The organism is Nostoc sp. (genome assembly GCF_036917135.1).
In the GTDB taxonomy this organism is placed as follows: Bacteria; Cyanobacteriota; Cyanobacteriia; order Cyanobacteriales; family Nostocaceae; genus Nostoc.
Window position 1 is genome coordinate 228,289 of sequence record NZ_JBALEA010000023.1, and the last position, 115,343, is coordinate 343,631.

100 protein-coding genes, 1 tRNA gene and 1 pseudogene (2 of these 102 only partly in view) are annotated in these 115,343 nt (G+C 41.4%); 56 read left to right on the forward strand and 46 right to left on the reverse strand.

Features of this window, described 5'->3' with window-relative positions:
- On the forward strand, positions 1-924 hold the 3' portion of the coding sequence (locus tag V7K50_RS05780; protein ID WP_334958380.1) for an asparaginase. It extends 30 nt beyond the left edge of the window; the window shows 924 of its 954 coding nt (coding positions 31-954); its start codon lies off the left edge, out of view; the stop codon is at positions 922-924.
- A 434-nt stretch (positions 925-1,358) separates the two neighbouring features.
- On the forward strand, positions 1,359-1,859 hold the full coding sequence (locus V7K50_RS05785; protein WP_334958063.1) for a group I intron-associated PD-(D/E)XK endonuclease: 501 nt from the start codon (positions 1,359-1,361) through the stop codon (positions 1,857-1,859).
- A 101-nt stretch (positions 1,860-1,960) separates the two neighbouring features.
- On the opposite strand, the gene V7K50_RS05790 is transcribed toward V7K50_RS05785, so the two are convergent.
- Entirely contained in the window at positions 1,961-2,272 is a 312-nt protein-coding gene (locus V7K50_RS05790; protein WP_229471889.1) for a hypothetical protein, read from the reverse strand.
- A 243-nt stretch (positions 2,273-2,515) separates the two neighbouring features.
- Between V7K50_RS05790 and V7K50_RS05795 the strand changes: the two genes are divergently transcribed.
- Complete coding sequence (locus V7K50_RS05795; protein WP_334958068.1) at positions 2,516-3,973, forward strand: YcjF family protein; 1,458 nt, start codon at positions 2,516-2,518, stop codon at positions 3,971-3,973.
- A 403-nt stretch (positions 3,974-4,376) separates the two neighbouring features.
- Here V7K50_RS05795 and V7K50_RS05800 read toward each other — a convergent pair whose 3' ends face one another.
- The gene (locus tag V7K50_RS05800; RefSeq protein ID WP_334958070.1) at positions 4,377-5,426 is read right to left on the reverse strand and encodes a sugar transferase; all 1,050 of its coding nucleotides are present in this window, start codon (positions 5,424-5,426) and stop codon (positions 4,377-4,379) included.
- Between the two features lie 198 nt (positions 5,427-5,624).
- On the opposite strand from V7K50_RS05800, the gene V7K50_RS05805 reads away from it, so the two are divergent.
- Entirely contained in the window at positions 5,625-6,422 is a 798-nt protein-coding gene (locus V7K50_RS05805) for a 7-carboxy-7-deazaguanine synthase QueE (protein WP_334958382.1), read from the forward strand.
- Positions 6,423-6,737: 315 nt separating this feature from the next.
- Here V7K50_RS05805 and V7K50_RS05810 read toward each other — a convergent pair whose 3' ends face one another.
- Together V7K50_RS05810 and V7K50_RS05815 are read right to left on the reverse strand one after the other, a co-directional pair.
- Positions 6,738-7,382 (reverse strand): DUF3318 domain-containing protein, encoded by a 645-nt coding sequence (locus V7K50_RS05810; protein WP_334958072.1) that lies wholly within the window; start codon positions 7,380-7,382, stop codon positions 6,738-6,740.
- A 77-nt stretch (positions 7,383-7,459) separates the two neighbouring features.
- A complete protein-coding gene (locus V7K50_RS05815; protein ID WP_334958383.1) occupies positions 7,460-8,017 on the reverse strand; it encodes a hypothetical protein in 558 nt (185 codons plus the stop codon).
- A gap of 584 nt (positions 8,018-8,601) precedes the next feature.
- Here V7K50_RS05815 and V7K50_RS05820 point away from each other — a divergent pair.
- Positions 8,602-9,063 (forward strand): DNA phosphorothioation-associated protein 4, encoded by a 462-nt coding sequence (locus tag V7K50_RS05820; protein ID WP_334958074.1) that lies wholly within the window; start codon positions 8,602-8,604, stop codon positions 9,061-9,063.
- A 29-nt stretch (positions 9,064-9,092) separates the two neighbouring features.
- Here the strand turns inward: V7K50_RS05820 and V7K50_RS05825 are convergent, their stop codons facing one another.
- Positions 9,093-10,283, reverse strand: coding sequence for a DNA sulfur modification protein DndB (locus V7K50_RS05825; protein WP_334958075.1), 1,191 nt, complete (start codon positions 10,281-10,283; stop codon positions 9,093-9,095).
- A gap of 104 nt (positions 10,284-10,387) precedes the next feature.
- Positions 10,388-11,989, reverse strand: a complete 1,602-nt coding sequence (locus V7K50_RS05830) for a DGQHR domain-containing protein (protein ID WP_334958077.1) — start codon at positions 11,987-11,989, stop codon at positions 10,388-10,390.
- 169 nt (positions 11,990-12,158) lie between these two features.
- Between V7K50_RS05830 and dndC the strand changes: the two genes are divergently transcribed.
- The 7 genes from dndC to V7K50_RS05865 all read left to right on the forward strand — a co-directional run bounded on the left by dndC (position 12,159) and on the right by V7K50_RS05865 (position 21,633).
- Entirely contained in the window at positions 12,159-13,775 is a 1,617-nt protein-coding gene (dndC, locus tag V7K50_RS05835; protein WP_334958079.1) for a DNA phosphorothioation system sulfurtransferase DndC, read from the forward strand.
- 75 nt (positions 13,776-13,850) lie between these two features.
- A complete protein-coding gene (locus V7K50_RS05840) occupies positions 13,851-14,471 on the forward strand; it encodes a Uma2 family endonuclease (protein ID WP_334958081.1) in 621 nt (206 codons plus the stop codon).
- A 193-nt stretch (positions 14,472-14,664) separates the two neighbouring features.
- The gene (gene dndD / locus V7K50_RS05845) at positions 14,665-16,704 is read left to right on the forward strand and encodes a DNA sulfur modification protein DndD (RefSeq protein WP_334958083.1); all 2,040 of its coding nucleotides are present in this window, start codon (positions 14,665-14,667) and stop codon (positions 16,702-16,704) included.
- A gap of 121 nt (positions 16,705-16,825) precedes the next feature.
- On the forward strand, positions 16,826-17,878 hold the full coding sequence (gene lpxD, locus V7K50_RS05850) for a UDP-3-O-(3-hydroxymyristoyl)glucosamine N-acyltransferase (RefSeq protein WP_334958085.1): 1,053 nt from the start codon (positions 16,826-16,828) through the stop codon (positions 17,876-17,878).
- Between the two features lie 403 nt (positions 17,879-18,281).
- A complete protein-coding gene (locus tag V7K50_RS05855) occupies positions 18,282-20,540 on the forward strand; it encodes an ATP-binding protein (RefSeq protein WP_334958087.1) in 2,259 nt (752 codons plus the stop codon).
- Positions 20,537-21,010: a response regulator gene (locus V7K50_RS05860; RefSeq protein ID WP_334958089.1), complete on the forward strand. Its 474-nt coding sequence runs from the start codon at positions 20,537-20,539 to the stop codon at positions 21,008-21,010. The genes V7K50_RS05855 and V7K50_RS05860 overlap by 4 nt, the downstream gene beginning before the upstream one ends.
- A 377-nt stretch (positions 21,011-21,387) precedes the next feature.
- A complete protein-coding gene (locus tag V7K50_RS05865; protein ID WP_334958091.1) occupies positions 21,388-21,633 on the forward strand; it encodes a hypothetical protein in 246 nt (81 codons plus the stop codon).
- Here V7K50_RS05865 and V7K50_RS05870 read toward each other — a convergent pair.
- A complete protein-coding gene (locus V7K50_RS05870) occupies positions 21,630-22,535 on the reverse strand; it encodes a CoB--CoM heterodisulfide reductase iron-sulfur subunit B family protein (protein WP_334958093.1) in 906 nt (301 codons plus the stop codon). The genes V7K50_RS05865 and V7K50_RS05870 overlap by 4 nt on opposite strands.
- A gap of 420 nt (positions 22,536-22,955) precedes the next feature.
- Here V7K50_RS05870 and acpP point away from each other — a divergent pair, with 420 nt between their 5' ends.
- From acpP to tkt, 3 genes are all read left to right on the forward strand, one after another.
- Complete coding sequence (gene acpP, locus V7K50_RS05875; protein WP_334803048.1) at positions 22,956-23,210, forward strand: acyl carrier protein; 255 nt, start codon at positions 22,956-22,958, stop codon at positions 23,208-23,210.
- A 211-nt stretch (positions 23,211-23,421) separates the two neighbouring features.
- Positions 23,422-24,672 (forward strand): beta-ketoacyl-ACP synthase II, encoded by a 1,251-nt coding sequence (gene fabF / locus V7K50_RS05880; protein WP_334958095.1) that lies wholly within the window; start codon positions 23,422-23,424, stop codon positions 24,670-24,672.
- 513 nt (positions 24,673-25,185) lie between these two features.
- Entirely contained in the window at positions 25,186-27,198 is a 2,013-nt protein-coding gene (gene tkt, locus V7K50_RS05885) for a transketolase (protein WP_334958097.1), read from the forward strand.
- 429 nt (positions 27,199-27,627) lie between these two features.
- Here tkt and V7K50_RS05890 read toward each other — a convergent pair whose 3' ends face one another.
- The 3 genes from V7K50_RS05890 to V7K50_RS05900 are packed head-to-tail and all read right to left on the reverse strand — an operon-like array spanning position 27,628 to position 29,314.
- The gene (locus tag V7K50_RS05890; RefSeq protein WP_334958099.1) at positions 27,628-28,866 is read right to left on the reverse strand and encodes an NAD(P)/FAD-dependent oxidoreductase; all 1,239 of its coding nucleotides are present in this window, start codon (positions 28,864-28,866) and stop codon (positions 27,628-27,630) included.
- Positions 28,867-28,915: 49 nt separating this feature from the next.
- On the reverse strand, positions 28,916-29,080 hold the full coding sequence (gene rd, locus V7K50_RS05895) for a rubredoxin (protein WP_334958101.1): 165 nt from the start codon (positions 29,078-29,080) through the stop codon (positions 28,916-28,918).
- 39 nt (positions 29,081-29,119) lie between these two features.
- On the reverse strand, positions 29,120-29,314 hold the full coding sequence (locus V7K50_RS05900) for a hypothetical protein (RefSeq protein ID WP_334958103.1): 195 nt from the start codon (positions 29,312-29,314) through the stop codon (positions 29,120-29,122).
- A 421-nt stretch (positions 29,315-29,735) separates the two neighbouring features.
- Here V7K50_RS05900 and V7K50_RS05905 point away from each other — a divergent pair, with 421 nt between their 5' ends.
- The gene (locus V7K50_RS05905; RefSeq protein ID WP_334958105.1) at positions 29,736-30,290 is read left to right on the forward strand and encodes an SRPBCC family protein; all 555 of its coding nucleotides are present in this window, start codon (positions 29,736-29,738) and stop codon (positions 30,288-30,290) included.
- Positions 30,291-30,431: 141 nt separating this feature from the next.
- Here the strand turns inward: V7K50_RS05905 and clpB are convergent, their stop codons facing one another.
- The 4 genes and pseudogenes from clpB to V7K50_RS05925 form a co-directional block, all read right to left on the reverse strand.
- Complete coding sequence (clpB, locus tag V7K50_RS05910) at positions 30,432-33,050, reverse strand: ATP-dependent chaperone ClpB (RefSeq protein WP_334958107.1); 2,619 nt, start codon at positions 33,048-33,050, stop codon at positions 30,432-30,434.
- Between the two features lie 191 nt (positions 33,051-33,241).
- Positions 33,242-33,442, reverse strand: a complete 201-nt coding sequence (locus V7K50_RS05915; protein WP_334958108.1) for a hypothetical protein — start codon at positions 33,440-33,442, stop codon at positions 33,242-33,244.
- Positions 33,443-33,463: 21 nt separating this feature from the next.
- Positions 33,464-33,622, reverse strand: a pseudogene (locus V7K50_RS05920) (HNH endonuclease); the annotation flags it as partial.
- Positions 33,623-33,660: 38 nt separating this feature from the next.
- The gene (locus V7K50_RS05925; protein ID WP_334958109.1) at positions 33,661-34,023 is read right to left on the reverse strand and encodes a hypothetical protein; all 363 of its coding nucleotides are present in this window, start codon (positions 34,021-34,023) and stop codon (positions 33,661-33,663) included.
- Between the two features lie 614 nt (positions 34,024-34,637).
- Here V7K50_RS05925 and V7K50_RS05930 point away from each other — a divergent pair.
- On the forward strand, positions 34,638-35,012 hold the full coding sequence (locus V7K50_RS05930; protein ID WP_334958110.1) for a hypothetical protein: 375 nt from the start codon (positions 34,638-34,640) through the stop codon (positions 35,010-35,012).
- A 79-nt stretch (positions 35,013-35,091) separates the two neighbouring features.
- Positions 35,092-35,346, forward strand: coding sequence for a TIGR02450 family Trp-rich protein (locus V7K50_RS05935; RefSeq protein ID WP_334958111.1), 255 nt, complete (start codon positions 35,092-35,094; stop codon positions 35,344-35,346).
- Between the two features lie 169 nt (positions 35,347-35,515).
- Here V7K50_RS05935 and V7K50_RS05940 read toward each other — a convergent pair whose 3' ends face one another.
- Complete coding sequence (locus V7K50_RS05940; RefSeq protein ID WP_334958112.1) at positions 35,516-35,689, reverse strand: hypothetical protein; 174 nt, start codon at positions 35,687-35,689, stop codon at positions 35,516-35,518.
- Positions 35,690-36,013: 324 nt separating this feature from the next.
- Here V7K50_RS05940 and bchL point away from each other — a divergent pair, with 324 nt between their 5' ends.
- From bchL to V7K50_RS05955, 3 genes are all read left to right on the forward strand, one after another.
- The gene (bchL, locus tag V7K50_RS05945; protein WP_196528135.1) at positions 36,014-36,880 is read left to right on the forward strand and encodes a ferredoxin:protochlorophyllide reductase (ATP-dependent) iron-sulfur ATP-binding protein; all 867 of its coding nucleotides are present in this window, start codon (positions 36,014-36,016) and stop codon (positions 36,878-36,880) included.
- Positions 36,881-36,912: 32 nt separating this feature from the next.
- On the forward strand, positions 36,913-37,701 hold the full coding sequence (locus tag V7K50_RS05950) for a DUF5331 domain-containing protein (protein ID WP_334958113.1): 789 nt from the start codon (positions 36,913-36,915) through the stop codon (positions 37,699-37,701).
- Between the two features lie 256 nt (positions 37,702-37,957).
- Entirely contained in the window at positions 37,958-39,361 is a 1,404-nt protein-coding gene (locus tag V7K50_RS05955; RefSeq protein WP_179074414.1) for a ferredoxin:protochlorophyllide reductase (ATP-dependent) subunit N, read from the forward strand.
- 66 nt (positions 39,362-39,427) lie between these two features.
- On the opposite strand, the gene V7K50_RS05960 is transcribed toward V7K50_RS05955, so the two are convergent.
- Positions 39,428-40,444, reverse strand: a complete 1,017-nt coding sequence (locus V7K50_RS05960; RefSeq protein ID WP_334958115.1) for a hypothetical protein — start codon at positions 40,442-40,444, stop codon at positions 39,428-39,430.
- Positions 40,431-41,594, reverse strand: coding sequence for a reverse transcriptase domain-containing protein (locus tag V7K50_RS05965; RefSeq protein WP_334958117.1), 1,164 nt, complete (start codon positions 41,592-41,594; stop codon positions 40,431-40,433). Before V7K50_RS05965 ends, V7K50_RS05960 begins: the two co-directional genes overlap by 14 nt.
- A 467-nt stretch (positions 41,595-42,061) precedes the next feature.
- Between V7K50_RS05965 and V7K50_RS05970 the strand changes: the two genes are divergently transcribed.
- The 5 genes from V7K50_RS05970 (at position 42,062) to V7K50_RS05990 (ending at position 44,558) form a co-directional block, all read left to right on the forward strand.
- On the forward strand, positions 42,062-42,424 hold the full coding sequence (locus tag V7K50_RS05970; RefSeq protein WP_334958119.1) for a hypothetical protein: 363 nt from the start codon (positions 42,062-42,064) through the stop codon (positions 42,422-42,424).
- Between the two features lie 41 nt (positions 42,425-42,465).
- The gene (locus tag V7K50_RS05975; protein WP_334958121.1) at positions 42,466-42,717 is read left to right on the forward strand and encodes a hypothetical protein; all 252 of its coding nucleotides are present in this window, start codon (positions 42,466-42,468) and stop codon (positions 42,715-42,717) included.
- A complete protein-coding gene (locus tag V7K50_RS05980; protein ID WP_194042817.1) occupies positions 42,698-42,961 on the forward strand; it encodes a Txe/YoeB family addiction module toxin in 264 nt (87 codons plus the stop codon). Before V7K50_RS05975 ends, V7K50_RS05980 begins: the two co-directional genes overlap by 20 nt.
- A gap of 341 nt (positions 42,962-43,302) precedes the next feature.
- Positions 43,303-44,355, forward strand: coding sequence for a nucleotidyl transferase AbiEii/AbiGii toxin family protein (locus V7K50_RS05985; RefSeq protein WP_334958123.1), 1,053 nt, complete (start codon positions 43,303-43,305; stop codon positions 44,353-44,355).
- An 11-nt stretch (positions 44,356-44,366) separates the two neighbouring features.
- Positions 44,367-44,558 (forward strand): hypothetical protein, encoded by a 192-nt coding sequence (locus tag V7K50_RS05990; protein ID WP_442944552.1) that lies wholly within the window; start codon positions 44,367-44,369, stop codon positions 44,556-44,558.
- A 386-nt stretch (positions 44,559-44,944) separates the two neighbouring features.
- Here V7K50_RS05990 and V7K50_RS05995 read toward each other — a convergent pair whose 3' ends face one another.
- Positions 44,945-46,342: a hypothetical protein gene (locus V7K50_RS05995; protein WP_334958125.1), complete on the reverse strand. Its 1,398-nt coding sequence runs from the start codon at positions 46,340-46,342 to the stop codon at positions 44,945-44,947.
- A 411-nt stretch (positions 46,343-46,753) separates the two neighbouring features.
- On the opposite strand from V7K50_RS05995, the gene V7K50_RS06000 reads away from it, so the two are divergent.
- Both V7K50_RS06000 and V7K50_RS06005 read left to right on the forward strand, forming a co-directional pair.
- On the forward strand, positions 46,754-47,827 hold the full coding sequence (locus V7K50_RS06000; protein WP_334958127.1) for a hypothetical protein: 1,074 nt from the start codon (positions 46,754-46,756) through the stop codon (positions 47,825-47,827).
- Between the two features lie 3 nt (positions 47,828-47,830).
- Complete coding sequence (locus tag V7K50_RS06005; RefSeq protein ID WP_334958129.1) at positions 47,831-49,396, forward strand: MBOAT family O-acyltransferase; 1,566 nt, start codon at positions 47,831-47,833, stop codon at positions 49,394-49,396.
- Between the two features lie 474 nt (positions 49,397-49,870).
- Here V7K50_RS06005 and V7K50_RS06010 read toward each other — a convergent pair whose 3' ends face one another.
- From V7K50_RS06010 to argF, 5 genes are all read right to left on the reverse strand, one after another.
- Complete coding sequence (locus V7K50_RS06010) at positions 49,871-51,943, reverse strand: AAA family ATPase (RefSeq protein WP_334958131.1); 2,073 nt, start codon at positions 51,941-51,943, stop codon at positions 49,871-49,873.
- Positions 51,940-52,113 (reverse strand): hypothetical protein, encoded by a 174-nt coding sequence (locus V7K50_RS06015; protein WP_334800081.1) that lies wholly within the window; start codon positions 52,111-52,113, stop codon positions 51,940-51,942. Before V7K50_RS06015 ends, V7K50_RS06010 begins: the two co-directional genes overlap by 4 nt.
- A gap of 309 nt (positions 52,114-52,422) precedes the next feature.
- Entirely contained in the window at positions 52,423-53,898 is a 1,476-nt protein-coding gene (locus V7K50_RS06020) for a DNA phosphorothioation system restriction enzyme (protein WP_334958133.1), read from the reverse strand.
- A gap of 111 nt (positions 53,899-54,009) precedes the next feature.
- A complete protein-coding gene (gene lexA / locus V7K50_RS06025; protein ID WP_334958135.1) occupies positions 54,010-54,615 on the reverse strand; it encodes a transcriptional repressor LexA in 606 nt (201 codons plus the stop codon).
- A 201-nt stretch (positions 54,616-54,816) separates the two neighbouring features.
- Positions 54,817-55,746 (reverse strand): ornithine carbamoyltransferase, encoded by a 930-nt coding sequence (gene argF / locus V7K50_RS06030; RefSeq protein ID WP_334958137.1) that lies wholly within the window; start codon positions 55,744-55,746, stop codon positions 54,817-54,819.
- Between the two features lie 388 nt (positions 55,747-56,134).
- Here argF and V7K50_RS06035 point away from each other — a divergent pair.
- Positions 56,135-56,206 (forward strand) — tRNA-Thr (locus V7K50_RS06035).
- Between the two features lie 433 nt (positions 56,207-56,639).
- Here V7K50_RS06035 and V7K50_RS06040 read toward each other — a convergent pair.
- Positions 56,640-62,309, reverse strand: a complete 5,670-nt coding sequence (locus V7K50_RS06040; RefSeq protein WP_334958386.1) for an alpha-2-macroglobulin family protein — start codon at positions 62,307-62,309, stop codon at positions 56,640-56,642.
- Between the two features lie 566 nt (positions 62,310-62,875).
- Here V7K50_RS06040 and pbpC point away from each other — a divergent pair.
- The 3 genes from pbpC (at position 62,876) to V7K50_RS06055 (ending at position 66,423) form a co-directional block, all read left to right on the forward strand.
- Positions 62,876-65,260, forward strand: coding sequence for a penicillin-binding protein 1C (gene pbpC, locus V7K50_RS06045; RefSeq protein WP_334958139.1), 2,385 nt, complete (start codon positions 62,876-62,878; stop codon positions 65,258-65,260).
- A gap of 690 nt (positions 65,261-65,950) precedes the next feature.
- The gene (locus V7K50_RS06050) at positions 65,951-66,181 is read left to right on the forward strand and encodes a hypothetical protein (protein ID WP_334958141.1); all 231 of its coding nucleotides are present in this window, start codon (positions 65,951-65,953) and stop codon (positions 66,179-66,181) included.
- Positions 66,182-66,183: 2 nt separating this feature from the next.
- The gene (locus V7K50_RS06055; protein WP_334958143.1) at positions 66,184-66,423 is read left to right on the forward strand and encodes a hypothetical protein; all 240 of its coding nucleotides are present in this window, start codon (positions 66,184-66,186) and stop codon (positions 66,421-66,423) included.
- A gap of 35 nt (positions 66,424-66,458) precedes the next feature.
- Here the strand turns inward: V7K50_RS06055 and V7K50_RS06060 are convergent, their stop codons facing one another.
- From V7K50_RS06060 to V7K50_RS06075, 4 genes are all read right to left on the reverse strand, one after another.
- Positions 66,459-68,195 (reverse strand): NAD+ synthase, encoded by a 1,737-nt coding sequence (locus V7K50_RS06060; protein ID WP_334958145.1) that lies wholly within the window; start codon positions 68,193-68,195, stop codon positions 66,459-66,461.
- 224 nt (positions 68,196-68,419) lie between these two features.
- Entirely contained in the window at positions 68,420-69,166 is a 747-nt protein-coding gene (locus tag V7K50_RS06065; protein WP_012411955.1) for an NUDIX hydrolase, read from the reverse strand.
- Positions 69,127-69,726: a nicotinate-nucleotide adenylyltransferase gene (locus V7K50_RS06070; protein ID WP_334804823.1), complete on the reverse strand. Its 600-nt coding sequence runs from the start codon at positions 69,724-69,726 to the stop codon at positions 69,127-69,129. The genes V7K50_RS06065 and V7K50_RS06070 overlap by 40 nt, the downstream gene beginning before the upstream one ends.
- An 88-nt stretch (positions 69,727-69,814) precedes the next feature.
- Positions 69,815-71,230: a nicotinate phosphoribosyltransferase gene (locus tag V7K50_RS06075; RefSeq protein WP_334958147.1), complete on the reverse strand. Its 1,416-nt coding sequence runs from the start codon at positions 71,228-71,230 to the stop codon at positions 69,815-69,817.
- Positions 71,231-71,893: 663 nt separating this feature from the next.
- On the opposite strand from V7K50_RS06075, the gene V7K50_RS06080 reads away from it, so the two are divergent.
- Positions 71,894-72,046, forward strand: coding sequence for a hypothetical protein (locus tag V7K50_RS06080; protein WP_334958149.1), 153 nt, complete (start codon positions 71,894-71,896; stop codon positions 72,044-72,046).
- Between the two features lie 811 nt (positions 72,047-72,857).
- Positions 72,858-73,184, forward strand: coding sequence for a hypothetical protein (locus V7K50_RS06085; RefSeq protein ID WP_334958151.1), 327 nt, complete (start codon positions 72,858-72,860; stop codon positions 73,182-73,184).
- Between the two features lie 105 nt (positions 73,185-73,289).
- On the opposite strand, the gene V7K50_RS06090 is transcribed toward V7K50_RS06085, so the two are convergent.
- The 8 genes from V7K50_RS06090 to V7K50_RS06125 form a co-directional block, all read right to left on the reverse strand.
- Positions 73,290-73,910 (reverse strand): Uma2 family endonuclease, encoded by a 621-nt coding sequence (locus V7K50_RS06090; RefSeq protein ID WP_334958153.1) that lies wholly within the window; start codon positions 73,908-73,910, stop codon positions 73,290-73,292.
- Positions 73,911-74,049: 139 nt separating this feature from the next.
- Positions 74,050-74,229, reverse strand: coding sequence for a hypothetical protein (locus V7K50_RS06095; RefSeq protein WP_334958155.1), 180 nt, complete (start codon positions 74,227-74,229; stop codon positions 74,050-74,052).
- 65 nt (positions 74,230-74,294) lie between these two features.
- Positions 74,295-75,812, reverse strand: coding sequence for a trehalase family glycosidase (locus V7K50_RS06100; protein WP_334958157.1), 1,518 nt, complete (start codon positions 75,810-75,812; stop codon positions 74,295-74,297).
- Positions 75,813-76,007: 195 nt separating this feature from the next.
- Complete coding sequence (gene treY, locus V7K50_RS06105; RefSeq protein ID WP_334958159.1) at positions 76,008-78,806, reverse strand: malto-oligosyltrehalose synthase; 2,799 nt, start codon at positions 78,804-78,806, stop codon at positions 76,008-76,010.
- Between the two features lie 554 nt (positions 78,807-79,360).
- Positions 79,361-81,217, reverse strand: coding sequence for a malto-oligosyltrehalose trehalohydrolase (treZ, locus tag V7K50_RS06110; RefSeq protein WP_334958161.1), 1,857 nt, complete (start codon positions 81,215-81,217; stop codon positions 79,361-79,363).
- Positions 81,201-81,371 carry a hypothetical protein gene (locus V7K50_RS06115; protein ID WP_334958162.1) on the reverse strand — a complete coding sequence of 57 codons (171 nt, stop codon included), beginning with the start codon at positions 81,369-81,371 and terminating at the stop codon, positions 81,201-81,203. Before V7K50_RS06115 ends, treZ begins: the two co-directional genes overlap by 17 nt.
- A 74-nt stretch (positions 81,372-81,445) precedes the next feature.
- Entirely contained in the window at positions 81,446-81,850 is a 405-nt protein-coding gene (locus V7K50_RS06120) for a thiol-disulfide oxidoreductase DCC family protein (protein WP_334958164.1), read from the reverse strand.
- 164 nt (positions 81,851-82,014) lie between these two features.
- Positions 82,015-82,620 (reverse strand): Uma2 family endonuclease, encoded by a 606-nt coding sequence (locus V7K50_RS06125; RefSeq protein ID WP_334958165.1) that lies wholly within the window; start codon positions 82,618-82,620, stop codon positions 82,015-82,017.
- A gap of 135 nt (positions 82,621-82,755) precedes the next feature.
- On the opposite strand from V7K50_RS06125, the gene V7K50_RS06130 reads away from it, so the two are divergent.
- The 4 genes from V7K50_RS06130 (at position 82,756) to menB (ending at position 86,499) form a co-directional block, all read left to right on the forward strand.
- Positions 82,756-83,808, forward strand: a complete 1,053-nt coding sequence (locus V7K50_RS06130) for an aldo/keto reductase (RefSeq protein ID WP_334958166.1) — start codon at positions 82,756-82,758, stop codon at positions 83,806-83,808.
- 116 nt (positions 83,809-83,924) lie between these two features.
- Positions 83,925-84,497 (forward strand): DNA starvation/stationary phase protection protein Dps, encoded by a 573-nt coding sequence (dps, locus tag V7K50_RS06135; RefSeq protein ID WP_334958167.1) that lies wholly within the window; start codon positions 83,925-83,927, stop codon positions 84,495-84,497.
- Between the two features lie 419 nt (positions 84,498-84,916).
- Positions 84,917-85,633 carry a pirin family protein gene (locus V7K50_RS06140; RefSeq protein ID WP_334958169.1) on the forward strand — a complete coding sequence of 239 codons (717 nt, stop codon included), beginning with the start codon at positions 84,917-84,919 and terminating at the stop codon, positions 85,631-85,633.
- Positions 85,634-85,665: 32 nt separating this feature from the next.
- The gene (gene menB / locus V7K50_RS06145) at positions 85,666-86,499 is read left to right on the forward strand and encodes a 1,4-dihydroxy-2-naphthoyl-CoA synthase (RefSeq protein WP_334804808.1); all 834 of its coding nucleotides are present in this window, start codon (positions 85,666-85,668) and stop codon (positions 86,497-86,499) included.
- A gap of 150 nt (positions 86,500-86,649) precedes the next feature.
- Here menB and V7K50_RS06150 read toward each other — a convergent pair whose 3' ends face one another.
- Entirely contained in the window at positions 86,650-86,946 is a 297-nt protein-coding gene (locus V7K50_RS06150) for a hypothetical protein (protein ID WP_334958171.1), read from the reverse strand.
- Between the two features lie 533 nt (positions 86,947-87,479).
- Positions 87,480-88,028: a DUF721 domain-containing protein gene (locus V7K50_RS06155; protein ID WP_334958173.1), complete on the reverse strand. Its 549-nt coding sequence runs from the start codon at positions 88,026-88,028 to the stop codon at positions 87,480-87,482.
- 250 nt (positions 88,029-88,278) lie between these two features.
- Between V7K50_RS06155 and V7K50_RS06160 the strand changes: the two genes are divergently transcribed.
- The 7 genes from V7K50_RS06160 (at position 88,279) to V7K50_RS06190 (ending at position 96,005) form a co-directional block, all read left to right on the forward strand.
- Positions 88,279-89,643, forward strand: coding sequence for a hypothetical protein (locus V7K50_RS06160; RefSeq protein WP_334958175.1), 1,365 nt, complete (start codon positions 88,279-88,281; stop codon positions 89,641-89,643).
- Between the two features lie 221 nt (positions 89,644-89,864).
- Positions 89,865-90,617 carry a PspA/IM30 family protein gene (locus V7K50_RS06165; protein WP_334958177.1) on the forward strand — a complete coding sequence of 251 codons (753 nt, stop codon included), beginning with the start codon at positions 89,865-89,867 and terminating at the stop codon, positions 90,615-90,617.
- 162 nt (positions 90,618-90,779) lie between these two features.
- Positions 90,780-91,562, forward strand: coding sequence for a PspA/IM30 family protein (locus tag V7K50_RS06170; RefSeq protein ID WP_334958179.1), 783 nt, complete (start codon positions 90,780-90,782; stop codon positions 91,560-91,562).
- 314 nt (positions 91,563-91,876) lie between these two features.
- Entirely contained in the window at positions 91,877-92,212 is a 336-nt protein-coding gene (locus V7K50_RS06175) for a thioredoxin family protein (protein ID WP_334958181.1), read from the forward strand.
- Between the two features lie 76 nt (positions 92,213-92,288).
- Positions 92,289-93,572 (forward strand): LL-diaminopimelate aminotransferase, encoded by a 1,284-nt coding sequence (locus V7K50_RS06180; protein ID WP_334958183.1) that lies wholly within the window; start codon positions 92,289-92,291, stop codon positions 93,570-93,572.
- Positions 93,573-94,176: 604 nt separating this feature from the next.
- Positions 94,177-95,238 (forward strand): NF038130 family PEP-CTERM protein, encoded by a 1,062-nt coding sequence (locus V7K50_RS06185; protein ID WP_334958185.1) that lies wholly within the window; start codon positions 94,177-94,179, stop codon positions 95,236-95,238.
- 362 nt (positions 95,239-95,600) lie between these two features.
- Positions 95,601-96,005, forward strand: coding sequence for a response regulator (locus V7K50_RS06190; RefSeq protein WP_334958187.1), 405 nt, complete (start codon positions 95,601-95,603; stop codon positions 96,003-96,005).
- A 21-nt stretch (positions 96,006-96,026) separates the two neighbouring features.
- Here V7K50_RS06190 and V7K50_RS06195 read toward each other — a convergent pair whose 3' ends face one another.
- Positions 96,027-96,206: a hypothetical protein gene (locus V7K50_RS06195; RefSeq protein ID WP_334958189.1), complete on the reverse strand. Its 180-nt coding sequence runs from the start codon at positions 96,204-96,206 to the stop codon at positions 96,027-96,029.
- Positions 96,207-96,840: 634 nt separating this feature from the next.
- Here V7K50_RS06195 and uvrC point away from each other — a divergent pair.
- Both uvrC and V7K50_RS06205 read left to right on the forward strand, forming a co-directional pair.
- Entirely contained in the window at positions 96,841-98,718 is a 1,878-nt protein-coding gene (uvrC, locus tag V7K50_RS06200; RefSeq protein WP_334958191.1) for an excinuclease ABC subunit UvrC, read from the forward strand.
- A 645-nt stretch (positions 98,719-99,363) separates the two neighbouring features.
- Positions 99,364-99,543 carry a replication restart DNA helicase PriA gene (locus V7K50_RS06205; RefSeq protein ID WP_334804792.1) on the forward strand — a complete coding sequence of 60 codons (180 nt, stop codon included), beginning with the start codon at positions 99,364-99,366 and terminating at the stop codon, positions 99,541-99,543.
- A gap of 59 nt (positions 99,544-99,602) precedes the next feature.
- On the opposite strand, the gene V7K50_RS06210 is transcribed toward V7K50_RS06205, so the two are convergent.
- The 6 genes from V7K50_RS06210 to V7K50_RS06235 form a co-directional block, all read right to left on the reverse strand.
- Positions 99,603-100,091: a hypothetical protein gene (locus tag V7K50_RS06210; protein ID WP_334958193.1), complete on the reverse strand. Its 489-nt coding sequence runs from the start codon at positions 100,089-100,091 to the stop codon at positions 99,603-99,605.
- Positions 100,092-100,191: 100 nt separating this feature from the next.
- Positions 100,192-101,286, reverse strand: coding sequence for a 23S rRNA (adenine(2503)-C(2))-methyltransferase RlmN (gene rlmN, locus V7K50_RS06215; protein WP_334958195.1), 1,095 nt, complete (start codon positions 101,284-101,286; stop codon positions 100,192-100,194).
- Between the two features lie 548 nt (positions 101,287-101,834).
- Positions 101,835-103,361 (reverse strand): serine/threonine protein kinase, encoded by a 1,527-nt coding sequence (locus V7K50_RS06220; protein ID WP_334958197.1) that lies wholly within the window; start codon positions 103,359-103,361, stop codon positions 101,835-101,837.
- Between the two features lie 99 nt (positions 103,362-103,460).
- The gene (locus V7K50_RS06225) at positions 103,461-105,083 is read right to left on the reverse strand and encodes a serine/threonine protein kinase (RefSeq protein WP_334958199.1); all 1,623 of its coding nucleotides are present in this window, start codon (positions 105,081-105,083) and stop codon (positions 103,461-103,463) included.
- A 288-nt stretch (positions 105,084-105,371) separates the two neighbouring features.
- On the reverse strand, positions 105,372-106,556 hold the full coding sequence (locus V7K50_RS06230; RefSeq protein ID WP_334958201.1) for an esterase-like activity of phytase family protein: 1,185 nt from the start codon (positions 106,554-106,556) through the stop codon (positions 105,372-105,374).
- 127 nt (positions 106,557-106,683) lie between these two features.
- A complete protein-coding gene (locus V7K50_RS06235; protein WP_334958203.1) occupies positions 106,684-108,144 on the reverse strand; it encodes a TM0106 family RecB-like putative nuclease in 1,461 nt (486 codons plus the stop codon).
- A gap of 119 nt (positions 108,145-108,263) precedes the next feature.
- Between V7K50_RS06235 and V7K50_RS06240 the strand changes: the two genes are divergently transcribed.
- The 9 genes from V7K50_RS06240 (at position 108,264) to V7K50_RS06280 (ending at position 115,068) form a co-directional block, all read left to right on the forward strand.
- Positions 108,264-109,460, forward strand: a complete 1,197-nt coding sequence (locus V7K50_RS06240; RefSeq protein ID WP_334958204.1) for an aminotransferase class V-fold PLP-dependent enzyme — start codon at positions 108,264-108,266, stop codon at positions 109,458-109,460.
- Between the two features lie 215 nt (positions 109,461-109,675).
- On the forward strand, positions 109,676-110,758 hold the full coding sequence (locus V7K50_RS06245; protein WP_334958206.1) for a glycosyl transferase: 1,083 nt from the start codon (positions 109,676-109,678) through the stop codon (positions 110,756-110,758).
- Between the two features lie 27 nt (positions 110,759-110,785).
- The gene (locus V7K50_RS06250) at positions 110,786-111,283 is read left to right on the forward strand and encodes a hypothetical protein (RefSeq protein ID WP_334958208.1); all 498 of its coding nucleotides are present in this window, start codon (positions 110,786-110,788) and stop codon (positions 111,281-111,283) included.
- A complete protein-coding gene (locus V7K50_RS06255; protein ID WP_334958209.1) occupies positions 111,280-111,504 on the forward strand; it encodes a hypothetical protein in 225 nt (74 codons plus the stop codon). The genes V7K50_RS06250 and V7K50_RS06255 overlap by 4 nt, the downstream gene beginning before the upstream one ends.
- A gap of 43 nt (positions 111,505-111,547) precedes the next feature.
- Positions 111,548-111,961 carry a secondary thiamine-phosphate synthase enzyme YjbQ gene (locus V7K50_RS06260; protein ID WP_334958211.1) on the forward strand — a complete coding sequence of 138 codons (414 nt, stop codon included), beginning with the start codon at positions 111,548-111,550 and terminating at the stop codon, positions 111,959-111,961.
- A gap of 114 nt (positions 111,962-112,075) precedes the next feature.
- The gene (locus V7K50_RS06265; RefSeq protein ID WP_334958213.1) at positions 112,076-112,825 is read left to right on the forward strand and encodes a hypothetical protein; all 750 of its coding nucleotides are present in this window, start codon (positions 112,076-112,078) and stop codon (positions 112,823-112,825) included.
- Between the two features lie 32 nt (positions 112,826-112,857).
- Positions 112,858-113,646: a Nif3-like dinuclear metal center hexameric protein gene (locus V7K50_RS06270; RefSeq protein WP_334958215.1), complete on the forward strand. Its 789-nt coding sequence runs from the start codon at positions 112,858-112,860 to the stop codon at positions 113,644-113,646.
- 293 nt (positions 113,647-113,939) lie between these two features.
- Positions 113,940-114,158: a hypothetical protein gene (locus tag V7K50_RS06275; RefSeq protein WP_334958217.1), complete on the forward strand. Its 219-nt coding sequence runs from the start codon at positions 113,940-113,942 to the stop codon at positions 114,156-114,158.
- Between the two features lie 598 nt (positions 114,159-114,756).
- Positions 114,757-115,068 carry a DUF6679 family protein gene (locus V7K50_RS06280; protein ID WP_012408115.1) on the forward strand — a complete coding sequence of 104 codons (312 nt, stop codon included), beginning with the start codon at positions 114,757-114,759 and terminating at the stop codon, positions 115,066-115,068.
- Positions 115,069-115,219: 151 nt separating this feature from the next.
- On the opposite strand, the gene V7K50_RS06285 is transcribed toward V7K50_RS06280, so the two are convergent.
- Positions 115,220-115,343, reverse strand: partial view of an MBL fold metallo-hydrolase gene (locus V7K50_RS06285; protein ID WP_334958219.1) — the end only. It continues 1,523 nt past the right edge of the window; only the last 124 of its 1,647 coding nucleotides appear in the window; its start codon lies off the right edge, out of view; it ends in the stop codon at positions 115,220-115,222.

The following is a 115,343-nucleotide window of genomic DNA, read 5'->3' on the forward strand; positions in this document are numbered from 1 at the left end:
GCACTGGAAGTCCGGTTGCTGCGGGAAGGTATTATTGAATCCAGGCATATAGTGCACGCTGTTGTCTGCGACGAACGAGGACGGGTTCTAACCGTTGCCGGAAATTCTGAAACTGCTGCATTTATCCGTTCAGCCCTCAAACCATTTCAGGCACTCGCAGTCACCACTACAGGTACACTAGAACGCTATCAACTCAGCGATCGCGACTTAGCAATTATCACAAGTTCCCACAAAGGAACAATAGATCAAGTCCGACAGGTATTTAACATCCTTTGGCGGGCTGATCTTGACCCGACTATACTCCAGTGTCCAATTCCTGAAGGTAAGCGGAGTCCTCTGGAATACAATTGCTCTGGAAAACACGCAGGGATGTTAGCCGTTTGTCAGCAGCGCCATTGGCCTTTAAATAACTACTTGGATCGCAAACACCCAATACAGCAGTTAATTTTGGGCAAAGTAGCAGAGTTGCTGCGAATGCCAGCAGCAGAATTTATCAGCGCTCATGATGACTGTGGCGCACCAACTTATCTGATGCAACTCGGTCACATGGCATCTTTATATGCACTGTTAGCTTCTAGTACCAATCTGGATATGGAGCGCATTGTCCGGGCTATGACTCATCACCCCGCGATGGTCGCAGGAGATGGAGAATTTGATACGGAACTGATGCGTTTAACTCCAGGGGAACTAGTCAGTAAAACTGGTGCCGAAGGAGTGCAGTGCATTGGTAGACTCGGTGAAGGCTTGGGATTGGCAATCAAAGTCATGGATGGGGCCAAACGAGCAAAATATGCCGTGGCGATTCACTTACTCCAGCAAATGGGTTGGATTAGTCCCAGCGCCGCCGAAAGCCTCTCAGAAAAGTTTGTCACCTTAGGGAAATACAAGCGTTTAGAAGTAATTGGAGAATTATCATTTTTGTAGTTGCCAAACTCTTGACTATGGGTTATGATAAAAAAGTCAAGAGCGACGCGGGATAGAGCAGCCTGGTAGCTCGTCGGGCTCAACGGGCAAAGTTAACTAGACGCTTATTAGTTAAGTTTGCTATGGGCGGTACATAAAGAAACTTATGTGCGTTTATCTGTCAAACTCGGGGAAGCCAATAGCGCGGTAATCCCGAACCAAGCTCCAGAAATGGAGAAGGTGTAGAGACTGGAAGGCAGACACCCTAACGATAAGGACGAGGGTGAAGGGACAGTCCAGACCACAAACCAGTAAATCTGGGCAACGAAAGTTGTAGTTGGTAAGCATAACCCGAAGGTCAGTGGTTCAAATCCACTTCCCGCCACCAAATTGAAATGAAACCCCAGAATTTTAAAAGATTCTGGGGTTTTGTTTTATTTAATTTTATTTTGCAGATGGACACAAAGCTTAGAGGAGACATAGCTGAACAAGCTGCTGTTCTTCATGCCTTAAAGCGTGGTTGGGGAGTTTTGAAACCTGTTGGTGATAGACTACCTTATGATTTAGTATTTGATGTTGAGGGAACTCTAGTTAAAATTCAAGTCAAATATGCTTGGTTCGATGAACCTTCGGGCAATTATGTTGTAGATAATCGGCGCACTAAAACCAATCGGCGACAAATGCTTCGAGAAGCGTATAAGCCCGCAGACTTTAATTTTGCTTTAGTTTATATAGAAAATCTTGACCTGTTTTATATCTTCCCAATAGACATATTCATTGGCTACGGTAGCGAAATACACCTTGTTGAAGCTGAGAAAAGACAGTGCAAACCGCGTTCGGCAGAATATAGGAATGCTTGGGAGTTAATTTCAGCAAAATCTCTAAGTCAAGAAAATTGCGTTTGTTCGGTTGTTGAACTTGAAAAAGCAATCTGGCACGAAAGTAACCCCGATTAAGTAAAGTTCTTTCATCAACAATTACAACTGCATAGACTACTGAACTTTCATTCAGTTTTGTTTTCACCCTGCTAATATAATCCGGGAGTTCCATCAGGAAATTAACTCTGAGTGGATGCTAATTGTTTTTGTGTATTATCCCATATTTCATAGAATACACTCCACTCAAAAAAGTCCATTGCATCTCCTAATTTACCAGCTTTAAATTGTTGATAAAAACTGCTTGATGACATATCATATTGTGCTTCAAATGTTTTTAAGCGATTCTCTAAGTCTAATATATCTTTCTGAATTGACTGAGGAACTTTTAAAGATGGCGCTGCGGCAGTAATTTTTGTTTCTAAAAGTTCGCGTTCTTCTTCGGATAAGGATAAAATAATCTGCGCTATACATTCAACTAGTTTTGTATTCATATTTATTTATCCTGTAAATCTTAGACTCTTGCAATAACTCAATGTTAGCTTAGTAAAGATTTGCGTAGAGTTGTAGCATTTTATGTTGAATTAGTTGGGACTACTGATCATAGTGAGGTTTGGGAGTTAATTTTTCAGGCATCTGTAGGTAAAGAAAATTGTGTTCCATCGCCTGTTAAATTCCCAGAAGCAGGTTTTTAATCTATTCTGGAAGAAATAGCCATCTAAAAGGCGCGGAGAATCATGGTTGTGAAGTTGCAGCGACCAATTTTAGTGGGAGGATTGGGACTGTCCTTTTCTCTGTGGATGTTGGACAGTTGGCACGATTCGATAGTGCAGGTAGGTGAGTTTGGTTTGTTGAGTGCTTTAGCTGTAGGCGGTGGTTTGTGGTTATTCCAACAAAATCGCCCGAAAAACAGTTTAGAGCAGCTAGATGGGATGCTGGTAAATCGGGCGACTGTGGAAAGTGCGATCGCTAAAACTGAAACTGTAATTAACCAACTGGCACAAGAATCAGAAAATCATCCGGCGTTACAAACACTCAGAGAACAAGTTGCCCAATTGTTGTGGGAATTAGACAGACAAGAAATTAAAGTGGCTGTGACTGGCGGTAAATCCGTGGGTAAAAGCACTTTAATTCAAGTGCTAAAGCAAAATGTCGAGACACAAAATTTTGTGTCTTTAGAAGAGACAGCACCTTTATTTAGAGAAGCGGGTGAAAATTCCGATGCGGCTGTTTTAGCAGAAGTAGCAAAATCTGATTTTGTTCTATTCTTGACAAACGGTGATTTGACAGACTCAGAATTTCAAACCTTACAGCAGTTAAAGGCAGCAAATCAGCCGGCAATAGTAGTTTTCAATAAACAAGATCAGTATTTAGCCGATGAAAGCGCCAGCATCTTGCTGTCATTGAAACAGCGAATGCAGGGAAATGTAGTTGCAACAGCCGCCTCTCCCATTACCATCAAAGTCCGAAAGCATGAGGCTGATGGTGCTGTGCAAGAGTGGATGGAACAACCAGCAGCAGATATCCAGCAGTTGACGCAGCAGTTGGGTGAAGTTTTGGTACAGCAAAGACAAAGCCTGGTTTGGCTAACTACCATGAGGAAAGCTGGCTTGTTGAAAGCTGAGGCGAAAAACTGGTTGAATGGAACCAGACGCGATCGCGCCACCCCAATTATTGAACAATATCAATGGATAGCTGCGGCTGCTGCCTTTGCTAACCCAGTACCAGCCCTTGATATTTTGGCCACTGCGGCAATTAATGCTCAAATGGTAATGGATTTGGGTAATATCTATCAGCAGAAATTTTCTTGGGAACAGGCACAAACTGTAGCCGGAACAATGGGAAGTTTGATGCTGAAACTCGGTTTAGTTGAACTTTCGACAAAGGCAATTAGTACTGTTCTTAAAAGCAATGCCGTTACCTTTGTTGCTGGTGGCTTAGTGCAGGGAGTAAGTGCAGCTTATCTGACTAGAGTCGCAGGGTTAAGTTTAGTTGAATATTTCCAACAGCAGGAAATAGCGATCGATTCTGGGACTGGTTTAAATTTGGATAATTTGCGGCAAACTTTGCAAAAGGTATTTCAGCAAAATCAGCAGATTGGTTTTTTGCAGGGGTTTGTTAAGCAAAGTATGAAGCGTTTATTGCCAGAAGTACAACAAGTTGAAGTAGTTGGCATTCAGAAGGCAGTGGGATAATCTCATACAGAGGCGCAGAGTTTTTCTTAGCGCCTTTGTGTGAATATCAAAACTAGTTTGGAATACTTAAGAAGTAAGTATATGAGCGATACAAGCAGATATGGTAAATATTATTGGTGTATTAATAGTAATCCGTAAAGACCTAAGAGGATGTTTTAAAAGTCCTCTGGTCGGTAGAAAAAAGTTTTAGATCCCCCTAAATCCCCTTTTTTAAGGGGGACTTTGATTCCGGTTCCCCCCTTTTTAAGGGGGGTTAGGGGGGATCTAAAAGTGCCTAAAATTACAGCCAACGACTTTTCAAACATCCTCTAAAATTTACCCAAGCCTATTTTAGGCTTGGGCGTATTTAAGAATTATCGTGAGAGTTGGGAGTTATCAAAAAATTGTAAATAAGGGTAGTTAGCTAAACAGCACCACTGTTTCTATTAAACAGAATAGCTATAGTTTTAAAAATTAGCTTTAAATCGTACACCAAACTCCAATTTTTTTGATATTGCAAATCCAGACGAATTACATCTTCAAAACTACGGACTGTAGAACGTCCATTTACTTGCCATTCGCCAGTCATACCAGGTTTAACATCTAAACGTTGCCACTCCGGTACTTCATAGCGTTCTACTTCATCGGGTGTGGGTGGTCGAGTGCCTACTAAACTCATCTCTCCTTTAAGGACGTTCCAAAATTGGGGTAATTCATCAAGACTAGTTCGCCGTAAAAATCGCCCTACCTTGGTAACTCTGGGGTCATTCTCATTCTTGAAAAAGGCACCTTGCACTTGGTTTTTGACTTGGGATTTTTTCGCTTCCGCATCCACACACATGGAACGGAATTTCCAAATTTCAAACCGCTTACCCATCCAGCCACAACGGGTTTGACTAAAGAAAATGGGGCCAGGATCATTAATTTGAATAGCGATCGCAATGGGAATAAACAAAACTCCTGTAATTAATAAACCGACTATTGACCCTATAATATCTAAGAACCGTTTCATCCAAGATGCCACAGAAGGGTGAGTAGTGGGTAACTGCTCAACTTTCCGGGAAGTTGTCTTCCGATTATCTACTAGGTCTTCTTGTTCTATTAGCGACCCATCCTCCACAGACTCAAGGGGAAAAACTTGATCCAATCCCGTAAGTTTTAGGACTGCCATTACCTGAGGTGTTACATTCCGCAATGTTAATGTAATCTCTTTCGTCTGGGCGTATTTAAAATTACTGACCAAGGCACCTAAGCCACTACTGTCCATAAAAGTAGTTTGGTGAAAGTCAATGATAATTTCCTTCGGATGTGAATTGGGCTGGATTAAGCTTTGGCAGGTTTGCTTAAAGCCTAAAGCCTCCAGCACGCTTAACCGCGTCGGCATCTGCACTATAGCCGTGTCGTTTAGGGAATGAACTGGAAAATCGACCTCTGTCGGTTGGCTAGTCATGAAGCTCTGCACTTTCGTTGCCATGTATAATGTAATCTGCCAAACACCACTTTGTCCTACAAAATTACTTCACCTAATATCGGAATCAGTAGTAATAGGACTAATTTCTATTTACCGGGGCTGAGATTGGAGATCGCTAGCGACGATTCACAATAGAACAAGAAGCCAAAAAATATCCTTGCTGTTGTGCCGACGCAGCGCGATCGCGTTGCTCTCATCATAATGATTGCTAAAAATACGGTTACACCTACCGCACGCCTGATTGAGGTCTTTTCTGCCATTCAAGGAGAAGGACTGAATGTAGGGACACGTCAGATATTTATTCGTTTTGCTTTATGTGATTTGCGCTGTCACTTTTGTGATAGTGCCCAGACTTGGAATGCACCTGCTACTTGTCGGATAGAGCGATCGCCTGGATTGCGCGACTTTGAAATCCACTCTAACCCTGTCCCATTACCCATATTAATCGAATGGGTAAAACAGCAAAATCTACCTTGTCTACACGATAGCATTAGCTTAACTGGAGGCGAACCACTTCTTCATGCCCCATTTTTAACGCAGTTTCTACCTCAAGTGCGAGCCATAACTGGTCTACCTATATACTTAGAAACTGGCGGACATCGCCCAGAACAACTAGCAATGATTCTCCCCTATTTAGACTCTGTAGGTATGGATTTCAAATTGCCCAGTGTTAGCGGCGAAAGTCATTGGCAAGAACATAGTAAATCTCTCCAGTTATGTTATGACTCATATTTAAATGTTTTTGTCAAGATAATTGTGTCTCAAAACACAGATCCCGCCGAGTTGGAACGTTCAGCTTCTTTGGTGGCAGAGGTTAGTCCAGATATCTCAGTATTTTTACAACCTGTTACGCCTTTGGCAGTATCTGAACAATTTTCCCCAAGAAGTGTACTTGCCCCTTCAAGCGATCAAGTTTTGACCTGGCAAGCTTTGATGAAGCGGTTTATCAAACATGTGCGTGTGATCCCCCAGACGCATAAAATGCTGAACCAGTTGTAAAATTTGAGTTTGATAAAGATGTAGTCAAGAAAAAAGTAAGATTTTGTGAGGCTGTTGCAGGCAATCTAATTAGCTCAATCAAAAGACCTCTCCCTGGTTTTACTGCCTAAAACCGTCCCTCTCCGATTCGGAGAGGGATAGACTTTAGGGACTGACAAGAAATAAATTATCCATCTTGTGGGGTGGGCAACATGAGCGCCCTAAATCTGGGACGGGTGGGGACACCCATCCCACAAGAAAATTTGGGATGTTTTTTTATTTGTCAGTCCCTTAACAGGTAGGGAAGAGGTTCATCGAACTCAGGTTGATTTGTTTTTACAGTGAGTCCTCATCTGGAGTTTTGGATTTAGCTTTTGCCTTATTAGCACTGCGTTTGAGAGCAGAGAGTCTTGCTTCATATCTCGACCGTTGGCGCTTACCAGGAGTATTGTCAATCAGGGTTTTTAAGGCGCTGCCAAGACTCTTGTAGGCATTGGGGAGGCTATAACCAAAACGAGTTGCTAAGGCGATCGCTTTCTCATCAGCATTCAGCAATTCTTTTAGTTGCTTTTCCCCATTATTCTTTTGATACAGTCGCCAGCCTGACACACCACACAGCGACAAAGCTAACACCAGTAGCAATCCATCTTGTACCCACAATTCACCTACAGCACCACCTAAACCGATGGCTAGTGCTGCCATTTCCCAACCATCTTTAGGAATTGTGTCATTTTGAACGCGAGCAACTTCATGCCAGAACAGCAGATTACGCTGATCCATTGCGAGGGCATCCCATTTCACCAAGTCAATTTGAATTTCTACCTGGTCTTTACCAATTTCTTCGCAACGAACCAGGGGTGGATTGACCTCAGTTGTGCCTTCAACCGTGACCCAGCTCTGTAATTCTGGCGGTAATAAGCCTTTCAACCGCCGTAGTTCACTCATTTCCGCTTTGGCAGAGGAGGTTGCATAGGATGTCATAATATCCAGCCCCAGAAAATTTCAGTATATAGTGAGGGTATCACTTTGGAGTATAGCTATTTAAGTGATGTTCCGTCTCACTCGCCCTTAAAACTTCCTCGTTTTTTTCGCGCTTCCATTGCTTTTTCCAGCAAATCTAACAATCCTGGGGCTTCTTCTTGGATACTGAGTAACAGTCTTTCCCCAAGTTCTATATTCCCCGGATCGAGACCTGTGGCCATCACTTGTTTTAGGCGAGGTATCGCTATGCCATCCACAATCTGAATTAACCCACTCAGACAACGGTGAAATTGTCTTTCTGTGAGAATGGAGTCTTCTAAAGGAAACTCAATAATTGCACGAATTTCACCATCGGATGGGTCATACTCCCATTGCAACATTTTGGTTTCCCAGGAAATGGCAAGCATTGTCTGTAGGATAATTGCCTTGTGAGGATGGTCTTGAATTCCTGCCAGAACTTGAGGGGCAAATACCCGAAAAAATTTTCCTTCTTCATCCAACTGGACAACTATTAGGAAATCTTCTAAGTTATCAGCCTCCACACCTGTTATAATTCGGTCTTCTTCATCATCAAAACGGTAGTCCCAACCAAGGTTGTCTAAATAGTTGGCAATCTGTTTGAGGTTAGCTCCCATCCAGTCCTCCGTAAGGGTACTCCCACCACACCGCAGGTTGCCGGGATGGGGAATTGCGATCGCGTCATGAAAGCCACGATAAAAGTAGGCTTTTGACACTATAACCGGCTATTTTATCAAAGATTTCTGCCAAGATAGAAGAGACAAAAATCATTTTTCAGAGCAGCTACTAATTATTTATGTGAATAAAACTAATCGATTTAGTCGTAATCTAACTAATCCACAAATAGTTTTAATTACTCGGCTGTATTTATTCCTGTTCAGACCGAACTTTCACTAGCAATTTGGAATGTCTTGGGGCCACATATAAGATATTTAACAGCTATTTTTCTGGAAGATAATTCTTGATTCTGGATATTTTGTAATTCAGTCATTTCAGTTTTTTGAGTTTTTTATGTGGTGAGGTGGCTGAAGTTGAACCCGCAGTGCCAGGATAGACTATGTTAGTGAATAATTTGTTTGTTTAAGCGATCGCTATCGTACTTAGTATAGAATAATCGTCATTATGGGAGCGTAGGCAAAGCCCAATCTAGGCATTCCTTGTAATTTTCGGTTAATATAGCTACAAAATAGATATTCAAATCATGGCTGCAAATAGAATCAGGGTTGCTAAAGATAAGGCTGAGTTAGTGAAATCTCTAGTCGCATCAAAAGACACAACTGGGCCTTTTCAGACTTATGTAGAAGTAATGGTGTTTGCAGCAGCGTTGGGCGTTAAAAATAAAAAGCGCGTTCCTTTAGAGGTAATTTCTAAAGATTTATCACCACTGCGACAAGATTATTTTACTAGTAGTTTCACTCTATTAATTAATTTGTTGGCTATCACCGAAACAGAAAACATTAAGATTATAGATGATGATAATGTAGCTGACGAGGAACGCATTCACATTTTTGAAGAGTATGCTAATGCTGGTTTAGAGATTATACAAAATGAACTGCGTGGAGCAGTAGACTATTCAGAGCGACTTTTATTAATTCTCAGTTATGAGAGAAATAATACAGAGCAGCAAGATGAGGAATTTGATCTAACCAAATTCCTATCTTGACTTTTAAGTAATGCTTCAAAGCAATAACTTTACATCCACCCCAGTGTAATTTTTACTGTTTTGACTGCATCTGTTACTGCACTAACAGTAGCAGATATTCTATATGGCTTGTCTGGATTTTTAGGTTGGGCATCTATTCTAATTACGTTATCCTTCCAAAGTTGGTTTTCTCTTGACCAATCTAACTGTGCTAGTTGTGAAATTTTTTCTTCATTAAAATAATTGTTTTCTGGATCATATATATAGTGCAATAAACGCCCTAAAACTTCCAGTCCAACGCTTATACCTAGAATACAGTCTTCTTTAAATGCAGTTACTTCATCTGTTGTGATTTCTTCAACAGTTGTATCAGCAATATACTCAGTGTTACTACATTCTGAGAAAAATCTATTAAGACAGATAACCAAAGGATCTGATGCTTGATAAACATCATAATCTCGAAGCTGATTACCTGGATCGTTAGTAAAAATGCAACTTACAAACCTAGCTATAAAATTTGTTGTGTAAATCAGCTTTTGTTTAGTTGCAGGACTTGATTTAATTTTCTCTGTCTTACCCTGAAACATTGGCACTCGTTTTATTAATTCTTTAGTAATACCAACTCGGCCAGAGAACTCACCAAATGATAATAACAATGATTTATCAAGTTGTTTTGTTTGAGCCATGTCTCTGAAATCTGCCTGACATTGTTGAAAATCACCCTCTAAAACTAGAGTAATTGCAAAATCATCATCACTGATTAAGTGGCTTTCAGTACTTTCTATCAATTCATGAATTGCACGTTTACGATGTTGTCCATCTGTGATATCTAACTTGACTCCACGACGAATAACAACTAGACAAATGCCCCTACCAAGTTCAAGAATTGTTATGTCTTTTGGAGCTACATTAGCAGTCAAAGTTCCGACAATCCAAGGTTTTTCTTTTCGAGAACGGTCAACAATATATTTTTTAATTTCATCAGCATGACCTTTAACCTCTGGGCGATTTTTACCAGAATCAGGATCATTCCCAGTTGATGGTTTAGCTTGGAGAAGACCAGAAAAGTCACTCGCAGGTACATTAATTTGCAACATTGTCCGCTTTCCCTGCTGAAAAATTAGCCCCGGATAGCAGCGATCGCGATGATATTGTGAGAAAAATGGCTCAATAAAGGAGCTAAACTGAGCTTTAATCTGAGGAGAAATGCTATTGTTCCCATCCTCAATTGGTTGAGTCATATCAATACCTAATATAAATTAGTAGATGTTAGCAAACATGATATGCAACCCTTATGGACTGTAGCATCGGTAAAAACCACACTGAAAATCCATACTTAACTTTGCTAGCTCAGAATATTTGGAAGTCCTACCGCTTTCGGTTCAACAAACTTGCCATCAAAACCTATAGTTTTATCTTCCACAGTCCTAGCATCCGCTAAAGCTTTACGAAGTTCAGCACGTTCCATCTGTTCCTGAATTCCACCCAGGATGTAAACTAATAACTTCGCCGCCAAATCTCGTCCAGCAACCTGAACTCGCTTTTTATTTGGGTCATACAAAATCCCATACCAGAGAGATTGGGGATACTCCATACCACTAAAACCACCTTGCTGGTCAAACTTCCGCAGTTTCTTAAAAATATCTGCTAAGGAAAAACCTTTTTTAAAAACCAAAATTCCCAAAGCTTGCGCTAATGCAACTTGAGCAACCGGACGGAAAAGCATATTTCCTTCACCTCCATCTTTCTCAAAGCTGAAGCGCCGTAAAGCTGGTGTATCCTCGTGTTCTAAAATTTTGTAACTAGAAAGACTAGCCAAAGAATCAAATAGCTTTTTAAATTCCTCAATTCCCTGCTGAAGTTCTTCATCCTCTGGACGCATGGGAATTAGACCTTTCTCCAAGGGTTTCCAGTGGGGGAACTTTTGAGCCAAATATCGCTCAGACATATCTTGCAGAGCTTGCAAAGTCGTCAAAACTGTAGAATTGGAAGCCACTGTTGCACTATTCCAATTAACACGGGGATTGCGATCTTGTTTTTGTTCTAATAGTGGATGTGTAACTGCAATTTTTCTAGCAACGATCGCAAAACCATCATCTTCATTCAACTGTGTTAGTTGCCCTTTAGTTAAGGGTGCAGCCATCAGGTTAACATGAACAAAAATCGATCTTACTCTCCGCCTCGCCTGGGTGCGAGTTTCCCCAGCCGCTACTGCACAGATGAACTCAATACCAATTTTTTCTTTGGGTAAATTTTGCAAGTAAGCAAGGTCTACTTGGTACTTGTCAATCAAATCATTTACTGTAATAAAACTGTCATCAGCACCTTTATCTTTTTTATAGCGCTGGAGTTTGCGAGTTTTAATTAACTCCATCAACCCCTGTACACCCATTAATCGGTGTTGACCATCTAGTGCATAAATAGTTACATCATCCTCAGAAATATTTAGCAGACCTACTTTAGCGTCTTTATCTAGGGGGATGAAATCAGTAGTAGACTTTGTAGCTCGTCCTTCACTATCCCACTCAGCAGCTTTAGGATTATCCACCCACGGTTGATTAATTACTACCAGCACTGGCGGAAACTTGTGATTTTGTCGAGCCGCTAAATACTGGACTAGCGGTGCTTGACGTGACCAATCAAGGGGACGCTGTTGAATTTCATCAATACTATCTGCGTCAATCTCGACATTATCAGTCTCAGAATTATACTTTTTTTGAAACAGAGGTAAGCCAGAGGCGAAGTGAACCCGACCGGCAAACCATTCCAAGGTAACAGAGCTAACATAAGCCTCAGTACCACCCATCTCGGTTTTTTGAACGAGAATCTGATCTTTTCTCCCTAAAAAGTTCTCTAGGAGTAAAGCTAGTACCTGTTTTTCCTTGTTTTCCCGTTCCAGGTACTCTCTAGCGATGTCAGCAGTTGAGTCAGATGAACTATCTTTCATGTTAAATTTTAAAAACAGAATAAGATTATGTAGTTTAATTATCCAGAAAATTGGATATTAGTAGTAAAGTTTTTAAAAACTTTTATTTAACCCAGGTCGGTGGGTTTTGTATGTATAACGAATTCTATTCGCCCGAATATTATGCCAGTGTTTCCAGAGAGAAGGAGAAATGACTACAGCACAACAACCAGAAAATAAAGTTCAGCAAGCACGTACTGTAGCAGATTTAGTGGAAGATATCAAAGCTCTCACCACTGAAATTCAAGAATTGTATTGTTTAGATGAGATTCCTTGGGTTTTAGGCGTATCTTGGGGAAAAGACTCTAGTACAGTATTGCAGCTTGTATGGAATGCGATCGCGGCTCTTCCTCCAGAAAAAAGAACTAAAACAGTCTATGTAATTACAACAGATACGAAGGTAGAAAATCCTGTAGTGTCTGCTTGGGTTCGCAAATCCTTGCAAAATCTCAAAGTAGCTGCTAATAAACAGGGGATGCCAATTGATCCACATCTACTACAACCAGTAATTGAAGACACATTTTGGGTAAATCTTATTGGTAAGGGATATCCAGCACCTCGTAACCAGTTTCGTTGGTGTACACCACGTTTAAAAATTAATCCTGCTAATCAATTCATCCGTGAAATAGTTAGAGCTAACGGTGAAACAATTCTTGTATTGGGGACTCGCAAAGCAGAAAGCTCCAAACGTGCTGCCACAATGAAAAAGCATCAACTTGATAGAGTACGCGATCGCCTGAGTCCTAATGCCAGCTTACCCAACTCCTTAATTTATACCCCTATTGAAGATTGGAGTAATAACGATGTCTGGATATACCTGAATCAGTGGGATAATCCTTGGGGACAAAGCAATAAAGAATTATTCACTATGTATCGAGGTGCAACAGCCGATAATGAATGTCCACTAGTTGTTGATACTTCTACTCCTAGCTGCGGTGATTCCCGATTTGGCTGCTGGGTTTGCACACTAGTGAGTAAGGATAGATCAATGGAGGCAATGATTCAAAATGATGAAGAAAAAGAATGGATGCAGCCATTATTAGATATCCGTAACGAACTAGATATTAAAGATGATCGAGATAAAAGAGATTTTAGAAGAATTTGGGGTGAAGTCCAACTTTTTGAGCGTAATAAAGATGGGGAGATATCTGTCGAACCAATACCTGGTCCCTATACCAAATATTGGCGGGAACATTGGCTCAGACGATTATTAGAAGCGCAAACAAAAACCCGTCGGACAGCGCCAGAAAATATGCGCGATATCACCCTAATTACTCTCGAAGAAATGAGCGAAATTCGCCGCATTTGGCTAGAAGACAAACACGAATTTGATGATAGCTTACCCCGGATTTATCAAGAAGTGACAGGCGAAGAATTTCAAGACCCCCGTCCTGGTGCTGACTATAGCCTACTAGGTCGTGATGAATGGATAGTATTAGAAGAAATCTGTGAAGGTGACGCGATGCACTTGGAACTGATGGCGAAATTGTTAGACACAGAACGCCAGTATCGCAAAAAGACTCGTCGCGTCGGAATATACGACACCCTAGAAAAATGTTTTAATACGAGTTCCCGTTCTCCAGAAGATGCGATCAAAAATGCTCGTTTAAAACGCGAATTAAGCGAAGCGGTTAGTCAAGGTGATGTTGCAAAAGTCAAGCAGATGACTTTGGGCGATGTTGCAGCAATCAATGAAGTCGATGAAGGTGAAAGTGATGAGCAGGTAACTTGGGCAAGTATGAAATTTAAAAAGGAAAACTCAGAATAATAGAAGACGGGAGTCAACCAAACTACTTAAAGAACGCTTGACAAAGTTGGGTTATCTTAAAACAAGCGAGGTTCTATGATTCAAGCCATACACAAATTAGTAACTTTTGAAGATTTTGCAGCTTGGCGACCGGAGGGTGGGAGATACGAATTACATGATGGCGTGATTGTTGAAATGGCACAACCAGTCGGAGATCATGAAGATGTTGTTGGTTTTTTGGCGCTAAATATATCTATCGAAATTGGGCAACAAAAGCTTCCTTACTTCATTCCAAAAACTGTATTAGTCAAGCCATTTGAAGGTGAATCAGCTTATTCACCAGACATCTTAATAATCAATCGACCAAATTTAGTGAATGAGCCTTTATGGAAAAAAGAATCAACTGTATCTCAAGCTACATCTATTCCATTAGTTATTGAAGTTGTTAGTACTAATTGGCGAGATGATTACTACAAAAAATTAGCTGATTATGAAGGTATAGGTATTCCCGAATATTGGATTATAGATTATGCAGCTATAGGTGCTAGGAAGTTTATTGGCAATCCTAAGCTGCCTACTATATCCATTTATCAATTAATTGATGGTGAGTACCAAGTTACTCAATTTAAAGGCGATACCCATATTGTCTCGCCTACTTTCCCAGAATTGAATTTAACCCCCGAACAGATTTTTCAAGCTGGAGGTGTGCAAATCTAGCTACGCTTACCAACACAGAGACAGATACAATCGTATTTCTTAACAGTTAGTGATGGTATTATCTATGTTTCATAGACAATATTTTTTATCAATGCGTCAGACAAAACCATCTAATTAATTTTATCTGATTCCTTTGATCACAAACTTTCTGCTTCTGCGATCGCTGTCGAACTCATGTTAATCTTAAAAATCAATGATATTTCTTGAACTCGTTCTACAAAACTTTGGCCCCTACAGTGGGAAACAGGTAATCAATCTTAACCCAAAAATTGATGAGGAAAGCTCACACCCAATTATCTTATTAGGTGGGATGAATGGCGGCGGAAAAACTACCCTTATGGATGCCATTCGTCTCGCCCTTTACGGCCCCCGCGCCCAATGTTCTACCCGTGGTAATTTAAGTTATAACGATTTTCTCAATCAATGTGTTAACAACAAAGCGGAAAGTGCGGTCTTGGGGTCTCCCCAAGAGGAGCAACTTTCCAAGAGAATAGATCCAGTTGCAGATACCCGGATTGAATTACTTTTTGAACATATTGAAAACGACAAACCAATAAAATACCGTGTTGTGCGTAGTTGGACAAAAAACCCTAAAGATGGTAAAGATACATTAGGTATTTTAGGCGACAGTGATACCTGGCCTGATGCTTTAGTTAATATCTGGGATGAGTATATAGAAAATCTCCTACCTTTAGGAATTTCTAACTTATTTCTCTTTGATGGTGAACAGGTTAAAGAACTCGCAGAACAGGAAATACCACCACCGATTGTTGTTGAAGCTATTCGCGGACTTTTTGGACTAGAGTTGGCAGATCGTTTGGCAGTTGATTTAGATATTTTAGTTAACCGTAAACGCAAAGAATTTGCTGATACTAAAGATTTAGCTAATCTAGAAGAAATTGAAAAAAGATTGACGCAACAGCAACAAGATTATCAAGAAAGTGAACAGAATTTAGAAAATATCAAAAATCAACTAGAAGAATTAGAAATAAAGCAGCAAGAAGCTTTTGATAAATTTATTTCGGAGGGTGGTAAAATTGCGGCAGAACGCAATCAACTAGAAATACAACAGAAAGCGAAAACTGCGGAAATTGAACAAGTGCGTCAGTTAATGTGTGAATTGGCGGCTGATGTTTTACCCTTAGCATTAATTCCCAATTTACTTACTCAAGTGCAAACCCAGGGAGAACAAGAATTTCGCCATCGACAGATCCAAATTTCCAAAGATTTGTTAATTGAGAGAGATCAGCGCTTACTCAGTTGGCTAAGTCAGGTAGAAATTGCTGTAATACAAGTTGAAAAAATTCAATCATTTCTAGTCGAAGATGTAGAGAATTTATATGCAAAAACTCTCGATATGGAAGCATCTTGGTTATTAGCTGATGATGAAACCTTAAGTCAGCTAGATAATCTCATCTATCATTTGCAAAATTCTCAAATTTCGGCAAAAGAAAAATTAGCTATTATCAAAAATCAAGAAGAAGAAATTATCACTCTGGAAAGACAAGTGCAAACAGCAGCAGCACCAGAAGATTATACAAAGCTCCGTCAGGCAGTAGAAGCGGCACAAAATCATGTTGTTGAAGCTAAAGCAAGTTACGAAACAATTCGCCGTCGGTTAGCTGAATTAGAAACTATTATTGCTAAGTCTAAAAAAGAATTAAGTGAATACACTGTAGAAAATATTAAATATAAAAATAACGAACATATTATTAACTCTGCGGCTAAAGTTCAAGAAACACTCAAGATTTTCCGTGAGAAATTAACCTTGAGAAAACTCAATAAATTAGAGGAAGAAGTTAAAAATTGCTTCCTTTATCTCCTTCACAAATCAGATTTAGTGCATCGTATTGCCATTGATACTAATACTTTCGGACTTTCCTTGTATGATTTCAATGGTAAACCAGTCCCTAAACATCGTTTATCGGCTGGCGAAAAACAACTACTAGCGATCGCCTTCCTCTGGGGTTTAGCCAAAGTCTCTGGACACCGCTTGCCAGTAGCAATCGATACACCGTTAGGTAGACTAGATTCCTCTCACCGGAGTAACTTAGTTGAACGTTACTTTCCATCCGCCAGCCATCAAGTAATTTTGTTATCTACCGATACCGAGATTGGACAGAAAGAAGTAGAAACACTGCGAGAAAACGAAGCGATCGCTCGTGAATACCTGCTGAAATACGACTCTTCCACCCGCCAAACAACAGTGATAGAAAATCAATATTTTTGGTAGTAGATAGCCTCTAAAAAGTTGAGCGATGCCTGCGGCGGTAAACTAGGCAACTTTTTTCAGCTTAGATATGGCAAAAATAAAGCTACCATCCTTTGTAGATCAATTTTGAACACACCGAACAATGAAATTCAGCGAAATCCTCCGCCAATTTGGTGATGCGGCTACCAATCATAGTCTGACTAGCAACCCAGATCATGACCTAGAAATTACAGGGGTAGCAGCCGTTGATGAAGCTACCAACGGTACTCTCAGCTACGTAGAAGGTACAAAATTTGGGTCTTTTGTCAGCAAGACCAATGCGACTGCTTTAATTTTGCCCCAGGACGAAAAATTACAGATGCTTGCACAAGAGAGGGGTATTGTCTGGATAGAGACTCCAAATCCGCGACTGTTGTTTGCCAAAGCGATCGCACTTTTTTACCAACCATATCGCCCCGTCCCAGAAATTCATCCCAGTGCTGTAATTCACTCCACCGCAAAAGTTGGTAGTGATGTTTATATTGGCCCCCATGCTGTGATTCAACAAGGGGTAGAAATTGGCAATGGTGCAATCATTCATCCCAATGTGGTGATTTATCCAGATGCCAAAATAGGCGATCGCACCACCTTGCACGCCAACTGTACCATCCACGAACGCACCCGCATCGGTGCAGATTGTGTCATTCACAGTGGGGCTGTCATTGGTGCAGAAGGCTTTGGCTTCGTTCCTACCCGGACTGGTTGGTTCAAAATGGAACAATCTGGCTACACAGTCTTAGAAGATGGCGTGGAAGTTGGCTGCAATACCGCCATTGACCGCCCAGCCGTCGGAGAAACACGGATAGGTAGCAATACAGTAATTGATAACTTAGTACAAATAGGTCATGGTTGCCAAATTGGTGCCGGCTGTGCGATCGCAGCTCAGGCTGGTATGGCCGGCGCAGTCAAACTTGGAAATCGGGTAATTCTAGCTGGGCAAGTAGGAATTGCCAATCAAGCGAAAATGGGAGATGGAGCGATCGCATCTGCTCAAGCTGGAATTCATAACGATGTTGCACCAGGAGAAATTGTCTCTGGAACTCCAGCCCTTCCTCACAAATTATATCTCAAGGCATCTGCTGTTTATAGTCGCCTGCCAGATATGTATCAATCGCTAAAACAATTGCAACGTAAATTAAAAAATAGTAATGATTAAACCAATTCGTATTCATACAGCGCTTCCGGCTATTATGGAATATAGTTTTTCTCCTTGCCCCTCTCCTAGCATACCTTTCAGCTATGAGGTACATCCTCAAAGCTAGCAAAAGTGCTGTAATTACACCAGTTTTTATGTATTTGAACCACATCTTTCGTAAGGACACAGCATTGCTCATGCGTGTCAACTTAAGCCTCGTCTAGACGCGGTTTCTAACCGCCCTTTTAACCTGAAGTTGACACCAATTAGCAATGCTAAAGCCCCTACCGCGTGGTCTATTTATCTGAAAATAGCTGTAAGTTTTGTCACGAGGATTTTACGCACCTTTGCGGAACGCTACGCGAACTTGGGTTAAAAACTTGTTAATTTTGAATTTGCAACTTGGAATTGGGAGCAAAGCGACGTGACTGATGAGACGATTGATTTGACAAACTGCGATCGCGAACCGATTCACATTCCAGGTCTAATTCAACCTCACGGGATTTTACTAGCTTTGCAATATCCTACTCTGGAAATAGTTCAGGTGAGCAGCAACACTCAGCAAGTTGTTGGCCGTCAACCAGAGGAATTGCTGGGTAAGCCGCTATCAGACTTATTCGATGCCAAGCAGATTAAGCTGATTGAACAATGTCTAAAAGAAGATTTTGAAAGCATCAATCCCCTCAATTTGTCCATCAAGCATTTGAAAAAATCAATCTATTTTGATGGCATTGTGCATCATTTAGATAACATGATTATTATGGAATTGGAGCCGAAAAAAGCGAAAGGCAAAACAGGCTTTTTTGACTTCTATCAACAGGTAAGAGGAACCATTACCCGGATTCAAAAAGCCCCCACGCTCGTGGAAATATGCCAACTCGTAGTTACAGAAGTTCGGCGGATTACTGGCTTTGAACGTGTCATGGTCTATCGATTTGATCAGGAAGGGGCAGGTAGGGTAATCGCTGAAGATACTGACCAGGAAACGCCCTATTTAGACTTACACTATCCGCCCTCTGACATTCCCAAGCAAGCTCGACAGCTATACACTCTCAACTGGCTGCGGCTGATCCCAAATGCCAATTATCAACCTGTTGCCTTAATTCCAGCAGACAATCCCTTGACAAATCAACCACTTGATATGAGTTTATCGGTGTTGCGGAGTGTTTCTCCAATTCATCAAGAGTACTTGCAAAATATGGGCGTGACTGCCTCCATGTCTATTTCCCTAATGCACGATCAAAAGCTTTGGGGATTGATTGCCTGTCATCATTCGTCGCCCAAATATCTTCCTTACAATATCCGCACCGTGTGCGAGTTTATTGGACAGGTGATGTCTGTGGAACTGGCAAACAAAGAAGCGAGTGAAGATATTGAATATAAAAGGCAATTGAAGTCATTACAAACTGAATTTGTCGAAGCGTTATCTCAGGCTGAATATTTCCTGGATGGCATGGTGCAACTGAAATCGCAATTACTCAATTTGGTGAATGCTACCGGAGCGGTGATATGTAGTGGCGATCAGTGCATTCGAGTGGGTAAAACGCCATCAGAGGAAGAGGTTCACGCTTTACTCCATTGGATTAAACCTCACCTTTTTCATAACTTGTTTGAGACACGATCGCTCTTTAAAGATTATCCTGCCGCCGAGTCATTTAAAGCGATCGCTAGTGGGGTGTTAGCCCTGGAAATTTCTAAAGTTCACCACAATTACATTCTCTGGTTTCGTCCAGAGGTGATGCAAACTGTGAATTGGGGAGGCAACCCCAACAAACCTGTAGAACTTTTATCAAATGGTAATTTAAGAATATCTCCTCGCAAATCCTTTGAATTATGGCAAGAAACAGTGCAAGGGTGTGCCCTGCCCTGGAAAGCCTGTGAAATTGAAGCGGTTACTGAATTGCGAAGCTTGGTTGTGGGCGTTGTGTTGCGGCAGGCAGACAAACTAGCATCAATGAATTATGAATTACAACGCAGTAACGAAGAACTCGATTCTTTCGCCTACGTTGCCTCCCATGACTTAAAAGAACCGCTCCGGGGCATTCACAATTATGCTAACTTTTTAATGGAAGACTATGCAGAAGTCTTGGATGATGATGGGGTTGCCAAACTCCAAACTCTGGTACGGCTGACGCAGCGCATGGAAGACTTGATTAATTCACTGCTGCATTTCTCCCGGTTGGGACGCGCCGAACTGATCAGACAACCAGTGAATTTGGATGAATTAGTGCCACAGATAATCACCACCTTGACCATCGCCCGACCGCAAAGCGAAGTTGAGTTTCGTATTCCTCGACCACTTCAAAGCATTTTGTGCGATCGCGCTCAGATTAATGAACTCTTCAGCAACCTGATCAGCAACGCCATTAAGTACAATGATAAACCTGAGAAGTGGGCCGAAATTGGTTTGCTCGAAGAAAATACGAAAGAAAAAGCTGCTCCCACTCCTCTGACTTTCTATGTCCGTGATAACGGCATTGGCATCCCACCAGAGCATCTCGACAAAATTTTTCAAATCTTCCGCCGCTTACATGGACGAGACGACTTTGGCGGGGGAACTGGGGTAGGGTTAACCATTGCCCGGAAAATCGTCGAACGTCACGGTGGTAGAATTTGGGTGGAATCCACTCCCACTCAAGGAAGTACGTTTTATTTCACCCTGTCAGCGGAGGCTAACCCATGACTAGTATTTCAGCTTCTCCTCTCAGGCAAACGCCATTACTTTTAATTGTCGAGGATAGCAACGAAGACTTTGAGGCACTGCAAAGATTTCTCCGAAAATCTCACATTAGTATCCCCATTCATCGGTGTGTGAGTGGGGAACAAGCGTTGGCCTTTCTTTATCGGACTGGCAAGTATGTAGAGCGCGAGAGTTCGCCCCGTCCCGGTTTGATAGTGCTTGACTTGAATCTGCCCGGAACTGATGGACGAGAAGTATTGCACCGAATTAAACATGATGATAACTTGAATATGATTCCGGTTGTGGTGTTTACCACCTCTAATAATCCCAAAGATATTGAAGTATGCTATCGATCGGGAGTCAACAGTTATATTGTTAAGCCGATAAATTTTTCTCAACTGAAACGAGATATTCAACTGCTTGTGGAGTATTGGTTTGAAGTCACAACACTGCCCGATTGCCCACAAGATTAAAGGAATTGGGAATTGGTAAGGGGGAATTGGGAATTGGGAATTGGTAAGGGGGAAATAGAGCCATTCTTAGCCCAATACTGTTCAGTTAAGCCCGAAATCCTTGGTAGAGACGCGAAATTTCGCGTCTCTACAGGTCTAAAATCAATACCAAAAATCCTTAACCCAAGCGTATTGATTCTTAGCCCCCCTTAAAAAGGGGGGTTGGGGGATCGATTCAAAACCTACGCAGTATTTACGCAGTATTAGCCCTCACTGGCGGCAGAGCCACCAAGAGCAGCATTTCCAGTCGAGAAATTGGAAACGAGGTTTATAACTCGGAAGTTGCACCTTTTAACTCGGCAGTTGGAGTTCAGAACTCGGAAGTTGCACCTTTTAACTTGGCAGTTGGAGTTCAGAACTCGGAAGTTGCACCTTTTGACTCGGCAGTTGGAGTTCAGAACTCGGCAGTTGCACCTTTTAACTCGGCAGTTGGAGTTCAGAACTCGGAAGTTGCACCTTTTGACTCGGCAGTTGGAGTTCAGAACTCGAAACTTCTACTCAATAAGGTGATTTCCGAGAAAGAAAATACCTGTGTCGAAACCAACGGCGGCGGTATATTTATTCCTGTAAATCGCCTAAACTAAAATCCTAATTTTTCCAACACTGACTTTGTGGAAACAACGTGACGGTCTAAACCCAGTTCTTTGGGACTAACCCCAAGTGCCAAAGCAATCAACTGGGGTAAATGCAACACTGGTAAACCTAACTTCTGTTCAATCACCTTTTCCACCTCTGGCTGACGCGAATCTAAATTTAAGTGGCACAGAGGACAAGGCGTAACTATACAATCAGCACCAGATGCTAAAGCGTCTTGAATATGCATCCCCGCCATCTGGAAAGATTGGGTAGTGGCATAACTAGAAAGCGGCCAACCACAACATTGTGTCCGACCTCGGTAATAAATTGGTGTTGCACCCACCGCCCGAAACATATTTTCCATCGCTTCCGGTTGGAACGGATCGTCATCAGGCATAGATTTTTGGGCGCGGAGGAGATAACAGCCATAAAACGCGGCACATTTTAATCCAGTTAACTTCCGGGTGACACGTTTGGTAATTTCCTCTAAACCGTAATCTGTCACCAAGGCGTAGAGAAGATGTTTAACTTCAGTACTGCCGCGATAAGGCGAACACCCTTCCTTTTGCAGCAAGCCATTAACCTGTTCAATGTAGTCCGGGTTAGAAGTCTTACATTCCTTCAGATTTTCATTGACGTGACCGATAACACCTTGACAAGTGCTGCAATGGGTAAGCAAGGGCAGATTTAATTCTTCTGCTAAAGCAATATTTCTGGCGTTGACTGTATCTTCTAGCAATTGGGAATCTTCTTTAAATGTGCCAGAACCGCAGCAAGCAGCTTTTTTCAGTTCAACCAATTCAATGCCCAGTGCTTGAGTCAGGGCTTGAGTTGACTGGTAAAGTTCCCGACAGGCCCCTTGGGCAACACAACCGGGGAAGTAAGCGTATTTCAGGGTGTGAGGTAGCATAGAAGTATGTTTGGGTTAGAACGATCGCTCTAAACAATAACTGTTTTTTCATCCCTTGTTAGCACCGAAGTTCTGATGTTTGATGTTCAGCAACCCTTTAACCGTCTAGGTTAAAAGCCGCAGCATCTACATATTCTGATTGCTAGCAAGGCTGTAAATACCGATGGAGACATTGTAAAAAATCTTAGCAATAATTGAAAACCTGAAGCATTTACAAGGTATCGGCCATAGCGTAACACGCCCCACTACCCAAGTATTAAGAGAAAACTTACCCCATTCTTCATTAGAAGAAAGGTTTTCTCAGATAAAAACCCTTGGCAGTATGCGGGCGATCGCGCTTGACGATAAGATGTATATGCTCAAAACAATGTCTCCTCTAAAGAGCAGAACTTCGCAACTGGTTAAGGAATTTTATTACTTATGAGCCAAACGGAACTTTTTGAAAGAGTCAAGAAAATCGTCATCGAACAACTGAGTGTTGAATCGCCTGATACAGTGACACCACAAGCCAAATTTATGGAAGACCTGGGAGCAGATTCTCTCGATACCGTTGAATTGGTGATGGCCTTGGAAGAAGAATTTGAAATCGAAATTCCCGATGAAGCTGCGGAGCAGATTACATCGGTTCAAGATGCAGTAGATTACATCAATAGTAAAGTTACCGCATCAGCTTAATTGGGGATTGGGGATTGGGAAAATTTTTATCCAACACCTAGTCACCTTTTATGTGACGTTAGGAACGTCACTAACGCCACTCGCTCTAAGTCGGCAAATCCGATGCCAGTCGCTCACAAAGGAAACCTTTAAGACCGCGCTGGCTCACCAGTACCTAGTTGGTAGGCTCGAATTTTTTGCCTGCTGCTTTTTCGCCATTTTTAACTGAATCATGACAGATCATACACGTAAACGCGTTGTTGTAACTGGTGTTGGCGCGATTACACCAATAGGTAACACAGCAACAGAATATTGGAATGGATTATTGAGTGGACGCAATGGCATTGACTACATCACATTATTTGATGCGTCTCGCCATGATTGCCGGATTGCTGGTGAGGTGAAAAATTTCGATCCCCATGATTACTTGGAGCGTAAAGATGCCAAGCGTATGGATCGATTTTCCCAATTTGGGGTTGCGGCAGCAAAACAGGCTCTATCTAACGCGCAGTTAGTGATCAATGACCTGAATGCAGAACAGGTAGGTGTCATGATCGGTTCTGGCATTGGTGGCATTAAGGTATTAGAAGACCAGCAAACTATCTACCTCAACCGTGGTCCAGATCGCTGTAGTCCATTCATGATCCCGATGATGATCGCTAATATGGCAGCAGGATTAACGGCAATTCACACAGGCGCTAAAGGTCCCAACTCATGCCCTGTAACCGCTTGTGCTGCTGGTTCCAATGCCATAGGAGATGCTTTTCGCTTAATTCAAGGGGGATATGCCCAGGCGATGATTTGCGGGGGAACGGAGTCAGCTGTCACACCATTGTCGATAGCTGGGTTCGCCGCTTGCAAGGCACTCTCTTTTAACAATGATGATCCGGCTCATGCTTGCCGTCCCTTTGACCGCGATCGCAATGGATTTATCTTGGGTGAAGGTTCAGGAATTTTAATTCTAGAAGAACTCCAACACGCCATCAATCGCGGCGCTCACATTTATGCCGAAATGATCGGCTATGGTATGACCTGCGACGCCTACCATATCACTTCCCCCGTACCTGGTGGACTCGGAGCAGCTAGAGCCATCGAACTAGCTCTCAAGGATGCACAAGTAACTCCCGAACAAATTAGCTACATTAACGCCCACGGCACTAGCACCCCAGCTAATGATTCAACTGAAACCTCAGCAATCAAAAAAGCCTTGGGAGAATATGCCTATAAGGTGGCAATTAGCTCCACCAAATCGATGACAGGTCATTTATTGGGCGGTTCTGGGGGTATTGAAGCAATAGCAACAGTACTGGCGATCGCTAATGACCAAATTCCACCGACAATCAATCTGGAAAATCCCGATCCAGAATGTGACTTAGATTATGTGCCTCACTCTAGCCGCGCTCAAAAAGTCGAGGTAGCAATATCCAATTCTTTTGGGTTTGGCGGTCATAATGTCACACTAGCCTTTAAGAAATACGTTTAAAAGAAGGCAGGAGGCAGGGAGCAGGGAGCAGGGAGCAGGGGGAGATGAGGGGGATGAGGGAGTGAGGGACAAGAATTAATAACCAATACCCACTTGCCCTGAGCGGAGCCGAAGGGATACCCACTTGCCCTGAGCGAAGCCGAAGGGATGCCCACTTGCCCTGAGCGAAGCCGAAGGGATGCCCACTTGCCCTGAGCGGAGCCGAAGGGATGCCCACTTGCCCTGAGCGAAGCCGAAGGGATGCCCACTTGCCCTGAGCGGAGCCGAAGGGATGCCCACTTGCCCTGAGCGAAGCCGAAGGGATGCCCAAAGTATCAGAAATATCATTCGGATATAAAGTAAGCGTTCAGCATGACCCAATTATCAGCTTGATTTATCACCATAAACTCAGGAGATCCCGCTTGTCCATCTACAAGCGGGAATGGGATGATGAAGATACTATGGGGAATCTAAAAATAACCCCAGCAAGAGAAGCTACAAAGAGTGCTAACCCGTCGTTAAAAACAAGAGATTATGGCTGTTGCAACCCAATCCCTCGAAGAACTTTGTATTAACTCGATCCGCTTCTTGGCTGTTGATGCCGTAGAAAAGGCAAAATCGGGACACCCAGGACTACCAATGGGCGCGGCTCCAATGGCTTTTGTGCTTTGGGATCGCTTTTTGAAGTTTAACCCCAAGAATCCCAAGTGGTTTAATCGCGATCGCTTTGTCTTGTCTGCCGGTCATGGCTCGATGTTGCAGTATGCCCTACTGTACCTCGCAGGCTACGATAGCGTCACCATTGAAGATATCAAGCAATTCCGTCAATGGGAATCCAAAACCCCTGGACACCCCGAAAACTTCATGACCCCAGGCGTGGAAGTCACAACTGGCCCCTTGGGTCAAGGAATCGCCAATGGAGTTGGTTTAGCGATCGCCGAAGCACACCTTGCTGCTAAATACAACAAACCCGATACCAAGATTGTTGACCATTACACCTACGTAATTTTAGGTGACGGTTGCAACATGGAAGGAATTTCTGGTGAAGCTGCTTCTTTTGCGGGACACTTGGGATTAGGGAAACTCATCGCTTTATACGACGACAACCACATTTCCATCGACGGTTCCACAGATGTGGCATTCACCGAAGACGTTTCTAAGCGCTTTGAAGCTTACGGTTGGCACGTTTTGCACGTCAAAGATGGTAATACAGATTTAGAAGCGATCGCTAAAGCAATTGAAGAAGCTAAATCTGTCACCGATAAACCATCAATGATTAAGGTGACAACCACCATCGGTTATGGTTCCCCCAATAAAGCAAACACTGCTGGCGTTCACGGTGCTGCTTTGGGTGGAGACGAAATAGCATTGACTCGGAAAAATTTGGGTTGGGAATACGAGCCTTTTGATATTCCACAAGATGCTCTCAACCACACACGCAAAGCAGTTGAGCGCGGTGCAGGTTACGAAACCGAATGGAACAAAACCTTTGCCGACTACAAAGCTAAGTATGGCCAAGAAGCGGCTGAATTTGAACGTTACATAAGCGGCAAACTGCCCGATGGTTGGGATAAAGTACTACCAACTTACACCCCAGAAGATAAAGGATTACCCACCCGTAAACATTCAGAAACTTGCCTCAACAAACTGGCGGCGGTTCTACCTGAATTGATTGGTGGTTCGGCTGACTTAACCCACTCCAACTTGACCGAAATCAAGGGTAAGGGCGACTTCCAAAAAGGGCATTACGAAAACCCCAACATCCACTTTGGTGTACGGGAACATGCTATGGGCGCAATCTGTAATGGGATAGCGCTGCACGCTTCGGGATTAATTCCCTACGGTGCAACCTTCTTAATCTTCACAGATTATATGCGTGCTGCCATCCGCTTATCCGCCCTTTCCCAAGCTGGCGTGCTTTGGGTGATGACTCACGATTCCATTGGACAAGGTGAAGATGGGCCAACACACCAACCCATCGAAACTTTAGCTTCCTTGCGAGCTATTCCTAATTTATTAGTGTTTCGTCCCGCAGACGGTAACGAAACCTCTGGCGCTTATAAAATAGCGATCGAAAAGGCGAAACAAAATGCTCCATCTCTGTTCGCGTTCAGCCGTCAAAATGTCCCAAACTTGGCAGGTACTTCCATTGAGGGCGTAGCCAAGGGTGGATACACCGTGGTTGATAGCCAAGGTACACCTGAGATCATCCTGATTGGCACTGGTTCAGAATTGAGCCTCGCCGTCACCGCCGCCGAAAAACTCACGGCTGAAGGTAAGAAAGTCCGGGTTGTCTCGCTACCTTCATGGGAACTGTTTGAAGCACAGGATGCGGCTTATAAAGAGTCGATTTTGCCGAAAGCTGTCACCAAGCGCTTGTCTGTAGAAGCTGCTAGCAGTTTCGGTTGGCACAAATACGTGGGTAGTGAAGGCGATTGCGTTAGTATCGATCGCTTTGGTGCTTCGGCTCCAGGTAATGTTTGTTTAGAGAAGTTTGGTTTTAGCGTTGATAATGTGTTGGCTAAGGCTAAACAATTGTTGGGTTAATAGCAACAGAATATTCTCAAAATTCTGTGGGGTGGGCATCTTGCCCGCCTTTTTTTTTCAATTGACGCAAATTAGAGTAGTTAAGTCATATCATGCCCGCTTGATTACTTATTAAACCCGAAGAACCCCACCCCGCCAAAGCTACGCTTTGTCTCCCCTCCCGAAGAGCCTACGGTGTACACACAAGTCGAAAAAAGCTCGATTTCCCATTTCTCTCGTTCCCAGGCAGAGCCTGGGAACGAGTAAAGCCTTATCAAGTTGGGTTTTAGGACTTGTGTGTACATCGTAGCCCGAAGAGCGGGGAGGTTGGGGGTGGGGTGCAATGACTGTGGAAATCACAACTATTTATACGGTGACGATATCAGTACCTCATGTTGGCGTAGCCTAAGAAGAGAAGTTGAAATCTGCTGTAATCCCTGTGCGGAAGTACTAATCGCTAGTCGCCATTGCCACTCCTGCTAAATACCCGGTTGTCCAAGCACTTTGAAAGTTAAACCCACCGGTAACGCCATCAATATCTAAGATTTCTCCGGCAAAATAAAGACCAGGAACTAACCTACTTTCCATCGTCTTGAAGTTGACTTCTTTAAGCTTGACACCACCACAGGTAACAAATTCTTCTTTGAAGGCTCCTTTGCCGTTGATTAAGTATTGTCCCAGAGTAAGTTCTTGCACTAGTTGATTTAAGGTTTTGCTAGATATTTCTGCCCAACGGTCTTCTGTGGTGATGCCTGCACGAGCAATGATATATTGCCAGAGACGATGGGGGAGATCAACGCCACGATGCAATGCGATCGCTTTCTTTCCCCATTCATCTTTAACTGCTAAAACTTTTTCTCGCACTTGTTCTTGGTGCATAAGAGGCAGCCAATTAATCAATAATGTGGCTTGATAGCGGCCTTGGTGCAAAACTCTCGCACCCCAAGCAGAAAGTTTCAAAACAGCCGGGCCACTCAAACCCCAGTGGGTAATTAGCAATGGCCCAGTTTGTTGTAATTGGGATTTTCCGCCCCCAGATAACCGCAATTGGGCAGGGTTAACGCTAACTCCAGCCAAATCCCGCAACTTTTGATCGACAATGTTGAAGGTAAATAAGGAGGGTACTGGGGGTTCAACTTGATGACCTAACTCTCGGACAATTTTATAACCCACAAGGCTGCTACCGGTTGCCAAAAGTAGGCGATCGCATTTAATCGTCTCTCCCGACTTCAGCAGAATATCAAACCCCTCATCTGCTGAGGTTCGTTTCACTGAAGTGACGTGTGTCCCTATACGCAGTTTTACCCCAGATGTCGCCACCGCTTTAATCAGACATTCCACAATGGTTTCTGAAGTATTGGTGACAGGAAACATCCGCCCATCAGCTTCAGTTTTGAGATAGACTCCGTGAGTAGCAAACCAAGCTACTGTATCTTGAGGGGCAAACCGAGTCAAAGCACCCCGCAAAGCTTTTGCACCTCTAGGGTAATTTTGCACCAATTCCTCAGAGTCAAAGCAAGCATGAGTCACGTTGCAGCGTCCGCCACCAGAAATTAGCACTTTCGCTAGGGGTTGGCGACTCGCTTCGAGTAATGTAACTTCGGCTTGAGGATTGGCTTTAGCACAAGCGATCGCGCCAAAAAATCCCGCAGCCCCACCCCCAATAACTACAATTTGTAACGGTAGCAAGTTCTAAAATTTCTCAATAGCACGTACTTTACTAGGCTAGCTGTTATTTTTACTCTTCATCAGGTTCAAAGTCTGATTTTTGGGCACCGCAAGTTGGACACACCCAATCTTCTGGTATATCTTCAAAGGCTGTTCCCGGTGCTATACCGCTATCTGGATCGCCTTGTTCTGGGTCATATATATAGCTACAAATAGTGCATTTATACTTTGCCATGTTCGTTTCCTTTAATAAATTGTTGGTATTGCTTCCCGATTAAATACGCCACCATCTCCTTTGGGCGTAACTGATTATCCCGATCGCTATAGCCCCTAGTAGCAGTAGCAAAATTATTCCACCTGGAATAAAAGTGAGAATCCCAAAGCCTCTGAGTACCCAGACGGCGACACTAACGCCGAGAAGCATACCAAAAATTTGGATTAATCTACGATTTAAAGAAGATTGACTCACCGACTTTTCCTCTCAACTCAATAGAGATTACACTTGATATTCACAATTAAGATATGAAGTTACGATGAAGTTACAGTTTCATCAGAAATAACACTTAAAAATCCAGAGATGCTATCCAGAGCTAGGGCTAAGGTGCTTGATATTAGGTTGTGTTTGTGCCATTCTAGCTGTTAACAACTCAGTTTTCATCTACAAATATTGCTCTGATAAACCTCACTTAAGTATTGATTGTGTTAATTGTGATAAGAAGCACAGTTTTTACAGTAAAGTGACTGAAATAATTAGCAGAAAATCACTGTTTCTGGGAAAGATAGGTATTAGACTGGAAATAAAATTTAATGGGTTGGATCTAAATCAAGTTTTATGGCTTGTAGTTTCAACTCTATTTAGGTGGATGAGTTGAGGAGTAACTAAAATCATTATGTCTGCGTCTTATATATCAGACTCAATTATTGCAGGTTCAGATATGGCTTGGAGTCAAGACAAGCAAAAGTTATTGGTACAGGGTGAAATTTTGGTAGAAACGCGATCGCACAAGACGTGTGGTGGCGCGGTGACAGCCTGGATGTATGTGCCGATGGTGCGATCGCAAGTTTGGCAGCAACTAACTGATTATCCCCGGTGGGTGCAATATTTTCCCGATATTACCAAAAGCGAGGTAGTACAGAAAGGTGAAGTCAAGCGTCTATATCAAGCAGCACAAAAAGCCTTCTTCTTTTTCACGGCTCAAGTGGAAATTTACCTCAACGTTGTAGAAGTGCTGGGGCAGCAAATCCAGTTTCGCATGGAAAAAGGGACTTTTGAGGACTTTAACGCCAATTTAGAACTCAAAGATTGCGGTAACGGCACAATACTTGCTTATACTGTGCAAGCTACACCTCTGATTCCAATTCCATCAATTTTCATTCAACAAGCAATGAACTTGGAGTTGCCGGCAAATATGCGTAAAATGCGACAAGTGCTTTGTAAGGGTTAATCAATTTTGGATTTTAGATTTTAGATTAACCCCAGGGATCAATCCCGTGACAAAAGAATTAAGCCCCCCAATTTATCGGGGGGTTGGGGTGATCATCTTTGTGGGCAAAATATCACTGACACCAAGCCTATCCATCTTCACTTAGCTAGTGAACACCTCAGCAGGTAAGCGACTAAAAGAAAGACGCTCATTTTGCACATCTACAAAGATGGTGTTGCCGTCGGTGAATTCACCGCGCAAGATGGCTTTGGCAATTTGAGTTTCTAACTCTCGCTGAATCGCCCGCTTCAGTGGACGTGCCCCATAAACTGGGTCATACCCTACTTCTGCTAAAAAGTCAAGTGCAACATCCGAGAGTTTGAGGGATATTTTGCGATCGCTCAATCTTTGCCGCAATCTCTCAACTTGCAGTAGCACAATTTGCCGCAATTCCTTCTTATCTAAACCGTGGAAGATGATAATTTCATCAATCCGGTTCAGGAACTCTGGACGGAAGCTATTTCGCATTGCTTCCATTACCCGACGTTGCATTTCGTCGTAATGGGCGTTATCTCCGGCGACATCCAGAATGTACTGGGAACCGATGTTACTGGTCATGATGATAATAGCGTTTTTGAAGTCCACCTTATGACCTTGGGCATCAGTGACGCGACCATCATCGAGAATTTGCAAGAAGATATTAAATACATCGGGGTGTGCTTTCTCGATTTCGTCAAAGAGAATCACTGAGTAAGGACGGCGACGAATCGCTTCTGTAAGTTGTCCACCTTCTTCATAACCCACGTATCCTGGAGGCGCACCGATTAAACGAGAAACGGCGTGTTTCTCCATATACTCCGACATATCGATTCGTACTAGTGCATCTTCACTGTCGAACATATACGCCGCTAGTGCTTTCGCCAACTCGGTTTTACCCACACCCGTAGGGCCAAGGAAAATAAAGCTAGCAATGGGACGATTGGGATCAGCCAATCCAGCGCGCGATCGCTGAATTGCATCGGCTACGGCTGTGACTGCTTCTTCTTGTCCAATGACGCGGTGATGCAGTTCATCTTCTAAATGCAGCAGTTTCTCTTTCTCCGATTCCACCAACTTGCTGATGGGAATTCCTGTCCATTTAGAAATAATTTCAGCAATATCACCTTCTGTAACTTCTTCCCGTAATAGTGATTTACCACTTCTTTGAGTATTTGCCAATTCCGCTTCTACTGCTTCCAATTGACGATGCAAACTGGTTAAAGTGCCGTATTTCAACTCAGCAGCGCGGTTAAGATCATAGTCGCGTTCTGCTTGCTGAATCTCTAAGTTAACCCGTTCAATCTCTTTTTTCACAGACTGAATTTTGTCAATGATATCTTTTTCAGACTGCCATTGAGTATTCAGCGTTTTTTGTTCTTCTTTGAGATCGGCAATTTCTTTTTCCAGTCTTTCTAGACGTTCACGAGAAGCTGCATCGCTTTCTTTTTTCAGTGATAGCTTCTCCATTTCCAATTGCAGAATCTTACGATCAATTTCGTCGAGTTCTTCTGGTTTGGAGGTAATCTCCATTTTGAGTCTAGCGGCGGCTTCGTCTACCAAATCAATAGCTTTATCAGGGAGGAAGCGATCGCTAATATATCGACTCGACAATACGGCGGCGGCAACTAAAGCACTATCAGAAATCTTCACCCCGTGGTGGTTTTCATAACGTTCTCTCAACCCGCGCAAAATCGAAATACTATCTTCGACACTGGGCTGATCCACATAAACTTGCTGGAAGCGTCTTTCTAGTGCGGCATCTTTTTCGATATGTTTGCGGTATTCATCTAGAGTTGTCGCCCCAATACAGCGCAATTCGCCCCGCGCCAACATTGGTTTTAACAAGTTACTCGCATCCATCGCGCCTTGGGTTGCACCAGCGCCGACAACGGTGTGAATCTCATCAATAAATAAAACAATCTTGCCGCTAGATTCGGTAACTTCTTTTAATACCGCTTTCAGACGTTCTTCAAATTCACCCCGGAATTTTGCCCCAGCAATTAAAGCACCCATATCTAAAGCAATTAGCTTGCAGTCTTTGAGAGACTGAGGTACATCACCTGCGATAATGCGCTGTGCTAATCCTTCGGCGATCGCAGTTTTACCAACACCTGGTTCACCAATTAGCACAGGATTATTCTTGGTGCGGCGAGAGAGAATTTGCACAGTCCGACGAATCTCATCATCTCGCCCAATCACTGGGTCAAGTTGACCTTTACGGGCGGCTTCTGTGAGGTCACGCCCGTATTTTTCCAGTGCTTCGTACTTGCCTTCTGGATTTTGGTCGGTCACTTTTTGGCTCCCCCGAATTTGTTTAATAATATCTTTTAGCTTGCCTTCGTCTAAACCAAACTCTTGGAATAAAGCTTTGCCAAAGCGGTCATCTTTAGCGTAAGCCAGCAATAAGTGTTCAATTGAAATATATTCATCTTGAAACTCTTTGCGATATCCATCTGCTCGATCTAGAAGTGTATCTAAACTGCGTCCCAAATAGACAGAACTGCTGCTACCAGATACTTTCGGCTGACGTTGGAAAAATTGTTCCGTGCGATCGCGCAGTTTTTGGAGGTTAACACCTGCCTTAGTCAGAATCCCAGTTGCTAGACCATCTTGTTCTAGCAGCGCTTTCATCAGGTGTTCACTTTCAATTTGCTGTTGTTGATATTGTTTAACAATATCCGGGGTATGAGCGATCGCTTCCCAGGCTTTTTCTGTAAATTGGTCAGGATTAGTAGGTTGCATAGGCTTTTGGAATAAAGAACCGCATTAGACACCCTAAGAATGCCTTCCCGTAGGGTAGCTAAGGAAAGAAAATTTTTGCTTACAAGGTTATTGTAAGAAAATGGCAGCGATCGCCTAGATCGGTGTTCACGTCTTGTAAAAGTCGTATTTTCCCTTACTTTGTATTTCCAATTTATTGCTGTGCTGTCCGACTACGGAAACAAACTCAAGCGAATCCATAATTGTCTGGCTACTACTTGAGAGGCGCTGTTCATCTCCAAATATTCGATAGTGACTTTTCCAGAGGAAGTTATGCCTATAATCTTGCCAGATTGATTATCAACCTGAAAATGCTCACTCCACTTATCCTGTCTGGGATGAAAGAAACTAACTTCAGTGTTGGAATCAGGCACAATGCCACTAATACGAGTTCCTTTACGGAGATTACAGGAGCGACACGCCAGAGCTAAATTTGCTTCGTCATTTTCACCTTGGCGAGAGAGCGGGATAATATGCTCAACCTCAAATGGAAAATTAAAGATTAGTTCAGGGGCTTGGCAGTATTCACAACGATGGTTGGCACGCCCAGCGATGTCTACGACGAGCTTCGCTTACGCACCGTAATACCGATTCACAAACTCTCTTGCTGTAGCAATGCAGCTGTTCGGGCTGCTGCTGCTCTTAATTCAGCCTCAACCAAAGTATCCAGTTCTGCTTGTTGCTTTGGTGGCAATGCTTGCCCCTGATCTCGTGCCAACCGCCATAAACTCATCAATTCCGATAACCGTTTTTGTTGTTTAGCGCTAAAAAACGGGTCAGGGCTAAAATTTTGAATGACAAGCAGTGCGCTGAACTCCGTTTCACCCAACTGAGTAGTTAACGCGTCTAGGGCTTGCCCCGCAGTTTTGCCAACAGAGTGCTTATCCCCTGCAATGGCGCGATAAGTTTTTTCACCATCAGCATCAAACATTGGCAAGATTGCTACTGTAGTCATACTTCCAGCTTGGAATCCTTTGCCTCAAATTATAGCTCTACGCGAACAACACCTAAGCAAGCGATTGAAAATTGTAAAAAGCGATTATAGAGAATTCATACTTGCTTTATAAATTAGTTTTTACTTAAAGGGTGTTACCAGATTAAGGTTTAGCAGAATTACTGAACCAATTATAGGTAATAGATAAATAAAATGTGGTATCTGATAAACCTGCTAAAAAGTAGTTATACTCTTGTAGGCAAAATCTGATTTTAACCATGCAAAAATTTTAATTAATATATCAGTTTTATGAAACGAATTCTCGGATTAGCAATTGCTTCTTTAATAGCATTTCCTTCGACTGCATTGGTAACGTAAAAAGCGATTGAGTAAATACGATACAGATACATAGTATTAGTGATGGATCAACTTAAAAAAGAACGTCTAGAAGCAAGGGGTTGGAAGGTTGGCACAGTTTCAGATTTTTGGAACTAACGCCAGAAGAAAATGCTCTGGTTGGAATCAAACTAGCACTCAGCCGGAGTTTAAAAGCACGACGATAAAAAGTAATGACACTCTCCTCCTGCCGCCACACAGAGTTAACATAATCCCAGGTCGCCTAGTGGATGCTGAAAATGATTGACCCCTACGACTTTGAAGATGATGACTTTGACTTTGAGGATGAAGATTTCTTGAAAATAAAACCCACCAGCCAAATGACTGAAGGGGAAAAGCTACAGAGGTTTAAGCGGTTCTTCGACAGCAGCAGCCGTGCTATGCTGCAAGATTGTCTATTTCGCATCGTCAATTATGAAGATGGTACGGGTACGTTAGAAATTCTTTGCCCTAATGAAGTCGTAAGACAACGCCTTTCCAAGAAAAAGCGCAAAATTACCAACAACATCAACACCTGCTGGAGCCATATTAGATGGTTTTCGCTATGTGTACAGCAAGATAGTGAGTTGCATTGCCAGAAATTTACCCGTAATGGTGATTTGGTTACATCTTAAAAGAGGGGGATGAGGGGGATGAATTAATAACCAATGCCCAATGCCCCATGCCCCATGCACAATAAATAATAAATAAGAAATGACAAAAAAACAAAAATTTCCTTACCTAGTTGGTTCTAAGTGGACGGCACAGCAAAAAGTTGATGGCTGGCGGCACTTCCAAGTTGTCAACCGGAAAAATCAGGCTAAGTGGGTTTACGCCGAAATGGTTGCTGCTTGTGATCCGAAAGTCCGTTTCTGGATGAATGCCAAATTATTACAAGATAACTCCCAGTGGCAAGCTGGCTGGCAAACATTACAGGAAATCCACGGACTTGAAACTGAAGTGTGTTAATTAGCCTCATTCCCAGTCTCTGACTGGGAATGCCCCTCAAGAGGGCTGCCACCTCCTAAATTTGGTAAATTAATAAATTTTTACAAAAACTGACTAACTTACTCTCAAGCAGCAATTAAATGGTTGTGACTAGAGACTCAAAACTGGCAATTTATCTCCGATACCTTCTCTACGAGACGCTACGCGTAGCTTGCTTCCACGTTCGCGTAGCGTCCCGCAGGGAAGTGGTACGGTGAGCTACGCTAACGCAAATTCCAGTAGTATTTCCAGCATGAGGCTGCATATACCTCTCTTTACCCTTGGCACTGCACCAAAATGCCTTGAAAACACGTTGTACTACCATCAGCTAATTCGATAAAAAGCATTCAAAAAAGCCGATTTCAGTTTTTTGTATTTTGTAACTCTTTTTATAAAAATAAGTAATAAAAACTTTTTATTTATGGTTTTTAGAGCTAATAAAGTCTTTAAAGCTCATAAAGAGCTAAATAGATGTAATTTTGATTTAATTCATCGGATCAGACCGTTTTCCAAATTAAGAGCCACTTTCTTTTCTAGGTAATTTGCCCAATAATGATATTCACGTACCTCACGCATCGCCATCTCAGGACAGGTGAAGGCAAATGTTTGAGCCACAAGTTTGACAAACAGCTATAAGAGGCAAACAACAGTGAAACTAGCAGTCTACGGAAAAGGTGGTATCGGTAAATCCACAACTAGCTGTAACATATCAGTCGCCCTAGCTAAACGTGGCAAAAAAGTGCTGCAAATTGGTTGCGACCCCAAACATGACAGTACCTTTACCCTGACTGGGTTTTTGATTCCAACAATTATCGACACCCTCCAAGAAAAGGACTATCACTACGAAGATGTCTGGCCGGAAGATGTAATTTACAAAGGCTACGGCGGTGTGGATTGCGTAGAAGCTGGTGGGCCACCTGCGGGTGCTGGATGCGGCGGCTACGTAGTCGGTGAAACCGTAAAATTACTTAAAGAACTCAACGCCTTTGATGAATACGATATAATTCTTTTTGACGTTCTCGGTGACGTAGTTTGCGGTGGCTTTGCAGCACCACTCAACTATGCAGATTACTGCCTGATCGTTACAGACAATGGCTTTGATGCTTTGTTCGCGGCTAATCGGATTGCTGCTTCAGTCCGCGAAAAAGCGCGAACTCACCCACTGCGTTTAGCTGGGTTGATTGGCAATCGCACCTCCAAGCGCGACTTGATTGAAAAATATATAGAAGCTGTGCCCATGCCAGTTCTAGAAGTTTTACCTTTAATTGAAGATATCCGTGTTTCCCGTGTGAAAGGTAAAACTTTGTTTGAGATGGCAGAGCAAGATCCTTCCCTAGACTACGTTTGCGACTACTATCTCAACATTGCCGACCAAATTCTGGCGCGTCCTGAAGGTGTTGTACCTAACGACACACCAGATCGGGAGTTGTTCTCTTTGTTGTCCGATTTTTATCTAAATCCGGGTAAACCCCAGGTTCCTAATTCAGAAGAGGAACTAGACTTGATGATTGTATAAATCATCAAGTTCTCAGGATGGGGGACAATAATATGGCTTTCTTTGACAGCTTTACGGATTCAATCAAACAAAAGTGGTTGCAATTTTTCCAGAACAATCGAGACTGGATTACCTTGCACATGGAAGTGGAATCAGTGTACACACCTGATGGCGGGAAGCGACCACCTTCTTACCTCATCCTGGGAGTTCTTAACGCCCTAGAGCCAAAACTAGCGCAGTTAATGTTGCCCTTTGCCAAACTCAATCCTGATGCCGATACGCTAATTCAGGTGCTGGATTTGCATTTTGACCCAGATTTAGCTCTCGGTAATCGCTTCGTCGTCAACCCAGAACCAGAGAAATACGTAGAAGCTGCTGCTGCGATCGTTGATGAAAAGTCTGAAGATGATACATTGACACATTCTCATACAAATGGTTTTGCATCGGTGGCGGTAGTTCAAGAGTTCATAATGGTGGATTCTGATGATGAAAGCCTGGAAATCAGCGAGTTGGAGGAAATCGAAGATGACTTTGGCGATATTTCCTTAACCAACGGACACGACTCAAAAGATGAGTCTCTCGAAACCTCTAGTTTAGAAGCAGATGAATTTGGGGAAATTGCCTTCGATTCAACAGCTGCAATGGAAGTAAAGCTGGATGAAGAAGAGGCGCTTGAAGATAGTCCGCTAGATGAGAATGCGTTTAAAGACGTGTTATCAGATGTCTGGGGTGATGAAACAGCTTTGCAAAAGGCTGAAGAAAATAACGATTTTTTGGGGGAAGAACTGCCAGCAGGCGTTTTTGATGAATCAGAAATTGCCCGCCTCTTCCCCAATGCTTAATTATTGCCGTTCTTCGCAATTTTAAGTTTTAGATTTGGGACTTCGGCTACGCTCAGTCGAACGGTTTTGGATGAGGAATTAGGGAAATTGTCGTTAGACAGAGGATACTTTTGTTGTCCCAGTCTTCAATCCCTCCGGGTTCAGCAGTCACTCATGGGGGGAAACCCCCAAGACCGCGCTGCTTCACCAAAATTATCAATCTAAAATCTAAAATTGGTTGAACTGCCATTAAATATCAAGGGGAGAAAAAACCAAAATGACTGTCGCTCAACAACCAGAAGCTTTAAGCTTTGAATGTGAAACTGGAAATTACCATACCTTTTGCCCAATTAGCTGTGTGGCGTGGTTATACCAAAAAATTGAAGATAGCTTCTTTTTGGTGATTGGGACAAAAACTTGTGGCTACTTCCTGCAAAATGCGATGGGGGTGATGATTTTTGCTGAACCCCGCTATGCAATGGCAGAGTTGGAAGAGGGCGATATTTCAGCACAGCTGAGTGATTATGAAGAGTTAAAGCGTTTGTGCTTGCAGATTAAACGCGATCGCAATCCTAGTGTAATTGTCTGGATTGGCACTTGCACTACAGAAATTATCAAAACAGATTTAGAAGGTTTGGCACCGAAGCTAGAATCTGAAATCGGGATTCCCATCGTTGTCGCGCGGGCAAATGGTCTAGATTACGCCTTTACTCAAGGGGAAGACACCGTATTGGCAGCAATGGCTAACCGTTGTCCTGATAAAGCTCCGGTGGCGGAAACTGAGAAAATTGAACGAAATGCGATCGCTAAATTGCTCAACTTTGGTAAAAAGAAAGAAGATGTCGCCCAAGATGAATCTGAGTACGTAGATCATCCACCACTGGTTCTCTTTGGCTCCCTTCCCGACCCCGTAGTTACTCAGTTAACCTTGGAACTGAAGAAACAAGGCATCAAAGTTTCCGGCTGGCTACCCGCGAAGCGCTTCACTGAATTGCCAGTATTGGAAGAAGGGTATTATGTCGCTGGTGTCAACCCTTTCCTCAGCCGCACCGCTACCACCTTAATGCGCCGCCGCAAGTGTAAACTCATTGGCGCACCCTTCCCCATTGGCCCCGATGGTACCCGCGCTTGGATTGAGAAAATCTGCTCGGTGTTTGGTATTACTCCCAAGGGTTTGGATGAACGGGAAGCCCAAATTTGGGCAGGCTTGGAAGATTACGTGAAACTGATTCGCGGTAAGTCTGTATTCTTCATGGGTGATAACTTGCTGGAAGTTTCCCAAGCAAGATTCTTAATCCGTTGTGGGATGACTGTTCACGAAATCGGCATTCCTTACATGGATAAGCGCTATCAAGCTGCTGAGTTGGCTTTGTTGGAGAAAACTTGTCAGGAAATGAATTCACCCCTGCCAAGGATTGTAGAGAAGCCGGATAATTACAATCAACTTCAGCGAATTTATGAGTTGAAACCAGATTTGGTAATTACTGGTATGGCTCACGCTAATCCGTTGGAAGCACGGGGTATTAATACAAAGTGGTCTGTGGAGTTCACTTTTGCTCAAATTCACGGCTTTACAAATGCGCGTGACATGTTAGAGTTAGTGACTCGTCCGTTGCGTCGGAATAATAATTTGAAAGATTTGGGTTGGGATAAGTTGGTGAGAGAAGAAGCGAAGATTTAGATTTGGGTTTGGATTTAGCAACAGCATAATAGTATGTTACGGGCGAACTTTTGGGTTCGCCTTTTTTTATTTCGTCATATCAAAGTACATTTGGCATACAAACCAAGTTACAGCTTCCAATATTCCATCATAATTATCTAGATCATCTTCAAGTTTTTTATATTTTGATATCTTTTCTTGAAGCTCGTTTTGTTGTGCTTCTTCATTATTCGGGTTATGTTCAAAAATATTACGGAATTCTCTTACGTTATCTATACGAAAATAAAATTTTTTATTTAATAGTTCAAGAGAGGAAGGTAGTTTGGCTGACGGTCTTTTCAGTGCTTTATTTGATGTTTGTACATTACGAGATATAGTATTAGCAGATTTTTCTTTATAAAAATATTCACCGTATAATATAATAAAACATAACTCTAGTCTAAAATTCATATTTTGTGATTTTAGCTTGGGTAATGACAAATACGCTTCCCTATTTGAAATATAGCAGTAATTATCTGTATTTACTTTGTGAGCATTATATTCACGATTAGGTAAATATATATCAGGAAATATCCACTTCTTTGGCTTTATTTCTGGATACTTTTTTTCAAATAAATCACAAGCTTTTAATAACTGATCATTATTTTCTTCAAAAAACTTTTTTTCTAAGAAAATTTTTATAACATCTTCAAGAAGGCCGAAAGCACAACGACAAAATCCAAGAAAATTCTTCTCATAAAGAGAACACATATTTTTGTTGCTGTTAAACATAATTTCTATTAGTAATTTATTTTTGTCATTTTTATCAATAAATGAATAATCTATTAAATCAGTACGGATAGATTTATTATCATAATTCGGGATTGTTTCTGTTTGATTTTCAACAGGATAAACATCTAAACTACTTTTTATAATAGAAACATCACTTTTCTTCTGACTATTATCTAATACAGTAGTAGTTACACCATCATTCTGTGTTGCTGAAGAAGCAATTAAATGCTCTTGAATATGCTTCTTAAATGCTAAAGATAAAGTATCAATGTTATTTTTAATGATAGAAATATCATTTTTAATATCATCAATATCATTATCATTTATCTCCATAAGAAAAATTTCCTTTAATCCAAACTAATATTTTACGTAACAAATCTTTATCTCTATTACTTAGTTCAAAATACTGAGTTAAATATTTTTGATAAATAGGATCTTCTTTACCTTTAACCATACCTAAAAATTCTATTTTTCCGCGAAGAACTTGCTGAAATTTAGCTACACCTTTACTATAATGCCTCTCTTTGAATTCATATTTATTTAAATATTCCAATTCAGACGATTCAAGACCAAACTTACTCCAAGCATGAAGCATAGCTCGAATCTGACGTATATAATTACGATCCACATTAGGAAATGTATTAACAGTTATACTTGTAACTTCTTGATGCTCTTGAGCATTCTGTATTCGTACTTTAAGTTCATTAATTTCAAAGTTGTTTTCTTGAATAATTGAATATATATCTTTACCCAAAATCACTTTTTTAAGTTTTTCTTGATCTTCTGTTGTAATTATGTAAGCTATTTCTTCAGGTAGGTTAGGTCTCGTTGTTGAAAAAGTAATATCATCTGCATATCTCGTATATGTAAATCTATATTTTTTTGCCAGTTTTTGAAATTGACTGTCTAGCTTGGCACAGAGCATATTAGATACTATTGGTGAAGTAGGAGCGCCTTGGGGTAATTGGTTATCATGGCAACAAATCTGTGCTAAAACTGTTGCAACTTCAGGATTTAAAGCATAGGGTAATGCCATAAACATTCCTCTTACTCGTCCAAAATTAATTGAAACAAAAAAATCTTTTAGGTCAAAATTAAGTACATATCGCTTACCTATGTGAGCTTTTGCATTAGTTACAATATTTTTGTTTTTTACAAAGCCATGAACTGAAGGCTTGACTTGGTATACGCACTGTAAAACTTGATTAAGTTTTTTTTGGATTAACTTTAAAGATGTTGCAGGCGTAGAGATGATACGGTTTCCTCCTAATTTTTTAGGTATTTGGAAAGTTGTATATCTAGATTCATAAGGAATTACATACAAATAGTAGACTAAATCTCCGTATGGTATTTCTAGAAGTCTTGCTACATCTCTTCCACTCCTTAAAGAGTAAAATTTTTTAATTAATTCATCACAATTTTTATCCAAACAGGGTTTAAGAGCCTTTCTCGCTTGACTCTTTTCTTCTCCATTTTGGGACATTGTTCAAACCCTTATGTTTAGATTAAAAATGAATGATGTGTGCTTTTACTGATAGTTACTATATAATTCCTCGTGGAATAACCAACTCTTTAAAAAATTGTGGAGATATCTAGAACATTATTCCCACTTACTCAAAGAAAACGCATCACAGCAAATTATACGTAAAGCTGACTTTTCGGCTGACCGTCGCAGGATCAACAACGGCAATCAATAAGGTTCACTAGATATCTCCTACTTAAAAAGTATATGTTTTTTGCTTCACTGTCAAGAAGTAATCTTTATAAATGATAATACTGCTTATATTCCAGTAAAGATATTTACCAGTAAGCACTTTAGGATTTATTTAATTTTGTTTAATTTTCCAAAAGCGCAAAGCACAGCCAAAGAAGAGAGGGATCGCTATTTTTAACGAGAAGATGCAGAGCGATCGCAGATACAATCATAAGTAAAAGACAAGCAGGTAGAAAATGGCTGAAATTGTCACCCTTCAACTCCCTGAAACAGTGGCACAAAAAGCAAAGGAAATCGCTGCTTTCACACATCGGCGACTTGAAGATGTATTACTAGAATGGATTGACCGCGCCATTACCGAACTACCTATGGAATCATTACCGGATGATCAGGTTTTGGCTATGTGCGATATGCAGATGGAAAGTCAGCAGCAAGAGGTTTTCAGTGACTTGCAAGCGCGTCACCGAGAGGGACAGCTTAATGATGCAGAAGTTCGTCAACTAGATGAACTCATGCAGGTCTATCGACGTGGCTTAGTAAGTAAAGCAAGAGCCTTAAAAGTTGCTGTTGAACGCGGCTTGAAACCAGCCCTCAATTAAAAGTTACAATAAGGTGGTAAAGATAGGAGTAAATATGAATTATGCTTAGTGGCATTAAACAAAAAGCTGTTGTTGGAAAAGATGGCAGGATTGAACTTTTAACAACGGAATTACCAGAAGGAACAGTAGTAGAAGTCATTGTCCTAGTTGAACCATCAACTGAAGAAGATGAAACTAACTATCTTCTGAAATCAGAAACTAACAAAAATAATCTACTCAAAGCTTTGGAAAATGTAGCAGCAGGAAACCTAATTTATGTTGATTTAGATGAATATGAAAAAAGTTGCCTTTGAACCAGAAGCTTTTGAACAATTAGGTCAGTGGGCAACAGAAGACAAAAAAATCTTCAAAAAAATCTTGGAACTGATTAGAGATATACAAAGAGATCCTTTTGCAGGTATAGGGAAGCCAGAACCATTAAAATATGAATTGCAAGGTTACTGGTCAAGGCGGATCACTGATGAACATAGATTGGTTTACAAAGTGCAAGAAGATCTATTGATTATTTTGACTTGCAAATATCATTATGAGCAATAAAGTTTATTGAGGTGGGGATATTATTTTAGTTCAGTCTATCGCTCTTTTTTAACCCAATGATATCAAGCAAAACAAGAGAGCGATCGCAGATATATATATGAATCCTATTTGATTTTTGAATAAGCTCCGTACATCATAAATAGTTCTACAGCCAGCTGCTTTTAGTTGCGTCATTGCCAGTTCCAGACCGTCTATCATGCGCTGTCTAGTCAAACTTGTACCAAATATTTATTGAAATTCTGACCATTCTGCCCAATGTACCCCTGGTGGTAAGATACCACTTTCGTCAAATTCTGGAATCATTTCTCACACCCTAGCACAGCTTAATTATCCAGTTATGAGTGTCTCATAATTATTTAAAAATCCCAGTTTTAACCAAAAACCGCATAAGGACTAAAGTGATCGAGGAGCATTACAATGGTGAATACAGGATTTTGGTTTGGATTTTGAGAGAGTTTATTATAGAAAAAATTCAACCATATTTTATGCTAAATCCACAAAAGCTACCATTTTTAGAGTCTATTGGTTGGCAGCTAAAAAATGTATATCAAATGAGTGAGAAAGAAATTGTTCAATTGTATCAACGCAATTGGCATTATCAAACTACCTTCAACAATTTAAAACAAGAAGAAAAGGATTTTGTTCATTATTTAGCAAAAAAATATAACTCCTGGATATTACCGGATTTTGAAATGTTTCATCTCGATCATCATAATAATATACTTAAAATCCTTAATGCTTTCAATCCAGAAATTTTCAAAAAAGCTTCTGCATACTTTGGCGGTGGTACACTGTTGGCGTTAGAATATGATGAATACAGGCTTAGTAAAGATATCGATTTCCTCTTCCCTTATGGAACTGAAAATTACAGGTATTTAAGAAATTTGATTTATGACGAAGGAATTGTAGCATTATTTCAAAGTATAACAAATATCGAATTAGGTGACAGTACAATAAATCAATATGGTATTCGTTTCCTTGTTGTAGTCAATGAAACAACTATTAAAGTAGAAATTGTAGCCAATGGGATTTTTACTTTAGACCCTCCTGTTTATCCAGAATGGACAAAAATACCTTGTCTGAGTATAAGCGATAGATTTACATCAAAACTAATGGCTAATGCTGACCGATGGAATGATTCAAGTACACAATCTAGAGATTTGATTGACTTAGCAATATTGCGTATAAATAATGAAATCCCCGCACGTGCGATCGCTAAAGCTGAAGAAAGCTACGAAGTAAAAAAGCCATTAGTTAAAGCCATCACTAATTTTACTGAAAAAGAAAAATATAGAGATAAATGTTTTCATGAGTTAAACATACCTGAAGAAAAATTTTCCATAATAATGGATGGAATAAATTTGCTTTTTGCTGACTTTGAACCTATGAATTAAAGGAAATTAAAATGCAATCATCACTACCAAAGGAGCAAGAATTTATTACTATTGATATGCGTAATAGAATTGTTTTAAAACCTAAGAAGCTTTTTCCAGAAACTAAATTAGATGATGTAGCAGGTTATTTAAAATATCAACGAAAACCTAAAACTCTTGAGGATATAGATAATGCAATTCGCCAAGGTATAGAGGAATCGTGATTTAAAAGTAGAAAAGTGGCTCAAACCTGATTAAAAAAGCTAACAAGTTTCTATTCACTAACTCTATAACTCACCATGACTCAAAAAAACTATCTACTCCCCCTAAGCTTCGAGCGAATTCTTAATCTTGTCCTACAACTTCCCGCACAAGAACAAGAAAAACTTATTGAATAAATAAAAAAAACCTCTTCAAATAATAAAGATGAAGATTTACTTAGTGTTTTTGACAGAATCGGCAGAAATGCCCAAGCCAAAGGATTAACCGAAGAAATTCTAGAAGAATTACTCGCCGATGAATCATAAACCTAGCCGAATATCAAAACCAGATTATTACTCTCAGAGAGTTTATTGACCTTGATTAATTCATCTTTAATCCTGTAATTAGTTCACATGGAAGGCTGTAACTCTAAAGGTTTGGATGGAATTATGTACATTAATTCTGCGCCGTCTGGTTTAATTTCTGTAGACGGAGTTAATTTAAGCCAGTCATGAAAGCTGATTCCTAGTTGGGATATTGCTTGTACTTCTGTTTGGTAAGATTCAAAGCGGCGATTGGTTTCAATCATAGATTCCATTACCTCAAATGCTTGGGGAAGACGTTTGTAAGCTTCTTGGTTCAAATCATCCTGACTTGGGCCAAACCAACCACCTTCAACCTCAACAGGAGTTAAAATTGCTGCTGGTATTGAGTCTAACCATTTTTGAGGATCTTTGGCTATTTTAAACAGATTTTTACGCTGAAGCTCAAACACAGCATTTTCATCCAAAGCTGGATCAATCCATTGATAAATTCTGGTCAGTCTTCGCAAATCAATCTGACCTTTTAACTGAGGATGTAAGTATGCTGCGGGGTTAGAGGTTAGCAGAATCTCAACATATTTATGGATACGAGAACGGATAACTTTAGCCCCTTCTTGAAAGCGGCGAAGTGCTGTTTCGTGTTCTTCTAATTCTAAATAGCAACGTGCTTCAGCTAGGTAGGCTAAAGATAAAGTTAGCAGATATTCATCAGCAATTTGGCTTTTTTGCTCAATTTCGATATCGGTGTATTCAGTGTAGATATGCTGTGCTTCTAAAAATCGGTTAATAGCTTGTAGTGCGCTGCTTCTACGATTTTCAATTTTGGTCATTGTAAAAGCATTATTTGCTAATTCGATTGCAGCACGAAAATTTGCATAAAAACTAAGGTCTATTTTGCGGTTGACTTTATTCAGTAATTTCTCAGCTTCTTTTAGGCGTTGTTCTAATTCATTGAGGCGCTGTGCTATTACAGCAAAGCCTATTACTGAAACACCTAGATTAAGTACACTAGCAGCAGTAGTTACTTGCAAAAAACCTTGAGTTAATTGCAGATTCTGCCCAATTTCCCCTAACTGATTTTCAATCCCATCTAAACGTCCATTGACATCGGCGAAGCCTTTCCCAGAAATAGCCGCATTAGCGACTGTTCCAATCAGATTTACCCCTGAAACAGCTATGTTACCTAAACTTGTTTGTTCAACTCCACCTAAACGCTGGTTAACATCAGCTAGTCCTTTTCCTGTGACAGCTGCATTAGCCCCTGAAGCAACAAGATTGGCACCGGAGAAAATAAGGTTGAGTAAATTGTTAGGGGAAGAACTTGATGCTGGAAGTGGAGAATTATTGGGTTCCCTTAACCAGGTAACAATATGTTTGTTCGCTGCTTCTACAATTACACCCCCAACCCTTTCTAAAGTCCCATCTTGCAGTCCTTTGACAATCCAACTAGCAAGCGTAAAGGTTACTGTCAATAGTATAGTCATAATCTTCTCTTGATTGCTAAAATATTTACACTTCACTCAGTATTCCCACATTGATATGTTGTCTAACAATTCAGCTAATAGTAATGCGAGTTCTATTCTGTCTAGCTCTTTTGAATGAACCACAAAAGACGCAAAGAAAGAGAGAACTTAATTCAGATAGAAGGCTGTAACTCTAAAGATTTGGATGGAATGATACATCCCAGATTCTAAACTTCAAAATGTAGTATATTAATAATTCAAAAAATAGTTATCAGTAGTAGTTACATAATTAAGTATTAGTACTGATGACTATTAGCTACTGGGCTATGATTGTGGTTACATAGCGTAGGTGCAGCCCAACCTAGTCATAGTTATCTTTGGTAACTTTTGTATATTACAAAATGAAGTATGGGAAGTTGGTAAAAAAATTAAATGAATAAAAAGTCAATAAAAAATCAAAATAAATTAACTAGTTATTATCACTTTCTGCGGATAGTAACACTAACTACGCTTATTTTTTATGCAAAAGAACCAGTAATTAATCTCCTAACAATTTCAGGAGACTACAGAAAGTATAAAACGGAAGATTGGATTTTCTATGCATATAAAAACAAACAAATGTATGAATCGCAAATCCTGAGAAAAAAAATATTGATTGTTTCTGGTAGTAATGCACTATTTGGCATGGATGCGAAGCAAATTGAATCTTCTACTGGGGTGCCAACAGTAAATCTCGCAGTTCACGCAGGGCTGGGGATTGATTATATTTTGTATCAGGCAAAGAAAACATTAAAACCTGGGGATATTGTTTTACTTCCTCTGGAGTTTTCACTTTATCATCAGAGCAAAGACGATCAATTATTATCAAACACATTACTAACAAAATATATCATTTCTTACGATCATGATTACCTGAATCAGCTTGGCTTAATTGACAAATTAAAAGTTATACTAGATCCCTCTGGTATCAGTCAAGAAGATATAGATACCATTGCAGCAATCCTCAAAAATGAATCACCTTTTGACAAGAACAGGGTTTACAGTAGAATTTTAGAAAGAGTTCACACAGGAAAATGTTATACAGGAATGTCCCTAAATAAAAATGGCGATGAGACATGTAACATAGGTAAATCGCCAACTGAAGATATTAATAAAAAACTAATTGATCCTGTTCTGAACAAACCTATCGATACATCTGGTTCTATCAGAGATTTTTGTATGTATGCAAAAAAACACAAAATTACTCTTATACCTCTTTATCCAGCATTACTCTTTAATTTAAATTATGATTCTAATAAATATAAAAGTTATTTTTCCCAAATCAAGACATTTTGGTTAGAACAAGGTTTTCTTTTTCAAGACTCTCCTAGTCAAAGCTTTCTCGAAGAAAAAATGATGTTTAATACAATTTATCATCCCAATGATAAAGGTAGGACTTTGCGAACCGAAAATGTCATAAATCTCCTGAAGAAACATCTTTCAGAACCTAATGTAGACAAATTTTGAAGTATGCTCTTTAACTCTTATGAATTTATATTTCTCTTTTTGCCCCTTGCACTGGGTGGTTTCTTTTTGTTTTGTTGGGTAGGTATCCCCTCGCTGGTGACAGGCTGGCTGCTCTTTGTATCACTAATCTTTTACGGATATTGGAACGCAAAATTCCTACTGTTGCTGCTGGTCAGCATAGCTGTCAACTGGCTAGTCAGCCAAGTCATGGCGCGGCTGCGAATCAAACTACTTGATGGTCAGTCGATGACAAATGCCATTCGAGTGCTTCTGTTCCTTGGCATCGCCTTCAACCTTGGTCTAATTGGTTATTTTAAGTACATTAACTTCTTTATCGACACTATCAACGGTCTTGGTACTTCCCTGGGGAAGATCAACGATATCATCCTGCCCTTGGGGATCTCTTTTTACACCTTTGAGCAGATTAGCTATCTAGTGGGCGTCGCGCTTGGCAAGGGGCGACACTATAATTTGCCTCGGTTTATGCTCTTTGTCACCTTTTTCCCTCATCTGATTGCTGGTCCAATTCTGAGCGCCCACGAGTTGATCCCACAGTTTCGCTCGCTCAACTATCGCTTCGATGCCCGCAATCTGGCACTAGGCTTCACAGTTTTCAGCATCGGTTTGTTCAAGAAGACCGTCATCGCTGATTCTATTAGTGGCTATGCCACGCCGATCTTTGAAATGGCTGATCATGGTCAAGTTATTAGCTTTTTTCTGGCCTGGCAGGCTGCAATTGCCTATACGCTGCAACTCTACTTCGACTTCTCCGGTTACTCAGACATGGCGGTAGGGTTAGCGAAGTTGTTTAATATTAAGCTGCCGATGAACTTTTTCTCACCCTACAAGGCAATCAGTATTGGTGACTTTTGGCAGCGTTGGCACATTAGCCTCTCACGCTTCCTGCGTGACTACCTCTATATCCCCCTGGGCGGAAGCCGTCAAGGGGAAGTACGCCGCTACCTTAACTTAATTATCACGATGCTCTTAGGGGGCTTCTGGCACGGAGCAAACTGGACGTTTATCCTCTGGGGCTGTTTGCATGGCACTTATCTTTGCATCGATCACGCTTGGCAGCAGTTTCTCCGTCAGCGCGGTTGGAAAGCACCTTCTAGTCGATTGAGCCAGTTCGCAGCACGGGCGCTAACATTCCTGGCTGTAGTCATTTCTTGGGTGCTGTTCCGGGCTGAGACATTAGATGGTGCAGGAAATATCCTACGTGGTATGGCTGGGTTAGAGGGCTTGATCTTGCCGGAGACTTATGTCACAAAACTAGCCCTACTCAGCCGTTTCGGTGTCGAGTTTGGTAAGGTCGATAACTTCGGCGGTATTGATGGGAGCGTTGTGATCTTGGGAGTGCTTACAGCAGTCTTCCTGTTACCGAACATTTATGAGTTTATGAAAGGCGAACCTGTGGTGCTGGATGTTTACCACCATCTAGAGGGTGAATCTCGCCCTTGGTGGGGCTGGAAGCCGACAACATTCTATGCTGTGCTAGCAACAATCTTATTTTTCGTTGGAATAGGTTTCAGTAGTGAGCACAGTGAATTTCTCTACTTCCAGTTTTAACTGTAAGAAAAGGCTACCATCAAGACACCAAGAGGAAAAAGAGTGCAGCAGAAGGAAAGAAGTATTAATAAAAACTTGAGTTTTGCGGATAAAGCCCAGTTTTAACCAGAGGATGGGAAGTAAAACAAGAGAGCGATCGCAGATACAATCATAATTGACTTCTTCACCGACCTAAAGGCGCTCTTAAGAAGGAGTAATGAGTAATAAGTAATAAGTAATGAGTAAATACCCATTTTTCATCCACTCATTACTCCTTACTCATTACTTTAAAGCATTGCGTGAAGCACGGGGCTTTAGACCCAATTCTTTGGTAAAAGGGAGCTGGTAGAAAATCACTGAAATTGTCACCCTTCAACTTCCTGAAACACTGACACAAAAAGCAAAATAAATCGCTGCTTTCACACATCGGCGACTTGAAGATGTATTCTCCTCGTTCTCTGGTTCCGCCTAGACTCGCAACCATAACTTTATCCTTTAAACATTACGTTCAACCGCGATAATTTCAGTATATTCATACTCATTCGGACTTTGTTTCACCAAAGGATATCTTTCTCCACTTAACTGAATATAATCTTGTTCGCAATCCGGCTTAGATGAATAATACGTCAGCACATATTCTTTACCAATTCTGTTTGTCATTTCTGCTTCTACTTCACCCCGCCACTGAGTCTTAGTAACTAAAACTATCAACTGATTCGCTAATTGGGGAATTGTCTTTGCAATGTGTCGCCGCGAACTTTCATCCAAACTACCAAAGGGTGAATCCATGACAATTGGGAAAGTGCTACTGTCGGGAATCATCATCATTTTCCGTTTCTTACTCCATTCCCGCACTTTGTCAATAATGCTGGCAATAAAGGATAAACTGAGAATTTGATTCTGCCCGGTGGATGCTGCAACTAGTGCTTCTATACCTGTGGTATTTTCTACTAATGTCAGCTCATATTTATCGCTAATTTTAGGAATATATGGAGTTACAGAAATTTCGGTAAATATCTCTTGTACACGTTTTTCAAGTTGCAGGCGAAATTGTTGTTCTTGACGATTTTTAACTTCGGTTAACCGTTCGATTGCATCTTGAGTGGCATTAATTCGTCGCTGTGCTAAAGTTTGGTTGTCTTCATTCAGCTTTTGTTTGGCAATTTGTTTGTTTAAATTTTCAATTTCAGTTGTAAGTTGAGCAATTTGCTGCTGATTTGCACCTTGTTCTCGATTTAATTCATCAATTTTACTTTCAATTTCGTCTAACCGTTTTTGCAAACTGCTAATTTCTTCATTAGCATCTTTTCGCAATCGCTCTTGAATATTGTCTAAATCGCCTTCAATTTGAGATATGCTTTGCCTTAACTGATTAATCCTAGTTTGCTCTCTGTCAACTTCTTCCCAAAATCCGATGGCTTGCTTATCAATTTCATCTACTTGAGCTATCATCCTAATTGCAGTTTCTTCTACCGCCGAAGAACCGGCTTTATTTAACCAAGTACTCACATGAGTATGAGAATGATTACCTGCGTGTAATTCTGCACCACAAATACAGCGTTGAGAATTGAGTAAATCACTGACAAATTCCCGCGAAATTCCTGATGTTAATTCGCCTCGCGCCTTCAAATCATTGATAATTCCTCGAAACTGGGCTGTAGTTTCTGACAAGAAAACGGTATAACCTCGTGCAGAAATAACTTTTTTTAGCGCTTCTTTGTTTTTTTTGTATTCTTCTTGATTCGCCGCTTTCTGAGATTCTAAATCCTGACATCTTTCTTGCAATTCTTTAGCTGCGCTCAGTTCTCGCAAACGGTTACTTGTTTCTTTTTTAAAAGTTTGTTGATATTCTAACTCTTCTTTAATTTCTGTTTGCCGTTTGGTAATGCGTTCACGTTCTCGCTCTATCTTTTCTTGCTGTCGTAATAGTTGTTTAGTTTGGGAATCACCAATAGCTTTTAACTCATTTTCTAGAGTTTTTTTAGCATCTCCCAAATGTCTGATAGAACGGTTGATTACCTCCACACCCAAGAAAATTTTTATAGCTTCGGCAATTTCAGCTTTTTTGTCAGAACGGACTATTTGTTCAATTCGTTCGCCGTCAAAGAAAAAATATTGATGTAAAGTGGCGGGTAGAATTTGATTAATTATATCTTCTAGTTGCTGATCTTGGATCTTCCATTTGCCATCGTCATCACCAACCCATATAGATAATTGAGTTTTGCCAGCATCAAAATCACCTTCGTTTTTATAACCCCGACAGGCGCGTTTAACTCGATAGCGTTTACCTTCGTGTTCCCAGCCAATTTCTACCCAACATTCTACAGCTTGACCTTTTGGAGTTTCTGCGATCGCACGTTTATTAATTAGCTGTTCTATCGATGCAAAGGCTGCACTAAACTTTTCATATAATACCCAAGTAAAGGCATTTAGTAAACTGGTTTTTCCCGATCCATTATTCCCATAAATAATCGTTGTGTTGTGAACATCTCCACCAGCTAGGAGCATCTCTGGTGTCTTACCATAAAAGGAGCGAAAGTTGCATAGCTTAATTGAAGTTAGCTTCATCGCACCTCTTCCTTGATAATTTTCAAAATATTATCATTGATATGGCTGTTGCTTTTCTTATCTAGCCTACCTTTTTCCTCCTTCCAGACTCGCTCAATAATTTGCCGTACTTCCGGTGGAGCGCTGGTTATTGGCTCCTGCACATCATCAATATTCGCCTCTTGTGACATATTGAGTTTTGAAATATACTTTTTCTACATTTTAACTTTCTTTAGTGCTGGAATAACCTCAGTAAAGCCACTGTTTACGTTCTCTTTAAAATCCGAATTTTATTTGAAAAAATACTTTATTCTTTTATTGTTTTCTGTTATGATTTATTTTAACTAATCTAGATCACAATCGAATGTAAGCAGCTTTAAAATTTTCAGTTGCATCCCATTATAATCAAACTCATAATTTTATTATTTCATACTTAATACTTGTTTTTTCAAAACTCGAAAAATTTTTACAAATAAATACAACCATTGTCAGATTCATCATCAAATATCTAATAAACCATATCGCTTTTGTAAATCCAGTAACTTCATTCTGGCAACGCCCGCATTATCAGCCAAATCAGCAAATTCTACAAAGCGACGCAATTCCTTTTTTAACAGATTGCGCTCAACTTCTATGGTTTCTCTATCTAAATCTGGTGGCAAAACAATCATGTCAAATATAGTGGCACGTTCTTTACCTGGATGAGGACGTAAAACTCGCCCCCGCCGTTGAATGAATTGGCGGGGATTACCAGAACTTGATAGAATCACCGCAGTTTGAATTGCTGGAATATCAACACCTTCATCTAAACAACGAATTGCCACCAAACCTTGCAATTCGCCGCTTTCAAATTGACAACGTAATATTTCTCTTTCTTGTAAAGTTGTTTGGGCTGTATAGGTGCTTACCTTGTACCCCAAATCCACCCCCAAAATTTTAGCAACAGCTTTAAGTTGGCGTAGAGATGAACGTTCTCCCGACTCTTGGGAACCATCACTGCAATAGAAAAGAGTGTGGCTAGTTTCGCGGCGAGTTGTCATTAAATCCCGCAAAGCATTTAATTTATTTTCCGCCGCACCAATTAATCTTGCTCTTTGCATCAATAACGGTTTTAAATCTTCATTGTCTTCAAAATTTCCGCCATTTTCCCGATCGCGATAAAGTAGCGATCGCCCAATTCTTTTAGTTAACTTTAAATAGGCAATGCTTTCGGCTTCAGTTAACTCCACTAGCACCGGATAATACAGATAATGTACCAAAGCACCTTGAGCGATCGCATCCCTCAAAGTAAACTCCGGTTGGAGAACTGGGCCAAAATAATCAAATAAAGATTGCGTACCAAAATCATCAAAATACCTCTCTGGCGTGGCAGATAAAGCTAGTCTCAACCCCACACTACGCGGTAAACTTTCTTCTAACCTGGGTGCGCCTAAATTATGCGCCTCATCCCCAATAATTAAGGTTTTGGCGGGAAAATATTTGAGTTGAGACTGAAACCCATCTCCAATTAAAGTGGAGTTCGTAGTGATCACCGTGATAAACCGTTGAGAACCAGAACGCAGATTATAAATTTGGGTAGAAAGTTGACTTTGCCAAGTGCGTAAATTCTCAAAAGCTAAAATGGGTTGCAAATTAAATTTTTCACATTCTCGCGCCCATTGGGTGACGAGATGGCGATAGGGACACACCACCACCAGAACTTGCAAATTAATCTGCTGATATAATTCACAAGCGATCGCAAGTGCGGTAATCGTTTTACCACTACCAGTAGCCATTTTTAGCGTCCCTCTGCCATTGTTGGTAAACCAGCTAGCGATCGCTTGGCGCTGATATTGCCGCAATTGCAGAGACGGAGGCATTCTTGGGCATCCTGGTAATGGTTGCGGAGTGTAATAACTGCCCGTACTTTCCCTTGCATAAGGTAATTTCAACCGGAAAGTGGGCAGTTGCTGCACTGAATTTTTCGTCAGGTACATAGTGGGAGTTAGGAGTTAGGAGTTAGGAGTTGGGAGTTAGGAGTTGGGAGTTGGGAGTTGGGAGTTAGTAATTTAAAACTCATCACTCATAACTCATCACTTTCCTACTACTCAGTTGTAACCACGCCAAATACCAATGAGTGAACCTTGCACCTGTACTTGCATAGCACTGACTTCAATGGGATTGTACTTAGGATTTGCTGGTTTGAGAGTAACGCGATCGCCTTGGCGATAAAAACGTTTTAAAGTTGTACCAAATCCATCTACTCTGGCGGCGACGATGGTACCATTTTTTAAATGATTAGGTTCTGCTACTGGACGCAGGAATACAACATCGCCATCAGCAATTAAATCTTCAATCATGCTATCGCCAGCTACGCGCAAAGCGTAGGTTTGGGGAGGTAACTCGAAATTAGAAAAGTCTAAATGATCTACAGCATCAGTAAACGGTTCTATTAAACCACCAGCCGCGATCGTCCCCAAAATTGGTACACCTTGCTTCACAGCACGCAAAATCCGAATCGTTCGCGCTTGTCCTTCAGTCCATTCTATATACCCTTTAGTGCGTAAATGTTCTAAACGACTTTGAATTGGTGCTGGTGACTTCAGGTTCATCGCTTGCATCATTTGGCGAATAGAAGGCGAATGCTGGTGCGTTCTGATGTATTCTGCCAACCATTCGTAAAGTTCTTGTTGAGCTTCAGTTAGACGTTCCATAAACAAAGCGGGGAGTAATTATAAATGTCTCTAGAACATTAGTACTACAAAAAACTCCCCATAACAAGAGAAAACTAAAAATATCCCAGGCAAAAGCAAAATTATTTTATTTTCTTTTACCCATTTATTGTTGATTTTTTACAAATTAACTAGTTAAGAGCCAGTAGCACACTCGTCATTCTGACTCTTAACTCCTAACTCCTAACTCCTAAATTCTGCCCCTAAGATACTAGCAAGCAAAGCCTTTTGCGCGTGCAATCGGTTTTCCGCCTGTTCCCAAACTCGTGATTGAGAACCTTCAATAACGGCCTCGGTAATTTCTTCACCACGATGGGCTGGTAAGCAGTGTAAAACAATTGCCTCTGGTTCAGCAAGACTCAATAGTTGCTCAGAAATTTGGTAAGGCTCGAAAATTGGCATTCGGTTATCTGCTTCTGCTTCTTGCCCCATACTTGCCCAAACATCAGTATAAAGTACAGCAGATCCCTTAGCGGCTAATTCTGGATCGTGAGTCAGGAGAACTTCAGTTTTATTATTAGCGATCGCTCTTGCTTGTTCTACAATCCGAGAATCCGGCTCATATCCACTAGGAGTAGCAATTCTGACATTCATCCCCACCAAAGCACAGCCCAACATTAGAGAATTAGCCACATTATTTCCATCACCCACATAGGTTAAAGTTAACCCAGCAAGAGTACCAAAGCCTTCTTGAATCGTCAATAAATCCGCTAATATCTGACAGGGATGTTCTGCATCGGTAAGTGCATTAATCACTGGAATCTTGGCGTAGTGAGCAAAAGTTTCCAAATCCTGCTGTGCAAAAGTGCGAATTGCCAAAACATCCAGATATCGATCTAATACCCGCGCGGTATCCTGCAAAGGCTCTCCGCGACTAACTTGAGTAACATTAGGGTTGAGATCGATTACCTGTCCACCCAGTTGGTACATCGCCACAGTAAAACTTACCCGCGTGCGAGTTGAAGCTTTAGAGAACAACAATCCCAAAACTTTATTACACTGCAACTTAAACTGTTGTGATTTCAGTTGAGTTGCCAATTGCAGGAGTTCTTGGAGTTCCGTTGGACTGATATCCGATAGACTTAATAAATCTCGTCCGAGCAATGCTGCCATGCTTGTAATCTGTAAAAAATAATTATATATTTCTGTTCCTTTATTCAACCGTGCCAAGAAAATACAGTTTTAGAACTGACCAGATATTTTCGCGTTCAGTTCAGGATTTGAGTGAGCTTTTGGTATAAATATTAATTTATCAACTTTATCAGTGATTGCGATCGCAGATTTGTTTCTGTTTGATCACAATTGCTACGCCCATCAAACCATCTACGCGGCACAAAAGCGGCGATATTGCCAAAATCTCTAGTCTTCTAGCCTAATTTCTGAAGAGGGAGAGATTTTTAGCAATTACAGCTAGACAAATAAATTGATTATGGTACAATAAGAAATTGTGGTTGCTATTTAAGAGCAATGCTCAACAGTGGGCTACGCCGAAGCTAAACTTGCCAGCATAGCACAGTGGTAGTGCATCCGACTTGTAATCGGAAGGTCGCGAGTTCAAATCCCGCTGCTGGCTTTAAGTATACATAAGGGTTTGAGTTGTCAATTGTGTAAAGTGATCGAGCCAATTGACGATCTAACGGAGTGCATCATGTTCTAAAAATTCTGCAAGGAAAGGACAAATTAAACGGGCATCCTCCAGAATATCTTCAAGTTCAAATCACACAACTTAAACCTCTTATGTAAGATTAACTTCATCTTTTCTACATAAAATACACTAAAACAGATTAAAATAGTGAGTCTTTTGTGTAGATGGAGCCTATACTAACATTACTGTATTTTTTGCTCTTTAGATCATTAAGTATTGCGAGCTTAATTTGTGGTATAAAAATTTGTGCTAACAACTACGTTATCAGAGGTTTATGCATTAAATATAATGCTTATTCAGTACTTGTTATGCTTAACTAATAATTAAAATGCCAATTCAATAAGCGTAGAAGATGAATTGATTACTTCCCATCCTCCAATATTAATGTAGACTCAGCAGTACGCCCAAATTCTTCTGGTGCATATTGCAAGTGAACTTGGGCACCAGGCCAAGAAAATGTCCCAGGGGTAACAGAACGGACTAAGTAATGCAGACTATAAACTCCTGGTTCCAGGTGGTCGGCGTAGGCGATAATGCGATCGCGGTACACATTCTTAAACCCAAGTTCCCAGCTATCGGCGTTTGCTTGTAATGTAGCTGTGGTAGTTTGGAAACTTGCATCCACAGCCTCAAAACCTGATGGTAAAGGATCTTTTATCACCACATGATCCACAGGATGATCGGCAATGATTTCTAAACCAATATTAAACACCTGTCCAGAGGCTAAAGTCAAGGGTTTATCAAAAGCGTAAAGACCTGTTTTTTGCAAAACTTGATCTTTATTTACTTGACTAATTTTTCGTGTTATGCGTAACCCATTAAATCTGCCTGGTTGATTTCCCTGCAAGCGATAATTATAAGCAACCAGATAGTGCAAAGTGCCATCACCTGATTTTTGCAGCGTTAAATCATTACGACCACGAGGTAATTTATTCATTGGCACATTTAGCTGTAAACTAGGATTTTGATAGCCTTCAAAGCGATTTTCTCCTAACTTATTACCAGCTAATTCCACTGTGGCGACAAAATTAGGCGGCGTAGGTTGCAGTTGGCTATATTCTACCAAAGCTGTTAAGGCTTGAGCATTGTTATAGTTAGTTTGCCAAGTGCCATCCCGTCGGAGTGCGAGAAGACTTTGGAATAACTTATCTATAACTTCGGGTTTACTTTGTTTGGCAATAAATAAGCGTAAAGCTTCCGCCTGGGTCGCAGTAGATGAACTCATCCATCCCCAATTTCCTGGTAAACTTACAACTGCTGTGCGGCCTGTTTCATAGATATTCTGTTGCAGCTTGTTTACTAATTGTTGAGATTCCTTTTGCCATTCTGGGAATTGAGATAAGTATCGCGCTAGTTTAATTTGAGTTACTAAATCAAAGTTGTTGCGCTGTTCATAAATATCTCCAAGAAAGGTATTGCGTTTTTCCCCAATTTGTGCCAGTGCAATTAAAGCATTAAGTTGCAGTTGCCTTTTACATAATTGTTGTTTGCAAAAATCGTATTCTCCAGGATTCGCCAGAACTTTTTGCAAATAAGTTTTCAGGCGAGATACCATTACAGAATCGACTAAATTAGGGAATATCTGACTGGCTTTAGCTAAAGATTCACCCGTGTATGAAGAAACCCAAGGGTCGGATTTTTCTTGTCCGGGGAAAGCTGCAAAACCACCATCGGCTATTTGGAGTTTTTGTAATTTATCAATGGCTTGATTTGCCTGTTGGCTAGGATTAAATTCTGTAAATTTCTGACCATATTTTTGGGCAATAGTTTGCAGATTAGCCGCAATTATTAATTGACTCGCCGCAGGTTCTGTAAAGGGTAAATCATCATCTTCTAAAACCTGCTTGGCTGGTGCTTGAATCTCCGTTATCAAAGTACTCGCCAACTGAATATCTAAACCTCCCGCATCAGGGAAGGTATTTTTATCGACATTCAAAGGAATCTTCACCTGTTTATCAGTGACACCAGTTTCAACGACTTGTTCTGTAATTTCAATTGGCTTAACTTCCAAAGGAACTTCAAAAGCATCTGCGGCTGTACCATTTAGTTGAGTGGTAAACCGAACTTTACCAACTCCCACACTATCCGCCACCATTGGAAAGCGGTAAGCGTGAGTTGCGGATTCAGCTTTGGTTTGCAAAGAATTAGTTGTGGGGTTTTTGTCAGCAAACTTCACCGTACCGCTAAGTTCGCCATTTATTGAGAGATTTCCTGTATTCCCGGTGTTGTTAGTTACAGATAAACCAGCGAGGATGCGATCGCCTGGACGGGCGAATTGTGGCAAAATAGCATTAGTTAGCAGTGGCTTGGTGGTGATAAACGTCGCGTCCCCATTCCCGAAACGCAGATTTCCATCGGTGGCTACAGCCATCACCCGCCATGTAGTTAAGTCATCCGGTAATTTAAAGGTTATCTGTGCATTCCCATTTGCATCGGTAAGAACAGAACCGTTGTAGTAAGCTAAAGCTTTAAAATCAGTGCGAGTCCGGGTATTAGCTGCACCAGTTGAGAAACCACCGCCATAACCCCAACCTTTGGGTTTAGCTACATCTTGTGCTTGTAATATTACATCCGCACGATTATCGTTAAAGCGGGTAGATATTAGCTGTTCTGCATAAACTGTATCCACCAGATTTGGCGGACGATAACCAGAAAGTTGTAACACCGCTTCATTTACCACCATAACTGTAAACTGTCCTTTGGTGGGATTGCCTTGGTTATCCTTCAGTTCTAACTGTACCGTTTCTTCTGCACCAGGTTCTAATGATGCTTGCACTGGCTTGACTTGCAGTTTTAAATACTTATCCTCTAAGTTAACTTTAAAAGGTGTAAAACCAATCTTCACCAAGTTATCTAAACTTCCCGCTTCTACCTGGTTTATGGGTTTACCTTGTCTGACTAATACAGCTTCAATGGCTGCATTAGGTAGCATTTCTGGCGTAACTTTAAACTGAATTTGTGGTGCGCCTCCCTGAACTTTGATAATTTGCTGATACAGGGGTTTGTCTTTAATCACAGCAAAGTACAATTCTCCATCTGGATAGGGAGATTGAATTAGTGCAGTAGCGGTTTCACCTGGTTTAAACTCTTTTTTATCTAATTTAACTTCTAAAACATCTTTTTCTTTAGAACCCCAAAATACAGAATTTCCTCCAGTTGCCCAAATTTGTAAATCTGTGGCGCTTAATTCATTTTTGGCATCGCTAAAATTAACTCTAATCCGGTATGAAGCAGATTCCGGTGCTGTCAAACTTACCGATTGTGGATTACTAGCAGATGTAATTTCTGCTTGTCCTACCGTTTTATATTCAACTTGATTTTTTGGTGTTCGACTACCTTCCACTAATTGCGTGACGCTGCTGTATTTAATCTGTTGTAATTCTAGCCGGACTCCTTGACCTGCGATCGGTTTTCCTGTAGGGTCAGTAACAATCACTTCAATGGGAAAAGCCTTACCAGCATCAGCGATAAAATTGCTTTTTAACCCGATAAGGCGATTACTTGGTAAGGCTGTAAAAGTTTTGGAATTCGCCACAGACAAATTAGAAACATCTGCAACTTGCACATCTACCTGATAAGTCATCGGATATGGTAAATCATTAGCCACATTCACAGTTTGACTACTTTTACCATTAGCATCTAGCTGGGCATTAGTTTGCAATACATCACTAGATATACTAGGAGTTTCCTCCGGCCATAACCATTGTCTACCAAAAGTAAATTCTTCCCAACCTTTAGGAACAAAATTAGCCTGTTGGCGAGTAATAAAATATTTTGCTTCTCCACCTTCTACAGGTGCGCCAAACAAATAATTGCTTGTAGCATTAATATTAACCTTCTCGTCAATGTATGCGAATTCTTTATCTAAGTTCAGTTCGACTTTAAAATTCGGTGGTTTAAACTCAGCTACCCGAAATTCTCCAGAAATTTCTTGTCCATTCTTCCCCTTCGCCTGGATTGTATAGTAGCCTAAGCGCTGAGTAGTTTTGATTGGTAATTCTAGAGAAAATGTACCAAATTCGTTTGTAGTTTGCGTACCTAAGCTGGTCTTTTGTCCATCAGGATTTGCCAGAGTTAATTGGTAAACAGCATTTTTATCTTGCTGAATTGCACCATTTTGCAAGAAGTCCGCAAAACCAGTCAACCAAGCTTTTTCACCTGGTTGATACAACTGTCTATCCGAGAAAATTACCCCGCGTGATTCGGGTTTAGCATCTTGCCAACCTGCATCAATCCCATATCCATAAACACCGCTATATTCTTCCGTTCTAGCGAATGCCCAATCTTGATTTTCACGGGCAATTACTAATAACTGTGGTGATTTACTTGAGCTTTCATTCCCAGAATAACATTTCTGTAATCCTTCATTAACAATTCTAAAAATTCCATTTTCATCAGTTTTACCCGTTGCACAAGGTACTGCTTCAGTGCGAGATTTTGCTTGTAATTTTGATTGATAAATTTCAATAGCAGCCGTTTTAACTGGCGAACCATCTGTAAGATGATTGACGCGAATTAACCCTGACTCAGGAAACCACTGAGTAAATACGCCCAAATTCGTCAATTCAACTAAGCCGTAAGTCGTAGGTTCTCGCCACAGTTCCTTACCATTATCCTGATATTTATTAGTGCGGGCTTGCACTCCATAAGCTAACATCCCCGTCGCCGCACTTAGTTTTTCCCGCAGAGGAACAGCAATATCAACTGATTGATTTTTCTTACCCGAAACCTGAAAGCTTTGCCATTCAGAAGGTTGTGGTAATAAATCACTACCATTATTAAAATAAACTAAATCTGTTGGTTTAACTACTCGATAAGCTGCTTTGTATTTGGATTCTGGTAGATTTCCCGTACTAATATTTAGCTGTAAATCTTTATCTGTGGGGAAAATATTCAAATCTGATGGCACCCAGATATCCCCGGCTAAATCTCCAGTATCATATTTAAGTGTGATAGGTTTACCCAAAGTTTGCCCAAACTTATCTTTGAGATTTTCGCCGATAGTAATTGTATAACTCTTGGCTGGTTCTAGTGCATAAGGATTGATGCCAATAATTTTATCTTGCTCGTTTATTTGGATAACTCTCGAAATTGGTTTTGGTGGTGGATTAATAGTAATATTTCTTATAGCTGAATCTGGCAGTAAGACATTATTAAATTCTAGCTGCGGGCTGCCTTTAATAAACCTTCCAAAAGTTCCACCTGAATCTGGCTGTCCGTAAAAGTTAATTTGCTGAAATGCCAAAGGTGAATAAGTTGCTAACTTAGTGGCAAATTGTTTCTCTGTAGGTAGATTGCCATAAGCGGGGCGGATTCCGGGAGAAAATACTAGGCGATAACGAGTTGCTTTTTCGAGATTCTGCTGGGGGATGAGGTTATAAATCCAATTACTTGCTGAGGGGTCAAATTTTTCTAAAGGGTCTTCTTCATTTTTTAATGGTTTTTCTTCTTTATTTAATTCGACTTTAAAGCCTACACCCTTGTTTTTTCCTTCAGGAATTAACTGCAAATGTTCTTGTACAGAAGCTAAATCCAATTCTACATTGGAAGTAAACTGTAACTTCTGCTGTAAATCAATTGGTTCAATATCAGCTTTTTCAATGGGATTGACACCGGGTAAATTAGTCAGGTTGATAGATTCGGTGTTGAATGTCCAAGGCAAATCTTTATCTAGGCGATGATTTTTTAAATCGGCTAAACCTGCTTTGAGTGTGACTTGAAATCTTGTTGCTATTGGCAATGCTTTATCAGCTTGAAATCCCACCATGCGCGGTGTTAAAAAGCGAAATTGACCGGGCAAAGGCGGCCAAATGGCAAATTTTTGTAATAATTTTTGCTGTTCTGGGCTATCAAGACTTTCAACTGGGATTAAAGCTTCTTTAAAACGGATGCGGATTTGGTTGAGAGGTTTGGCATCCCCAATAGGACTAATTTGTTCAATCCAGTCTGGTAATTTCGGCGGTGTGAGTGAGGAAACTGCTGGGAGTTGTTCTTTAGCTGAGTTGATACCAAAAAAGTTACACCCGGTCATCGCTAGTGTAAATGTAAAGAGCAGAATAAACTGTATTGTTCTCTTGCGATTTGAGGAATGACTAATTTTTTTTAACGTAGACGCTTCTCTACGAGACGCTACGCGTAGCTTGCTTCCCCGTAGGGGTACGGCTTGCCGAAGGCTACCGCCAAGAACGTTAAATAAGAGATGGGAAATTGTATGTTGTAAACGGAGTAAAAATCTGATAATCATATTTTTTAGTAGCTCAAAATTAAAAATTCATAAATTATAGTGAACAAAACCTTGCATTACTTTATTCCGTGGGCAATGTCAAGGCTAATAAAGTACATCATATAACTAGTTATTTGTACCCAAAGTTTGAATGAAACTATGTTTATTTATATAGATAACCAACTCAGTGTGATTGTTCCAGAAAATGACTACAATTCTTAACTATAAAGAAGTATTTTAATTTCGCAAACATTAATTTACATCTGCTAAGTTAGTAGCAATGAATTATTAAGGGTTTGACATATTTACTGATGTAGATGTAAGTAAGTCGGCAGGAAAATTAAGGTAAGTTTTCTTAGACAGGGGATTCCCTGATGAAACTAATTTCACGATCGCTACTCAAACTTAAGCGCACTAGTAAAATTATCCTAGCTGTGGCTGTGCTGCTAATCTGCCTGATTGTACGCCTAATACCTTATGTTGCGCCCATTCGTGCCGCAGATATTGTCCAAAATCAATTGGCAATGCAATTTAGCGATCGCAATGGTTTACCATTAGGAACAATACTCACCCGTGACCAAGAGCATACATCAGTAGTACCACTAAATCAGGTTTCGCCCCAGTTTATCCATGCAATTTTAGCCGCCGAAGATGGCAGCTTTTACCATCATGGGGCGTTGGATATGAAAGCTGTTATCCGCGCCAGCAAAGAAGCTATTCACGCGAAACGAATTATTTCCGGTGCTTCCACTATTACTATGCAGTTGGCACGGATGTTAGATCCAGTGCCTCGCAGTTTCTCTGGTAAACTGAGTGAGATTTGGCTATCTTGGCGGTTAGCAGCAGGGATGAATAAAGATGAAATTCTCTCTGCATATATCAATCGGCTGCCAATGGGAGGGAATATATATGGTGTAGAAGCAGCTGCGCGGACTTATTTTTCCATCCCAGCTAGTGAATTGAATCTTGCCCAAGCTAGTTTGTTGGCTGCTATTCCTAATAATCCCACATATTTTAATCCTTATGAGCATTGGGAACGGCTGAAGCAACGACAAAAATACGTCCTTAATCGGATGGTACAGGAAAAGTATATTAGTGAGGCGATCGCCACCCGAACACCTGCCGAAAAAGTTGTGTTTCAATCTCGCCAAAGGGGAATTATCGCCGCACCACACTTTTTATTTTGGTTAGCCAATCAAATCCCCCCAAATTCCCTTGAAAAAGAGGGCTTAGTTCCCCCCTTTTTAAGGCGGGTTAGGGGGGATCAATCCGTGATTCGCACCACGATAAATCGCCCTTTACAGCAGTTTGTCGAAGCACAAGTACAGCAGGTAATTTCTTCTCTCGCCGCTAACAATGTCCATGATGCAGCCGCCTTGGTGATTGACAACCGCACTGGTGAAGTTTTGGCTTATGTCGGTTCCCCTGATTACTTTAATGAAGCCAAACTGGGACGCAATGATGGAGTGCAAGCGCTACGTCAACCAGGATCTACCCTTAAGCCTTTTGTCTATGAATTAGCTTTAGAAAAAGGTTTAATTCGTCCAAATACCATTTTGGCAGATGTACCCGCCCATTATGCAATTCCCGGTGCAAAACTTTATAGCCCAACTGATTACACCGAAAAGTTTCTTGGCCCTGTGCGGGTGCGAATCGCTTTAGCAAATTCCCTAAATGTACCCGCAGTCAGGGTGTTAGAAAAAGTAGGTGTGGAAACTTTTTTAGAACGACTGCATCAACTGGGATTTGAACACCTCAATCAAACTCCAGAACATTATGGTTTGGGTTTAACTTTAGGTAGTGGCGAAGTCAGTCTGTGGGAACTAGCCCGTGCCTACCTGACCATAGCACGACTTGGAGATGCAACCCCAATAGTCAGCACATTTTCTAATTCCCCAATCCCTACAGACGCGATGAATCGCGTCTCTACAAACTCTCCACTCCCTAATTACACAATCTGGCAATTAATCACCAACATACTCAGTGACAACCATGCTCGTGCAACAGCTTTTGGTGTAGACTCAGTGTTACATTTACCCTTTGCCTCTGCTGTTAAAACTGGTACTTCTTCCAATTTTCGTGATACTTGGACTGTTGGCTTCACCACAGATTACACCGTCGCTACTTGGGTAGGTAATTTCAACGGCGAACCGATGCGACAGGTTTCAGGTGTGACAGGGGCTGCACCCTTATGGAATCGAATTATGTTACATCTGCACGAACATCAAGAACCAGCAGATTTTCCGCCTCCAGAAGGTTTGGTGCAATTACCTATTTGTGCAATTTCGGGGTTACGACCAACACCAGATTGTACCTCAGTGGTGCAAGAATATTTCTATCCAGAAGATAAAAGTAATTACGAAGCTGAAAATCAATTTAATTTGCCACCAGAGTATGATGAATGGTTGGCAAAACAACAGCAATCAAATTTTACTTCTAACAATTTGAGAATTCTATCTCCACGTCAGGGCGATTTATTCTTAGTGTATCCCGGCGAAGAAGCGAAGCAAAAATTAGAATTCAAATTAGTGGGAAATAAATCTGCATCTGTGGAGTGGCGGTTAAATGGTGAAAAGTTAGATACTCATTCAGCTAATTCTTTATTTTGGAATTTGCACCCTGGTAAGTGGACTTTGGAAGCCAGAAGTGGAGAAATGAGTGATAAGGTAACTTTTCAGGTAGAGTTAGCTAATATTAAACCTACGCGTCGGGGATTTTCTATTAGTAATTCTCCGGTAAGGATGAAGATAGAGAAATGATGTCAGTAAGCTAACAATAACTCGTATTTGAGTATCGCCACTTTTTGCTAAAACATGATCTTAAATTCTACCTTGCGTAAATTTACTAACGTAAATTTACTCACAATCTTTTAAAGTAAATTTAAATATTAGTGAATCTACGAATTACTTTCCAATTTTCTCTCAATAGTATGTAACCAAATATAGAAGTCAGACTTGAATTTTGAAAGCATACTGAGACTAAAACTTTTGTCCAGCAAAACTTTGATCTTAAAAACTTTTCATCAATCAAGTCGGAGTTCTATATATGCTAATTAAATCTAGGCAAGAGCAATCTTAATCAATCAAACCTGCAATTCAGAGATATTCGGGTAACAATTAGATTTTTTCGGAAGTTTATAATCCAGTCTGTTTAAGGGTTTTAGACAACATTTATCTATATGTCTTCAAACAATACAGCAATGAGTATTTCATGTAGCTGCTGATAGTTTAGAGACGAAAAATAGCGTTGTTTTATTTTGATGGTCTGCCCGATTTGGATGTTATTTAACCCCCACAAGGTTTTTTGCTCATTAATTTGAGTCAATTCAGAATCGCAGACTCGTTGGCGGAGCCTAAGAAGTCCGCTATCCGCCATTCGGACAGAATTCAGAATGAATTCTGATTGTTAACTCAGCACTCTTCATTACCCACATTAAAAGGAAGTTGAAAATGTCAATTGTGTTTCCTCTACAGCCAAAACAGTGGCTCGGACGGATAGTATCTGCGCGGCTAGTTAGCTTGCTCGCCCTGCTTACTACTATGATGCCCTTCGAGGTTGTTTCCACCCCAGCGTTGGCCATCCCAGCAGGTGCGTCTGTTGAAGCCAAGGTTAAGGTGTCTAACACAATGAGCTATGCGCCCTTCAATTTCCCAGCCTCTACTCAAGTGGGGTACTGCTAGGGTTGCACGGCTCATGGAATCGGCAGGAGAAAACGGGCTATAAAATAGCTTACTTTCGCTGGAACAGTAAAACAAAGATCCCAGGGAAGCAGATAGATTTAGTTAGTGGCTGGGTAGTTCCAGAAACGCAAGAAGTCTGGGGGCGACCGGTGGATACGGCTGTGGATCAACAGGGTAATTTGTTAATCTCGGATGACTACAGTGGCAGCATCTACAAACTCTCCTACACGTCGCCACAGTAACTTCTTGGATTTTTTATGTCGGTATAAATCCTAAACTAATGGGTATCTTGTCCATCCCAACAGACTAAGGTAGGTGTAGCTATGGTTTTAGTCTGGTAGGGGTTTTTGACACCAAGCCAGTTACTAGCGATCGGCATTCGCCAACCAGTTCCAAAGGCGCGATCGGTGATTTTCAAGCCGGGGGGTGCTTGTCGCCGTTTAAATTCAGCCCGCGCCACCATTTGGATTACTCTGTCTACAATCACCGGATCGTGATCGGCTGCAACAATCTGTACTGCTGATTGATGATTGTGAATCAGGCGTTGCAAAATATCGTCCAAAATTTCGTAGGGCGGTAGAGAGTCTTGATCAACTTGACCTGGTTTGAGTTCGGCGCTGGGTGCTTTAGTCAAGACGTTTTCTGGGATGATTTCATTATTGCGATTTAACCAATAGCAAAGTGAATACACACGGGTTTTAGGAACATCTGCAATTACCGCTAAGCCGCCATTCATATCGCCGTAGAGGGTACAGTAACCAACTGCCATTTCTGACTTGTTACCGGTAGATAAAAGCAGATAGCCAAATTTATTTGCGATCGCCATTAATAAATTACCCCGAATCCGCGATTGGATATTCTCCTCTGCCAGTCCAAACTCAGTACCCGCAAACAATTCACCTAATGTTTGATCGAAGCCTTGCATTAACTCGCCAATTGGTAAAAGATTAGTCTTAATCCCCAAATTTTCGGCTAATGCCACAGCATCACTGATAGAATGCTCCGAACTGTAAGGGGAGGGCATGAGAACACCCAGGACATTTTCTTTACCAAGTGCAGCAGTAGCGATCGCAGCTACTATGGCAGAGTCAATCCCGCCACTTAAACCCAATACTACTTTAGAAAAGCGACACTTCCGAGCATAATCTCGCACTCCCAAAACCAACGCTTGCCAAATTTCTTCATCTTCTGATTGATATGCAGGTTCTACAGAACCCAATTGGAAATCACGTTGGGTTTCATCAAATTCAACTACCACTAAATCGGTATCAAAGCCACAGGCACGACACATAACTTCACCTTGACGATTCAAGGCAAAACTCCGCCCATCAAAAATAAGGTCATCATTTCCGCCAACCTGATTAGCGTAAATCATCGGTTGTTGAAAACGTATTGCACTATGCCTGAGCATGATTTCGCGGAACTGCTGCTTGCCAGCCGTGTAGGGCGAAGCAGACAAATTTACAATCAAATCTACACCCAAAATTGCTAAGTCAGCAATCGGATTTACTGCATAGCTACGTTTGCCCCAGAATTCCTCATCATTCCATAAATCTTCGCAAATAGTTACGCCAATATTGATATTATCTAAAGTGAAAAAGTTAGCTTGCAAACCTGGTTCAAAATAGCGACGTTCATCAAATACATCGTAAGTAGGCAAAAGTCGTTTGTGAAAAACTTGCTTAACCTTGCCATCCTCTAACAAAGCCATACTGTTAAATAAACTTTTACCGCCAGTAATGGACGCTTCGAGGTTCTGTTGAACAGTTCCTACCAACACAGCTAAATTTGGTGGTAAATCCTGCGCCAAGTTTTGTAAAGTGATGCCCATCGCTTCCACAAAACTAGGATTTAGTAATAAATCTCTTGGTGGATAGCCACATAAAGAAAGTTCTGGTGTCAGCAATAAACGCGCACCGCTAGATGCTGCTCGTTGTGCCGCCTCCAGGATTTTTTGGGCATTGAAAAGCAAATCACCGATAGTAGGATTAATTTGAGCGATCGCTATTTTCATATTATTTGTTATGGGGCATTGGGCATTGGTTATTCTGACTTTTCACGGTATCTGGAAAACCTCACTTCTATTTCTCTCTCCTTTTAGGAGAGAGACTTTGAATTTTCCCCCTTCCGGCGACGAGTTGGGGCTTAGGGGGTTAGGTTTAACGTGAGATTTTCTACATGACGTTAAAAGTCAGATTGGTTATTCCCTTTATCTTTCTCATCTCACGTAACCGTTCATTAAATAAACACCAGAGGTTTATCCTTCAGGGGAGCAAAAGCTTCCGCATCAAACTTATACAAACTAGCTGGACGACCAGCACCCCGTGATACCTTAATTCCGGTATCGCATAAAAAACCTAATTTGAGTAGACGCGCTCGAAAATTAGAATAATCGGAAAAATTGTCACCTAAAACTGTGGCGTATAACTGATATAAATCATTTAAGGTGAACATTTCTGGCAAGACTTCAAAAGCCACCGGGCTATACTCTAATTTATTTCGTAACCGTCTGTGTCCATAAGCCAGAATTTCATTATGGTCAAAAGCTAATTGCGGCACTTGTTTTACCGGATACCAAGCTATACCAGTCATGCGATCGGCAATCAATTCGGCTTCTTCAAATCGCACTAGGGCAAAGTAACTAACTGATAGATAACGCACACCATAACTATCAGTTGCTTCCCGTGGATCGCGATTTGGCCCGCCAAATGTATACAGTTGTTCTAAATAGAGATTGTTGACCTTAATTTTCTCTGCCATAATGCGATAGGCGGCATCTTCTAGAGACTCTCCTGGACGCACCAAAGTACCAGGAAGACTCCAATGATTTAAAAATGGTTCTTGCTGTCGCATTACTAATAGAACTAACAGCCGATTTTGGACAGTATCTACAGAAAAAATTACATTATCAACACCAACCTTGAAATCGGCCAAAGGTTGTTGGTTTAACGGAGTTGGTATCTTCTTTTGGGAACGTCCTGGCATTCGTACAAATGCTCTCGATTAATATAGGCAACTACAGGGGCTGTGAGGGCTTGAGAATCTCCATGTTCGCGGTACGCTGTCGAGGAAACATCTAGACCGGTCAGACTAGCGATCGCAATTTTCCCTCCCAGCTTTTGCACTACCTCTGAACTAGATTCATCTATTGCATATCCGGGTCGCGGTACAATCAGTAGTTGCACTTCCTGTAACAAATCTTCAATGCGATACCAACGTGGTAGCTGACTCAGTAAATCTGAACCAATGATCATCGTTAATTCAGCATCTTCACCCCAAATAAGCTTCGCTTTTTCTACTGTTTCCAGTGTTCTGAAGCTACTCAATTCTTGTTCCAAAGCAATATTGTGCCGTGGCGCGTCTATATCCGCAATCAACAGCCGCAACATTGCCGCCCGATGCTCTAAGGGTGTTTGATGAGACTTAAATGGATTATCTGCTGCCCAAACCGCTACCCAATCATAACCCTCAGACAGCCAACTCAGAATTTTTTGATGTCCCGCAGTTGGTGGATCGGCACTAGTTCCAAACAAAGCAACTCTCATAATAATTCGTAATGACGCTCAAGGACTCGCTAACGCTGCGCTAACGTAATTCGTAATTCGTAATTAAGACATACCGAAAGAGTAATTATTACCTCTGTGTACTCAGCGCCTCTGCGGTTCGTTTCTTAGTTTCTTCAGTCAACACCCGTAACCCCTCAGAAATTTCCACTTCTACAGCCACCGGATGATCCAAACGCCGTGTATGTTGTGGCAAACTAGCAACTGAGGCGGCGGTACGCTGACGAATTGTTGCCAACGACTCCAAAGGCTGCACCTGTTCACCTTCTTGCACTACCAACTGCAACAAAGCTTCTTCATCCAAAGCAATTTCACCTAAAAGTCCCAACCTGTCTGCTTTTACCTTACCTCCCGTAAACGAGCGAAAAATCTGCTTGCGTCCTGGATAAGTAACTTTACCACTAGACTGCTTCATCACTGGGATGCCATCAATGTCCACAAGTTTGTAAACTCCATTTACAGGCGAACCTGTAACTAGTCGCGTTCCCAATCCGTAACCATCAATTGGCGCCCCAGCAGCTTTTAATTTGGCAATTTCCCACTCATCCAAGTCGCCACTAGCAAAAATTGGCACACCGGGAAGGAGCGATCGCACCTGTTTTGATAAGGTAACTAAATCTCCTGAGTCCAATCGCACTCCTGTTAATTGCATTTCCCCGGAATTGACTTTTTCGGCCAAGCGTTGGGCAGCAGCAATGGTATCGTAAGTATCAATCAGCAATGGCGCACCCGGAAAATATCGATGAAATGCACTAAAAGCTTGTTCTTCAGTGCCTTCTATTGCTGATAACGCCATCACCAGGGCGTGCGCCATCGTACCACTTGGCTGTTGTCCTAGTTGTAGCGCTGCTAACACATTAGAGGTGGAATCTAACCCACCTGCTAAGGCCGCCCGCGCCGCCCACAAAGAGCCTTGGGGACTAAATGCTCGTCTTGTGCCAAATTCTAAAAGTGTTGCTTTCTCCCCCGCTACATCACGCAACCGGGCTGCTTTTGTGGCAATCAAAGTCTGGTAATTAATCGTATTCAGCAGGTAAGTTTCTACCAGTTGGGCTTGCCAAAGTGGTGCTTCCACCCGCAACAGTGGTTGATTGGCAAAGACGGCTGTCCCTTCTGGTACTGCCCAAACATCACCGGTAAACTTTCCCTCAGCTAAAAGTGACCAAAAGCGATCGCCTGCGTGAGCGAAAATTCCCGTTGCCTGTAATGCCGCAATTTGCGCGGAACTAAAGCGGATTTTGGCTAAATATTCCAATGCCTGCGTCAGCCCCATTGCAATTAAATAACCAAAACCCTCTGGCAATCGTCTGACAGACAATTCAAAGCTTGCCCGTCGTTGTTCTATACCTTCGCCTGTGTAACAAGCTGCCATTGTTAACTGGTAAAGGTCGGTCAGCAAGCTGTAGTCATCGGCAGAAAGGTTTAGTTCCTGGTTCTGCTGGCTTGGCTGTTTATGTACATAATTCAAATCTGGCAAAGTTGTCATGCAAGAGCTTCCTTACAAGATGCTTCTGCTGATTATGGTAATATTTACCATAAATAATGTCAACTACCACGAAGTATATTTCCTGAGATTGCCGTAAAACCGTAGATTTATCGATAAATTAATACTAACTTCATCAAATACTTAATATTTTTTAATAGTAATATAGCATTTTTCGTTTTTATGCAATACATTCTGACCTCTCTCCTTTTAGGAGAGATGCTTTGAATCTTACTCCCCAACGCTAGTAGGGAAGGGGCTGGGGGTTAGGTTTGTATTCAATACTGCGTAGGTTTTGGCAAGAGACGCGATAAATTGCCGTCTTGACAATAATCAGTCCTTTGTAGAGATGGCGATTTATCGCGTCTTTGTTTTGTGATGTAATTATTTTAATTAGACAGGTGGCTAATGAAAGAAAATAATATCCTGGTAAGGCAAGTTTGTTTACCAGCCTCTTTCCCAGACTTGGGTTGAAAAAATGACTAAGTTACAATTAGAATTAATGAGAAAAGTTTGGCTTTCTGACAAATTAAAGTATTGCGAAGTTATCTGAATAAATATTGCGTATAATCTCAATATATTGAGAACATGACTAAGCGTTCAATATCAGCATTAAAGTGTAGGTATCACAATTAATAGCGACTCGAAAATAAGGAGTCAAATATTATGGCTATTTCCAACATCATTGCGAACATAACCAAGTATATTTCTGAAGCTGCAATGCGGATTTTTAGCCCTAGCGATGATGCTTATCCTGTTAGTGGCGTACAACCTTTTACAGGTGAGCCTTATGATAAGCGTAAAGATGAGAATAATTAGGTGCTGAATATAAAAATCCTTGCTGATAGTAGCGGGAGCATCTTGCTCCCATATTGTAGTATCGGGCAAGACTTCGGCGTAAGCGCTCAGTCGAACGCTGCCCGCACTACTTATTTATCGGTGTTTTATATCTCTGCAAAGAGGAAAATAAGATTCTGACCTTCAATCTTTTTTAAAGTCGGAGAAACAAGGTTTTTAATATTCTCTAGCCAGAGTAATAAAAGAGCGTCATATAGGAATCCTATTTGATTTGTGAAAATCGCAAGACTCAGATCCCCAACTTCTCTAAGAAGTTGGGGATCTCGTTGTTTACAAATGATTAAGTAGGACTATAGTTGCAATTAAAAATATGAATTTTATTAACTTGACTTATCGGCGACAAAATATTAAGATAATCTGGTTATGAATTTCAGAAGATGTTTGTAAAGTCTTGTTTATTGCTCGCCTGGGCGATTAGAAATCGCCGCTACACGAGACTTTACCTGCCTCCGCAGGTTAATAAACTTTTGATTTTGCATTAGTCCCCGACGGTGGACTTATGTTGTGTAGTAGCGAATTAGATTCGCCCAATACTTTTAAAACATCCTCTCATAATATTTACTTGTTTTTCATCAGCATTTTAATCTGAAAAAGTAAATTTTCTAGCAACTCTCTCAGGCTAGTTTAGTAGTTTGGCAGGATGCGTTTTTTACTTTTCAGATATGCTTTTATTTGGCTTGATTTAGTTTACTAAAACTACTTTGGGTCTAGGATTAGACGTTTGTTTTGTCAATTCTAGACATTTAATCACATAACAAAGGACTGAAAGTTTATGAATGCAAAACTTTTCAAGTATTTGGGTTTACCTTGTGCTTTAGTTATGCTGGGTAATACACCATCTCTGGCTTACGATGCAACTGGTACAATTAACCAATATCATCTAAATAGTCAGGTACCAGGAAGGGGTGTATGTCTTCAAATAAACCCTACATTACCAACTGCTGGTGGTTGGATATGTTTGTGGAAGGATAATCCTTTGTACCAAGAAATTACTAATTTACTTCTTGAGGGTTATTCGGCAAAAAAAACCTGTACGGTTAGTTGGACTACTTATCGCGGCACTTATGCAGCTATTGATTGGGTAAGCTGCTTCAATTAAGCGTTTCCACAGTGATGTAAACCCGTAGGGGCACGGCATGCCGTGCCCCTACACCTTGCGATATAATGTTGTAACGCATCTGAATGGGAACTGCTATATCCCATTTCACTCAATGACAGATCGCCCAGCCGTAAAAACTTGTTGTGCCGTTAGTTGCAAGTTGGGAAAGATTGAGGAAATAAGTTGATCGTTGTTTTGATACAACTGTTTTTGATACTCATCTTCTATTAAACTACAAATTGTTACCGTTGGCTGTTTGGGTTTGCCAATATATTCTCTGCCACCAATACCCAGATAATCAACAATCCAATATTCAGGAACTCCCAACAAGGCGTAATCTTCAGCTTTGCGGGCATAATCGTTCTGCCAGTTTGTGCTAACAACTTCAGCAATCAATTTGATTGAGTTTCCTAATGTAATTATAGGTTGTTGTTGCCATAATGGTTCATTAATTAATTGAGTTTGGTCTAACACAATCACATCGGGACGAAAAGCTGTTTCTGTTCCTAATAGTTTGATTAGACAGCGATGGGGGATAAAGTAGCTTAGATCGTGACGATCAATTTCTACATTCAGTTTTCGTCCAATCAATGCTGATACTTGCTCGTGTAGTCCAGTTGGTTCCATCTCAATTAATTCACCATCAATTAATTCATAGCGATCGCACTCACTGTAGTTGTTAATAAATTCATCAACGGTTAGAATTTTTGAGGCTGATTGAACCATTGTGATTATTCCTCATGATAGATTTATTGAGGCTTTTAAGATACATTTTATAACTAAGCTAAGTAAGTCGATGCTAATATTTCCAGCTATGTTAAGGAGTTTTAATGTAGGGTGTGTTGTCGCAGAGCGCAACGCACCGTCAACAATCTCGGCTATCGTCTGAGTGTACAACCGATTCAGCGATCGCCAGGGGGCTAACACATTTTACCATTTTGGCTGTTTCCCAGAATTGCTGATCTAATTCAGGAATATCTGAAGTATCAATCGTTGTATCAGGGATATTTTGGAGTTCTTTAAGTCGATTGGGCGAGATACTCATAATCCATATAGAGTCAAGTGTAATAAATAAGGTAAAGGCGTGAGGAAAAACTCACACCTTCTTATTTAAACTTTTTTCCCACCGGCTGCTAAAAGTTCTAGAATGACTCCATTTGTCCAGCCGAAACCAACTTCGTTAGAACTATATCCAAAGGAAATATCATCGGAAACGTTAGCAGAACAGCGCTCAACATCATATTTCTCAACTAGGGTATTACGACGCTCGAATTCTTTAATTACCATAGCGATAAATTTATTGGCAATGCGATCGCCTTCTAGATGATACCCATAGCGGTGAAGTCCCTGGACAGCAATTAATGTCAGTGGTGCCCAACCAAAAGGTGCATCCCACTGGTTACCGGTGACATGAGTACTGGTTAAAATTCCACCTGGGGCTTCAAATAAAGAAAGATTTTCCATGACGCGCTGGGCTTGGGCTTGAGAAGCAATTCCCAGCCAGAGGGGATAAAAGGTGGTAGCAAATTCGTAGCGGCGGCGTTCTCCACTTTGGAAATGATAGTCGAAATAGAGTCCCTGTTCTTCATCCCAGAGAAACTGATCGATGCGATCGCGGCGGATATCTGCACGATCGCGCCATTGCTGTTCCAATTCTTCGTTCCCAAAAACATGGTTAATTTGGGCTAAATCTTGTTCCATCTGATACAGCAAACTGTTGAGGCACACAGGAGCATAGTGGAGGATATCAGCACTGAAGGGGCCAAATCGGTTGGTGATATCAAAACCGGACTCGCGCATGGTGCGATCGCCCTTGTAAAATAAATTAGTCAGTTCGTCATTTTCGCGATCGTAGTAAAGGTTCACATCATAATCTGCAACCTCAAAGCTTTGGTAATATTCCTTGACGCGATCGTAGTGGCTTTTTCCCTCTTCATCCCGCTCAGAAAACAAAACTTCTGGCGCAGCGCCTTCCCCAAAGGCATAGAATCTAGATAAACCGGTTGCAGCATTTAGATGGGGCGGTACTACCCAATAATAGTAAAATTGCTCTAAAAGCGGGACCGTTGTCCTTAACCACTCTTCATCCTGGGTGTGCTGGAATAATGCCCAAACCATCATGCTGAGGACTGGAGGCTGCGATCGCGACAACATATAAGTCCGGTTGGAATTGAGGATGGTGCCGTAATGCTTTACCTGGTACAGCAATTGGTCTACTTGGCTTTGGGCTAGCTCTAATTCACCATCGCGCAAAAGTCCCAGTAATATAAAGTAGCTGTCCCAGCCATACATTTCGTTAAAGCGGCCACCGGGTACCACATAAGACCCTGGTAAGTATAATAATCCATGCTCTTCAATCGCTTCCACTTCTGATGGTAAGGTGCGAATTTCTAACTGTTGCATATCTTTGGGAGATAGCGATCGCTCTAACACAGTCTGAATGTTCGGACAATCTTCGGAGAGGGAAATGTAAACGAGCCAGGGAGTTTCTGGTTTGTGATCTAGTTTGGTATCTTTGGCAGATTGTAATAAGTGTTCGTGCGATCGCGTTAAGGTTTTCCATGTTTTTTTGATATGGAGGCGCACTTTGTCTATCTGGGCGGTGGTTGGTGCTGGGGGATTGGTCATATTTTTTTTAACGCAAAGGAACGCAGAGGAACGCAGAGTTTTTACGGTATCTGGAAAACCTCTCTCTAAATCTCTCTCCTAAAAGGAGAGAGACTTTGAATTTTCCCCCTTCCCTACAAGGGAAGGGGGCTAGGGGGTTAGGTTTTTCGTGGCTTTTCCACATAACGTCAAAAGTCAGAGAGGAACGCAGAGTTTTTACTCAGCAGTACTAATTAACAAGGCAACTGGAAAATGGGCGAGGGCTGATGCTATAGATAGAGTTTCTTTAGCCTGTAAGGGTTGCTCAGTTATGACGTTTTTCCAGGTGAGGGAAGTTCCAGGGGGTAATTGGAGGTGTGTATCTTGCCAAACTGACTCGCCTAAGGGGTTGTCTCCTGGCTGGATGAGGCTGGTTAAAAAGCGTGGCGCGATCGCGATCGCTGTTTGATTCCCTTCTCGCCGCGCAAAGGCGATAATGTGATTGGCGTAGGTTCCTTGAACTTCTAAGGGTAAATAATCGCCGTCCTGGAATAATGAGACGTAGTTGGTTCTGGCTTGGAGTAATTGAGCCGTTAAAAATAGTTTGATTTTACCGTCTGTTTTGTGGTTTAGTAAGTCTTGAATTAGTCCGAGAATGTCTGTTTTTACTTGTTCGCGGATGGCGCTTAAAGAAGTACGTCGCTGTTCAAAATCTACAGGACGGCGATTATCTGGATCGACTAGACTCAGTTCCCAAAGTTCTGTTCCTTGATAAAAGTCGGGTACGCCGGGTGCGGTAATCTTCAGGAGAGTTTGGGAAAGGGAATTGAATATACCATATTCTGCAATTCGCTGTTGAAAGGGACGAAAGGCTTCTAAAAATTCCTCGGAGATGGAAGGGTCGAGTACTTTCTCAATAAAGGAAGTACAAGCTTCTTCATACTCGCTATCAGGTCGCAACCATGCTGTATGTACTTTCGCTTCTCTAATTGCCTTAATTATATAGTCTTTCACCCGTTCGACGAAGGATGTCTGTTCATGTTCCGCAAAGGGAAACGCCCCCACTAGAGTTTGATAAAGAAAATATTCATCGTTGCGATCGGGTATAGCAAATCCCTGGCGATGGCTACGATGTCCCCGATTAATGGCGCTCCAAGTATTTACCTGCTGATCCCACTCTTCGGGGATTTCTGAAAGGACATTCAACCTCGCCCGCACATCTTCGCCGCGTTTGGTGTCGTGGGTAGCGGTGGTGTTCATAGTGTGCGGCCAGGTTGCTTGGTGCTGTTGGTTAAAACTGTGGAACTCAGCTACAGATATCCCGAAATGACCGGGATTACCCCCCACTTCATTCAGCGACAGCAACCGATTGTAAACATATAATGTGGTGTCTTCAACGCCTTTCGCCATTAATGGACCGCTATATTGCTGCATTCGCAAGACAAAATATATCCACTGTTCGCGTTCTGTTTGAGTCAGAGAGTTATCAAACTCTAGTAGCATTAACTTTTCAATAAAGGTTAGTTCGTGCTGTAACAGGGGTGTTTGTTCTTTGGCTTGGTGAATTACTTTCTCGATGGTAGCGCGATCGCTATCTCCAATTCCATCAGGGGTAATATAGGTGCGGTAAATCGGGAATAAAGTCAAAACTTCGGCGATCGCTCTTTTTAGTCCATTTAGGGTAAAATCGTTGCCATAGCGATATTTGCTGGAAATATTCTTTAATAAAAGAGCCAAATTGTCAATATCACCTGCTAAGTTCTTTTCTAAGATCAGGTGCTTTTTCTCTTTCACTATAGTTGCATAATCTGCCCTGGAGCCGATAAAGTTCTGGTAAACTTTATCCAACTGTGATTGATTTTCCCTTTGACAAAATACGCCATTTACATAGTTGAGAAAGTCATATCCAGATGTCCCTTCAATTGCCCAATTTTCCGGCAAGTCTTCGGTTAGTTCTAAAATCTTTTCAACGGTGATATAAATATCGCCCGTCTTTTCCCGCAGCCTTTCTAGATACTGGATTGGGTTATAAAGTCCATCAATATGGTCGATGCGTAAACCTGTAAATTTGCCTTCTTCAACTAGTTTTTGAATGAGGCTGTGAGTATTATTAAATACTCGCACTTCTTCAACTTTAACGGAAATCAGTTCGTTGACAGTAAAGAAACGGCGGTAGTTCATTTCCTCCGCGCCAACTTTCCAAAAAGCCAGACGGTAAAACTGGTCATTCAGTAATTCATCTAGGAGGTTAAAACTATCAGAATTACCCGCTTCTCCGTTGAAAATTTCAATATTTTCATCAATGAATTCGCGGATGGCTTCATTTGTGGTATAGAGTTCCCAAACTAATCCTTTAATAAATGCAATCTGGTCTTGTCGCTGTTTACCCGCCACCTCTGAAGGCACATTTTTGAGAATATACAGAATCCCCAATAGCTTAATAAAATCGGGATGATTGCGTCCCAGTGTGCGTGTGAGCTTACCCAGATTATGAGTGATAAATTTTGTATAAGATTCCAACCTGAGTGGCAGTTTCAAGCTGTAATAGTTGACAGTTAAACCGTTTTCTTCGTATTGCAGTTGAATATGTCCGTTTTCCAGGGATGCACCATAGAAATCTCCCAGTAGTGGCGCTAAAATTCGCTCTTGGCGATCGCCAAAGGGAGCATTCCAAGAAAGGTCGAAGTAGTCGGTATAACTGGAATCTGGGCCGTGTTCCAATATGTCCATCAAGTAAAGGTTTTCGCTGGTATAGGCCATGTGGTTCGGCACAATATCTTGTAACCAGCCCATACCAAGGGATTGAACTTCATCAACTAAGGCATCAAAGGATTCATTAGTTCCCAGTTCTGGGTTTAGTTGAGTGGCATCTACTATATCGTAGCCGTGGGTACTCCCGGAGCGTGCCTTGAAAATGGGGGAGGCGTATAAATCAGAAATACCTAAATCTGCCAGATAAGCTGCGATCGCTTTAGCGTTGTCAAAGCCAAACTCAGGTGTAAACTGAATTCGATAAGTAGCGGTGGGAATTCGCATAGTTTTTTGGAGTGGGGAGTGATGGGGATGAGGGAAATCAGGGAGTTTGAACCTTTTAACTTGAACGTTGAACCTTTGAGCTTGAAGGCTGAACCTTTGAGCTTGAACGTTGAACCTTTGAGCTTGAACGTTGAACCTCTGAGCTTGAACGTTGAACCTCTGAGCTTGAACGCTGAACCTCTGAGCTTGAACGTTGAACCTTTGAGCTTGAAACTTTAAGGTTCTCGAATGGAAGCAATACACTTTCACCTCTCTCCTAAAAAGAGCTACGGTGTACACACATCTTTGTACAAAACCAAAATCGTGAAGATCCCCCTAAATCCCCCTTAAAAAGGGGGACTTTAAGAAGTTTTTGCCCCCCTTTTTAAGGGGGGTTGGGGGGATCAAAAGCTTGTGGCGCAATTCTCCAAGACTTGTGTATACACCGTAGCTTAAAAGGAGAGAGGCTTTAAATCTTACTCCCCAACGCTAGTAGGGAAGGGGCTGGGGGTTAGGTCTTTATTACACTCAACCCAGAAGTGCTATACCTCATTTATTTTTGAATGCATGAATTCTTAACTTTCTACTCCCCCTTCATACAGCACCAAACTAGTAGCTTTTACTCTCAGTTCTTGCTTCACAGAGAGATGTTCCGGCGCATCAGAACCAGGCCCAGACCATAATGTGTCTGCTGAGTCTAATAACTTATGAACATCGTGTTGACTTGGCAAAGTCACTGTCACCGGAGACGAATTGAAATTCATCACAAAAATTAGTTCACTCGATTCGCACCAACGACGCACAATGACCACTTCCTTGTGTTCATCGCTAGTCGCTTCAATGAAATTGCGGTCTTGATTGAGAAGCGCTGGATGCGTCTTGCGTAAATTAATTAACTGGCGATACCAATCCCACAGAACTTTGTGCTTACCGTTATGACGTAATTCCCAATTGAGTTTAGAACTAAGGAAAGTTTCTGCCGATTCGGGATCTGGGGGATCATCTGCATAGTGAAATGCTTCAAATTCTTCTTTGCGTCCGGCTCGAACCATTTGAATCAAATCGGGATCGGAGTGACTGACAAAGTAAATGAAGGGTGCTGTTTCGCCGTATTCTTCTCCCATGAATAACAACGGTAAGTAGGGCGACAATAACACAGCGCCAGCAGCCAACTTTAATCCTTCAAAAGAGATGCGCTGGCTGAGGCGTTCTCCTTTCATTTGATTGCCGATTTGATCGTGATTCTGAATACAGACTGTAAACTGTGATAAAGAGCGATCGCGGCAAGATACGCCATGAAATCGTTTGCGATCGGGCGAGTATTTCCAATCGTAGACAAAAGTATCTTCATAAGCTTTTGCCAAATCAGCACATTGCCCAAAATCTTGATAATATCCTTGGCGATCGCCTGTCAACAGTGTATGCAATGCATGGTGAAAATCATCACTCCATTGAGCATCTAGTCCATATCCACCCAATTCTGCCGGACGAATTATTTGCGGATTATTCAAATCGCTTTCAGCAATTAAATGGCGTTTCCATTTTTGCCCTTGTTGTGAGAAATGATGAATAGCTTCCGCTAGTTCCCATAAAAAATGTTTGGCACCCAAGTCGTAAATTGCTTGAATAGCATCCAACCGCAATGCATCAATATGGAACTCGCCCAACCAGTAAAGCGCATTTTGGATAAAATAATTTCGCACACCCTGACTATGGGCGTCATCGAAATTCAGCGCTTCGCCCCACGGTGTTTTATAGGTTTTAGTAAAGTAGGGCGCGAACTGACTCATGTAATTGCCTTCTGGCCCAAAGTGGTTATATACCACATCCAGCACGACGGCGATATTATGTTGGTGACAAGCATTTACCAATTGCTTCAGTTCGGCTGGGCTACCGTAGGAATTTTGGACAGCAAAGGGATAAACGCCGTCATAACCCCAGTTGCGATATGTCAAAGCAGCTTCAACATGGGTGTCTCCCGGAAACTGGGAGATCGGCATGATTTCAATAGCGTTAATTCCCAGTTCTCGCAGTTCCGGTAAACGAGGAATGATGGCGGTGAAAGTTCCTGCCGGCGTAAATGTACCAACATGGAGTTCATAAAAAATCATCGACTCCACAGGAATCCCCGCCCATGCTTCATCAGTCCATTCAAAGTGATGATCGACAATTTGCGACGGCCCATGTACCCCTTCTGGTTGATACTGTGACGCGGGATCGGCAAAGGTGTCTTGTCCATTCAAAACATAGCGATAAAGCGTACCCGGATACACATCGTTGACTTTCGTGTGCCAGTATCCCTCAGACTGAGGCTTGAGAGGAATTAGCTGCTGTTCTGCTGTCAAAATTTGTACCGTGACGCTATCTAGTAGTGGAGACCAAACTGTAAATTCACACTCCCCGTTACCCAAGTAGTTAGCACCAATTCTCACGCAGTATCCTCCCATCAGATTCTATGTTGTGCCGAATTGTGGCGCGATGGCGTACCCGCCCACCGTAGGCGATCGCAAATGTCATTGATTGCACAAGTTTTACTAAACACGCCAGATAGCATAATGGTTGGTCTAGCACACTTTTTGCTAGCATCTGGAGGCGGATTTTTGACTAAAATAAACTCTGTCTAATGACAATAGTTCGTAAGCTAGCATAGCTGTACTACCTTACGGATTGCAGGTATCATCCACGCAGTATGACGATTGATATGTATTAGAACGTTTACCAAATATGGTGTAACGATGATCGCGGATTTGTTCGTAAAAGCGATCGCCTGCCCATTTCATCCCCGGTAAGGCTCGATAAGCGTCTACAAATATACTTCCTGCTGGCAATAACCGCCCAAATTCTTCAGCAGCATTACTACCTTGCCAACGTCTCTGTGGTTCATTGCCATCAATTAAAATCACTCCTTGTTCGCAATCTTCGGCTGTAATTCCCCACTGTAAAAGTGTTTGCTCATCTTGCATAGGAGCGTAGCGAAATAAATTTCCCCTGTCTAAAGTTTCTAGCGATCGCACCAGGGTAACGCAGAGATTACAATTCCCATCGTAGATTACGTAGTAGCTCATATAAATAACGGCTCTTTAGCAATTGACTTATCGGATGTGTCTAAACACAACTTTGGTATTCTAGCTTAGAAAACCGTAGCGATGAATCTCACTTACTAAATCGCTGGATTTAGATCCTCGACTTCTTAAAGAAGTCGGGGATCTGGGCAGCAAAATTTCATTAATCAAATATGTATAATATCGTCAAGTTTAAATTGTAAATTTGGTAATAGTTCAGATGAGATAGTATCTCCTAAGCGATATTGTTGTTGCTGGTACACACCGTTAACTAACTGGCAAACAGTAAAGGTAGGTTGTTTAGGATTCCCAATAAATTGCAAACCACCCAAGCCACGAAAATCCACAATCCAATATTCCGGGATGTTAAGAAAAGCGTATTCTTCCACTTTTCTTGCATAATCATCTTGCCAATTAGTACTTACAACTTCTGCCACCAGCTTGATTGTACTGCCGTTACAAATAATCGGTTCTTTTTGCCATAGCGGTTCTTTACTAAGTTCTGCTTTATCTAAAACAATTACATCAGGACGCAGTGCTGTAGCTTCAGCCGCAGGTGGTTTAATCAGACAAGTTTTTGGAACCAACCAGTTTAAATTAGAATTAAAAATTTCGACATAGATTCTACCAGCAATACCACCTGCCACAGCTTCGTGTGGCCCTGTAGGTTCCATGTCTCTTAGTTGCCCATCAATGAGTTCGTAGCGTGTATTATCACCATATTGGGCTATAAATTCCTCGAAGGTAAGTAGTTTTGGTGAAGTGTAGGTCATTATGTCTTGTTCTGACTTGACGTAGGCTTATTGTAGCGAAGCCAGATCCCCGACTTCTTAAAGAAGTCGGGGATCTGAATTATCATGTTTTTAGGATGGTATTTGCTTAGTTTTTTCATTAATGAGAAAATATTCATGAGATACAAACTCTTGGGCAAAAGCGGGTTAAGAGTCTCTGAACTCTCCTTGGGAACCATGACCTTTGGTGAAGATTGGGGTTGGGGTGCATCTGTTGACGAAAGTCGTAAAATCTTTGATAGCTATGTAGAAGCAGGGGGAAATTTCATTGACACCGCCAACGGTTATACCGATGGTAGCAGTGAAAAAATTGTCGGTGAGTTGATTGGCTTAGAACGGGAATGCTTTGTAGTTGCGACAAAATATTCCTTTCCCTTGCAGATGAATAACAAAAAGGGCGACCCGAACGCCAGTGGAAACCATCGCAAGAATTTAATTCAGTCTTTAGAAGGTAGCCTAAAACGGCTGAATACCGATTATATTGATTTATTCTGGTTGCACGCTTGGGATTTCACAACACCGATTGAAGAAGTATTGCGATCGCTTGATGATGTAGTTCGCCAAGGTAAAGTACTTTATATCGGTATTTCTGACACACCCGCTTGGATCGTTTCCCAAGCAAATACCATCGCCCAATACCAAGGATGGACGCAGTTTGTCGCCCTGCAAATTGAGTATAGTTTAATTCAACGCACACCAGAACGGGATTTGCTACCGATGGCAAAAGCCTTTGATTTAGCAGTAACACCGTGGAGTCCCTTGGGCGGTGGTGTATTGACAGGTAAGTATAATCAGCCTCCTCAAGAGGGTAGCGAACAAGGGCGATTAGCAAATGCAGCATTAGGAACTATTTCCGAACGGAACTTAGCGATCGCGCAAGTTGTCAGCCAAGTTGCAGCAGAAATTGACCATACACCCTCACAAGTAGCATTAGCTTGGTTACACGCTCAAAGTGGTGTGATTATTCCGATCATTGGGGCGCGTAAATTAACCCAGTTTCAAGATAACTTAGCTTCCTTAGAAGTCACCCTCTCAGCAGAACATCTGCAACGGTTAGATGAAGTGAGTAAAATTGAATTGGGTTTTCCCCATGACTTTTTGCACAATGATGTAATTCGCGATCGCCTTTTCGGTGGTACATTCAATACCATAGAAAACCATCGTATCTAACTAATAGTAATAAACAGTAACACATTCAGGCATTAATTCAATCCATCGTCAGAGAGTTTCGCCAAGCCTTGCAATTCTGTAGAGTTAGATATAAAAGGTATTAACAACGTAGAATCATGAGCGACAACAGCATTACATCACGTTTGTACCCTACCCGCATTGACATTCCCGCCGAAGCGCGAGTGCAAATTGTGGTACTTCTCAACCAAAGTTTGGCTGCTACTTCGGATCTGAAAACCCAAGCAAAGCAAGCGCATTGGAATGTTAAAGGAACTGACTTCTACCAGTTGCACCTATTATTTGATGAACTTGCTGGGGAATTAGAAGGATACATCGATATGATCGCTGAACGCGTTACAGCTTTAGGCGGATACGCTTTTGGAACAGCCCGCGCCGCAGCTAGTAATTCAATTTTGCCAGAATATCCCTTAGATATTTTGGATGGTAAAGACCACGTAACAGCGTTGTCAGATCGTTATGCATTCTATGCTAAACATCTCCGGGAAGCGATCGATAAAACTGATGAATTAGGCGACCTCGATACCGCCGACCTTTACACCGAAATTTCTCGCACCATTGACAAACGACTCTGGTTCTTAGAAGCTCATCTGCAAGTAGCAGAAATTAAGGCAGATAATGGCAAAGCAACTACTACTAAAACTCAAAAGATCCCTGCTGGTATAAAATAAGGACTTTTGAGAAAAGTAGTCTTTCGTAAATCTAATAGTATCTTTTTGGTAAGTACGTCACTTTTAAGTGCGTACTTTTCTTTTATATGTATATACTTTACTATTGAAATAGTTCAAAACTAAGTCGAAAAATTCCCAAATATCTTCGACAAGTAGATACATCAAGATTAATAAGTAGAGCGGCGTGAATAATTCAAGGTTTGTAGTAAGGACTTTAGTCCTAATTTGAAATCACAGCTAAATACTTTTCAAACATCCTCTAAGGGACTTCCAACAAATAAATTACCCAATCTTGTGGGGTGGGCGTCTCGCCCGCCTTTGTATAGGGGCGCTCATGTTGCCCACCCCACAAGAAGTAGTTGAGTATTTTTTTATTTGTAAGTCCCTAACTAAATATTCATTAACAACGAGGTAAATTTATGTCTCAAAATACAATTACCCACTTAATTCACGATCGCAACTCCCGTGGTCATGCTCAAATAGGCTGGCTTGATAGTTATCACACATTTTCCTTCGGTAGTTTTTACGATCCCAACCGCATGGGATTTCGCTCTCTGCGAGTAATCAACGACGATCGCATCGCCCCTGGTGCTGGATTCCCTACCCACAGTCATCGTGACATGGAAATCCTCACTTATGTCTTAGAAGGTGCTGTAGAGCATAAAGACAGCTTGGGTACTGGATCGGTGATTCGCCCTGGTGATGCCCAGATTATGAGCGCTGGTACTGGAATTAGTCACAGTGAATTTAATCCTTCACCAACTGAACCACTGCACTTACTACAAATCTGGATCTTACCTAACCAAGAAGGATTGACACCAAGATACGAGCAAAAAGCTTTTCCTCTAGAAGAAAAGCGCGGCAAATTACGGTTAATTGCTGCTAAAGATGGACGCGATGGTGCTGTGACAATTTATCAAGATGTTGATTTATATACATCTGTTTTAGAGTCAGGTGATGTTGTTAATTATCAAGTCAAACCCGATCGCTATGCCTGGTTACAAATAGCACAAGGTATAGTTAACTTAAATGGGGAGGAACTCAGAGCAGGTGATGGAGTGCAAATCAACGGCGAAGAACAATTAGAAATTAGCACCAACATCGGTGGTGAAATCTTGCTTTTCGATTTAGGCTAAGAGATTTCCGACAAATAAATTATTCGATACCAATGCAAATTAACTGGCAAACTGCCAAAACCTACGAAGATATCCTGTATCAAAAAAACGATGGCATTGCGAAAATCACCATCAACCGTCCCCACAAACGCAATGCCTTTCGTCCGAAAACTGTCTTTGAACTCTACGACGCTTTTTGTGATGCTCGTGAAGATACTACTATCGGCGTAGTACTATTTACTGGCTATGGACCACACACTGATGGCAAATATGCCTTCTGTTCCGGTGGCGATCAAAGTGTGCGGGGACATGCAGGTTATGTGGACGAAACTGGCATCCCCCGCTTAAATGTGCTGGACTTACAACGCCTGATTCGTTCCATGCCGAAAGTAGTTATTGCTCTAGTAGCTGGATATGCGATCGGTGGTGGACACGTCCTACACTTGATTTGTGACCTTACCATCGCCGCCGATAACGCCATTTTTGGACAGACTGGCCCGAAAGTTGGCAGTTTCGACGGTGGTTTTGGAGCCAGCTATCTCGCGCGCATCGTGGGACAAAAAAAAGCTAGAGAAATTTGGTTTCTCTGCCGCCAATATGATGCACAACAAGCTCTAGAAATGGGCTTAATTAATTGCGTTGTCCCAGTGGAACAACTAGAAACTGAAGGTATTCAATGGGCGCAGGAGATTTTAGAAAAAAGCCCCATCGCAATTCGCTGTCTCAAAGCTGCATTTAATGCTGATTGTGACGGACAAGCTGGTTTACAAGAACTCGCTGGTAATGCCACCTTACTGTATTACATGACAGAAGAGGGGTCTGAGGGCAAACAAGCCTTCCTCGAAAAGCGTCCACCAGATTTTCGCTCTTTTCCTTGGTTGCCTTAAAATTGCAAAAATCGCATCTCACTAAAGGGTGCGATTTTTGTATATATCAACTTTTTCAGCACTAAAAATCTTAAAAAAAAATCTTATTTTAAGCGGACTACAAACTGAGTCCAGTAATAATGGATAACTAAATGACCACTGCTTTAGTTTTTACCTGTTAAGAGGAGAGATCGAGGCAGTTATTTTCTCTACAGGGATCAGAGCAGCATTGTCTAAATCTGAGCCTAGAGATTGACAAGATGTTAAAACTGGGGCTACATCTGGCAAACCCCAAGCATCTTCTAAGGTTTCCCAAGAAGGTGCAAAAGGTGGGAGCGCCAAAGAGCAAGCTTTCCAAGTTGCTTGAACTGGTGCGCCCAACTGCTGACACATTCCACCACGGCGACCCTCTGGCTGGTAATGACGGCAATATCTACAGGCAGATGCTAAAACTTTAATAGGTTTCATTTGGATTCATCTTTAGTGTCGTTTCTGGCTGAATTTCATCCTTATATTTTGCTTCTATATATAAAGACGGATAAAAGCCAAAAAGTCATTATTTTCTATAGGTTTCAGCGATCCCCAGGCAAAAATAAACTTCAGGATGTTTTTATAATCTTGTTATATATTTCAATAATCTTTAGAGCGGTTACATATAGATTTCGCCTAAAAGTTATTAGGGATCAAGATTAAAAGTAAAGCTTTTGATTTTTCCAGCCTTTTAACTTCCTCCTTAAGTATGGCTTAAGGCATAGATTTTAAGATAAATAGTCTGCTTTTCTTACCACATTCGGCATAGTTTTGCAGTAAAATACATTTTTTCTCAATAATCAGAAGTATTTTATGTAGTAGGAGCAAGTTACTTTTGGATAAATTCTGCTTACAGCAGATTGCGCTCTAATCAAATATACATAGAGACGTAGCACTGCTACGTCTCTACAAAGTTTTGGGTTTTATATATGTACTTCATTTACCTGAAATCTGCTGTAAGGAATTATCGTTCAACTATTTTGCTTTACAAACTGTTTAGCAGCACAGACAGAACAGACTTGCCATCGCTGGAGTTCGCCGGGTGGGGTGGGCGATTGACATTGGGGACAAAGGGGTAAGTTGTGCGATCGCGATCGCATAATCTTCGTCCAATTTCCAAAAGCAGCATTCACATCTTTCGTGGGTGTAACATCAGGGCGACTAATCTCATCACCAAGATAACTGGGATGCTCATGGGGCGAAACCGTTTGTTGCTGTTTTCTCTCCACAGATGGATTCTGCCAGCCAGCAGTAGAGAAGCGAATATCAACCAAAGGTGCTGGCAGCTTTTTATTCAACTTTAAAAGCAGAGATGTGCGCCCAAAACTTAGGTTTTGCGCCCAAGCAGCACTAGAAGTTGCAACTGACAAAACATCACGCTGAATCGACAATGGTCGAGTATTTGCGGCAGCCACTGGGCCAACAACCTCTGCCCAACATTTGAGCAAGCGTTGAAATGGTTGCTCCTGCCATTTTTCTTGCTTTTCCAGAGCGCCCAAAATATCATTAATTGATTTCATCAAGGTGGGGGGTGAGGGAGAAATAAATTCAAAATTCAAAATTCAAAATTAAAGAATTTATTTCTCCCTCCTGCCTCCTCTTTCCCAATGCCCCATGCCCCATGCCCCATGCCCACCCATGCCCACTTGCCCTGAGCGAAGCCGAAGGGATACCCAATACACAATCCATCTATTTAAATAATTTCCGCTACTATTGTCACAAATATATCTAAAGTTAATCCCAGCAATCAACGTTTGAGGCACACAGACAATGACTCAAAACCCCCTGAACGATTCCGGTACTCAATCGTCTAAAACACCTGGATTGAAACCAGCACTAGCAGCAGCGCTAGCGAGTTTAGAGGTACCACTAGATCAAGAGTTAGCTCGATATCGACGCACGCGAAATGGTTTGGTGTCATCAAACCAGCGTCGTGTTGCAAGTTACATGAGCAGTCAAGCCCAGCCTTTGACTGCCATTCCGACAACACCGGGCACAACTCAGTCATCAGTAACGGCAATTACAACCAATGTGCAGTCTGCATCTGTAACTGTTGTGAATCATCAGGGAACCACAGCGCCAGCTACGGCAAAAATTGACGAACCACCAGCATCTGCTGTAGCTGTGAATTCTGAGATGAAACCAGCGTCAGCTACGGCAAAGACTGAGGAACTGAATAATCTTAATGTACCCTCAACCGCCGATTCTGCTAAAACACAAACTCAACTTCCACCACCCCCGCCCAACTTTAGTAGCAGCATTGTGCGAACAGTCGTTAAAGATACTAATAGCGAAAATCTCTTGCGGCCAGATGACACACCTAAACACCCAGATGACTATTTGGAATCTAGTGAAGCACTGCTGCGAAGTCTGACAGAAGAACAACTAGAAACCAGGAAACCAAGCAATTCTAGTGACAGTCTGCTATCACCTTTGGGTATCGGCTCAATGTTGCTGCTATTGGTGGCGAGTCTTACCTTGGGTTATGTAGTATTCAATCCCAAAGGCTTGTCACAATGGAATTTAGGCAAATTGTTTAACGGGAACTCGTCTCCCGCACCAGAAAAGACTGAGGAAGTTGGAAGTAATGTCCAACCTCAGAACCAGCCACCAAGCACATCTATACCTAAGTATCCCAATCTAGCTAATGAAGAGTTTCCTGAGGTGAAAGATCCCAATGATCTAGTTGGCTTAAAACCCAAAGTCCAACCAACCCTCACAGTAGTGCCTAATTCAGTCGTTCCCCAAAATCCCGCAAATCCTCCAGTACCATTGCCAGTGCCTAACACAACGGTAAAACCGACAAATCCGATCGCTTTAGCACCAGTACCGATAGTACAACCTTTACCTCTCCTGAATTCGCCTCCGGCTTCAACGACAAAAACCTCACCCCAGCCAATGACAACTTCACCAAAACTGAGTGCAGAAATCAAACCAGGAACAGATGGGTTTTATCATATAGTCATAGATAATAAAGGCGCGGTTTTAGACTCGGCACGGCAAGTAGTTCCCGATGCTTATTTATCACTCGACAAACAATTGATTTATCTGGGTGCTTTTAAGACTAAAGAGCAAGTACAAAAACAGATGCAATTATTACAGGCGAGGGGAATCAAGGCACGGGTTCAGCAGTGATGAGTTGCAAAAATCTACGATACTATGAGATAACAGTGCTGAGTTATGAGTGCTGAGTAGTAGAGACAGAATCTTGCTTCTTTACGACAGAAAATTCTTATACTCAGGACTTCATCTGGGTATTCAGCACTCCATAACTACCCGACAATAAAAATTATTATACTCAGGGCTTTAACTAGGCACTCAGCACTCAGCATTGAGTTTCGTGAAGGAGAGCCGATATGGAGTTAATCAAGCGTATCCTGCGGGTGATTCGCGCTAATCTCAATAGTTTGATTGGTGGTGCAGAAGATCCAGAAAAGATTCTGGAGCAAGCTGTGTTGGAGATGCAGGAAAATCTGGTGCAGTTGCGGCAGGGTGTAGCACAAGCGATCGCTACCCAAAAACGCACCGAACGACAGGCGGCTGCGGCTCAGTCTCAAATGGAAGAATGGTATCGCCGCGCTCAATTAGCACTGCAACAAGGCAACGAACCTCTAGCACGCGAAGCTTTGACTAAGCGCCAAGCCTATAAAGAAACCACTACAGCCCTATTTTCTCAGATACAGCAGCAAAACGAGATAGTCGCTAGGCTAAAAAAGGATATGCGATCGCTAGAGTTAAAAATTGGCGAGGCAAAAACAAAAAAAGATATGTATATTGCTCGCGCCCGTTCTGCTGAAGCGTCTTATCGCCTCCAAGAAATGCTGGGCACAGTTTCTGCAACCAGCAGTCTGAGTGCCTTTGAGCGCATGGAAGAAAAAGTTTTGCAGATAGAAGCTCAATCAGAAGCCATAGCTCAACTCAGTAGCGACGACTTGGAAACACAATTTACTTCTTTGGAATCTAATGATGTAGATACCGAATTGGCAGCCATGAAGGTGCAGGTTTTAAACCAGGCAGAAAACACACAGCACAACAGTCTCCTCACTGAGGAGAACCAGAACACAGCGCAGCCTCCCCAACAGCAGTTACCCAAAACTCAAGACTCTTGAAGTTCGGCTAATTAACCCAGTTTCGAGATATCTTAAAAATTAAGAGTTGTTAGAAGGTACTGATTCAAACCGGAAAGATTACATTGAAATAGGTAGCTATTAAAAAGTAAAAAAGCTAACTGTCCAACAAGAAGCGTAAATTACACAAGGAAAAACAAAGTTATGGGATTATTCGATCGCATTAAGCGAGTAGTTAGTTCTAACCTCAACGACCTCGTTAACAAAGCCGAAGACCCCGAAAAAATGCTAGAGCAAGCCATCCTGGAAATGCAGGAAGACTTGGTGCAACTGCGTCAGGGAGTAGCCCAGACCATCGCCGCCCAAAAACGCAGTGAGAAACAATACAATGATGCCCAAAATGAAATCAATAAGTGGCAACGCAATGCTCAACTGGCACTGCAAAAAGGTGATGAGAACTTAGCGCGACAAGCTTTAGAACGCAAAAAGACTTATACGGACACCAGTGGTGCCCTCAAAGCTAGTTTAGATACCCAAAGCACTCAAGTTGAAACCCTTAAGCGCAACTTAATCCAGCTGGAAAGCAAAATTTCTGAAGCTAAAACCAAGAAAGAAATGCTCAGAGCGAGAATCACTACCGCCAAAGCCCAAGAGCAACTCCAAGGCATGGTGAGTGGGATGAATACCAGCAGTGCAATGGCTGCCTTTGAGCGGATGGAAGAAAAGGTCTTGATGCAAGAATCCCGCGCACAGGCAGCAGGAGAGTTAGCCGGTGCTGATTTAGAAAGTCAATTTGCCCGGTTGGAATCTGGTAGCGATGTTGATGATGAATTGGCAGCTTTGAAAGCTCAAATGTTACCACCCGCCACTCCCCAAAATCAACCCCAACTGCCACCGCAACAAGAAACCACTGCTCCTAATCCTAAGTCTAATGAGGTAGTTGATGCCGAGTTGGATTCCCTACGTAAGCAATTGGATCAACTGTAAAATTGGCAGAAAACTTAAACTTATTTGAGCTAGTCCCACAGCCAACAGGTGTGGGATTTTACGTCAATAGTTAATAGTCCAAATAAGAGATTTCCAACAAATAAATAAATTATCCAATCTTGTGGGGTGGGCAACATGAGCGCCTTTGACTAGGGCTCTGACTACGGGCGGGTGAAACACCCACACCACAAGAAGTAATTAAGTATTTTTTATTTGTCAGTCCCTAACCATGAATTATTGACTATGGATTATTGACGACTTTGGGATAAAGTATTGTGTGTGCCAACTTCGATCGCCACCTGATGGAGACTGCAATGAGTAAGGCTGTAATCACCATAACCGATGCTGAGTTTGAAACCGAAGTGTTAAAAGCCGAGCAGCCTGTATTAGTTTATTTTTGGGCTTCCTGGTGTGGGCCGTGTCAATTGATGTCGCCCGCGATTAACTCTGCTGCTAGCGAATATAGCGATCGCCTCAAAGTCGTGAAAATGGAAATTGACCCCAACCCAATCACTGTTAAGCAGTACCAAGTGGAAGGTGTACCCGCCCTCAGACTATTTCAAGGAGACAAACTACTAGAATCCACTGAGGGAGTCATCAGCAAAGAAAAATTACTTGCTCTCCTAGATACCCACTTAAATAGTAATTAGTCAATAATTCATCGCAAATTACCAATACTTCGACGTCGCTCAGTACAAGTGACTAATGACCAATGACCAATGACTAATGACTAACATACAATTTGCAAAACGTTTACAACCCCTACAATCTAATGTATTTGCTGATATGGATAGAGCCAAAGCGATTGCTTTGGCTGCTGGGCGACAGGTAATTGATTTGTCCTTGGGGTCTTCTGATTTACCAGCTGAGGCGCACGTCATTGAAGCGATCGCTCAGTCTCTTGGCGATCGCAGCACCCACGGCTATCTGTTGTTTAATGGTACCCTTGGGTTTCGGGAAGCCGCAGCCAACTGGTACGAACAAAAATTTGGCATCAAAGTCGATCCGCAAACTGAAGTACTACCTCTGATTGGTTCTCAAGAAGGCACAGCCCATTTACCCCTAGCAATACTCAATCCCGGAGACTTTGCCCTGTTGCTCGATCCGGGTTATCCCTCCCATGCTGGGGGAGTCTACCTAGCCAGTGGTCAAATCTACCCAATGCCACTACAGGCAGAAAACAGTTTTTTACCAGTGTTTGCTGATATTCCTGCCTCAGTCTTGGCTCAGTCGCGGATGATGGTATTAAGTTATCCTCACAATCCCACAGCTGCGATCGCGCCTTTATCTTTCTTCCAAGAAGCTGTAGCCTTCTGTCAGCAAAACAATCTCGTCCTAGTTCACGATTTCCCCTACGTAGATTTGGTATTCGGGGAAAGTGGGGACTGGGGACTGGGGACACTTCGACAAGCTCAGTGCATCGCTGGCGACTGGGAATTAGGAACTAGAAAAAATCTTTCCCAATCCCCAATCCCTAATACCCGATCCCTAGTCCCTTCAATTCTCCAAGCCGATCCAGAGAAAAGCGTCTCAATTGAATTTTTCACCCTTTCCAAGTCCTACAATATGGGCGGCTTCCGCATTGGCTACGCCATCGGTAATGCCCAATTAATTAACGCCTTACGCCAGGTAAAAGCCGCCGTTGACTTTAATCAGTATCGGGGAATCTTGAATGGTGCGATCGCAGCTCTAACTGGCCCTCAAGCTGGCGTAAAATCTGCTGTCGCCACCTTCCAGGGGCGGCGTAATGCTTTCATCAGTGCCTTACACCGCATTGGCTGGAATGTTCCTACTCCCCAAGCCACAATGTACATCTGGGCAAAATTGCCTTCACATTGGAGTCAAAACTCCATAGAATTTTGTACCCAGCTAGTCAAACAAACAGGTGTAGCCGCTTCCCCAGGTGCTGGTTTTGGCAAATCTGGAGAAGGGTATGTCCGTTTTGCCTTGGTGCATGAGCCACCTTTGTTAGAAACTGCCGTGGAAAGAATGGCTGAGTTCCTTCATTGAATTTCTTCTCAAGTGAAACGCCAAGGATTTTTGGCGGAAAAGTCTAGGAATGCAACACGCGGTAGGGGCACACAGTTGTTATAGATGTCAACTTCAGGTAAAAGCGTCTAGAAGAAGTTTTCAGACATTATATCGTTATCTCGTTTCCAGTCAGAGACTGGCAATGCATAGGGGAGGGCTGCCGCCTCCGTGACTCGTGGCAGCAGCCCAATAGAGGCTGGAAACGAGGTTTGAAAGGGGTTTGGGCTTAAATTGACACCAATGCAAATTTTTCTGTCCCTACTAATTACCGTATTGTACTGAACTTCAAAATATTGAATTGTTATTTATAAAACAACATATTTTAAGCTAGATGCGTAATTAAACTTATAAAAGTATCAAAATATTCTTCATCTTTTCATTGATAATCAGCAGGAACTTTACCCAATCAGGTCTCTCCGTTTCGTAAACTGGGTTTGTGCGCTGATATACCAAGTATGGCTAACAATGCAGGTTGCATTTAAAAGCCGCCGTATTGCCAAAAAGCCTTTAGTCAAGACAGCCAAAGCCTAAAAACGGCAGTAGTTTAAAACTTAACTTCCAAACTAACAGAGACTTGAAAACAATGAAGATGAATTTTCAGAAACTTGTAATTGGTGCTTCAATGGCTATTGGTGTGAGCGCTCTTGCCACTGCCCCAGCACACGCTACATCTTTTAGCTTCGATAATACAGCAGAAATTAACACTTACACTGGTACCTCAAAGGGTGACTTCATTAGGGGGAATGCAGCAGGTGGTACTGACGCTGCCATCAAAGCTTTGACAGATAACGATTCCAGTTCTAACGTTGAGCTTTGGTATAGTAGCGAAAACCCAGCCGCAGGTTCTTACGCTAGCTTCACCGCCACACAAGGAGACTACAAAGCCACCGTTAGCAGTATCACTGCTGATGACTGGAAAATTTTTGGTTCGCAATGGGTGACTGATTTGGTGAATGCCTATACTCCATTTCAGTCAGTGTGGAATGGGTTTTCAGACACTACCAAATCATTAATAACAAGTTCTTTTTCTTCATTGGGGATAGGAGATCCTAACATTGGTGGCTTCCAATTTGGTCAAAATGGCGGTGTACAAGTGCAATTGGTTGGTAACTTGGATGTAACGAGCAAACTCTCAACTACAATTAGTAATAATCTTAACACTGTGTGGAGTGGAGGAGTCGGAGCAATATTGAATCTAGGAGTGCTACCAATATCAGTCAAACTACAAGCAGATGTAAGCGCTTCAGATGTTCAAGCTAAGATTTCACTACTTCAAGCATCGCTTAAACTGGCTACTGATCCTCAAAAGCAAAAGCTGCAATCTCAAATAGATGCACTCACATCATACAAAGACCTCCTCAACTTCCAAGCGACATTAAATGGCTACACAGGTGCAATCGGAGTTAGTGAAATTGCCAAAGTAGTTACTGGTGGTACAACCTCCTACGCTTATAGCTTTAAGCCCACTGCGTCAGGAATTACAGCCTCTGATGACGGCGTATCCTACAGTGCATATTACACTTGGAACACACCTGGGTACATTGCTCCTTTAAAGCAAGTCCCAGAACCATCAATAATACTGGGTCTGCTAGGTGTTGCTGGTGTGTTTGCTACCCAACGCAAATTTAAAAAAGCATCTATCTAAGATTGCGGGTTCAAAACTAAAAACAAGTAAGGGAGCTGCTAGCTCCCTTTTTTGATGAATAATTACTTGGGAGCATCTGACTTTTCACTTTCGTAAAAATATATCTAGCCCTGGCGAATAAAATTCGTGGCTATAGCAGACTTTACCCACCGACCTGGGTTTCCAATTTCTTGAGTCCGCGCAGGTGGTCACTGAGCCTGTCGAAGTGCGGACGAAAGTTTGTGTAGCCGCGATTTCTAATCGTCAGGTATATTTGCAAAGGTGAGATGCTCCCTAATTTCTTGCAGCTATTTGTGGTAATAATTGTTGGCTTTTAATTAAAACTATCAGATAATAGGTAGCAATGACAGCACAATTAATCAATGACAGATCAGCCATTGCAGTCACAAAAAGTTAGACGAGTTTTGCTAGTTGAAGACCATTATCTCAATCGGATGTTACTTACTGACTATCTAAGTTATTGTGGGTACGATGTCCAAAGCTTATCAGAAGGCTCTAGTTTTTTCTCAACTATAGAGAAATTTAAGCCGGATTTAATGTTATTAGACTTAAAATTGCCAGATATCGATGGTTATTCGCTCTTAAGACAAGTCCAGCAAAAACCTAATTTGTCAAAAATACCGATCATTGTGGTTTCAGCCTTTGCTTTTAAAGCAGATCAAGAACTAGCCTTGAGTTTGGGCGCACGCCGCTATTTTGTCAAACCTTTAAAGCTCAAGGATCTCATCCTGGCAATCGAAGAACAGTTTACTTGTCATCACAGATAAACTTTTCTGCTGGATGTGCATTTATTCCGCTTTTTGGTCAGCAATAAACTCTTCAACGCGCTCACTAAGGGTTTGTACAGAACCGCCAATTTTTGAAATTTTCTGCTGTACTTGGGCTAACAACAAAACTGCTGTTTGCAGTTCATTGAGAGTTTCAGCCATAGCCTCACGGTACTGTGATTCAAAGTCTTGTAAATTCATGGTTTAGCTCTTGTCTGAAATCATTAGAATAACTATATTCTCAATCATAATCGTAAAGTTAATTTCCTAAATCCGTTAATTCGCTTAATGTTATAACTCCAATCAGTAAACCGAAATATTGGCAATTTATAAAATTTTTATTTGACATTTATCTAAGCGATATCTAAACATATTTTTTATCCTTAAAAAGTAATAAAGTTAAATACAAAAAATATTTTTATCTAAAATATGAAGTTTCAGATGATAAAACGTTATCAATTTAAAGATGTTAATTATAAATTCAAAAAGTAAAGTTTTTATTCTGACAGTAGCAGCCGATGACTAAGATCGCAGATGTTCTGATGCTTGCAGCAAGTTTTCTGGCAAAGGTCTGTAGTTCGTCAAGTCAATAATGCTTGGTTTGTAGTGAGCGCTAAAGCGCTCAAGTCAAGGACTAAAGTCCTGACTACGAACTTATAGTTGGTGTGGTGGACTAGTAGTTGGAAAACTTACCCACCCTGAAGGAAGCCGCAGAAGTGTCTACAGACTTCTCTTGGTGGGGATGGCTACTTTATATTTACTTGATAAATAGTCTGTAAATCGGCACGAAAAAATAATTTTTCTTAAAATAGAGAAAGATTACTTAATTTTGGTTGTGACAATATCTACTCAAATATTACCACTGGTTAAAGAGCCAGAACGACTGGAAAACCGTCTAGCCGAAATTCCACCGGAACCGGGGGTTTATTTCATGCGGGACAGGAGCGATCGCATTATATATATAGGTAAGTCACGTAAGTTGCGATCGCGTGTCCGTTCCTATTTCCGCGATGGCTACAATAAGAGTGAACGCATCGCCACGATGGTCAAGTTGGTGACAGAAATTGAATTCATCGTCACTGATACTGAAGCCGAAGCTTTAGCGCTAGAAGCCAATTTGATCAAGCAGCACCAGCCATACTTCAACGTGCTGCTCAAAGATGATAAAAAATATCCCTATCTCTGCATTACTTGGTCAGAAGATTATCCACGAATTTTTATTACCCGTAAACGCCAATTCGGTAAAGAAAAGGATAAGTTTTATGGGCCTTATACTGATGCTGGTTTGTTACGAGAAATTGTCCGCATCTGCAAGCGGATCTTTCCACAGCGACAACGGCCTCAGCCACTTTTTAAAGACCGTCCGTGCTTAAATTATGATTTAGGGCGTTGTCCGGGTGTGTGTCAACAGCTGACTTCACCAGAAGAATATCGCAAAATTGTGCAAAAGGTGGCGATGGTATTCCAAGGGCGAACTCAGGAATTGATTGAGATTTTGACTCAACAGATGAACGCAGCATCTGAAAACTTGAACTTTGAGTCAGCAGCACGGATTCGCGATCAAATTTCTGGGTTAAAGTCGCTGACAGCCGACCAAAAAGTGTCCTTACCAGATGATACCGTTTCGCGGGATGCGATCGCACTGGCAGCCGATGAACAGCACGCTTGCATTCAACTATTCCAGATTCGCGCCGGCCAATTGGTAGGACGTTTAGCTTTTGTGGCGGATGCTCACGCCGAACCGGGAGCTATTTTACAACGAGCTTTAGAGGAACATTACCAAACTGCTGACTCCGTGGAAATACCCTTAGAAATTTTGGTACAGCATGATTTACCAGATGCGGAGATATTGGCGGATGTCTTAACTCAACGTAAAGGTAAAAAAGTCACAATTTTAACTCCTTTGCGGCAAACTAAGGCAGAATTAATTGAGATGGTAGAGCGAAATGCTCAGTATGAATTGCAAAGAATGCAAAAATTTGCCGATCGCAATCACCAAGCAATGCAAGATTTAGCCGCCATTCTCGATTTACCAGATGCACCCCACCGGATTGAAGGTTATGACATTTCCCATATTCAAGGTTCAAATGCTGTGGCTTCGCAAGTGGTGTTTATCGACGGATTACCAGCCAAACAGCACTATCGCCACTACAAAATCAAAAATCCCACAGTGACAGCAGGACATTCAGATGATTTTGCTAGTCTTGCTGAAGTTATCCAGCGCCGCTTTCGCAAGTATGGGGAAGATCAGCAATTAGCACGTTTGGGTAATCCTGACTGGCCTGATTTAATCATGATCGATGGCGGTAAAGGTCAGTTATCTTCGGTTGTCGCCATTTTGCAAGAGATGAATTTATTAGAAGACTTGCGAGTTGTGAGTTTAGCAAAGCAGCGAGAGGAGATTTTCTTACCGGGAGAATCTAAACCCTTGACAACTGATGCAGAACAACCGGGAGTACAGTTATTGCGGCGGTTGCGCGATGAAGCCCATCGGTTTGCAGTGAGTTTCCATCGTCAGCAGCGTAGTGATAAATTGAAGCGATCGCGTTTAGATGAAATTCCCGGTTTAGGACATCATCGACAAAAGCAGCTATTAGGACATTTTCGCTCAGTAGATTATATTCGGCAAGCAACAACCGCACAACTGGCTGAAGTCGCAGGAATCGGGCCACGTTTGGCTCAAGAAATTTACGATTATTTTCATCCCTCTTAAAGTCAATACAGTTCAGTTAAGCAATTTTTCCTCATCCTTCTTCTCTCTCCGTGTCCTCTGCGCCTCTGCGGTACCCTGCGGGAAGCCGTACCACTTCGTGGAAGCAAGCTACGCGTAGCGTCTCGTAGAGAAGCGTCTACGTTAAAAAAATGACTTTGACTCATACTCATAGTACTAGCCTTAACCCAAGCGTATTGCTCTTAAAGTTCGGTGATTTTAATTAAATTATCTCAACATAATTTAATCTCATAAATATTATCACCAAATGTTAACCAAATCTTAAGATGGGGATTTTGTTACTAAATATACAGTATTTTATGGGTTTTAACTTTTGAATACAAGAACGGCTTTTTTGTATTAGTCTGAAATGACTATAAACAAGGCTCTCTCAAGGCATTAATTATAGGGATCAGTAAATCTCTAAGCAGCATTTGATTAAAAAATAATTTATGTATCTAAAGTAGGAGGGTAAAATCACTTAACTTCTAGAATAATAAATAGAGATAAAGTTTTCAAACTTGAAATTTTGTTTAAAATAATCAGCCAATATCACGGCAGTTTGTTAAGTTGGGTCGAACCAGAATTTTTACTGGTTTAAAGCGCAGTTTTACTAAGTAGAAAATAATTACAACCAGAGGTTTTAAAATGCAGACAGTACAAAAGGTTCACTGCCCAAATTGTGGTAGCCACGCGGAGCGCTATTATATTTCTGATAGTCAATTAACTCGGACACAATGCCCAAGTTGTGACTATTTAATGATTAGTTGCACTCGCACGGGAAAAGTCATTGAGGCTTATGCCCCAGGAATTCTTGCACACCGCTAGATAATAAAAATTAAAAATTGGAGAATGTTTTCTCTAATTTTTAATAATAAAGTTATTTATCAAAACCTTTGAACACTTGACAGGTTGTTATTCTGTTGTCTTAGTTGTTGCTGTTGTCTCTGTTGTTCTAATCTCAATTCTTGCTGTTGCCTAATTTGTTGATCTTGTCTGAGTTGTTGCTGTTGTAGTATCTGTTGTTGCTGTCGTGTAAACTCTTGCTGTTGTAGTCTCGTTTCTTCTTGTTGTATTCTCAGTTGTTGCTGACGTATCAGTTCTTGCCGTTGCCGTGTAAATACTTGCTGTTGGATTCTCTGTTGTTGTTGTAGTTGTGGTTTTTTAAGGTTTAGCCGTAGCCATGTTTCCTGCAATTGCTCTTGTGTTTGCTGATTTCGCTCCTCTTGTTGTTGTCTAACTCTTTCTTGAAAGAACTCAGGTTGCTGAGGATTCGTCTGAATTATTTGTCCATAAGCAGGAGAATTCATCGGCAAAGCTTTTGCAAGAACAATTACCAATAGCCATAGTTTAAGCATCAATGAGCGATTCAACATACAGTTATTTGTTATGGGTTGGGTTGAGCGATCGCTTAACCTTAATATAACAATTTCTCCCGCCGCCTTGTGGCAGTAATTGCTAACCTTCTAAGCTTGTTTAATTCTTACTTGCTCTCAGTTGTCCGCAAGCAGCATCGGCTTCTAAACCACGAGAATAACGCACACTAACAGCAGTATTTTGCTCCTTAAGGACGTTGACAAAAGCTTGAATGTGATCGCGGTTGGGGCGTTTGTAGTCTACTTCTTGGATGGGGTTGTAAGGAATCAAATTCACATGACTTTGAAATCCTCGCAGGCATTTTGAAAGTTGTAAGGCGTGTTCTGGTAAATCGTTAACACCAGCAAGGAGAACATATTCAAAGGTAACGCGGCGGCCAGTTATTTCTACATATTCCCGACATTCAGCCAGCAAATCTTCTAGAGGATAGTTGCGGGCGCTGGGGATGAGTTTTTCTCGTAGTGGTTGGTTGGGTGCGTGGAGACTTACAGCCAGAGTTACTTGCAAATTATTTTGGGCGAACTGACGGATGCGATCGCGAATGCCAACTGTTGAAACTGTAAGCGATCGCTGTCCTATACCGACATCTTGATTTAGAGATTTCAAGGCTGCGAGGACATTCTCAGTATTCAACAACGGTTCACCCAGTCCCATAAACACCACATTGCTAACCCGTTGCTGAAAATCTTCTTGCACAGTCAACACCTGATCAATAATTTCGTACCGTTCTAGGTTGCGTTTGTAGCCTCCCTTACCAGTAGCGCAGAAATCACACGCCATTGGGCAACCTACCTGAGTTGAGACGCAAACTGTCAGACGGGCTTTTGGGCCATCTCCCCCTTCTGCGAAGGTAGGGATGCCAACAGTTTCAATAATTTGCCCGTCTGTTAATCGCAAAAGATATTTGACTGTGCCATCGGGTGCCATTGAGCGGTAATGTAGAATTGAGCGCCCAATAGGGATTTCTGCTACTTCTTTCCGCCATTGCTTGGGGAAGACAGAAATATCAGATAGCGATCGCACACCCTTGTCATAGATCCATTCATGCAGTTGCTTTCCTCTGTAAGCAGGTTGTCCCTGCTGCTGTACCCAAGTAGTTAATTCCGCAACAGTGGCACCTAGTAGGGGTGGGATTAATTCTGATTTTTCTGGGTTGTGTGAGTCAACCTGAGATACAAGAGGCGTAGCAGACATAAAAAATCAAGAGTTGATGTAGGATCTCTATCCTACACCTGCCAGATTAACTTAGTCTTGACCGAAGAAGATGGTTAACGTGTCGCGGAAGTTCCCAGCTTCAATGTACTCATAAGGTGGGGATTGTGAGCGGGGGATGAGGATTGCATCCAGTATTGTTTTTTTGCATTAGCAAAAACAAATACGCTTATGTATGACTAAGCGCAAAGTGCGGTCTTGGGGTCTCCCCAAGAGGAGCAACTTTGCAAGACAGCGCCAAAATTTTCTGATAGAATTATTGAGTCTTGACCCTCCGGGTTCAAAATCGCTCTACTTGGGGAGACCCCAAGACCGCGTTTTTCACCATCAATGCCATAAGCGAAAACCATTAGCTTTTAGGTATATGTTGCAAGAAGACCCTTCCGCTTCGCTCAGGGTAAAAGATTTGGGTCTTGGGAACCAGGACTCCTGCCCTTGGAGGCAATGTCAGACCAATAGAACTACGGAGTTTTCTTGGCTATTGCCGATGAATTGGGAAGCTCCGTCCGTCTTACGGCGGAGCAGTTCACTTAACTAGATCCTGATAATACAACCTGTGGCTCTGATTCTAGATGCTGCAATATCCGGGATTGCATTTGTTTATACTGCTGCTTTAATAGCTGTTTGCTCAACTGGGGTTCAGAAGCCGGTGGTAGACTATGACTGTGTTGCACCCAGGTTTTCAACATTTGCCGTTGAGTTGGCTCGATGCGACTGCTGAGAAGGTTGGTATAGGAATGTGGTGCTTCCAGAGTAAAGAAAATCAAAGGATAGTGTTCATTTTCAGCCAGGAAACTTACCAGCTTAAGATTTTGGGGATTTTGCATATCTAAGTAGCACGGTAGCCACTTAGGAGCAAATTGCCGATTGTAGAGTATAGTCACCCACAACAGCATTGGGTGAGGGGATGTCATGAAGATAAACTGGTTGTAACGGGTAGAAACCGCATAGTTTTTGATTTCTTGTTTAGGCAACATCAACCATAGTGCTGTCATCGATCCTTGTGCAGTATCTAGAAGCTGGGGAAAAACAATTTCTTGAATTGGTTTATTTTGAGGCCACAAAAGTTGCCGACAGCTTTGTTCTACTGTGATTGTTAATCCCGAATCTAAGGGGTGGCTAAAAATGGAACTAGGAGATGAAGTTGTAGGTAAACTAGGAGAATTTGATTGTTCTAAACTGTTTAATACTTGCAAAATTTGAGCAATATTTTGTGGGCGATCGCTGGCTTTTTTAGCAATACAAGCCATGATTAAACTATTTAGTTTTGGAGGTAATTTTAGAGTGGGTTTCACATCTGCGATCGCTTTGGGTTCTTCAAAATGATGTGCTTTATACCATGCACCAAAGTAATTAGTTTCTGGTTCCCAAGGTTTTTTGCCTGTGAGCATCTCAAACATCATCACACCCAGGCTATAAATATCAGAGCGACTATCTAATTTTTCTCCATCTAGTTGTTCTGGAGAACAGTAGGGTAAAGTGCCATTAAATCCCCTATATGTACTAGCTGTTGATGCATAATCTAAAAATCTAGCAATACCAAAATCGAGAATTTTAACTAATTGACCTAATATCGGATCAGGAATAACTAATATATTGGCAGGTTTGATATCTCTATGAACTAATGGAGAAATTTTGCCATCAATGTTAATACCTTGATGAGCGCACTGTAAGCCCAAACAAATTTGGCGAGAGAGAGTCAAAAACATGGGGAGGGGCAACGGAATTAAATCCTTTAAACTCTTCCCGCATAGATATTCCATGACGTAGTAGGGTTTTCCTTTTTCATTCACGCCATAATCATACGCCCGCACTATATGTACACTCTTTTGACTCAAAGCTGCACTCATTAAAGCTTCACGAACAAAGTCTTGTTGCATCTTGGCATCGACAACAGTTTGAGTCAAAAATTTGACAGCAACCGGTATACCTCCTAACAAAATATCATTTGCTAAAAAAACTTCACCCATGCCACCGCTACCAATCAATTCCTTGAGTTGATAACGATTGGCAAGCAAGCCTGTACTACTTGGAGATGAAAATAAGCTCTGATTCATTTTGTTCACCTCTGCTGCTGAGTCCATTTAAAGTTAGCAATACATACATAAAAATATCATTAGGTAATGGTGGCAAGCTTTGATTATCATTGCAGACTTTCAAGAACGTGATAAAAGTTTAAAAAAAATCTCCATGAATTTATCCATCCAATTTGTTAAACCTTCTTTCTCCGCTTTTTGATGTGCGGATAACTTTTTTAAGATATCTAATTTCAGCTTTTCGTAATCTGTTTTTAGAATACTTTTGGCTTGATTAGGCAAAATTAATTCATTTGACTGTTGACTCATATTTAACCAATCTACAAGTTGCTGACGTTGGTTAGCCGTGAGGTTTAAAGTTGTTACATGAGAGCAACGGGTTGGCTCTTCTAGCGGAAAAAATAGTAGATGATAGTAGCCTACTTCTGCTAAACTACGTGCTATATTCTGCCCTTTATTATCTTTTAAATCCAGAAAATAAGGTAGCCACTTAGTCATATAAGGTTGGGCATCGTATAGTACTGTTACCCACAAGAGCATTGGGTATACATCCATTTTACTAATAAATTCAGTGCCATGTATTTTATCCAAAAATTTTGTAATCTCTTGTTTGGGCAACATTGCCCAAAAAGTTGGTATGGGTCTTTGGAGAGTCTGTAGTAAATGGGGAAATCCAATTGGGGCAATTGGTTTATTTTTAGGCCAATTTTTCTGTAAACACTCTTTTTCTGATAATAAAGTTGCGGGTACTAATTGAACTGGGAGCGAGAGTTTAATAATGTCACTGCTATTGCTAGGAATAACATCATTAAGCTGAATATTAACCTTTTCTAAATCTTGTAATATTTGGTTGATATTTTGAGGGCGATCGCTTACTTCTTTGGCTAAACAACTCATCAGTATTTTTTCTAATATCTGCGGTATTTTGACTTGCGGATTCACTTCCTCAATTGTAGGTGGCATTTGAAAGCGATGGGCTTGATACCAAGTACCAAAGGAGTTACTTTTTGTTTGAAATGGATGTTTTCCTGTCAGCATTTCAAACATTAGTACTCCTAAACTATAAATATCAGAGCGGACATCTAGCAGTTTGCGCCCTTCCATGTGTTCTGGAGAACAGTAAGGTAAACTACCAATAAAAGAATCTGTCAGCGTCATTCCACTTCGCTCTGTGAGAAATTTGGCAATCCCAAAATCGAGTATTTTGACAATTTCTCCTTGTTTACTATCTTCACTAATAAATATATTTTCTGGTTTAATATCTCTGTGAACAATCGGATAAATCTCTCCTTTGAGGCTGATACCTTGGTGGGCACATTGTAAGCCTAAGCAAATTTGATTACAAATCTCCAAAAACTTCGGTATTGTTAATGGCTGAATTTTGAGAATTTGTTTGAGATTTTTTCCTTGGAGGTATTCCATCACAAAAAAGGGAATTTTATCCTCAGTCACTCCATAACTTAAAATACGGACAATATGTTTACTTTTTCGACCCAATTGAGCGCCAATAAAAATCTCTCTGGCAAAGCGCTGGGACATTTGTTGATTCGCCAAACTAAGTGATAAGATTTTGACTGCGATCGGTATACCACCTTTAGCAGTGTCTTCTGCTAAATAAACTCTACCCATCCCCCCTTTGCCAATCAAATCTCTGATTAAATAGCGGTTGTTTAAAAATTGTCCAATGTAATTGTCTAATTCTGCTTTTTGCCCTACCATATTCTCAATTTTATTTTCTGGCATAAAAATCATTCATGAAAAATATTGTTGGCAAAATACTTTAATAAGTTTAGCTAATTATTAAATTTAAATCTAAAAAGTATCAGAACTTGGAGAAGACTGATCACCTACTGTAATTATGCTTAATCTCTCTACAGAAGCTCCTAAATATTGTGTAACATATTTATTAAAGATCACGGTTGAGAAATTACACGGAAACTACAATTAGGCTAGATAAAGTTACCTAGTAAATTACGTGAATACACAGGAATAAGTAGAAACAAGTAAATAGCAGTAAAGGCGCGATCGCAATTAATGGTTAAGATTTGGGAGTAAGCGACGTAATAATCTAATTAGCGGAGTTTCAATTTTAATCTTAAAAGCTAGTATCTGGTTGCGTTGCAGGGAGTTGAAATTGTTATCACTGACGAGAATTAATGATTGCTGTCCATCGGGTAGTTTAGGGCCAAGAGTTAAGCCTTCGATGTTGTCTAGCAGTACGTTTAGGGTTCTCAAATCTAACAACAGTTTTTTCTGAACTGGTTTAATATTTTTGGAGTCAACCGCTAAAAGGCTGTCTACCTGATGAATATCATCGGCTCCTTCTAAAGAAACCTGAAATAGAGAAATAGCAAATCCTAAACCAGTAAAAGACCGTTCTAAACTTAGGAAGTGTCCTTGATTATCGAGAGCAAGCAAATCAGGTAATCCACTAGCGAATTTGCCAGTCACATTCAAAAATGGTCTAACTGGTTCAGTTTGGTAAAGAAATTCCTTTTCTGGCTGGTTATTGAGCAAGTTGTATTGCAAAATCCGGCAAGGACTACCGACGTTAGGTTTAGCTGCGACACCATCTTGAATTAGAGCATTTTCTGTGGCTGTGAATAGATGCTTTTGATCGGGTGTGATGGTGAGGCTTTCAAAAGCTAAATTGTTGCGGATACCTTTTTGACCATTTTTATCTGGCAAAAATTTGTTTGGGATGGGAAGTGTTTTAATTTCTCTGCCAGAAGATAGTGAAAACTCTTTAATAAAGGGATTAATTAATTTGGCTACATCGCCTTCAGAAGAAATAAATACAGTTGCTTTATTAGTTAATGCAATACCTTCTGTATCAGTTTCACCAGGGCGAAATGTTTGCTTATTTTCATTTAATAATGTGGTGACACTGACAGGAACAACTTTACCCTTTTGTAGAGAACCTTTGCTCAAGTCGATTGTTAGGGTGTAGAAACGGGCGGCAGCTTTTTGTCCCCGGTCATCGGAAATAGCATAATAAAGGTTGTTTTTGCCATCATAAGTAATTCCAGATAAACCTCCTACTTCAGTTTTTTGAAAGATTAAACCTTTCGGTAAGGTGGCTTCGCCAATAAATTCTATGCTACTGACTTCAACAGCATTTGAGTAGAAATTTGTAAATAGGAGGGTAATAATTAGAATCGGGATTAAAAAGTAAAAAATTCGTGGAAATACAAAGATTTTTTTAATTAACTGCATGGAAAGCTATTGCTAAATTTTGAAAATCATAAACAAGATAGCACTGAAACAGTACTGAGAGGATGTTTGAAAAGTATCAAATGGCTAGTGGAGAGTGTGACTTGACTGGAGTCGATCTCAGAACTCATTAAGCTAGTCGCAAACCATATTCATCTTGAAAAAAATTGACAAGCCAATCTTTGACTTTATGGGTGGCGCGACAGTCATCTTCGTTGTAGCTTTGGATAATTTCTAGTAAGGTGCGATCGCCTGTTTCTAGCCACTGATCATACCAGTAAATACATTTGGCACCACTAGCTTCTTTTTCCCGCCACTCAAATCCTATCCAACGAGCGATCGCTTTCAGGGCATAACTTTCTACGGGCAATGCTACACTTTGGGTTAATTGTTCATACACATCCACAAATCGATTCAGTACAGGACGCACTAAGGAGTTCGGGGTGTGATAAAGCTTTGCTAGCCGTTTGACTGTATCAAACTCGTATACACAAAAATGATAAATTGGCGCTTCGGGATATTGCCAAACCAAATCCAAAAATTGCTGCCAAACTAATTCTTCGTCTTCTGGTTTGTCTGCTAAAAACGAATAAAACTGTTCTGTGTTGGCAAGTCTATCAACAACCAAAACCCCTAAGAGATAATCTAAATCTAAGTCTGGCTGGGCTTCAATATCAAAATAAATTTCTATGGGTGCTGTGAATGTAATATCTTTTATTGGTAGCGGATATGGTAAGATCAAAGGCCGTTTTTCTAGTGCAGATTGAGCTTGCACTACCAGTTTGGGCGCTATCTCGCTGTCAAAACCAAGGAGGTTTTCTAAGGTGCTGGGACTGGTGTTAGCGAGAGATTCCAGTGTGGTGATGGCTAAGGCTTGAAGTTGAGTGTAGCGAATGGGTGTTACGCCTGGTAACAGTGAGAGATGTTTTTCAGATTGAGCGATCGCATAACATTCACTATACCAATGGCAAAGATTACACTTTTGTCGAGCAATAAACACCTCTGGCGGATTCGGTAACTCTATAACTTGAATAAACTCCTCTAGAATCTGCTGCATCCGTGGCATCCATTTAAACAGATCCACCGCATAACTTGTATTTTTGGTTCGCAATATGAGCGAAGCTGTTTCAGGTGGAACTCCCTGCACTATTGCCAACACTTGAGCATGAAATGCAGCGACAACCTGATATTCTTGCTTAGGGCGCTTACCCAGTTCAATATTAGCCGGGACGTAGATCCAATCTCCAAAATCAGATTGTCCTGGTTGTTTCACGAGTAAATCTGGACGACTTAGTAGGGTGTCTGCTTCAGAATAAGTTGCTAACAGCACTCCCTTATATATGTACTCAACCCCACGCTGCATCAATTCTAAAGTTGCCTTCTCTGCCTTTTCCCAGTTTCCATAAGAATAATCTGGTTGATGATAAGTCACCTGTGCCAAAGCACTCAGCTGATGAGCGATTTTATCCTGTTGCAGTTTCCGTAGCAACTCATTGGGAGCATCGCGCTGACTTTTGTCACCGTGGATATCTAGAAAAGTCCGGCGTTTACAGCGTTGGTATTGCAGTAGGAGTTCAGCATTAATTAGCATCCTTTTAAGTTAACAAGAATTCGTACACTCTGGGAGTAACTCAGACAATTAATAATGGAGTGAGGGGGATGAGAAACTAATGCTAATCCCAAATCTAAAATCCAAAATCTAAAATTGTTATGACCAGTACTTCTGTCGCACAAACCAGGTTGCATAGCCATCGAGAGCAATTTCCCGCTTTAGCTAATAAGGCTTATTTCAATTATGGGGGACAAGGACCGATGCCCCAAAGGGCAATGGATGCTATAACCCAAACTCAAGCTTATATTCAGCAAATAGGCCCCTTTGGTAGTGAGGCGTATCGCTGGATAGCACCTCAAACTCGAGCCACAAGAGAAGCGATCGCTTCGGAATTCCATGCACCAGCTGAAACAATTACCCTAACAGATAATGTCACTGTTGGCTGTAATATCGCTATGTGGGGCATTGAGTGGCGTGCTGGGGACCATCTGCTACTCTCAGACTGCGAACATCCAGGCGTGATTGCCACAGCACAAGAAATCGCGCGAAGATTCGCTATAGAAGTTACCACCTGTCCCCTAAAAGCGACTTTAAATGAGGGCGATCCGGTAGAAGTTATTGCCCAGGATTTACGCCCCAATACCCGCCTAGTGATATTGAGTCATGTTTTCTGGAATACTGGTCAAGTTTTACCTCTTGATAAAATTGTCGAAGTATGCAGAAATAATCATTCTTTACTATTGATAGATGCTGCCCAATCTGCTGGTTTGTTGCCTTTAAACTTGACTGAGTTGGGAGTAGATTTTTATGCTTTCACTGGTCACAAATGGTTATGTGGGCCTGCGGGTGCTGGTGGCTTGTATGTCAGGCCGGAAGCACGAGAAAGCCTGAAACCCACCTTTATTGGCTTTAGTGGCATTGTTTTTGATAGTGAATCTCAGCAGTCTGTGGATTGGCTTCCAGATGGGCGACGATACGAAGTGTCTACATTAGCTTATCCGTTGTATGTTGGGTTACGGGAAGCGATCGCTATCCACCAGGAATGGGGAACGTCACAAGAACGTTACGAACAAATTTGCCATAACAGTGAGTACCTCTGGCGGCGCTTAGTGGCGTTACCCGATATTAAATGTTTGCGAACTTCCCCACCTGAAAGCGGTATAGTCTCTTTTCAACTAATAAATAATCCGCCTCAAGCTCATTTTAAGTTGGTGCAATTTTTAGACTCACAAAGAATATTAACTCGAACAATTGCCGATCCTAGCTGTACACGCGCCAGCGTCCATTACTTTACTTCAGAATCGGAAATCGACCTATTGGTTGAGGCGATTCAAAATTTTTGCAAAATTAATTAAAAGTCATCGGGCTTTTTGTTTGTATACAATACATTTTGACCTCTCTCCTAAAAGGAGAGAGGCTTTGAATCTTGCTCCCCAACGCTAGCAGGGAAGGGGCTGGGGGTTAGGTCTGTACTTCATGCAATTGAGAACCGCTATAGGAGTTATAAGTTATCAGTCTGAAGATTATAACTTTAACTCCAAACTCCAAACTCCAAACTCCTAACTCTAAAATGGAACGCCCAATCTTATACTTACCCATAACTAACCACGGATTTGGTCATGCTACCCGTACCGCATCTGTAGCTGCAACCATTCAAAAGTTATGTCCAGAAGTTCTGCTAATTCTAGCGACTACTGCCCCACGCTGGTTGCTAGAGTGCTATATACAAGGCGATTTTATCTATCGTCCCCGTCCATTTGATTTGGGTGTGGTGCAAACCGATAGTTTGACAATGGATAAAGTAGCGACTTTAGAAAAGTTGCTGGATATTAAAAAGCATCAAAATTCGCTGATTGCCTCAGAAGTGAATTTTATCCGCCAAAATCGCGTTAATCTCATCTTGGCAGATATCCCCTTCCTCGCTGCTGGGTTTGCTAAAGCTGCAAATATTCCCTGCTGGATGATGAGTAACTTCGGCTGGGACTTGATCTATCGGGATTGGGGAGGTGAATTTACCCCAATTGCAGATTGGATTAGTGATTGGTACTCAAAGTGCGATCGCCTGTTTCGTCTCCCTTTCCACGAACCAATGCCAGCTTTTAACAATATCACAGATGTTGGCTTAACAGGCGGTTCTCCCCGCCACTCTGCTGATGATTTACGCTCTCTTTGGGGAATAACTGCACCAGTCGAAAAAACTATTTTGTTGACTTTTGGTGGCTTGGGTTTACAGCAAATCCCTTATGAGAACCTACAGCGATTTCCAGATTGGCAATTTATCGTCTTTGATCAATCTGCGCCTGATTTACCTAATTTAGTGAAAATTGATGACCGTAAATACCGCCCTGTAGATTTTATGCCTATTTGTGCGCGAGTCGTCTCTAAACCTGGTTACAGTACTTTTTCTGAAGCCACAATATTAGGAGTACCAATTGTTACTATACCGCGTGAGGATTTTGCCGAAGCAACTTTTATTATAGAAGGTATAACTAATTACAACCAGCATCAAATTATCACTCCATCTGAGTTTTTTCAAGGGACTTGGGATTTTCTTTATGAGTTACCCCAAGCACCAAAGCAATCTCAACCAATTGCTAAGGATGGTAATGAAGCGATCGCTAAAGCTGTTATGAATTATTTACAGACGAAATAAAGTTATTCAACACAACGTCAATTAATAATGGAATCTCCAATAATAGATAAAGAAACTCTAGAACTAGCCGCCCAAGACGTGCGTCGAGTAATTGAAAGGCAAAAGGAAGAACGTCAAGTTTTAATCACTCAGATGAACATCTTATTTGTCACAAACACTGCATTATTAAGTTTTCTAACAATATCTAGACTGATTACAATATTTAGTCTTTTCAGTATAGTAGAAATATTGTTACTGCTTTTCAACTTTATGCTACTAATACGGGCTTTATTACCACGCAAATTTTTTGTCACTCCCAACCTACAAACTGACGATTTTCAGAATAAATATTTGAAGTTTTCACCTCAAGAATACCAGTCACAGATGTTAGTTAACTTGAGAGAGACTTATAATGAAAATCAGAAGCAAGTAGAGGATATTTCTCAATCCTTGAGGTATGCTACTTTTGTGACTGCTGGGATCGCCTTTATTGCCTTGTTACATCAAGTAACAGTTTATTTCATTCCTGAACTACAAAAACTATGAATACCAACCAAGACGATACAACATCCTCTAAAGAAAGTTTACAACTGCCAGAGCCAGATATGGCTAACATTACAGCTTTGTCTCACAATCTGCCTAACACACCTATCATCCCCGATTTTCTCAAAGATTCTGTAAATGCGGTGTTAAGCCTCTTTAAGAGAAGACATACTCAGTCAAGCAATCAACCAACGGCAGAACAACAACCAAATCAAGCAGATTGAACTGCTAATTATCTTTTACTGTCATCAATAATTACTGTTTTAAATGACTCACTACCAAAAGTTACTAAAAATTTCTACCACTGGCAAATCTTTTTACAACATCACTGCAAAAATTCAAGCCGCAGTTGCAGAATCGGGAGTTGAAACTGGTCTTTGTACTTTATTTTTACGCCATACTTCAGCTAGCTTAGTCATCCAAGAAAATGCTGATCCTGATGTTCTTGTGGATTTAGCTAACTTTATGGCAAAACTTGTTCCAGAATCAGGCAAATACATCCACGATGCAGAAGGAGCAGATGATATGCCGGCACACATTCGTACCGCACTCACCCACACTTCTGAACATATCCCCATTAATCGTGGTCATCTCGTACTGGGAACTTGGCAGGGAATTTATATTTGGGAACATCGGCAAAGTAGTCATTCTAGAGAATTGATTATTCACATATCTGGATAGATATTTCTCAAGTTTTATTTTTAAAAGTTAAGTTTATTTATAATTATTAAATGATCTACTAAATCCGATTTACACTAATATTTAGTGTAGGTTTTCTGGGGTATTTAGATTACTATGAAGCAAAAACTGACATCCACTCATACTTTTCAATTTATTGATGAGATCCTTAACCAGCAGTCTGTTAATTTATTGTCACTCAGTCCCCAAAAGACATTAATTACCAGCTTTGCAGAATTGGGAAATTTAATTGGTGAACAAAACACCGATGTTCAAGTTATCACAAGCATTCAACAAACTCTCGAAAGCATAGTTCGTACTCAGTTGCAAAACTTCCCAGAAAACATCTTCTGGGATTTTGATTTTTTTGTAAGTAGTATGCTGAGACAGGCTTTAATTGCAGATGAGGGCGCTGTTCCATTCTTAAAAGTTTTTGGTGAAAAGATGGTTTGTCTGACGAAGATGTTCGGAAATAAAACGGAAATGCGCTTCCGTTATGTTCATGATTTTATGTATGGATTTGACTGGGCAAGATGGGTACAAAAAGAGCCACAAAATCGCGCACATATAGAACCTTTTAGTCTAGTTTTTTTTGATTATTTGCTCGCTAAAGGTAAAGAACTTTTACAACGTATTAATCATGGTCAGGTTATATCTTATAAACTGTGTGAGACGGGCTACCGCAACCCCTTTACCTTTTCTCGTGAACCAGAAGATGAATACCGTCTGCTAACTTATCTTGCTGAAGAACAACTTATTCCAGTAGCAGCATGGAACTGGAATGCTAGCCCTGTATGGAACAAACCTTTCCAAGAAATGCGTCAGCAATTAGCATTAAAATTAGATATTCAACCACAGAGACACTGATTAGCAATTAAAAATTGCTGAAGAAAATAATTATGAAAATTGCCGATTTAATTACTTGGTTTGAAGTATGGGCAAATCCCGCTTGGTGTGAAAGCTGGGACAATTGTGGCTGGCAGATTGAGCCAGGAGTTTTACAAGAAAAAGCACGGGTTTTGGTGTGTTTGACACCAACTTTGGCGGTAATGCAGGAAGCGATCGCTCTTGATGCTAATCTGATATTTGCCCATCATCCTTTAATTTTTAATCCTCTCAAATCTTTACGCACTGGTGAAGCGATCGCCGAAATGGTAAGGTTAGCCTTTACCCAAAATATTGGTATTTACAGCGCCCACACCAATTTCGACCAAGTGCAGGATGGGACTGCTGACGTTTTGGCTCAGATTTTAGAACTCAAAGAAGTTACTCCCATAGTACCTACACAAGGAGGATTAGGATATGGTCGTGTTGGTTTGCTAGAGCCATTTCTGACATTACAGGAATTACTCGCCACCATTCAAACCCGACTTGCTCCCCCTAATTTGATTTTTTCCCCAAGTACTGATTTACAGCAAAAAATCTCACAAGTTGCCGTTTTGGGTGGTTCGGGGGCTAGTTACATCTCAGCCGTCGCCAAAACTGGTGCCCAAGCTTATCTGACTTCTGACTGTAAATTTCATCAATTTCAAGAAAGCCGCGACCGCAATCTCATTTTAATCGATGCTGGACATTACGCTACCGAACGCCCAGCTTGCGATCGCTTGGTGCAAAAATTCCAGTCCTTAAAACTAGATTGGGTGCAATTAAGTCAAAAGGATGAAGATTTCCGCCAGTTTTTTGCTTGATTGCCCATGTTTAACTATATTTTTTGGATGCTTGCCTAAAAGTTTTTTGACATCTTTAATATTGTTAAATCATCTAGCTTGTAAATATTAATACTGAATAATTTTGTATTTACTTATATAAGTATATTCCTGGATAGATGCACACATAGCTAATATATTGGTTGATTTGTGTGATAGAAATCACTAATATCGTGTAACTATAATCACATGATACTAACGTTCTATATCAATTAAAAGCAGAGAAAAATGTTCCACACTTGACATAATAAATTGTTTACCCTGCCCTAATCAAGATGATTCGCACACTCGTTGAATCTGCTTTCCAAACTGGATGTCTTAGTGTTGAATCTGAGGGTTTACTCCAGCAAGTGCTAGCCACTAAATGCTATCAGTCAGAGGATTTGCCAGACATCGCAGCCCTATACGATGCAGTTCGCGCAGGTAAAATTAAACGAGAAGCATCCTCGTCGAACGTGCTTATGGAATTTCCCCTACCCAATAAATCCTCTTAAGATTACCACAGCAGAAGCAGAGGCAAATTTCCTCATGGTCTTTCCCCTCTGCCTCTTTCCCTACTCCGTCAACTTTTTCTTAGTCATGAGCAGGCAAAAACCTTAAAAACTCAAAACTCTTTGGGTGTTGTTGCTGAAAACCATGAAGGTCAGCAAGAGAATGAGTTAAGATCAGATACAAGTGGGTAAAACTAAAGCCAAGTCCCCAGACTTCCCAGTAATGCCAATGACTAAAAGTAGGCAAGTTAAACAACCGCAATCAACGATTATTTTGGAGTATTCTTTATTACATAATGGTAAGAATGACTCAGCAACGAATATGAACCTGGTTAGGACAGGTACCGAATTGTTTGACTTCTATAAAGCAAACATTCCCTAGAACGAGCCGGAAGGAGATTAAGTTCATTGCGAGAGCAACGATTTATTGATCACCCAACATTTCCCGATATTTTGACAACTAGAAGTAAATCTTGGGATTGAGTAATGAAGCGTAGTTGTTCTGAACAGTGAAATTAACCTCTTAAAGGTGTAATGTAATGGGGTAGAACCCAGATTTTGACAGGTTTAACTACGTTGTTTAAAAAGGCAGAAACAATACATGCTACACCGCAAGATTTATCAACTGTGTTGCGATGGGCGCGAGGTATGTGTTTTCTTGCGGGACCAGCAACGCTGGATTGAACGCGCCCGCATCATAGACATAGAGGGAGATTTAGTGACCCTACGCTATGAAACAGAAGAAGAGGACGAAGTTTGTTCTTGGGAAGAAATGGTTCGCCTTGAGAGCATTGGTGCTGTAACCCAAAAATTGGCTTCAGTACCACGCGGGAATGTGGAACCTCTGATGACTGAAGATTGTCCCGAAGCAGAGCGCATCCACAACCGTTACACTGACTCGAATCCTGAATAATTAGTCATTGGTCATTGGTGAGCCAGCGCGGTTTTGGGGGTTTCCCCCATGAGCGACTGGCGTTCGCCCCTGGCGTACCGGAGGCATCACCCGTAAGGGTCATTAGTCATTAGTCATTAGTTAAAAATGACAAAGGGCATCGGACTGATGACTATTGACTATCATTTAGACCTTCAAAGGCAGGACAGTAACCTTCGAGAGTTACCTTAAAGTTATACAACGGGGAAGCTGGGTTCCAACACCTCTGCCCCCTTTGATGCCGGCAGGTACCACAA

What these genes read in the sequence shown, in the direction of transcription:
- V7K50_RS05950 (WP_334958113.1), top strand. Translation starts at nt 36,913, where the DNA reads ATGGCTTTCTTTGACAGCTTTACGGATTCAATCAAACAAAAGTGGTTG.
- V7K50_RS06040 (WP_334958386.1), bottom strand. Translation starts at nt 62,309, where the DNA reads ATGACCGGGTGTAACTTTTTTGGTATCAACTCAGCTAAAGAACAACTC.
- V7K50_RS06155 (WP_334958173.1), bottom strand. Translation starts at nt 88,028, where the DNA reads ATGAAATCAATTAATGATATTTTGGGCGCTCTGGAAAAGCAAGAAAAA.
- V7K50_RS06250 (WP_334958208.1), top strand. Translation starts at nt 110,786, where the DNA reads ATGGAATCTCCAATAATAGATAAAGAAACTCTAGAACTAGCCGCCCAA.
- V7K50_RS06115 (WP_334958162.1), bottom strand. Translation starts at nt 81,371, where the DNA reads ATGCTAGCAAAAAGTGTGCTAGACCAACCATTATGCTATCTGGCGTGT.
- V7K50_RS06130 (WP_334958166.1), top strand. Translation starts at nt 82,756, where the DNA reads ATGAGATACAAACTCTTGGGCAAAAGCGGGTTAAGAGTCTCTGAACTC.
- V7K50_RS05825 (WP_334958075.1), bottom strand. Translation starts at nt 10,283, where the DNA reads ATGACTCAACCAATTGAGGATGGGAACAATAGCATTTCTCCTCAGATT.
- V7K50_RS06100 (WP_334958157.1), bottom strand. Translation starts at nt 75,812, where the DNA reads ATGACCAATCCCCCAGCACCAACCACCGCCCAGATAGACAAAGTGCGC.
- lexA (WP_334958135.1), bottom strand. Translation starts at nt 54,615, where the DNA reads ATGGAACGTCTAACTGAAGCTCAACAAGAACTTTACGAATGGTTGGCA.
- V7K50_RS05790 (WP_229471889.1), bottom strand. Translation starts at nt 2,272, where the DNA reads ATGAATACAAAACTAGTTGAATGTATAGCGCAGATTATTTTATCCTTA.
- V7K50_RS06275 (WP_334958217.1), top strand. Translation starts at nt 113,940, where the DNA reads ATGATTCGCACACTCGTTGAATCTGCTTTCCAAACTGGATGTCTTAGT.
- V7K50_RS05860 (WP_334958089.1), top strand. Translation starts at nt 20,537, where the DNA reads ATGACTAGTATTTCAGCTTCTCCTCTCAGGCAAACGCCATTACTTTTA.
- V7K50_RS05970 (WP_334958119.1), top strand. Translation starts at nt 42,062, where the DNA reads ATGGCTGAAATTGTCACCCTTCAACTCCCTGAAACAGTGGCACAAAAA.
- V7K50_RS06060 (WP_334958145.1), bottom strand. Translation starts at nt 68,195, where the DNA reads ATGAAAATAGCGATCGCTCAAATTAATCCTACTATCGGTGATTTGCTT.
- V7K50_RS05800 (WP_334958070.1), bottom strand. Translation starts at nt 5,426, where the DNA reads ATGGCAACGAAAGTGCAGAGCTTCATGACTAGCCAACCGACAGAGGTC.
- V7K50_RS05805 (WP_334958382.1), top strand. Translation starts at nt 5,625, where the DNA reads ATGATTGCTAAAAATACGGTTACACCTACCGCACGCCTGATTGAGGTC.
- V7K50_RS06175 (WP_334958181.1), top strand. Translation starts at nt 91,877, where the DNA reads ATGAGTAAGGCTGTAATCACCATAACCGATGCTGAGTTTGAAACCGAA.
- V7K50_RS06160 (WP_334958175.1), top strand. Translation starts at nt 88,279, where the DNA reads ATGACTCAAAACCCCCTGAACGATTCCGGTACTCAATCGTCTAAAACA.
- V7K50_RS06270 (WP_334958215.1), top strand. Translation starts at nt 112,858, where the DNA reads ATGAAAATTGCCGATTTAATTACTTGGTTTGAAGTATGGGCAAATCCC.
- V7K50_RS05785 (WP_334958063.1), top strand. Translation starts at nt 1,359, where the DNA reads ATGGACACAAAGCTTAGAGGAGACATAGCTGAACAAGCTGCTGTTCTT.
- V7K50_RS05870 (WP_334958093.1), bottom strand. Translation starts at nt 22,535, where the DNA reads ATGCTACCTCACACCCTGAAATACGCTTACTTCCCCGGTTGTGTTGCC.
- V7K50_RS05820 (WP_334958074.1), top strand. Translation starts at nt 8,602, where the DNA reads ATGGCTGCAAATAGAATCAGGGTTGCTAAAGATAAGGCTGAGTTAGTG.
- acpP (WP_334803048.1), top strand. Translation starts at nt 22,956, where the DNA reads ATGAGCCAAACGGAACTTTTTGAAAGAGTCAAGAAAATCGTCATCGAA.
- V7K50_RS05930 (WP_334958110.1), top strand. Translation starts at nt 34,638, where the DNA reads ATGATTGACCCCTACGACTTTGAAGATGATGACTTTGACTTTGAGGAT.
- V7K50_RS06240 (WP_334958204.1), top strand. Translation starts at nt 108,264, where the DNA reads ATGACCAGTACTTCTGTCGCACAAACCAGGTTGCATAGCCATCGAGAG.
- V7K50_RS06190 (WP_334958187.1), top strand. Translation starts at nt 95,601, where the DNA reads ATGACAGATCAGCCATTGCAGTCACAAAAAGTTAGACGAGTTTTGCTA.
- clpB (WP_334958107.1), bottom strand. Translation starts at nt 33,050, where the DNA reads ATGCAACCTACTAATCCTGACCAATTTACAGAAAAAGCCTGGGAAGCG.
- V7K50_RS05830 (WP_334958077.1), bottom strand. Translation starts at nt 11,989, where the DNA reads ATGAAAGATAGTTCATCTGACTCAACTGCTGACATCGCTAGAGAGTAC.
- V7K50_RS06280 (WP_012408115.1), top strand. Translation starts at nt 114,757, where the DNA reads ATGCTACACCGCAAGATTTATCAACTGTGTTGCGATGGGCGCGAGGTA.
- V7K50_RS05925 (WP_334958109.1), bottom strand. Translation starts at nt 34,023, where the DNA reads ATGACTACAGTAGCAATCTTGCCAATGTTTGATGCTGATGGTGAAAAA.
- V7K50_RS05795 (WP_334958068.1), top strand. Translation starts at nt 2,516, where the DNA reads ATGGTTGTGAAGTTGCAGCGACCAATTTTAGTGGGAGGATTGGGACTG.
- V7K50_RS06265 (WP_334958213.1), top strand. Translation starts at nt 112,076, where the DNA reads ATGAAGCAAAAACTGACATCCACTCATACTTTTCAATTTATTGATGAG.
- V7K50_RS06005 (WP_334958129.1), top strand. Translation starts at nt 47,831, where the DNA reads ATGCTCTTTAACTCTTATGAATTTATATTTCTCTTTTTGCCCCTTGCA.
- V7K50_RS06260 (WP_334958211.1), top strand. Translation starts at nt 111,548, where the DNA reads ATGACTCACTACCAAAAGTTACTAAAAATTTCTACCACTGGCAAATCT.
- V7K50_RS05980 (WP_194042817.1), top strand. Translation starts at nt 42,698, where the DNA reads ATGAAAAAAGTTGCCTTTGAACCAGAAGCTTTTGAACAATTAGGTCAG.
- V7K50_RS06150 (WP_334958171.1), bottom strand. Translation starts at nt 86,946, where the DNA reads ATGAAACCTATTAAAGTTTTAGCATCTGCCTGTAGATATTGCCGTCAT.
- V7K50_RS05965 (WP_334958117.1), bottom strand. Translation starts at nt 41,594, where the DNA reads ATGTCCCAAAATGGAGAAGAAAAGAGTCAAGCGAGAAAGGCTCTTAAA.
- V7K50_RS06195 (WP_334958189.1), bottom strand. Translation starts at nt 96,206, where the DNA reads ATGAATTTACAAGACTTTGAATCACAGTACCGTGAGGCTATGGCTGAA.
- rd (WP_334958101.1), bottom strand. Translation starts at nt 29,080, where the DNA reads ATGGCAAAGTATAAATGCACTATTTGTAGCTATATATATGACCCAGAA.
- V7K50_RS06085 (WP_334958151.1), top strand. Translation starts at nt 72,858, where the DNA reads ATGAATGCAAAACTTTTCAAGTATTTGGGTTTACCTTGTGCTTTAGTT.
- V7K50_RS05810 (WP_334958072.1), bottom strand. Translation starts at nt 7,382, where the DNA reads ATGACATCCTATGCAACCTCCTCTGCCAAAGCGGAAATGAGTGAACTA.
- V7K50_RS06185 (WP_334958185.1), top strand. Translation starts at nt 94,177, where the DNA reads ATGAAGATGAATTTTCAGAAACTTGTAATTGGTGCTTCAATGGCTATT.
- V7K50_RS05960 (WP_334958115.1), bottom strand. Translation starts at nt 40,444, where the DNA reads ATGGAGATAAATGATAATGATATTGATGATATTAAAAATGATATTTCT.
- V7K50_RS05995 (WP_334958125.1), bottom strand. Translation starts at nt 46,342, where the DNA reads ATGACTATACTATTGACAGTAACCTTTACGCTTGCTAGTTGGATTGTC.
- V7K50_RS05975 (WP_334958121.1), top strand. Translation starts at nt 42,466, where the DNA reads ATGCTTAGTGGCATTAAACAAAAAGCTGTTGTTGGAAAAGATGGCAGG.
- V7K50_RS06075 (WP_334958147.1), bottom strand. Translation starts at nt 71,230, where the DNA reads ATGACAACTTTGCCAGATTTGAATTATGTACATAAACAGCCAAGCCAG.
- V7K50_RS06065 (WP_012411955.1), bottom strand. Translation starts at nt 69,166, where the DNA reads ATGCCAGGACGTTCCCAAAAGAAGATACCAACTCCGTTAAACCAACAA.
- V7K50_RS06010 (WP_334958131.1), bottom strand. Translation starts at nt 51,943, where the DNA reads ATGAAGCTAACTTCAATTAAGCTATGCAACTTTCGCTCCTTTTATGGT.
- rlmN (WP_334958195.1), bottom strand. Translation starts at nt 101,286, where the DNA reads ATGTCTGCTACGCCTCTTGTATCTCAGGTTGACTCACACAACCCAGAA.
- V7K50_RS06220 (WP_334958197.1), bottom strand. Translation starts at nt 103,361, where the DNA reads ATGAATCAGAGCTTATTTTCATCTCCAAGTAGTACAGGCTTGCTTGCC.
- V7K50_RS06225 (WP_334958199.1), bottom strand. Translation starts at nt 105,083, where the DNA reads ATGCCAGAAAATAAAATTGAGAATATGGTAGGGCAAAAAGCAGAATTA.
- V7K50_RS06210 (WP_334958193.1), bottom strand. Translation starts at nt 100,091, where the DNA reads ATGTTGAATCGCTCATTGATGCTTAAACTATGGCTATTGGTAATTGTT.
- pbpC (WP_334958139.1), top strand. Translation starts at nt 62,876, where the DNA reads ATGAAACTAATTTCACGATCGCTACTCAAACTTAAGCGCACTAGTAAA.
- dndD (WP_334958083.1), top strand. Translation starts at nt 14,665, where the DNA reads ATGATATTTCTTGAACTCGTTCTACAAAACTTTGGCCCCTACAGTGGG.
- V7K50_RS06245 (WP_334958206.1), top strand. Translation starts at nt 109,676, where the DNA reads ATGGAACGCCCAATCTTATACTTACCCATAACTAACCACGGATTTGGT.
- V7K50_RS06120 (WP_334958164.1), bottom strand. Translation starts at nt 81,850, where the DNA reads ATGAGCTACTACGTAATCTACGATGGGAATTGTAATCTCTGCGTTACC.
- V7K50_RS05940 (WP_334958112.1), bottom strand. Translation starts at nt 35,689, where the DNA reads ATGGTAGTACAACGTGTTTTCAAGGCATTTTGGTGCAGTGCCAAGGGT.
- dndC (WP_334958079.1), top strand. Translation starts at nt 12,159, where the DNA reads ATGACTACAGCACAACAACCAGAAAATAAAGTTCAGCAAGCACGTACT.
- V7K50_RS06125 (WP_334958165.1), bottom strand. Translation starts at nt 82,620, where the DNA reads ATGACCTACACTTCACCAAAACTACTTACCTTCGAGGAATTTATAGCC.
- fabF (WP_334958095.1), top strand. Translation starts at nt 23,422, where the DNA reads ATGACAGATCATACACGTAAACGCGTTGTTGTAACTGGTGTTGGCGCG.
- V7K50_RS05935 (WP_334958111.1), top strand. Translation starts at nt 35,092, where the DNA reads ATGACAAAAAAACAAAAATTTCCTTACCTAGTTGGTTCTAAGTGGACG.
- V7K50_RS06090 (WP_334958153.1), bottom strand. Translation starts at nt 73,910, where the DNA reads ATGGTTCAATCAGCCTCAAAAATTCTAACCGTTGATGAATTTATTAAC.
- V7K50_RS06080 (WP_334958149.1), top strand. Translation starts at nt 71,894, where the DNA reads ATGGCTATTTCCAACATCATTGCGAACATAACCAAGTATATTTCTGAA.
- V7K50_RS06015 (WP_334800081.1), bottom strand. Translation starts at nt 52,113, where the DNA reads ATGTCACAAGAGGCGAATATTGATGATGTGCAGGAGCCAATAACCAGC.
- V7K50_RS06180 (WP_334958183.1), top strand. Translation starts at nt 92,289, where the DNA reads ATGACTAACATACAATTTGCAAAACGTTTACAACCCCTACAATCTAAT.
- V7K50_RS06165 (WP_334958177.1), top strand. Translation starts at nt 89,865, where the DNA reads ATGGAGTTAATCAAGCGTATCCTGCGGGTGATTCGCGCTAATCTCAAT.
- V7K50_RS05990 (WP_442944552.1), top strand. Translation starts at nt 44,367, where the DNA reads ATGCAATCATCACTACCAAAGGAGCAAGAATTTATTACTATTGATATG.
- V7K50_RS06095 (WP_334958155.1), bottom strand. Translation starts at nt 74,229, where the DNA reads ATGAGTATCTCGCCCAATCGACTTAAAGAACTCCAAAATATCCCTGAT.
- V7K50_RS06230 (WP_334958201.1), bottom strand. Translation starts at nt 106,556, where the DNA reads ATGCAGTTAATTAAAAAAATCTTTGTATTTCCACGAATTTTTTACTTT.
- V7K50_RS06235 (WP_334958203.1), bottom strand. Translation starts at nt 108,144, where the DNA reads ATGCTAATTAATGCTGAACTCCTACTGCAATACCAACGCTGTAAACGC.
- V7K50_RS05840 (WP_334958081.1), top strand. Translation starts at nt 13,851, where the DNA reads ATGATTCAAGCCATACACAAATTAGTAACTTTTGAAGATTTTGCAGCT.
- V7K50_RS05905 (WP_334958105.1), top strand. Translation starts at nt 29,736, where the DNA reads ATGTCTGCGTCTTATATATCAGACTCAATTATTGCAGGTTCAGATATG.
- tkt (WP_334958097.1), top strand. Translation starts at nt 25,186, where the DNA reads ATGGCTGTTGCAACCCAATCCCTCGAAGAACTTTGTATTAACTCGATC.
- argF (WP_334958137.1), bottom strand. Translation starts at nt 55,746, where the DNA reads ATGGCAGCATTGCTCGGACGAGATTTATTAAGTCTATCGGATATCAGT.
- V7K50_RS05955 (WP_179074414.1), top strand. Translation starts at nt 37,958, where the DNA reads ATGACTGTCGCTCAACAACCAGAAGCTTTAAGCTTTGAATGTGAAACT.
- V7K50_RS06205 (WP_334804792.1), top strand. Translation starts at nt 99,364, where the DNA reads ATGCAGACAGTACAAAAGGTTCACTGCCCAAATTGTGGTAGCCACGCG.
- treY (WP_334958159.1), bottom strand. Translation starts at nt 78,806, where the DNA reads ATGCGAATTCCCACCGCTACTTATCGAATTCAGTTTACACCTGAGTTT.
- V7K50_RS06255 (WP_334958209.1), top strand. Translation starts at nt 111,280, where the DNA reads ATGAATACCAACCAAGACGATACAACATCCTCTAAAGAAAGTTTACAA.
- V7K50_RS06020 (WP_334958133.1), bottom strand. Translation starts at nt 53,898, where the DNA reads ATGTACCTGACGAAAAATTCAGTGCAGCAACTGCCCACTTTCCGGTTG.
- V7K50_RS05815 (WP_334958383.1), bottom strand. Translation starts at nt 8,017, where the DNA reads ATGGGAGCTAACCTCAAACAGATTGCCAACTATTTAGACAACCTTGGT.
- V7K50_RS06070 (WP_334804823.1), bottom strand. Translation starts at nt 69,726, where the DNA reads ATGAGAGTTGCTTTGTTTGGAACTAGTGCCGATCCACCAACTGCGGGA.
- V7K50_RS06140 (WP_334958169.1), top strand. Translation starts at nt 84,917, where the DNA reads ATGTCTCAAAATACAATTACCCACTTAATTCACGATCGCAACTCCCGT.
- lpxD (WP_334958085.1), top strand. Translation starts at nt 16,826, where the DNA reads ATGAAATTCAGCGAAATCCTCCGCCAATTTGGTGATGCGGCTACCAAT.
- V7K50_RS06050 (WP_334958141.1), top strand. Translation starts at nt 65,951, where the DNA reads ATGTCAATTGTGTTTCCTCTACAGCCAAAACAGTGGCTCGGACGGATA.
- V7K50_RS06170 (WP_334958179.1), top strand. Translation starts at nt 90,780, where the DNA reads ATGGGATTATTCGATCGCATTAAGCGAGTAGTTAGTTCTAACCTCAAC.
- dps (WP_334958167.1), top strand. Translation starts at nt 83,925, where the DNA reads ATGAGCGACAACAGCATTACATCACGTTTGTACCCTACCCGCATTGAC.
- menB (WP_334804808.1), top strand. Translation starts at nt 85,666, where the DNA reads ATGCAAATTAACTGGCAAACTGCCAAAACCTACGAAGATATCCTGTAT.
- V7K50_RS06000 (WP_334958127.1), top strand. Translation starts at nt 46,754, where the DNA reads ATGAATAAAAAGTCAATAAAAAATCAAAATAAATTAACTAGTTATTAT.